This window comes from Algivirga pacifica (assembly GCF_039543525.1).
GTDB classification, from domain to species: Bacteria; Bacteroidota; Bacteroidia; order Cytophagales; family Flammeovirgaceae; genus Algivirga; species Algivirga pacifica.
Genome location: NZ_BAABJX010000033.1, coordinates 57,672 through 173,014, shown reverse-complemented (window position 1 = coordinate 173,014; position 115,343 = coordinate 57,672). Strand labels below are relative to the sequence as shown.

The 115,343-nt window shown below is 39.6% G+C and carries 99 protein-coding genes and 6 tRNA genes (2 of these 105 cut by a window edge); 67 read left to right on the top strand and 38 right to left on the bottom strand.

Going from position 1 to position 115,343, the window contains the following annotated elements; translation table 11 throughout:
- The 4 genes from ABD985_RS11780 to ABD985_RS11765 form a co-directional block, all read left to right on the top strand.
- On the top strand, window positions 1–1,364 hold the 3' portion of the coding sequence (locus ABD985_RS11780) for a lipopolysaccharide biosynthesis protein (RefSeq protein ID WP_345371957.1). The gene continues 139 nt to the left of window position 1, outside the view; only the last 1,364 of its 1,503 coding nucleotides appear in the window; its start codon lies beyond the left edge, outside the window; the stop codon is at window positions 1,362–1,364.
- Between the two features lie 8 nt (window positions 1,365–1,372).
- Window positions 1,373–1,807 carry a dUTP diphosphatase gene (gene dut / locus ABD985_RS11775; RefSeq protein ID WP_345371955.1) on the top strand — a complete coding sequence of 145 codons (435 nt, stop codon included), beginning with the start codon at window positions 1,373–1,375 and terminating at the stop codon, window positions 1,805–1,807.
- 128 nt (window positions 1,808–1,935) lie between these two features.
- Window positions 1,936–2,940: a sugar phosphate nucleotidyltransferase gene (locus ABD985_RS11770; protein WP_345371953.1), complete on the top strand. Its 1,005-nt coding sequence runs from the start codon at window positions 1,936–1,938 to the stop codon at window positions 2,938–2,940.
- Between the two features lie 143 nt (window positions 2,941–3,083).
- Window positions 3,084–4,841: a tetratricopeptide repeat protein gene (locus ABD985_RS11765; protein WP_345371951.1), complete on the top strand. Its 1,758-nt coding sequence runs from the start codon at window positions 3,084–3,086 to the stop codon at window positions 4,839–4,841.
- 66 nt (window positions 4,842–4,907) lie between these two features.
- On the opposite strand, the gene ABD985_RS11760 is transcribed toward ABD985_RS11765, so the two are convergent.
- The 6 genes from ABD985_RS11760 to ABD985_RS11735 form a co-directional block, all read right to left on the bottom strand.
- Window positions 4,908–6,050: an acyl-CoA dehydrogenase gene (locus ABD985_RS11760; RefSeq protein ID WP_345371949.1), complete on the bottom strand. Its 1,143-nt coding sequence runs from the start codon at window positions 6,048–6,050 to the stop codon at window positions 4,908–4,910.
- A gap of 229 nt (window positions 6,051–6,279) precedes the next feature.
- A complete protein-coding gene (locus tag ABD985_RS11755) occupies window positions 6,280–7,416 on the bottom strand; it encodes a DUF819 family protein (RefSeq protein WP_345371947.1) in 1,137 nt (378 codons plus the stop codon).
- A gap of 233 nt (window positions 7,417–7,649) precedes the next feature.
- Window positions 7,650–8,309, bottom strand: a complete 660-nt coding sequence (locus ABD985_RS11750) for a hypothetical protein (protein WP_345371945.1) — start codon at window positions 8,307–8,309, stop codon at window positions 7,650–7,652.
- An 8-nt stretch (window positions 8,310–8,317) separates the two neighbouring features.
- Window positions 8,318–9,241 (bottom strand): citrulline utilization hydrolase CtlX, encoded by a 924-nt coding sequence (gene ctlX, locus ABD985_RS11745; protein ID WP_345371943.1) that lies wholly within the window; start codon window positions 9,239–9,241, stop codon window positions 8,318–8,320.
- A 228-nt stretch (window positions 9,242–9,469) separates the two neighbouring features.
- Window positions 9,470–9,859 (bottom strand): methylglyoxal synthase, encoded by a 390-nt coding sequence (locus tag ABD985_RS11740; protein WP_345371941.1) that lies wholly within the window; start codon window positions 9,857–9,859, stop codon window positions 9,470–9,472.
- A 232-nt stretch (window positions 9,860–10,091) separates the two neighbouring features.
- Window positions 10,092–11,621: a hypothetical protein gene (locus ABD985_RS11735; protein WP_345371939.1), complete on the bottom strand. Its 1,530-nt coding sequence runs from the start codon at window positions 11,619–11,621 to the stop codon at window positions 10,092–10,094.
- A 179-nt stretch (window positions 11,622–11,800) separates the two neighbouring features.
- Here ABD985_RS11735 and ABD985_RS11730 point away from each other — a divergent pair, with 179 nt between their 5' ends.
- Entirely contained in the window at window positions 11,801–13,153 is a 1,353-nt protein-coding gene (locus ABD985_RS11730) for a voltage-gated chloride channel family protein (RefSeq protein WP_345371937.1), read from the top strand.
- A gap of 78 nt (window positions 13,154–13,231) precedes the next feature.
- Window positions 13,232–14,119: a 3-hydroxyacyl-CoA dehydrogenase family protein gene (locus tag ABD985_RS11725; protein ID WP_345371935.1), complete on the top strand. Its 888-nt coding sequence runs from the start codon at window positions 13,232–13,234 to the stop codon at window positions 14,117–14,119.
- A gap of 137 nt (window positions 14,120–14,256) precedes the next feature.
- Here ABD985_RS11725 and ABD985_RS11720 read toward each other — a convergent pair whose 3' ends face one another.
- Both ABD985_RS11720 and ABD985_RS11715 read right to left on the bottom strand, forming a co-directional pair.
- Window positions 14,257–14,673, bottom strand: coding sequence for a hypothetical protein (locus tag ABD985_RS11720; RefSeq protein ID WP_345371933.1), 417 nt, complete (start codon window positions 14,671–14,673; stop codon window positions 14,257–14,259).
- Window positions 14,674–14,802: 129 nt separating this feature from the next.
- Window positions 14,803–15,219 (bottom strand): STAS/SEC14 domain-containing protein, encoded by a 417-nt coding sequence (locus tag ABD985_RS11715; protein ID WP_345371931.1) that lies wholly within the window; start codon window positions 15,217–15,219, stop codon window positions 14,803–14,805.
- Window positions 15,220–15,337: 118 nt separating this feature from the next.
- On the opposite strand from ABD985_RS11715, the gene ABD985_RS11710 reads away from it, so the two are divergent.
- From ABD985_RS11710 to ABD985_RS11685, 6 genes are all read left to right on the top strand, one after another.
- Window positions 15,338–16,186, top strand: a complete 849-nt coding sequence (locus tag ABD985_RS11710; protein WP_345371929.1) for an N-acetylmuramoyl-L-alanine amidase-like domain-containing protein — start codon at window positions 15,338–15,340, stop codon at window positions 16,184–16,186.
- Entirely contained in the window at window positions 16,183–16,842 is a 660-nt protein-coding gene (locus tag ABD985_RS11705; protein ID WP_345371927.1) for an alpha/beta hydrolase, read from the top strand. Before ABD985_RS11710 ends, ABD985_RS11705 begins: the two co-directional genes overlap by 4 nt.
- A 54-nt stretch (window positions 16,843–16,896) precedes the next feature.
- On the top strand, window positions 16,897–17,697 hold the full coding sequence (locus tag ABD985_RS11700; RefSeq protein WP_345371925.1) for a M48 family metalloprotease: 801 nt from the start codon (window positions 16,897–16,899) through the stop codon (window positions 17,695–17,697).
- 360 nt (window positions 17,698–18,057) lie between these two features.
- Window positions 18,058–18,915, top strand: coding sequence for an ATP phosphoribosyltransferase (hisG, locus tag ABD985_RS11695; RefSeq protein ID WP_345371923.1), 858 nt, complete (start codon window positions 18,058–18,060; stop codon window positions 18,913–18,915).
- An 18-nt stretch (window positions 18,916–18,933) separates the two neighbouring features.
- Window positions 18,934–20,220 (top strand): histidinol dehydrogenase, encoded by a 1,287-nt coding sequence (gene hisD, locus ABD985_RS11690; protein WP_345371921.1) that lies wholly within the window; start codon window positions 18,934–18,936, stop codon window positions 20,218–20,220.
- 524 nt (window positions 20,221–20,744) lie between these two features.
- Window positions 20,745–21,533, top strand: coding sequence for a hypothetical protein (locus ABD985_RS11685; protein ID WP_345371919.1), 789 nt, complete (start codon window positions 20,745–20,747; stop codon window positions 21,531–21,533).
- 71 nt (window positions 21,534–21,604) lie between these two features.
- On the opposite strand, the gene ABD985_RS11680 is transcribed toward ABD985_RS11685, so the two are convergent.
- Together ABD985_RS11680 and ABD985_RS11675 are read right to left on the bottom strand one after the other, a co-directional pair.
- On the bottom strand, window positions 21,605–22,561 hold the full coding sequence (locus tag ABD985_RS11680; RefSeq protein WP_345371917.1) for a fasciclin domain-containing protein: 957 nt from the start codon (window positions 22,559–22,561) through the stop codon (window positions 21,605–21,607).
- 545 nt (window positions 22,562–23,106) lie between these two features.
- Window positions 23,107–23,793: a metal-dependent hydrolase gene (locus ABD985_RS11675; RefSeq protein WP_345371916.1), complete on the bottom strand. Its 687-nt coding sequence runs from the start codon at window positions 23,791–23,793 to the stop codon at window positions 23,107–23,109.
- 117 nt (window positions 23,794–23,910) lie between these two features.
- Here ABD985_RS11675 and ABD985_RS11670 point away from each other — a divergent pair, with 117 nt between their 5' ends.
- From ABD985_RS11670 to ABD985_RS11660, 3 genes are all read left to right on the top strand, one after another.
- Complete coding sequence (locus tag ABD985_RS11670) at window positions 23,911–24,282, top strand: phage holin family protein (protein WP_345371914.1); 372 nt, start codon at window positions 23,911–23,913, stop codon at window positions 24,280–24,282.
- Window positions 24,283–24,490: 208 nt separating this feature from the next.
- Entirely contained in the window at window positions 24,491–26,401 is a 1,911-nt protein-coding gene (locus ABD985_RS11665) for an arginine--tRNA ligase (RefSeq protein ID WP_345371912.1), read from the top strand.
- A gap of 156 nt (window positions 26,402–26,557) precedes the next feature.
- The gene (locus ABD985_RS11660; RefSeq protein ID WP_345371910.1) at window positions 26,558–27,034 is read left to right on the top strand and encodes a CHRD domain-containing protein; all 477 of its coding nucleotides are present in this window, start codon (window positions 26,558–26,560) and stop codon (window positions 27,032–27,034) included.
- A 124-nt stretch (window positions 27,035–27,158) separates the two neighbouring features.
- Here ABD985_RS11660 and ABD985_RS11655 read toward each other — a convergent pair whose 3' ends face one another.
- Window positions 27,159–27,599 (bottom strand): DUF3347 domain-containing protein, encoded by a 441-nt coding sequence (locus ABD985_RS11655; protein WP_345371908.1) that lies wholly within the window; start codon window positions 27,597–27,599, stop codon window positions 27,159–27,161.
- A gap of 282 nt (window positions 27,600–27,881) precedes the next feature.
- Between ABD985_RS11655 and ABD985_RS11650 the strand changes: the two genes are divergently transcribed.
- From ABD985_RS11650 to ABD985_RS11635, 4 genes are all read left to right on the top strand, one after another.
- Window positions 27,882–29,159, top strand: a complete 1,278-nt coding sequence (locus ABD985_RS11650) for a T9SS type B sorting domain-containing protein (protein WP_345371906.1) — start codon at window positions 27,882–27,884, stop codon at window positions 29,157–29,159.
- Window positions 29,160–29,176: 17 nt separating this feature from the next.
- Window positions 29,177–30,157: a PorP/SprF family type IX secretion system membrane protein gene (locus tag ABD985_RS11645; RefSeq protein WP_345371904.1), complete on the top strand. Its 981-nt coding sequence runs from the start codon at window positions 29,177–29,179 to the stop codon at window positions 30,155–30,157.
- Between the two features lie 107 nt (window positions 30,158–30,264).
- Window positions 30,265–30,453: a hypothetical protein gene (locus tag ABD985_RS11640; protein WP_345371902.1), complete on the top strand. Its 189-nt coding sequence runs from the start codon at window positions 30,265–30,267 to the stop codon at window positions 30,451–30,453.
- Between the two features lie 450 nt (window positions 30,454–30,903).
- Entirely contained in the window at window positions 30,904–32,547 is a 1,644-nt protein-coding gene (locus ABD985_RS11635; RefSeq protein WP_345371900.1) for an AMP-binding protein, read from the top strand.
- Between the two features lie 350 nt (window positions 32,548–32,897).
- On the opposite strand, the gene ABD985_RS11630 is transcribed toward ABD985_RS11635, so the two are convergent.
- On the bottom strand, window positions 32,898–33,998 hold the full coding sequence (locus tag ABD985_RS11630) for a Kelch repeat-containing protein (protein ID WP_345371898.1): 1,101 nt from the start codon (window positions 33,996–33,998) through the stop codon (window positions 32,898–32,900).
- 233 nt (window positions 33,999–34,231) lie between these two features.
- Here ABD985_RS11630 and ABD985_RS11625 point away from each other — a divergent pair, with 233 nt between their 5' ends.
- The 6 genes from ABD985_RS11625 to ABD985_RS11600 all read left to right on the top strand — a co-directional run bounded on the left by ABD985_RS11625 (window position 34,232) and on the right by ABD985_RS11600 (window position 40,706).
- The gene (locus ABD985_RS11625; RefSeq protein WP_345371896.1) at window positions 34,232–34,918 is read left to right on the top strand and encodes a DUF6962 family protein; all 687 of its coding nucleotides are present in this window, start codon (window positions 34,232–34,234) and stop codon (window positions 34,916–34,918) included.
- A gap of 167 nt (window positions 34,919–35,085) precedes the next feature.
- Window positions 35,086–36,528, top strand: coding sequence for an LptF/LptG family permease (locus ABD985_RS11620; RefSeq protein WP_345371894.1), 1,443 nt, complete (start codon window positions 35,086–35,088; stop codon window positions 36,526–36,528).
- Window positions 36,529–37,141: 613 nt separating this feature from the next.
- Window positions 37,142–37,582, top strand: coding sequence for a hypothetical protein (locus ABD985_RS11615; RefSeq protein WP_345371892.1), 441 nt, complete (start codon window positions 37,142–37,144; stop codon window positions 37,580–37,582).
- Between the two features lie 34 nt (window positions 37,583–37,616).
- Window positions 37,617–38,672 carry a thiamine-phosphate kinase gene (gene thiL / locus ABD985_RS11610; RefSeq protein WP_345371890.1) on the top strand — a complete coding sequence of 352 codons (1,056 nt, stop codon included), beginning with the start codon at window positions 37,617–37,619 and terminating at the stop codon, window positions 38,670–38,672.
- Between the two features lie 125 nt (window positions 38,673–38,797).
- Window positions 38,798–39,544 carry a YebC/PmpR family DNA-binding transcriptional regulator gene (locus ABD985_RS11605; protein WP_345371888.1) on the top strand — a complete coding sequence of 249 codons (747 nt, stop codon included), beginning with the start codon at window positions 38,798–38,800 and terminating at the stop codon, window positions 39,542–39,544.
- Window positions 39,545–39,737: 193 nt separating this feature from the next.
- Window positions 39,738–40,706 (top strand): sodium-dependent bicarbonate transport family permease, encoded by a 969-nt coding sequence (locus ABD985_RS11600; protein WP_345371886.1) that lies wholly within the window; start codon window positions 39,738–39,740, stop codon window positions 40,704–40,706.
- 227 nt (window positions 40,707–40,933) lie between these two features.
- Here ABD985_RS11600 and ABD985_RS11595 read toward each other — a convergent pair whose 3' ends face one another.
- Window positions 40,934–42,124 carry a hypothetical protein gene (locus tag ABD985_RS11595; protein WP_345371884.1) on the bottom strand — a complete coding sequence of 397 codons (1,191 nt, stop codon included), beginning with the start codon at window positions 42,122–42,124 and terminating at the stop codon, window positions 40,934–40,936.
- A gap of 221 nt (window positions 42,125–42,345) precedes the next feature.
- Here ABD985_RS11595 and ABD985_RS11590 point away from each other — a divergent pair, with 221 nt between their 5' ends.
- Entirely contained in the window at window positions 42,346–43,353 is a 1,008-nt protein-coding gene (locus tag ABD985_RS11590) for an alcohol dehydrogenase (RefSeq protein WP_345371882.1), read from the top strand.
- Between the two features lie 315 nt (window positions 43,354–43,668).
- A complete protein-coding gene (locus ABD985_RS11585) occupies window positions 43,669–44,544 on the top strand; it encodes a lipase family protein (RefSeq protein ID WP_345371880.1) in 876 nt (291 codons plus the stop codon).
- A 264-nt stretch (window positions 44,545–44,808) separates the two neighbouring features.
- On the opposite strand, the gene ABD985_RS11580 is transcribed toward ABD985_RS11585, so the two are convergent.
- Window positions 44,809–46,134, bottom strand: a complete 1,326-nt coding sequence (locus tag ABD985_RS11580; RefSeq protein WP_345371878.1) for an MATE family efflux transporter — start codon at window positions 46,132–46,134, stop codon at window positions 44,809–44,811.
- A gap of 135 nt (window positions 46,135–46,269) precedes the next feature.
- Between ABD985_RS11580 and ABD985_RS11575 the strand changes: the two genes are divergently transcribed.
- From ABD985_RS11575 to ABD985_RS11530, 10 genes are all read left to right on the top strand, one after another.
- Window positions 46,270–46,761 (top strand): RNA polymerase sigma factor, encoded by a 492-nt coding sequence (locus ABD985_RS11575; protein ID WP_345371876.1) that lies wholly within the window; start codon window positions 46,270–46,272, stop codon window positions 46,759–46,761.
- Window positions 46,745–47,398: a hypothetical protein gene (locus ABD985_RS11570; protein WP_345371874.1), complete on the top strand. Its 654-nt coding sequence runs from the start codon at window positions 46,745–46,747 to the stop codon at window positions 47,396–47,398. The genes ABD985_RS11575 and ABD985_RS11570 overlap by 17 nt, the downstream gene beginning before the upstream one ends.
- Before the next feature lie 177 nt (window positions 47,399–47,575).
- Window positions 47,576–48,346 (top strand): MJ0042-type zinc finger domain-containing protein, encoded by a 771-nt coding sequence (locus tag ABD985_RS11565; protein ID WP_345371872.1) that lies wholly within the window; start codon window positions 47,576–47,578, stop codon window positions 48,344–48,346.
- Between the two features lie 126 nt (window positions 48,347–48,472).
- Window positions 48,473–49,834, top strand: a complete 1,362-nt coding sequence (locus ABD985_RS11560; protein ID WP_345371870.1) for a BamA/TamA family outer membrane protein — start codon at window positions 48,473–48,475, stop codon at window positions 49,832–49,834.
- A gap of 175 nt (window positions 49,835–50,009) precedes the next feature.
- Entirely contained in the window at window positions 50,010–52,361 is a 2,352-nt protein-coding gene (locus ABD985_RS11555; RefSeq protein ID WP_345371868.1) for a M1 family metallopeptidase, read from the top strand.
- 147 nt (window positions 52,362–52,508) lie between these two features.
- Window positions 52,509–53,159, top strand: coding sequence for a DUF2461 domain-containing protein (locus tag ABD985_RS11550; RefSeq protein WP_345371866.1), 651 nt, complete (start codon window positions 52,509–52,511; stop codon window positions 53,157–53,159).
- Window positions 53,160–53,290: 131 nt separating this feature from the next.
- On the top strand, window positions 53,291–55,138 hold the full coding sequence (locus ABD985_RS11545) for a TrkH family potassium uptake protein (RefSeq protein ID WP_345371864.1): 1,848 nt from the start codon (window positions 53,291–53,293) through the stop codon (window positions 55,136–55,138).
- Window positions 55,139–55,365: 227 nt separating this feature from the next.
- On the top strand, window positions 55,366–55,557 hold the full coding sequence (locus ABD985_RS11540) for a cold-shock protein (protein ID WP_345371862.1): 192 nt from the start codon (window positions 55,366–55,368) through the stop codon (window positions 55,555–55,557).
- Between the two features lie 312 nt (window positions 55,558–55,869).
- On the top strand, window positions 55,870–56,898 hold the full coding sequence (locus ABD985_RS11535; RefSeq protein WP_345371860.1) for a c-type cytochrome: 1,029 nt from the start codon (window positions 55,870–55,872) through the stop codon (window positions 56,896–56,898).
- 58 nt (window positions 56,899–56,956) lie between these two features.
- A complete protein-coding gene (locus ABD985_RS11530; protein ID WP_345371858.1) occupies window positions 56,957–58,318 on the top strand; it encodes an OprD family outer membrane porin in 1,362 nt (453 codons plus the stop codon).
- A 115-nt stretch (window positions 58,319–58,433) separates the two neighbouring features.
- Here the strand turns inward: ABD985_RS11530 and ABD985_RS11525 are convergent, their stop codons facing one another.
- The 4 genes from ABD985_RS11525 to ABD985_RS11510 all read right to left on the bottom strand — a co-directional run bounded on the left by ABD985_RS11525 (window position 58,434) and on the right by ABD985_RS11510 (window position 62,752).
- Window positions 58,434–59,774, bottom strand: coding sequence for a 1-acyl-sn-glycerol-3-phosphate acyltransferase (locus ABD985_RS11525; protein WP_345371856.1), 1,341 nt, complete (start codon window positions 59,772–59,774; stop codon window positions 58,434–58,436).
- A gap of 113 nt (window positions 59,775–59,887) precedes the next feature.
- Complete coding sequence (locus tag ABD985_RS11520; RefSeq protein WP_345371854.1) at window positions 59,888–60,853, bottom strand: bile acid:sodium symporter family protein; 966 nt, start codon at window positions 60,851–60,853, stop codon at window positions 59,888–59,890.
- Between the two features lie 116 nt (window positions 60,854–60,969).
- Window positions 60,970–62,076: a BamA/TamA family outer membrane protein gene (locus ABD985_RS11515; RefSeq protein ID WP_345371852.1), complete on the bottom strand. Its 1,107-nt coding sequence runs from the start codon at window positions 62,074–62,076 to the stop codon at window positions 60,970–60,972.
- A gap of 22 nt (window positions 62,077–62,098) precedes the next feature.
- The gene (locus ABD985_RS11510; protein ID WP_345371850.1) at window positions 62,099–62,752 is read right to left on the bottom strand and encodes a hypothetical protein; all 654 of its coding nucleotides are present in this window, start codon (window positions 62,750–62,752) and stop codon (window positions 62,099–62,101) included.
- A gap of 114 nt (window positions 62,753–62,866) precedes the next feature.
- Here ABD985_RS11510 and ABD985_RS11505 point away from each other — a divergent pair, with 114 nt between their 5' ends.
- The 3 genes from ABD985_RS11505 (at window position 62,867) to ABD985_RS11495 (ending at window position 65,139) form a co-directional block, all read left to right on the top strand.
- Window positions 62,867–63,499 carry a carbonic anhydrase gene (locus ABD985_RS11505; RefSeq protein WP_345371848.1) on the top strand — a complete coding sequence of 211 codons (633 nt, stop codon included), beginning with the start codon at window positions 62,867–62,869 and terminating at the stop codon, window positions 63,497–63,499.
- Between the two features lie 99 nt (window positions 63,500–63,598).
- Window positions 63,599–64,435 carry a patatin-like phospholipase family protein gene (locus tag ABD985_RS11500; RefSeq protein WP_345371846.1) on the top strand — a complete coding sequence of 279 codons (837 nt, stop codon included), beginning with the start codon at window positions 63,599–63,601 and terminating at the stop codon, window positions 64,433–64,435.
- Window positions 64,436–64,605: 170 nt separating this feature from the next.
- Window positions 64,606–65,139 carry a dihydrofolate reductase family protein gene (locus ABD985_RS11495; RefSeq protein WP_345371844.1) on the top strand — a complete coding sequence of 178 codons (534 nt, stop codon included), beginning with the start codon at window positions 64,606–64,608 and terminating at the stop codon, window positions 65,137–65,139.
- 68 nt (window positions 65,140–65,207) lie between these two features.
- Here the strand turns inward: ABD985_RS11495 and ABD985_RS11490 are convergent, their stop codons facing one another.
- Together ABD985_RS11490 and ABD985_RS11485 are read right to left on the bottom strand one after the other, a co-directional pair.
- On the bottom strand, window positions 65,208–66,830 hold the full coding sequence (locus ABD985_RS11490) for an ABC-F family ATP-binding cassette domain-containing protein (RefSeq protein WP_345371842.1): 1,623 nt from the start codon (window positions 66,828–66,830) through the stop codon (window positions 65,208–65,210).
- Window positions 66,831–67,137: 307 nt separating this feature from the next.
- Window positions 67,138–68,907, bottom strand: a complete 1,770-nt coding sequence (locus tag ABD985_RS11485) for a PAS domain-containing sensor histidine kinase (RefSeq protein ID WP_345371841.1) — start codon at window positions 68,905–68,907, stop codon at window positions 67,138–67,140.
- A 235-nt stretch (window positions 68,908–69,142) separates the two neighbouring features.
- Here ABD985_RS11485 and ABD985_RS11480 point away from each other — a divergent pair, with 235 nt between their 5' ends.
- Window positions 69,143–70,291, top strand: a complete 1,149-nt coding sequence (locus tag ABD985_RS11480; protein ID WP_345371839.1) for an aspartate aminotransferase family protein — start codon at window positions 69,143–69,145, stop codon at window positions 70,289–70,291.
- Window positions 70,292–70,353: 62 nt separating this feature from the next.
- Here ABD985_RS11480 and ABD985_RS11475 read toward each other — a convergent pair whose 3' ends face one another.
- The gene (locus ABD985_RS11475; protein WP_345371837.1) at window positions 70,354–72,360 is read right to left on the bottom strand and encodes a YgiQ family radical SAM protein; all 2,007 of its coding nucleotides are present in this window, start codon (window positions 72,358–72,360) and stop codon (window positions 70,354–70,356) included.
- Window positions 72,361–72,764: 404 nt separating this feature from the next.
- Here ABD985_RS11475 and ABD985_RS11470 point away from each other — a divergent pair, with 404 nt between their 5' ends.
- Entirely contained in the window at window positions 72,765–74,345 is a 1,581-nt protein-coding gene (locus ABD985_RS11470) for a phytoene desaturase family protein (protein WP_345371835.1), read from the top strand.
- Between the two features lie 231 nt (window positions 74,346–74,576).
- Here the strand turns inward: ABD985_RS11470 and ABD985_RS11465 are convergent, their stop codons facing one another.
- The gene (locus ABD985_RS11465; protein WP_345371833.1) at window positions 74,577–74,774 is read right to left on the bottom strand and encodes a DUF6728 family protein; all 198 of its coding nucleotides are present in this window, start codon (window positions 74,772–74,774) and stop codon (window positions 74,577–74,579) included.
- A 218-nt stretch (window positions 74,775–74,992) separates the two neighbouring features.
- Between ABD985_RS11465 and ABD985_RS11460 the strand changes: the two genes are divergently transcribed.
- From ABD985_RS11460 to ABD985_RS11420, 9 genes are all read left to right on the top strand, one after another.
- Complete coding sequence (locus ABD985_RS11460) at window positions 74,993–76,159, top strand: homogentisate 1,2-dioxygenase (RefSeq protein ID WP_345371831.1); 1,167 nt, start codon at window positions 74,993–74,995, stop codon at window positions 76,157–76,159.
- A 79-nt stretch (window positions 76,160–76,238) separates the two neighbouring features.
- Window positions 76,239–76,913, top strand: coding sequence for a hypothetical protein (locus tag ABD985_RS11455; protein ID WP_345371829.1), 675 nt, complete (start codon window positions 76,239–76,241; stop codon window positions 76,911–76,913).
- 9 nt (window positions 76,914–76,922) lie between these two features.
- On the top strand, window positions 76,923–77,699 hold the full coding sequence (surE, locus tag ABD985_RS11450) for a 5'/3'-nucleotidase SurE (RefSeq protein WP_345371827.1): 777 nt from the start codon (window positions 76,923–76,925) through the stop codon (window positions 77,697–77,699).
- Window positions 77,700–77,920: 221 nt separating this feature from the next.
- A tRNA-Leu gene (locus ABD985_RS11445) sits at window positions 77,921–78,004 on the top strand.
- Between the two features lie 140 nt (window positions 78,005–78,144).
- Window positions 78,145–78,228: transfer RNA gene (locus ABD985_RS11440), tRNA-Leu, on the top strand.
- A gap of 91 nt (window positions 78,229–78,319) precedes the next feature.
- A tRNA-Leu gene (locus ABD985_RS11435) sits at window positions 78,320–78,403 on the top strand.
- A gap of 92 nt (window positions 78,404–78,495) precedes the next feature.
- Window positions 78,496–78,579 (top strand) — tRNA-Leu (locus tag ABD985_RS11430).
- Between the two features lie 92 nt (window positions 78,580–78,671).
- A tRNA-Leu gene (locus ABD985_RS11425) sits at window positions 78,672–78,755 on the top strand.
- 162 nt (window positions 78,756–78,917) lie between these two features.
- Window positions 78,918–79,001 (top strand) — tRNA-Leu (locus ABD985_RS11420).
- A gap of 367 nt (window positions 79,002–79,368) precedes the next feature.
- Here the strand turns inward: ABD985_RS11420 and ABD985_RS11415 are convergent.
- The gene (locus ABD985_RS11415) at window positions 79,369–80,712 is read right to left on the bottom strand and encodes an ammonium transporter (protein ID WP_345371825.1); all 1,344 of its coding nucleotides are present in this window, start codon (window positions 80,710–80,712) and stop codon (window positions 79,369–79,371) included.
- Window positions 80,713–81,207: 495 nt separating this feature from the next.
- Between ABD985_RS11415 and ABD985_RS11410 the strand changes: the two genes are divergently transcribed.
- The 3 genes from ABD985_RS11410 to ABD985_RS11400 are packed head-to-tail and all read left to right on the top strand — an operon-like array spanning window position 81,208 to window position 83,896.
- Window positions 81,208–81,822 (top strand): TetR/AcrR family transcriptional regulator, encoded by a 615-nt coding sequence (locus ABD985_RS11410; protein WP_345371823.1) that lies wholly within the window; start codon window positions 81,208–81,210, stop codon window positions 81,820–81,822.
- 50 nt (window positions 81,823–81,872) lie between these two features.
- A complete protein-coding gene (locus ABD985_RS11405; RefSeq protein WP_345371821.1) occupies window positions 81,873–82,952 on the top strand; it encodes an FAD-dependent oxidoreductase in 1,080 nt (359 codons plus the stop codon).
- 2 nt (window positions 82,953–82,954) lie between these two features.
- Entirely contained in the window at window positions 82,955–83,896 is a 942-nt protein-coding gene (locus ABD985_RS11400) for a hypothetical protein (RefSeq protein WP_345371819.1), read from the top strand.
- A gap of 110 nt (window positions 83,897–84,006) precedes the next feature.
- On the opposite strand, the gene ABD985_RS11395 is transcribed toward ABD985_RS11400, so the two are convergent.
- Together ABD985_RS11395 and ABD985_RS11390 are read right to left on the bottom strand one after the other, a co-directional pair.
- A complete protein-coding gene (locus tag ABD985_RS11395; protein WP_345371817.1) occupies window positions 84,007–84,792 on the bottom strand; it encodes a zinc ribbon domain-containing protein in 786 nt (261 codons plus the stop codon).
- A 269-nt stretch (window positions 84,793–85,061) separates the two neighbouring features.
- Window positions 85,062–86,246, bottom strand: a complete 1,185-nt coding sequence (locus tag ABD985_RS11390; protein ID WP_345371815.1) for a proline dehydrogenase family protein — start codon at window positions 86,244–86,246, stop codon at window positions 85,062–85,064.
- Between the two features lie 452 nt (window positions 86,247–86,698).
- Between ABD985_RS11390 and ABD985_RS11385 the strand changes: the two genes are divergently transcribed.
- Both ABD985_RS11385 and trxA read left to right on the top strand, forming a co-directional pair.
- On the top strand, window positions 86,699–87,310 hold the full coding sequence (locus ABD985_RS11385) for a nitroreductase family protein (protein ID WP_345371813.1): 612 nt from the start codon (window positions 86,699–86,701) through the stop codon (window positions 87,308–87,310).
- Between the two features lie 339 nt (window positions 87,311–87,649).
- The gene (gene trxA / locus ABD985_RS11380) at window positions 87,650–87,976 is read left to right on the top strand and encodes a thioredoxin (protein WP_345371811.1); all 327 of its coding nucleotides are present in this window, start codon (window positions 87,650–87,652) and stop codon (window positions 87,974–87,976) included.
- 59 nt (window positions 87,977–88,035) lie between these two features.
- Here trxA and ABD985_RS11375 read toward each other — a convergent pair whose 3' ends face one another.
- Both ABD985_RS11375 and ABD985_RS11370 read right to left on the bottom strand, forming a co-directional pair.
- Window positions 88,036–88,884, bottom strand: coding sequence for an alpha/beta hydrolase (locus ABD985_RS11375; RefSeq protein WP_345371809.1), 849 nt, complete (start codon window positions 88,882–88,884; stop codon window positions 88,036–88,038).
- 117 nt (window positions 88,885–89,001) lie between these two features.
- Window positions 89,002–89,325, bottom strand: a complete 324-nt coding sequence (locus tag ABD985_RS11370; RefSeq protein ID WP_345371807.1) for a DUF3467 domain-containing protein — start codon at window positions 89,323–89,325, stop codon at window positions 89,002–89,004.
- A gap of 411 nt (window positions 89,326–89,736) precedes the next feature.
- Here ABD985_RS11370 and ABD985_RS11365 point away from each other — a divergent pair, with 411 nt between their 5' ends.
- The 5 genes from ABD985_RS11365 (at window position 89,737) to ABD985_RS11345 (ending at window position 94,589) form a co-directional block, all read left to right on the top strand.
- Window positions 89,737–90,750, top strand: a complete 1,014-nt coding sequence (locus tag ABD985_RS11365) for a COX15/CtaA family protein (RefSeq protein ID WP_345371805.1) — start codon at window positions 89,737–89,739, stop codon at window positions 90,748–90,750.
- Between the two features lie 38 nt (window positions 90,751–90,788).
- On the top strand, window positions 90,789–91,697 hold the full coding sequence (gene cyoE / locus ABD985_RS11360; RefSeq protein WP_345371803.1) for a heme o synthase: 909 nt from the start codon (window positions 90,789–90,791) through the stop codon (window positions 91,695–91,697).
- A 42-nt stretch (window positions 91,698–91,739) separates the two neighbouring features.
- Window positions 91,740–92,315, top strand: a complete 576-nt coding sequence (locus ABD985_RS11355; RefSeq protein WP_345371801.1) for a cytochrome c oxidase subunit 3 — start codon at window positions 91,740–91,742, stop codon at window positions 92,313–92,315.
- A 175-nt stretch (window positions 92,316–92,490) separates the two neighbouring features.
- The gene (locus ABD985_RS11350; RefSeq protein ID WP_345371799.1) at window positions 92,491–92,958 is read left to right on the top strand and encodes an Lrp/AsnC family transcriptional regulator; all 468 of its coding nucleotides are present in this window, start codon (window positions 92,491–92,493) and stop codon (window positions 92,956–92,958) included.
- Between the two features lie 281 nt (window positions 92,959–93,239).
- Window positions 93,240–94,589, top strand: a complete 1,350-nt coding sequence (locus ABD985_RS11345; protein WP_345371797.1) for an MFS transporter — start codon at window positions 93,240–93,242, stop codon at window positions 94,587–94,589.
- Window positions 94,590–94,698: 109 nt separating this feature from the next.
- Here the strand turns inward: ABD985_RS11345 and ABD985_RS11340 are convergent, their stop codons facing one another.
- The 3 genes from ABD985_RS11340 to ABD985_RS11330 form a co-directional block, all read right to left on the bottom strand.
- Entirely contained in the window at window positions 94,699–95,049 is a 351-nt protein-coding gene (locus ABD985_RS11340; RefSeq protein ID WP_345371795.1) for a hypothetical protein, read from the bottom strand.
- A gap of 136 nt (window positions 95,050–95,185) precedes the next feature.
- Entirely contained in the window at window positions 95,186–95,857 is a 672-nt protein-coding gene (locus ABD985_RS11335) for a tetratricopeptide repeat protein (protein ID WP_345371793.1), read from the bottom strand.
- Between the two features lie 191 nt (window positions 95,858–96,048).
- Window positions 96,049–96,540 carry a hypothetical protein gene (locus ABD985_RS11330; protein WP_345371791.1) on the bottom strand — a complete coding sequence of 164 codons (492 nt, stop codon included), beginning with the start codon at window positions 96,538–96,540 and terminating at the stop codon, window positions 96,049–96,051.
- Between the two features lie 559 nt (window positions 96,541–97,099).
- Between ABD985_RS11330 and ABD985_RS11325 the strand changes: the two genes are divergently transcribed.
- Together ABD985_RS11325 and ABD985_RS11320 are read left to right on the top strand one after the other, a co-directional pair.
- Window positions 97,100–99,823 (top strand): TonB-dependent receptor, encoded by a 2,724-nt coding sequence (locus ABD985_RS11325; RefSeq protein WP_345371789.1) that lies wholly within the window; start codon window positions 97,100–97,102, stop codon window positions 99,821–99,823.
- Window positions 99,824–99,981: 158 nt separating this feature from the next.
- Window positions 99,982–101,115, top strand: a complete 1,134-nt coding sequence (locus ABD985_RS11320; RefSeq protein ID WP_345371787.1) for a phytase — start codon at window positions 99,982–99,984, stop codon at window positions 101,113–101,115.
- A gap of 93 nt (window positions 101,116–101,208) precedes the next feature.
- Here ABD985_RS11320 and ABD985_RS11315 read toward each other — a convergent pair whose 3' ends face one another.
- Complete coding sequence (locus ABD985_RS11315; protein ID WP_345371785.1) at window positions 101,209–103,488, bottom strand: NADP-dependent malic enzyme; 2,280 nt, start codon at window positions 103,486–103,488, stop codon at window positions 101,209–101,211.
- A gap of 383 nt (window positions 103,489–103,871) precedes the next feature.
- Here ABD985_RS11315 and ABD985_RS11310 point away from each other — a divergent pair, with 383 nt between their 5' ends.
- Both ABD985_RS11310 and ABD985_RS11305 read left to right on the top strand, forming a co-directional pair.
- Window positions 103,872–104,420 carry an NUDIX hydrolase gene (locus tag ABD985_RS11310; RefSeq protein ID WP_345371783.1) on the top strand — a complete coding sequence of 183 codons (549 nt, stop codon included), beginning with the start codon at window positions 103,872–103,874 and terminating at the stop codon, window positions 104,418–104,420.
- A gap of 184 nt (window positions 104,421–104,604) precedes the next feature.
- The gene (locus ABD985_RS11305) at window positions 104,605–105,048 is read left to right on the top strand and encodes a hypothetical protein (protein ID WP_345371781.1); all 444 of its coding nucleotides are present in this window, start codon (window positions 104,605–104,607) and stop codon (window positions 105,046–105,048) included.
- Window positions 105,049–105,105: 57 nt separating this feature from the next.
- Here the strand turns inward: ABD985_RS11305 and ABD985_RS11300 are convergent, their stop codons facing one another.
- From ABD985_RS11300 to ABD985_RS11290, 3 genes are all read right to left on the bottom strand, one after another.
- Complete coding sequence (locus ABD985_RS11300) at window positions 105,106–105,426, bottom strand: hypothetical protein (RefSeq protein ID WP_345371779.1); 321 nt, start codon at window positions 105,424–105,426, stop codon at window positions 105,106–105,108.
- Between the two features lie 224 nt (window positions 105,427–105,650).
- Entirely contained in the window at window positions 105,651–106,523 is an 873-nt protein-coding gene (locus tag ABD985_RS11295; protein ID WP_345371777.1) for a histidinol-phosphatase, read from the bottom strand.
- Between the two features lie 171 nt (window positions 106,524–106,694).
- Window positions 106,695–107,660 (bottom strand): hypothetical protein, encoded by a 966-nt coding sequence (locus tag ABD985_RS11290; protein ID WP_345371775.1) that lies wholly within the window; start codon window positions 107,658–107,660, stop codon window positions 106,695–106,697.
- 184 nt (window positions 107,661–107,844) lie between these two features.
- Between ABD985_RS11290 and ABD985_RS11285 the strand changes: the two genes are divergently transcribed.
- On the top strand, window positions 107,845–108,201 hold the full coding sequence (locus tag ABD985_RS11285; RefSeq protein ID WP_345371774.1) for a translation initiation factor: 357 nt from the start codon (window positions 107,845–107,847) through the stop codon (window positions 108,199–108,201).
- A 58-nt stretch (window positions 108,202–108,259) separates the two neighbouring features.
- Here ABD985_RS11285 and ABD985_RS11280 read toward each other — a convergent pair whose 3' ends face one another.
- The 3 genes from ABD985_RS11280 to ABD985_RS11270 all read right to left on the bottom strand — a co-directional run bounded on the left by ABD985_RS11280 (window position 108,260) and on the right by ABD985_RS11270 (window position 111,526).
- A complete protein-coding gene (locus ABD985_RS11280; protein ID WP_345371773.1) occupies window positions 108,260–109,774 on the bottom strand; it encodes a flavin-containing monooxygenase in 1,515 nt (504 codons plus the stop codon).
- A gap of 237 nt (window positions 109,775–110,011) precedes the next feature.
- A complete protein-coding gene (locus ABD985_RS11275) occupies window positions 110,012–110,473 on the bottom strand; it encodes a hypothetical protein (RefSeq protein WP_345371772.1) in 462 nt (153 codons plus the stop codon).
- Between the two features lie 120 nt (window positions 110,474–110,593).
- On the bottom strand, window positions 110,594–111,526 hold the full coding sequence (locus tag ABD985_RS11270) for a DUF5996 family protein (protein WP_345371771.1): 933 nt from the start codon (window positions 111,524–111,526) through the stop codon (window positions 110,594–110,596).
- A 430-nt stretch (window positions 111,527–111,956) separates the two neighbouring features.
- Between ABD985_RS11270 and ABD985_RS11265 the strand changes: the two genes are divergently transcribed.
- Complete coding sequence (locus tag ABD985_RS11265; protein WP_345371770.1) at window positions 111,957–114,794, top strand: M16 family metallopeptidase; 2,838 nt, start codon at window positions 111,957–111,959, stop codon at window positions 114,792–114,794.
- A gap of 95 nt (window positions 114,795–114,889) precedes the next feature.
- Here ABD985_RS11265 and ABD985_RS11260 read toward each other — a convergent pair whose 3' ends face one another.
- Window positions 114,890–115,343, bottom strand: the 3' portion of a protein-coding gene (locus ABD985_RS11260) for a S9 family peptidase (RefSeq protein WP_345371769.1). The gene runs 1,802 nt beyond the window's last position; the window shows 454 of its 2,256 coding nt (coding positions 1,803–2,256); its start codon lies beyond the right edge, outside the window; it ends in the stop codon at window positions 114,890–114,892.

Here is a 115,343-nt window from a genome sequence, read left to right as displayed (position 1 = left end):
CCTATATGATATTATTCAATGCCTTGTATACCTATGGTATGGAGACCTCATTTTTCCGATTTGCCACAAAGGCATCCAAAGAAGAGCAGGAAAGAGTCTTTAACAATATCATGACGTCTTTGATGCTTACGTCAGTGTTCTTTTCTTCCTTACTGTATTTTAATGCGGAAGCGATAGGGTTATGGATGGGGTATGACAATAGTGCTTTGTATGTACAGTGGTTTGCGATGCTGCTTACAGTCGATACGCTATTGGTTTTGCCATTTGCTAAGTTGAGGATAGAACAAAAAGCTTTGCGTTTTGCCACCCTCAAAGTTACGGAAGTGATCATTACCGTAGGGCTTAATATATTCTTCTTGATTCTTTGTAGGGATATACATGAAGGAAAATACCTGCAGGAGTGGAAAAGTGTTGTGGATTTAATTTATGATCCATCGCTGGGGATAGGGTATGCTTTTTTGGCTAATTTATTGGCGAAAGTATTGATCTTCATAACCTTCTTCAAGCAGTTTATTACATGGAGACCTCAGCTGGATTGGAAGCGTTTGCAACAATATTATCGTTATGGTTTTCCATTGATACTGATAGGAGTAGCCTTTTTTGTGAATGAGGCTTCGGATAAGATTTTATTGGAAAAGTGGTTGCCTGAAGGGTTTTATGAGCAAGGGGATAGTACTTATGCTATGGGGGTGTATGCAGCCTGTTATAAGTTGTCAATTTTTATAACACTTGGGGTTACGGCCTATAAATATGCAGCAGAGCCATTTTTCTATGCTCAGGCAGGGCAGAAGGACTCTCCCAGGCTTTTTGCAAGAGTGATGAAGTACTTCGTTATATTCTTAATGATGATGGTTGTCGGCGTAGTGGCTAACCTTGATTGGTTGGCTGGTTTGTTGATCGGTAAAGAGGAATATTTGGTAGGGCTGTCTGTTGTACCTATACTGTTGATGGCTAATGTTTTTCTCGGTGTTTATTACAATTTATCGGTTTGGTTTAAAGTAACCGATCGCACGAAGTTTGGAGCTTTCCTAAGTTTGGGAGGTGCGATGATTACCGTATTAGGGAACTACTTCTTGATCCCTATACTAGGGTATCATGGAAGTGCTATAGCTACTTTGGCTTGTTATGGGAGTATGATGATAGCCTCTTATTGGTTTGGACAGAAGTATTATCCTGTTCCATATCAGGTAGGAAATGCGTTATTGTATGTCTTTTCGGGAGTTTTAGTAGCTTATGTTGTATTTAACCTTGAAATAATGCATTTTTGGACTTCATTTTTTGTGAAGAATAGCATACTAATGGCCTTTGTGTTGTTGATTTTGTTTTTAGAACGACAAGAGTTGAGGAAGGTAGTTAATAAGTAACTGAATAGATGAGAATAAAAGTAATTAACCGTTCTGGGCATGACTTGCCTGAATATCAGACAGCACATGCTGCAGGAATGGACTTGAGGGCTTCTTTAGAAGAAAGTATCGTATTGAAGCCATTGGAGAGAAAACTAATTCCTACTGGGATATATATGGAGCTACCTGCCGGGTTTGAGGCGCAAGTGAGGCCTCGTAGTGGACTAGCTTACAAACACGGGCTGACAGTTTTAAACAGCCCTGGTACGATCGATGCAGATTATAGGGGGGAGGTGAAAGTGCTATTAGTGAACCTATCTGACCAGCCTTTTGAGGTGGTAAATGGAGAGCGCATTGCTCAGATGGTGATTGCCAAACACGAAACTATATCCTGGGAGAACGTTGAGGTATTATCAGATACGGATCGAGGAGCAGGAGGCTATGGAAGCACTGGCAAGAGCTAATTCATTAACCTTTTAGGTAATGGTTAACTCTTGTTAGAAATAATGTGTTGATCAAAAATTCTACTATTTTATGTTTAGCCTTATATGTAGCTAAACAATCAATATACTTTTTTTAATAATAAGACATTATGAAAATTGTAGTACCTATGGCAGGACGTGGTTCACGTCTTCGCCCACATACCCTAACAACACCCAAACCACTTGTGAAAATAGCTGGTAAGCCGATTGTTCACCGTTTAGTGGAGGATTTGGCTGCTATGTCAGACGATAAATTAGAAGAAATTGCTTTTGTAGTAGGTGATTTCGGAAAAGAGGTAGAGAGAGAATTGATTGAAATTGCCGAATCTCTTGGGGCAAAAGGAAAAATATACTACCAGGATGAGCCATTAGGAACAGCACATGCGATTTACTGTGCTGCTGATTCTTTAGATGGAAATGTGATTGTAGCGTTTGCAGACACTTTATTTAAGGCAGACTTTACTATCGATAGAAGTCAAGATGGTATTATCTGGACTCAAAGAGTAGAGGACCCATCAGCATTTGGTGTGGTAAAATTAGACGAAGAAGGTGTAATCACAGACTTTATTGAGAAGCCTCAGGAGTATGTCTCAGATCATGCCATCATAGGTATTTACTACTTCAAGGAAGCTGAAAAGTTGAAGGCTGAACTGAAATACTTGATTGATAATAATATCATGAACAGTGGAGAGTATCAGTTGACAGGAGCTTTGGAGAATATGAAAGCCAAAGGGACTAAGTTTAAACCGGGTACTGTTGATCACTGGTTAGACTGTGGTAATAAGGAGGCGTTGGTGCATACCAATAGAAATTATCTAGATTTCATTAAAGATCAAGACTTGATCTCAGAGTCTGCAAAGTTAAATAATGCAGTGATTATCAGTCCTGTTTATATTGGAGAAGGTGTTGAAATCAATAATGCGGTAGTAGGACCTTACGTTTCTGTAGGAAAGAATACAAAGATTTCTAATGCAGTCGTGCAAAATAGTATCGTACAAGAATATACCGTTATTGCTAAGGTAAATATTGAAAACTCAGTGGTAGGTAACTATGTAAACTACGTGGGTAGAGCCAAGGATCTGAGTATTGGAGATTTCACTTCGGTAAAAGAGTAGAAAATAAGATTTTCTCTTGATTTTAATGCCCCTGTAGAATAACTCTTCAGGGGCATTTCTTTTATATGCTTCCCTGAATTTGTATCTTCCATTTAACATACATTCTTTTGACACCTGAATTTTTGTAATTAGCCTTCAAGATAATGAGAATAGACAGTACTTATTGTATTCTTTTTTTACTGATGCTCACCTTGTACCCTACGGGAGAGGTAGAGGCGCAATTCAGGAAAAAAAAGAAGAAAGAAGAAAAAAAGACAGAAGTTATCAAGGGACCTAATGGTCCTACCATTTCAGCCCGATACCAATACGAAGAAGAGTTTATTGGAGCGGTTGGGTTGTATGTTATTCAAGATTATGAAGAGGCACTAAAGATATTCAAAGATTTAGAAAAGAAAGATCCCACCAATGATGTCGTTAAATATCAAATAGCTCTCTGTCTTAAGGAAATGAATGCTTTTGATGAAGCTGAACATAAAGTTGTTCAAGCCCTAAAGCTGCAGGAGGGAAATCCTTATTATTATGATTTTTTGAAGGAGCTTTTTAAGGAACAAGAAAAATGGGGAGAGGTGCTTCAGGTATTGGAAGATAAGCATCGCAAGCTAGGAGAGGATAAGGAGGTGTATATGGAAAAAGCTTCTTGTTACTTGATGCTGAGTAAACCCTATAAGGCATTAGAGCAATACGATTTAGTAGAAAAGAAGTTTGGAGTCGATGAGGTGGTCATTCATCAAAAACAACGTATTTATTTTCGTTTGGATGACTTTGATAAGGTATTGGAAGAGGGAGAGAAGCTAATTACTACTTACCCTCATATAGCAGCTTATCGCTTAGCTCAGGTAAGGATTTTACTGGGGCATCAGCAGAATGATAAAGCAATGGAGTTGTTGAAGCCATTAGTACAGGAGCACCCAGAAGATGGGAATGTGCAATTTTTACTTGGGTATATCTATAGAGGACAAGGGAATCAGGAAGGCTTTTTGGAAGCAATTGAAAAAGCAATTCAAAGTGAGGACTTGGATATTAATGAGAAAACATCGCTTTTGTCCAAGTATTTAGCTTCTCCTACTGAAGCGCAGTTAGATGAGGGATTTCGTTTTGCAGAGTTAGCACTTCAAGCTACACCTGATAGCTATTCCTTGAATGCTATCATGGGATCTTTCTTAGCTCGTAAAAAACAATGGAAAGAAGCCCAGGTATATTATGAGCAATCAGTTAAGCTAAATCCAGATAATTTTGAAGTCTGGAGTGAGCTACTTCATATCGACCAAAATATTCGAGATGTCAAGAAGCTACTATATCACTCTGAAGAAGCGATGGAGATTTTTCCGAATAACCTTAGCTTTTATCTTTTCAATGGACAGGCGAATATGATGGAAGAAAATTACCTGGAAGCCTCCTTGATTTTGGAACAAGCAAAGCGTTTGGCTGTAACTCCTGAAGCCAAAGGACAGTTGAATGCGCAATTGGCAGAGGTATATTATCATATGAAAGACTACGCTAAGTCAGATGCTTATTTTGAGGAAGCCTTAAGGTATACTCCTGAGGCACCGTTAGTATTAAATAATTATAGTTACTTTTTGTCTTTACGTAAGGAGTATTTATCCAAGGCAAAAGCGATGGCTGAGAAGCTTGTAGAATTATATCCAGGTAATCCATCTTATATCGATACCTATGCTTGGGTATTATATGCGGCAGAGGATTATGAGAATGCAGAGAAGTTTCTAGCCAAGGCTATAGCAATTAGCGAAGAAGCCGTTATTCTAGAACACTATGGTGATGTATTATTTAAATTAGGTCAAAAAGATAAAGCCTTAATCTATTGGAAAAAGGCGATGGAGAGAGGAGGAGATGCTAATGAGCAGTTGAGAGAAAAGGTAGAACAAGGAAAACTGGTAGAATAGAAGTTAAAAGATTAATAAAGAAAAAGAGGCTGTCTCATAAATCCTGAGACAGCCTCTTTTTCTTTATTAATCTCTTGTAAGTCCTCTTGAAATAACAATTTTCTGAATTTCAGAAGTTCCTTCGTAGATCTGCGTGATTTTCGCATCTCGCATTAATCGCTCTACATGGTACTCTTTTACGTATCCATATCCTCCGTGGATTTGAACTGCTTCAACAGTAGCTTCCATAGCAACGTCAGAGGCGTAAAGCTTAGCCATGGCAGCTTGCTGTGAAAAGTCCATTCCTTGGTCTTTCATCCAGGCAGCTTTGTAGACCATATTCCTGGCAGCTTCAATTTTCGTTGCCATTTCTGCAAGCTTAAAGCCAATTCCTTGATGCATGTGGATTGGCTTTCCAAAAGTCTTTCGCTCTTTGGAGTATTGAATGGCTAACTCTAATGCACCGGCTGCAATGCCTAAGGCTTGAGCCGCAATACCTATACGTCCTCCATCCAAGGTACCCATCGCAAACTTAAACCCAAATCCATCATCTCCAATACGATTTTCTTTTGGGACTTTTACATCATTAAAGTTCAGCTGATGTGTATCTGAGCCTCTGATCCCTAATTTGTCCTCTTTTTTACCTACTACAAAACCCTCCATATCTTGTTCTACGATTAAGGTATTGATTCCCTTGTGTCCCTTTTCACGGTCTGTTTGTGCCATGACGATGTAGACATAAGCATTTTTACCATTCGTAATCCAGTTTTTGTTACCATTCAGAAGGTAAAAATCCCCTAGGTCTTCAGCAGTGGTGTGCTGTGAAGTCGCATCACTACCAGCTTCCGGCTCTGAAAGACAGAAAGCTCCTATAACTTCACCTGTTGCTAGACGGGTAAGGTATTTTTGCTTTTGCTCTTCGGTGCCAAATTTTTCCAATCCCCAGCATACAAGTGAATTGTTTACAGACATCATTACAGAGGCAGATGCATCCACTTTGGAGATCTCTTCCATAGCTAGTACGTAAGAGATCGTATCCATTCCTCCTCCATTGTATTTAGGGTCTACCATCATTCCCATAAAGCCCATTTCGCCCATTTTATTAATCAGCTCTCTAGGGAATACTTGCTTCTCGTCACGCTCAATGACGCCTGGAAGTAGTTCTGTTTGGGCAAAGTCTCTTGCAGCCTCTTTTACGGCTAGTTGCTCTTCGGTAAGTTGAAAGTTCATGTTGTTTGTACTTATGTGTTGTGTAATGCAAGTTACTACGATTGTAGTGAACTTGTTGTTGATTGGTTGATAAGTGATTGTTTATTCACTTATGGGTAGTAAAAAAACAAGAAGACCATTTATTGTGTAAGTATTCTTGTTTTTGGGTAGAGAAATACTCTATCACTACTTCGAAAAGTACAAATAAATATCGAGCATACAAAAGAAAAAGAAGGGATATCGCCAGTATTTAAAAGAAATTACTGACGATTTCCGCTACGGCAATTCCTAGTAGATTTCCAACGGCAAGTCCTGCAACGCCCATGGCCATTCCTCCAACAAGGATAGCTCGATTATTCATCACTGATGCTACTTGTCCAACAAAAGGAGGGCCATACAGGCAAGCTACACCCGTGATTAAAACAGTATCGGCATCAATTTTAAAGAAGTAAGCTAGAATAAGGTGTAGTATGACTGATCCAAACAAGACGATACCTGTAAAGATAAAGATAGGTTCGCTACTACCTAAAATCATGGATACATCAGAAAGCATTCCTGCAGCCAGACAAAACATTAGTAACAAGAAATCTCCAAGCTTTGAAGCTTTTGTAAGCTTTCTGGTTATAGGAATAAAAGAAGCTGCTACACCGAAAACTGTCAAGAGAATAATAAATAGGGCATCATTAATTGTACCTAGGAATAAAAAATTGAGGCCTGCGGAAATACCTGCGGCTGCAATCGCAAAGCCGGTAGCATATAGGTAATTAGGAATAGGTTTTAATGTAGAAGATTGCTGACTTTTTGCAGTATTTTCTACAAATACTTGTTTTCTTTCAGGTAAAAAGTATCGAAATACCTTAGGTGCAATACTGGTTAAGAATACCAAGTAAATACCTCCCAAAATCACATCAGCTAAGTTGAGTGCTCCAAATAAAGAACCATCAGCTCCTACTGCGATTTGTATACTAGACATATTAGGGGTACCTCCTATATATACTCCTGTCAGCATTCCAGAAATATGAGCATAATTTTCAGGTAACTGACTTTTCATAACCATAGCACCCAAGAAAGACATAAGGACTACAGATCCACTGAATAGTCCAAAGGACAGGAGTGTTGTTCTTGCTTCAGTTAAAAAGGTCTTAAAATTAGATTGTAATAAAATCAAAGGAATAGCCAGTACAACCGTCACCTGTGTGATAAGATTGGTAATCTCCTTATTAATCAAGGAAGGAAATAAGTTTCCTAATAAAATACCTGTAACGTAACAAAGTACAACAGGACTAGCGATTGAGCTAATTCTAAGGAAATTTGATATTTTGATTAACGTGTAAGGTAAGACGGCTACACATATAAGCTGAAACAGAGTAAGACTGGCTGAATTCATATTTGGTAGATTTAGTTTAGTTTGATAGGATCTCACTTTAAATCAAAATAATGAATGATATTTTTTGAGATTCTAAGACAATCATTGGTGCTATTACCTTACAAGAAGGAATTGGCATGTTTGTGTTACGAATTGTAGCGCATTGTGATATTATTGCACTATTTTAATGTGTGTGTTGCAAATATAAGGCTTTTGTCTAAAAAATTGTGTTAGGAGAGTAGGAACCTCTTTTGCTAGCCTTGATCAGTAAGTAAAAAAAGTAATAGCAATATACTTAGGATAACGCCTCCAATTCCCATAAGAAAAAGTCCGTGCTTCCTGATTTGATTATTATACAGTAGGACTCTTTCTCCATTAGGAAGAGTCTTGCGGGCATATCTCCAGTATTGACCTAAAATGATTCCCATAATTCCTCCAAAGAAGGTCAGTAAATAACCTGAGACTATCCAAGAGGTTGTAATGTCTTCTGGAGCTCTTAGTTTATTGAGTCTTTGTTCTTTCAGGTACTCCAGGAGTTGAGGAGTCATGACTTGCCCTCTCTTTGCTAGTATTTTATGAGCCAGACGATAGTCCAAGGCTCCCCATTCATCAGGCTTTAGAAGTACCTCAATAAGCTCTTCATCACTGAACTCGAAAAGGTAGTAAGAGGGATCGATCTCTTCCAGATGTAACTCTGCCTCTTTTTCCATGATACGATCAGCCTGAACAAAGTTTTCAGGGTGCAATTGTAAGTGAATTTCCGGGCGGGTATTGGTATACCCTACAATATCATAGGTGCCTGATATGTCAATGATTTTATAGGGAACACTTTCGGTTCTCAAAGGAAGGGCAAATACTTCTGCCTCTTCCAATGAAAAAAAAGTTCGATAAGTGATAAACTCTTTCTCTTCCATATGATTTATTACTTCTTTGGTAAGAAAATTTCTGCCATCATACAACGGCTACCACCACCACCAATCTCTTCTATGATTGGGATAGGAGAGTAGACAATTTTAACGTGCTTTTCAATGGCTTCAATTTGCTCACTTGTAAATGCATCATAAGCACGTTTGGACATTGTAAGATAGGCATCACCTTCTTGATTACATACCTCCAGTACATTACAGCATAATTGCTGCATTTGTTCGAAAGAAACATCAATAATCGTCTTTCCTGTTTCTTTTAACCTGTTGAGTACATAGGCTTGCTCCTCCTGATCAGGAATAGATGCTGCACAAATGACAGCAAGGTCACTACCTACGGATAGCATCACATTGGTATGATAAATATCTTGCCCGTTCTCATCTTTAGAGGTAAAAGAAACAATTTCATAGCCCATCATCTCCCCCCATTCTTCTAGTAGTTTAGCGTCAGTCCTATGTGAAATACATGCATAGCAAATTTTATTGACCCGATCAAAGATCATACTTCCTGTGCCTTCCAGAAAAATACTTTCCTTTTCGTGGGTACTTAAATCGGTTACTGAATTAACCTGAAATTTAGTTTTTAGTTGCTCTACAATATCTTCCCTTCTTTCCAAACGGCGATTTTCTGCCTTCATAGGATATAAGATGACTTTACCGTCTGTATGTGTAGAGATCCAGTTGTTAGGGAAAATGGCATCAGGTTTTTCAGGGGTATTGGTATCTTCTATAACTAGGACGTTTATTCCAACTTCTCTAAGTCTGCTGACAAAGAAATCAAATTGAGCTTGTGCCCTTTGCTTAACGCCCTCTGGAGAATGTGAAGAGGTTTTATTTTGAAAGGCGTTGTCCTGAGCAGTTATACTGTTAAAGCCAAAAGAGGCTGGACGAATCATAAGTAATTGATGAGTGGAATTTTTCATGGTTAGTAGGATGCTATATGGTTGTATTATAATTATTTGTTCATAAGGTTTAATTGTAGTTATTATACAACTACGTTCATGTTGTTTAGTTGTTGAACGATTCCCTTAAACTCATTAAGTACAAAAAACATAAAAGACTTAACTCACCGAAGGTGAGGTGAGGCTGAACAGGTCAACTAAACATCATGAACGAGCGAAGCTCAATTAAACATAATGAACAGTCTTTTATTAAGCTTCTTGTTGTGCTTCAATGCCAGCGAGGAACATATGACCTGCGGCAGGGTTTGTCGCCAAAGGAACATCGTATAGGTCACATAGGCGCATAAGCATCTGTACATCGGGTTCGTGTGGATGTTTACCCATTGGATCTCTGAAGAAAAATACAGCATCGATTTCTCCATCTACAATCATAGCGGCGATTTGTGCATCACCTCCTCTAGGCCCAGAAGCTTTACAGTCTACTGTTAGTCCTGCTTTTTGTAAGTGACTTCCTGTAGTTCCTGTAGCTACAATGTCCATGCGTTGCAATACGGCAATATGGTCTTTAAAGAAACCAACCATCTCTGCTTTTTTGCCATCGTGGGCAATCATGGCGATTTTGTGAATTTCCGTTTTCATATGAAAAGTTATTAAAAATATAAAAATAGGTAAAGCCAAGGGATTAGTAGAGAATATGCGTCATATCCACAGAGAATCTAATCTGAGAAAATGGCCTTGTGAAGGTTATTGTTTTTTTATTATCAAGGAGTTATTTCTATTACCATTGTTGGATGATCATAGTTATTCAAAAAGAGGCTATCTCATAACTGACAAGTTATGAGATAGCCTCTTTCTGTAACTCCAAGCCTGTTTAGTCTTCTTCTACCTCTTTGTCTTTTTTGCCAATTAAAGGCACATTGAAACCGAAGAAAGGCATTACTGTATGCTTAGGGGCAAAAGCACCTTCAGCACCTTTTTGCCATGTCCACTGATAATCTACACCGACTGTCAGGAACTTATAGGCTTTATAACTTGCACGAATGTATGCCAGAGAGTTGTTATCCAAAGTGAATGCATCACTCCAGTCTGTTAGACCTCCCTTAATATATTGTGCGTGAAGATCAATTTTATCCAATACATTGACTACATCAACACCAGCTTTTACCATAGCAGGAGTGCTTTCCGTAATATTATCAGGCATCATCAAACCACCATTTACGCGGATACTTCCCAGAATAGTAGCCGAAAGGTCTCCATAAATACCAAATGTAGGAGCAGTGTTCATAAGGGTTAGCAGTCGCTGATCCTTATTCAACTCATACATGATATCGAAGAAGTTTGGAATAAAGTGCGCATTGTATTTTACACGCTCTAGTTTCGCTTGCATCGTAAGAAGCTTGAATAGGATACTTGCTCTTGCCTGAAGACCAAAAGCGTAACCGTCTCCCGTTTGGAATCCCTCTTCTTCTCCAGCGCTGATCGCTAGCACTTCCGCCTCTAGTTCTTCTCCGGTAAGTTGTTCATCGATAGGTTTAGCAGCATTCTCAGCTCTGAATTCCTCTTGATAGTAGGCCGTAAGATCAGAGGTTGTCACTGTTTTGTTGATATTACCATATTGTGCAGAAGCAGTTACGCGAATAAAGCCCAAGTCTAATAGTGTTGCACCAAAGTCAGCACCGTAAGCAGTGATACCTCCATTGCGAATCAATAAGTTTTGTTGTAAGTCAAGACCTTCTTGAGTGGTTTGGTCTCTGTCCATGATATACGTACCACCGATTTCGATCGAACGTACAATTGGAATAAGAGTCTTACCAAATGGCTTAACGTATGGACGTACTGCCAATAAGTTCATAGATGTCAAGTTCAGGTCATTATATAAACCTTCAATACCGAAACGCTTATCAAATAATAGATCCCAAGTGATACCTACTTTTCTTCTTTCAAAGGAGGTCGCATTGGAGTAGTTGTCCATCAAAAGACCGAATCCAATATAAGAACCAGTCATATCACCTACTTTGACGTGAATAGGATCTCTTTTCTTTCTACCGTATCTCAGATAACGTACCATACGCAAAGCACCTACACCTCTTACGTATTCTTCCGTACGGACTTTTCCGTTTTGTAGGTTGACAGATAAAGGTACATCCAGTCCAACACCCCATTTGCCTAAGTTGATTTCGGGCGTTAGACGTAAAGTCGCATAATGCTCCCCTCCAAGAAAGTTGTAGCCAAGTTTTCCTCCGAATTGATTAACGCTGTCTAATGAGCTGAAGCTGTCTAGCATACTATCCACATCAATGTCTTCGGGAATAGTCATGTCATCAGCAGTAGTCTCAGTCTCTTGAGCGAAAGCTGTCCATGACAACATGGAAAGCAACAATAGCAGTAGAGATTTTCTCATTTTAATTAATTGATTTATATAATAATAGAAAAGTAATAATTCTCATTTGTGATGTAGTTATTCGGGTAAATATAGGTATTCTGAAAAGAATCCCTGTTATTTACAGGATAAAAACGGTAAAATGTTGGTATTATTTCTATAGAAATTTTTTTTCTTCAATAGAAATAACTATCCATTTTTTGAAAAGAATATTGAAAATGAATTTGACTTCTCTTTTGGAGCGTTGGTATCAAAAAGTACCTTTCCCTTTTTTCCTTTTAAAGTGGTTATTGATTTCCTTACCGATTGGAGTATTGGTTGGAATAGCAGCAGCTATATTCCTGTGGGCCTTGCATTTTGCTACCGATTGGAGGGAAGGACATTTGTGGATTGTAGCCTTGTTACCTTTAGGAGGTTTTTTTGTGGGATTGGCTTATCATTATTATGGAAAGGAAGTCGAGGCAGGGAATAACCTGATTATTGATCAGATTCATAGCCCCAAGAAAATTATTCGTTTTCGTATGGCTCCGATGGTCCTGCTAGGTACAGTGATGACACATTTATTTGGAGGGTCAGCTGGTCGAGAGGGAACAGCGATTCAAATAGGTGCATCGATTTCAGATCAGTTTACAAAGTGGCTCAAGTTATCAAAAAGAGATCGTAGGATTGTTTTGATCGCAGGAATGGCAGCAGGTTTTGGAGCTGTTTTTGGAACGCCATTGGCGGGAGCGATTTTTGGAATGGAGGTGTTTTTATTGGGTAAAATGCGTTACGATGCGATTATCCCGGCATTTTTAGCTGCTGCATTTGGTGATTTTGTTTGCCGTTATGTTTCTCATGAGTATTTATATATTCACCATTCTGTTTATAATGTTACAGGAGATCCTAATCATATTATTCCAATCGATCATATCCTATACGCAGTGATTGCAGGGGTATGTTTTGGTTTAGCAGCTCGCCTATTTGCTCGATTGACCCATTGGTGGGGAGGAGTGTTAAGAGAACGCGTGAAGTATCCGCCTTTCCGTCCACTTTTAGGAGGAGCCTTGGTTGCGGGCTTGTTTGGGATCTTGTACTTTGGGGTAGGAGAGGATATAGGTACCCGTTATATGGGGTTGGGTTTACCGACCATTAAGGCTGCTTTTACTACTCAACTAGCCCCTTATGATTGGGCTGGAAAGCTATTGTTTACAGCTTTAACATTAGGAGCTGCCTATAAGGGAGGAGAAGTGACACCTTTATTCTTTATAGGGGCGGCATTAGGGAATGCTTTATCTATGATTCTACCTTTAGATATGGAGTTATTGGCAGCAATGGGCTTTGTAGGGGTGTTTGCAGGAGCGGCAAATACGCCATTGGCTTGTGCTGTTATGGGACTGGAGTTATTTGGGACTAACTATGGCGTGTATATTGCAATAGGATGCGTGGTAAGCTTTATGTTCTCCGGGCATGCAGGGATTTACTCTTCACAGGTTATTGGAATGAGTAAACATCGATTGTTCCTGAAACATGAAGGAAAAACACTGAAAGAAGTAGAGAAAGATAGGGAATAGTCAGTTCTTTCAATTATAAGTATAACTGATGCCAAGTAATGGCATAAACTATAAATAAACAACACAATCAACTTAACCATGAAAACAATTGCAGTAATCGGGTCAGGTACCATGGGAAATGGTATTGCCCACGTATTTGCACAAAGTGGATTCCATGTAAACCTTATTGATATTTCAGCTCAGGCGCTGGAAAAAGCAATGGGGACTATTGCTAAAAACTTGGATCGACAAATTAAAAAGGAATTGATCTCTGAGTTGGATAAGGAGCAGACACTGGCGAACATTACTACTTTCACCAGTATGGAAGAGGGAGTTCAACGTACGGAGCTTGTTGTAGAGGCAGCCACTGAAAATGAGTCAGTAAAGCTAAAAATATTTGAAGACTTGGATCGTATTTGTGACACAGAGACGATTCTAGCGACAAATACTTCTTCTATCTCAATTACCAAAATTGCAGCGGCGACCCAACGTCCCGAAAAGGTAATTGGCATGCATTTTATGAATCCGGTGCCGGTGATGAAACTGGTAGAAGTGATTAATGGCTACCTGACGAGCAAGGAAACGACAAGTACAATTCTGACACTTTCTGAGCAGATCGGTAAGATTGCAGTTCCCGCCAATGATTATCCCGGGTTTGTAGCTAACCGTATCTTAATGCCAATGATTAACGAAGCGATCTTGTCTTTGCAAAATGGGGTTGCAGGTGTGATGGAAATTGATCAGATCATGAAGCTGGGTATGGCTCATCCAATGGGACCATTACAGTTGGCTGATTTTATTGGTTTGGATGTATGCCTTTCAATTATGAGGGTATTACAAGATGGGTTGGGTGATGATAAATATGCACCTGCGCCACTATTAGTGAATATGGTAACGGCAGGACAGCTAGGAGTGAAGTCAGGCAATGGTTTCTATGATTGGTCACATGGTACCAAGGAATTGATAGTGGCTGCTCAGTTTAATTAATCTACTGAGACACCACGTTTGTTCATGATGTTTAATTGAGCTTTGCTCGTTCATGATGTTTAGTTGTTTAGAACGAAACAACTAAACATCATGAACACAACAGTAAAACTGTTGTAATTAAACATTATGAACATTTTTTATACGCCTACTGTGCGTTGCTGCTGTATCCACTGCTTTGCATCTTGCATGGAAGTACAATAATGTATTCCCACCCCTTTGCTTTTGGCAGAGGATTCCAATCCTTTCGAATACATTTGGTTGAAGATATCTTTGGAGAGAATAAAGGCGGCATTTTTAATGCCGGCACCGATGACCATAGGGACCAATTTGTTTTTCCCCCAATCCGAAGCTTCTTTAGAAACGGCTTTGGCGTTTTGTTGATCAGAAATCCAATTGGTAGCTTGAAAATGCTTTACGGCTTCGTAGGCTTTGGTACCTATAGCAATATATTGCTCGGTAGTGACAAAACCTTTCCATGTTAATAGGATGGTGTTGAGGGGTTTGATATAGGTAATCTTGGCTACTTCTGTGTCGTAGAAAAGTGTTGATGACATAGTTGTCGGGGTATTGTGTGAAATTTATTTTATGGTACTTGAATGATACCAAATTGTATTAACCCGAACAAAGTCATGTAAGTTTTTTAACTTGTTTGGAACCCCTAAAGAGTTCCAAACAAGAATTGACTATTGGACAATCGTTAATTCTTCTTGCAGCCAAGCCGATGCTTCCTCTTTATCAGAAAAATAGCGTAGGGCAGTAGATTGATTTAAGATTACTTTTTCCAACCCTTTGGCATAGATCTGGTTGAAAGTGTCCTTAGAAGTGATGAATGCAGCAGCTTTAATTCCTGCCTCTGCCATTTTAGGTACCATGGTGGTTTTTACCCAATCAGAGCCACTTTTGGGAACAGCTCTGGCCAAGGTCTGGTCAGAAATCCATCCGATAGCTTCATATTTTAGGATAGCCTGATAAGCAGTAGTGACTGTTTCTCTGTAGCTTTCTTCATTCGCAAAGCCTTTCCAGGTAAGCACAATAGTTCTCAGAGCAGAATTATAAATAATCTCTGCATGATCTTGGTTATACAATTGGATTGTATCCATAGAAAATAGAAATATTTTGATGATTGTTTGTAAATTGTTCGCAAAGTATAAAAAAAATATGACAGATTTAAATGTTGTGTGTTCTTTATTATGGTGAAATATAAATAGGAATAATAGGATGAAAAGAATTTTTTATTTGTTAATAGGGCTTAGCTTAACACTTTATCAAAATCTGTATGCACAAGTACATTGCTTGTTGGAGGATAAAGATTTATTTCAAGAAAAAATAGAATTATTTGAAAATGAAAATTTGCCAGGAATGCCGGCTCATCATATAGCCGCTACTGTTGGAAAGAGTTTTGTCGGAGTTCCTTATGTGGCAAGCACATTAGAGGTAGGGGATAAGGAACAATTGGTAGTGAACTTCAGAGAATTGGACTGTACGACCTTTTTAGAAAATGTGGTGGTGTTTTCCTTGATCCTTGAGGAACGTAAAACAACTTTTGAGGAGTTTACTGAACAGTTGCAAAAGGTACGTTATAGGGGTGGAGAGTTAAATGGGTATGTGTCCCGTCTGCATTATTTCTCGGAGTGGATTGCTGATAACCAGAAGAAGGGCTACTTGAGAAATATTACCAAAGAGTTGGGAGGAGTTCCTTTGGAGAAGGAAATAAACTTTATGGGAACACATAGACAAAGCTATAAGCACCTTAAAACCAATGAGGAGAATTATCAGCATATTCTGAAAGTAGAAGAGCAACTGAAAGAGTTGTCCTTGTATTATATTCCACAAGAAGATATTGAAACTATAGAGGGAAAGATGCAAGCCGGAGACTTGATCGCAATCACAACCAGTATAAAAGGGTTAGATGTTTCTCATGTAGGGGTAGCCTATGAACAGCAAGGTCGTATTCATTTGATGCATGCTTCAACAACTGGGCAGGTCGTGATTTCTGAGGAGCCATTGGCAGACTATATTAAGAAGCATAAAAAGCAGACGGGTATTATTGTTAGTAGATTACGATGAAGCAAAAGATAGCGATATTTTCCTACTCAGCACCTTATTTGCAGAGAGGGGACTTTTCTGAGGAGGTGACAGATATATGGATAGCTTTTCACGGGTATGGGCAATTGGCGAAGCACTTTGGTCGTCGTTTTGATGTGTTGGATAGTACTGCACATGTTGTGATTATACCTCAAGGACTTTCTATGTTCTATTTGGATAAAGAATATAAAAAAGTAGGCGCCTCTTGGATGACGAAGGAAAATCGAATGCAGGCTATTCATAATCAATACCTATATCTGGATCAGATTATGGAGCAAATCTCTTTGCAAATGCAGGGGAGGCCATACCGTCTTCATTTATTGGGTTTTTCTCAAGGGGTAGCTACTGTATGTCGATGGGTGAGTCAAAGAGCCGTTCGTTTTGATTCTCTTGCTTTATGGGCAGGAAAGGTTCCCGAAGAATTGATTTTGGATAGTTTTACTCCTGCACAGAAGAAAGGAAAGTTATGGATGGTGGTAGGTGATGAGGACCCTTTGGCGCCATTTTTGGCAATAGAAGAACAGCGAACGAAAGTAATGGAATGGGGCTTCCGAGTGGAGGAAGTGAATTTTGAAGGAGGGCATGAAGTGAAGAGGGATATTTTGAAAAAGCTATATCTTAGTGACCAAAATAAATAGTAGCACCAAGAATGATTGGTGTGATGTAGATTAGACTAATAAAAAAGTAGAAAAATGAGAAGAGTATTTCGGTATGCTGCAATAGTGGCTTTAGCAGTATTAGGGGCTTGTGATAGTAATATATTGGATGAGCCATTAGTAGCATTTCCAGTGAGTAAAGATATCGAGTTGGGGGCCCAGGTAGCGAATGAAATTGCGAGTAATCCAGATCAGTATCCAATTTTGGATGAAAACACACATCCTGAGGCGTATACCTATTTAAGAAATATGCTTAATGAGGTATTAGCATCTGACGATATTAAATATAGAGATAAGTTTGCTTACGATCAGATTAAAATTATCCATGATGATGAAATTTTGAATGCGTTTGCAACACCTGGAGGATACATTTATGTGTATACAGGGTTGATCAAGTATTTGAATACGGAGGATCATTTAGTAGGTGTGTTGGGACATGAAATTGCTCATGCGGAACGTCGCCACAGTATCCAGAACCTGCAAACGCAAATGGGGCTTCAGGTATTGTTGGATATCGTATTAGGAGAAAATCAAAATGCGATTACTGACGTATTAACGAACCTTACAGCATTGACGTTCAGCCGAACAATGGAAGCCGAGGCAGATGAATATTCTGTACAATACCTGGCGGATGGAAAGTATCAATGTAATGGTGCTGCAGGTTTTTTCGAGAAAATTGTTAATGAAGGAGGGCAAGAGCCACCAGAGTTTTTGAGTACTCACCCAAGCTCTTCTAGTAGGGTAGAGGATATCAATAAGCTGGCGGATGAACTAGGTTGCGATAAGGAGTTGTTAGCTCCTGTATCTTATGAAGATTTTAAAGCCATGCTTCCATAGTTTTAGTTCATGATGTTTAATTGAGCTTCGCTCGTTCATGATGTTTAGTTGAATTCTTTATTTTATTGAGCTTTGCTCAATGGCTATTAGAGCAAACAGAAAGCAAAGCTTTCAAAAAAACAATAAACTCAACTAAACATCATGAACAGAACGAATTTAGGGAAAAGTCTATTTTTATTAATTCCCTCCTTCCTCCTTCCTCCTTCCTCCTTATGTAAGGCCTTATGTTGTTTAGGTGGTTTCAGAATGAATTGTCTAATATTGCATTTACAATGTTTGAACTTCTATAAGTACAAATGAGAATGAAACTACGTTTCAATATTTTTTACAATTAGAAACTGAATTGATAAACACAACTTTATGACAACGATCAAGCTGGCTTTACAGAAAAAAGGGCGATTGAGTGAAGGATCTATGGACCTGATTCGTCGTTGCGGCATCAAGGTGCAGAATGGGATTGGCAAGCTTAAAGCCGAGGCCTCGAATTTTCCAATCGAGTTTCTTTTCTTGAGAGACGACGATATTCCTGGCTATGTGCAGGATGGGATTGCCGATATTGGTATAGTGGGAGCAAATGTTATGGTGGAAAAAGATAGCCACGTGGAGGTTGTGCATCATCTAGGCTTTTCAAAGTGTCGTTTGTCGATTGCAGTACCCAAGGATCAAGAATATAATGGAATACAGGACTTAGATGGGAAGAGCATTGCTACTTCTTACCCTGTATTGCTTAAGAAATATCTCGATGAGCAAGGTGTAACTGCAGATATTCACGAAATCAGTGGTTCTGTAGAGATTGCTCCTAGTATAGGATTGGCAGATGCCGTATGTGATTTGGTTAGTACTGGCAGTACTTTGTTTCAGAATGGTCTGAAAGAGGTTGAGCAGATTTATAAATCAGAGGCCGTGATGGTGGCGACACCAGATTTGGCGGAAGACAAGCAAGCGGTATTAAACCAATTACTTTTTAGAATCAAGGCTTTACAGGAGGCTGAGAGTAAGAAGTATATCTTGTTAAATGCTCCAGAAGATGCCGTAGAGCGTATCAAGTCGGTACTCCCTGGTATGAGAAGTCCTTCGATTTTGCCATTGGCGGAGCCAGGATGGGTTTCTTTACATTCTGTCATTAATGAGAATACATTCTGGGAAAATATCGAAGCCCTTAAAGAGGCTGGAGCAGAAGGAATTTTGGTAGTTCCTATTGAAAAAATGATTCTTTAATCAATCCGGGTATTCAATATGAAAAAATATTTATATCCAGATCGCTCTCAGTGGAATACCCTATTGGAAAGACCTGTCATGCAACAAGGGCAGGTCGAATCGTTGGTTAGGCCAGTGATGGAAGCTGTAAAGGCTGAGGGAGATGAGGCATTATTTCGTTACACAAAGCAGTTTGATGGTGTTCAACTTGATACTCTGGAAGTATCGGAAGAGGAGCTAAAGGAAGCGGAAGAGCTTGTTTCGGATAAGCTCAAACAGGCAATTGAGATAGCGAAGCAGAACATTTACAAGTTTCATGCAGCCCAGCAAGGGAGTGTAGAGGTGATCGAAACGATGCCAGGGGTACGTTGTTGGAGAAAGAGTATAGGTATCGAAAAGGTAGGGTTGTATATTCCTGGAGGTACGGCACCTTTGTTTTCTACCGTACTAATGTTAGGCGTACCAGCGCATATTGCAGGTTGTAAGGAGTTGGTATTGTGCACTCCCCCTAATAAAGAAGGTAAAGTACATCCAGCGATCCTTTATGCAGCAAAAATAGCAGGAATTAAGCGCATTTTTAAGGTAGGAGGAGCGCAAGCTATAGCTGCCATGACATTTGGAACGGAAAGTGTGCCGAATGTTTATAAGTTGTTTGGTCCTGGTAATCAGTATGTGACTGCAGCTAAACAATTGGCGACAAGAGAAGGAGTGGCCATTGATATGCCTGCAGGACCTTCCGAGGTTTTGGTATGGGCCGACAATACTGCTGATCCGGCTTTTGTAGCTTCAGACCTGCTTTCGCAAGCAGAGCATGGTGTGGATAGTCAGGTGATACTGGTGTCGACATCAGAAACATTTGTGACGGAAGTAGAGAATGCTCTTGCTGTTCAACTAGCTGAATTACCTAGGAAGAGTATTGCAGAAGAAGCGTTAAAGAATAGTCGATCAATCGTATTGAGAAGTGAATCAGAAGCTTTGGAGTTGGTGAATGCTTATGCTGCAGAACACTTGATTATAGCTTTGGAGAATGCTTCTGAAATGGCTGAAAGGATATGGAATGCAGGATCTGTGTTTATAGGAAATTATACTCCGGAATCTGCAGGTGATTATGCCTCAGGTACCAATCATACGCTCCCAACTTATGGGTATGCCCGTAGCTATAGTGGGGTGTCATTGGATAGCTTTGTAAGAAAAGTAACTTTTCAGCAGATTGACGAGAGTGGTTTGGAGCTGTTGGGGCCATCCATTGAGGAAATGGCAGAAGCAGAGGAGTTGTATGCTCATAAAAATGCAGTGAGTATTCGGTTAGCCAAACTGCGTAAATAGTAAATAGGCTTAGAAATAGTAATTTTTCAAAGACATGAGTCATCCCATATTAACATTTAAGGGGTGACTCATATTTTTTTCTTTAAAAAGTACCTTTATATATCTAAAAATGGCCTTGAAGAATTGCCGTTAAAATTTTTAATCGTAAAAGCGTTAAGAAAATTCCATTGTTTGAGCGTAGCGAGTTTGGAATTTTTAGCTTTTGCGATTAGAAATTAGGCAAATTCTTCAAAGCCTTGATTTTTTTGCTTCGTTTTTTCATCAAGGAAAAAATGAAGAAGCTCAAAAAGTGCTTTTGAGATAGCTGTAAAGGGATGAATTCTCAGAAAGCTAAGCCATTTGTTAATATGAGATGATTCATGTTTTTTTTATATAAAAAGTTTTAAGGCATACAGAAGGAAGAGCTTTTATTGAGAATAGAGGTAGAATGGCGAGTGTAGGGTTATACATACTTTTATTTAGAAGAGTTCGTATATATGATTATTTTTGTTAATAAGTTTATATGCAATAACCCAACAACTATCATGTCTAACCCAACCACAAAGGCTATATTTTATTTAGCCTCTTTCGTTCTTTCTATGGCCATGTGTTATTATGTACTACACTCCACGCGATTAGAAAGAAAAACGCTTCAAGAAACCAAAGCCACAATAAGCCCTATACAGTCCTGTGATTTTATACAGCAAGGGAGCATTAACAGAGATCGTTTATATGAACACTTGCTGTTGGCAATGACCTCAGATGATATGAGTTCCCCCTGGACAATTCGTTGGTCTCTGCAGAATACGCTTTGGAATTGTGGGTATATGGAATCTCATAATTTTGAAGATATAGTGGAAGAACTTTCTGGTACGTCCTTGCTTTTAGAGAAAGATCAATATTTTAATTACTACAATCCCAAGATTGTACGCTGGTGTTTTAAGGAATTAATTCCTGAGCATCCGACAATTGCTTCTATAAAACTTTACCGTCGATATTTTCGCCCTTGGGTTAGAGCCTATGCACAGACCTATCTTTATTTACGCTATACCTATAATAGGGAAGAGGAGGTAGTCTCTTTTCAAGAGGCTATTCAAGGCAATGAAGATTGTCATGAGTATATCTCAAAAAGATATGTATCTCCTTTAGAGTTTTCAGAGAACGTATTGGAGAGTAATGAGGAAATCATGGCCTTTTGGATGAGGCGAGAGGTAGATAAAACCGCTGAGGTACTGTGGGAGGAGCTAGAGAGGACTTTATTGATATTTGATGGAGAATGGATTACAATGTGTCAAGGGCAATGGGGCAGGTATAAGAAGATTGTTGCTCGATAGTGATCATAAAAAAAACACCCTCCAAGATACAAATTTTAGAGGGTGTGATTTTTTCCAAGACTAAGAGTGACTTAGTTGGCTGTCGCTGGAGGAGTGATTACTCCCTCAGGAACTAATACAGCATTGATACCGTGGATAACACCGTTATCAGTAACAACGTCTGCATTATCAACTGTAGAAGTATTGATCATTACAGTTCCATCTGTAATGCTTACAGTAACACTTTGTCCTTCTAGAAGTGTAGGAACTTCAGCACCATCTTCCAGGTCAGTTGAAAGTACTGCACCTTCTACAACATGGTACAATAAGATCTGAGTAAGTGTCTCTGTTGGGATTTCATCAATACTAGTGACACCAAGTACCGCCAAGGCTGCTCTGAATGCATCATTATTAGGAGCAAATACTGTTAAAGTGTCTTCTGTGCTGCTCAGAGCGTCTACAAGGTCAGCAGCAACTACAGCTTCTACTAATAGGCTGTAAGAAGTGTCAGCAGACAAAGCATCAACAAGTGTGTATGGAGGAGGTAACAATACTGCATCGATGATGTGTACGACACCGTTGTCTGCAGTGATGTCAGCTTCTGTTACGTTAGCGTCATTAACGGTTACACTTGTACCGCTAACGCCAATCATAAGAGAGTCTCCTTCCAATAAGGTTGGAACTGTCATGCCATCAGAAAGATCTGTTGACAATACGCTGCCACTTACTACATGGTAAGTTAGGATGTCTGCCAGAGAATCTGGACCAACATCATCCAAGCTGCTGATGCCTAGGTCAGAAAGTAAAGCAGTGAAGGCGTCATTGTCTGGGGCAAATACAGTAAATTCATTATCTGTATTATCTAGATCGTCCAGAAGTCCTGCACGGGTGACGGCATCCAAAAGGATGGATAAGTCGTCTGTTTCTTCTAGCAATGATGCTATGGTTGTGTCATCCATACCATCATCATCATCGTCATCGTCGTCACAGCTTACAAAAGCGAATCCTGACAACACCATAAACAGAAGTAATAAGAATTTGTTTTTCATGGGTTGGTTGTACTTTAGGTTATTAAATTGAAACATAGAATATAGAAAATCTGATGTGCTCAGATCAATTGAATACAAGATATATAATTACGATTCAAATATAGTACCTTTCTATTAGGTGAATATTTGTAAAGAGTTACATGTCGCCAAAACGTGGATGACAGATTATAAGTTTAAAAAAAAGGCTTTTTTTTTTCAGAGTTGAAGTTTAGAAATATGTATTAGGAGGATCCTTAGAAATTCAAGGGTTGGCAGGGAAAAGTAATTTTTTTAATAGCATGTTTTTAATACATGCTTCAAGTAAGAAATGAGAGGAGTTGCAAAATATATGCTGGCAGTGACATAAGGTGTTCGCTGATGTTTACTTGTATAAGATAGTAACTTTGTTATAGCTACAGGGGATATGTGTGTAGTCTGAAGGAGTGAGTAATTCTATTCAGTAGTTAAAAAAATAGAATTATCGAAAGAGGTTTGAAGTTTATTTGACTTATCGGTTATCGCCTGGAAACGATAACCGATAAGTAATAAATACAAGGAGAAGTCATTTATAGTTGAATACTATCTCCTATAGATGGAAGATGCAATTGTATTTCTTGTTGTTGAAAGGCCTCTATAGCATTGCCTCGGTCTATTTTAATGACAGGCATCGTATCATAATGCATTCCAATAACTTGTTTTGTTTCTATGTATTGGGCTGCTTGTACGGCATCGTTAATTCCCATGGTGTAAAAATCACCTATAGGTAAAAAGGCAAAGTCAATGGAAAACTCCATAGGAATAAGCTTCATATCAAAGCTTAAAGCGGTATCGCCTGCATAGTAGAAGGTGCCTTCAGGAGAGGAAATGACAAAGCCCACAGGATTACCTCCATAGGAGCCGTCTGGCATACTGCTAGAGTGTACGGCATTGATTAATTTTATTTGGATATTCTCAGAGAGTGTAACATGCCCTCCGGTGTTCATTCCCATTATATTTTCAATGCCATGTTTTTCTTGGAACCAACCTACTACTTCATAGACACCAATTACTTGTGCCCTAGTATTGTTCGCAATGGGAACAACATCTGCCACATGGTCTCCATGTCCGTGAGATAATAAAATGTAATCCGCTGGAATCTTCTGAATGTCAATGTTTTTGGCTAGTTCATTTGGTGTGATAAAAGGATCAAATAATAGGTATTTCCCCATCACTTCTACGCCAAAGCAGGAGTGTCCATAATAAGTGATTTTCATTGTGTGGTTGTATTTTATGTGTTTGAAATTGTGTGTTTGTTAAGTGTCCGCTGTTTGGTTGACAACTTATTATAAGTAATTTTGGTTATGCAATAAAAGGAAACAATTGTAAATATTATGAAGCATACCATTATAAAGTTTTTGGTTTCAGCTTTGGCAGTCTTTTTTGGCTCCTATATTATGAATGCCTTGGGACTTAATGTTTATGTTGAGTCTTATTGGACGGCCTTGGTTGTTGCTTTGGTGATTTCGTTATTAAATCTACTGGTTAAGCCATTATTGATTATTCTGACTTTACCGATTACAATCATTACGTTAGGTCTATTTCTGATCATCATCAATTCCTTTATTTTCTATTTGGCAGGGACCTTGGTGGATGGTTTTCAGATTTCCAGTATATGGACTGCTATATTGTTTAGCTTTTTCTACTCCGTTATTTTGGCCACGCTGGAAAATCTCTTAAAGTTAGATGAAGCAAGTCACTCATAGTCTATGCTGACCATAGTGAAAAAGGTCTTAGAAACCTGTGATATACCTTAGGATCACAGGTTTTTTCATTTAAAATTATCATAGGGACGTGTTACTTCTTTTTTTCATCCAAAGAAACGTTTCAAGATTTCAACTACTTTTGCTATGTTTGTCCCTTATTTTATAGAGAACAATAGTTTTACATCAATACGAAATCGAACAAGATTCAATGGATTTAGAGAAGAAGATTGTCCAAGGAATTACAGAGGCGTTTAAAAAGGTATACGAGGCTGATGTAGCGGAATCCGATATTGCACTGCAACCGACAAAGAAAGATTTTGACGGAGACCTAACATTTGTGGTTTTCCCTTTCTTGAGGGTTTCAAAGGCAAAGCCAGAAGCTACGGCTGAAGCTTTAGGGGTTTATCTGAAAGAGCATGTAGATGCTATCGCAGACTTTAACGTAGTGAAAGGTTTTTTGAACCTGGTGATCGATAATGGGGTATGGGTTGATACGTTGAAGAGTATTGTTGAGGATAAGCAGTATGGTGCATTGACTCGAAGAGATGAGCGAGTGATGGTAGAATACTCTTCTCCCAATACCAATAAACCATTGCACTTAGGCCACTTGAGAAATAACTTCCTGGGACACTCTGTTTCAAGAATCTTGGACGCCGCAGGATATGATGTAACCAAGGTAAATCTGGTGAATGACCGAGGGATTCATATTTGTAAATCTATGTTGGCTTACCAGTTGTTCGGCAATGGAGAGCAACCTTCTGCGTCTTTGAAAGGAGATCACTTGGTAGGTAAGTATTATGTAGAGTTTGATAAGGCATATAAGGCACAGATTGAGGAGTTAGCAAAAGAGAAGCAAGCAGGTTATACTTCCCTAGAAGGTGTTGAGGATCTAGCTGACCTAAAGAAGTCTATCGAGAAGAAAGGAAAGAAAGAGGAGCTGACAGATCTTGAAAAAGAACAAATCAATGCATTGAAAGAGGTCTTCACTTATGCAGAAAAGCAAGCGCCAATCTTACTTCAGGCACAAGATATGCTTCGTAAGTGGGAAGCAGGAGATGAGGAGACTATTGCGCTTTGGTCAAAGATGAATGGCTGGGTATACGAAGGGTTTGATCAGTCTTACCGTCTGATGGGTGTAGAGTTTGATCATATGTATCGTGAGTCAGAGACTTATTTGTTAGGTAAGGATATCGTTGAAGAAGGGCTAGAGAAAGGAGTTTTCTTTAAGAAAGAGGATAATTCTGTATGGGTAGACCTTAGTGAAGATGGCCTGGATGAGAAGTTGGTATTGAGAGGAGATGGTACAGCAGTGTATATGACACAGGATATGGGTACTGCAGACCTTAAATATAAGGACTTCAACATGGAGAAGTCGATTTATGTGGTAGGAAATGAGCAGGATTACCACTTCAAGGTGTTGAAACTGATCATGCAGAAGCTAGGTAGATCTTATGCAGATGGTATTTATCATTTATCTTATGGTATGGTGGACTTGCCATCAGGTAAGATGAAATCCAGAGAGGGTACGGTAGTCGATGCGGATGATTTGATCAATGAGATGATCGAAACAGCAGAGGAAAGAACCAAAGAAGCAGGTAAGATTGATAATTTTACGGAGGATGAAGCAAAAGCATTGTACCGTATATTGGCGTTGGGTGCGCTGAAGTATTATCTGTTGAAAGTAGATCCTCGCAAGCGTATGTTGTTTAACCCTAAAGAGTCTATTGATTTCCAAGGAGACACAGGGGTTTATATTCAGTACAACCACGCCAAAATTCAGGCATTGTTGAGAAGAGCTGAAAAGGATGGTATTGATTTCTCTACGGAGAAATTTGCAGGCTTGAAGGAGTTGAGTGAGCATGAGGCGAATCTTGTAGCAGCCTTGGCAAAGCTAGGGGATAAAATCAGTGAGTCAGCAGAGGATTATGCACCATCTGTGATTGCTAATTTTGTGTACGATGTATCCAGACTATATAGCAAGGTGTATGCAGAGATGCCAATCTTTAATGAAGAGGATGAAGCGAAGAGAGCGTTTAGAATCGCATTGTCTCAGCAAACTGCTAGAGCAATTAAGATCGGTATGAACTTGATTGGCGTAGAAGTGCCAGATAGAATGTAGTCGTATCGTTAATGATATTATTTCTGAAAAAGGGGAGCTATAATGCTCCCCTTTTTTTGTCCTTTTTATAGCAAAGCTGGTATTCTAAAGGGATGGTAAACTCTCATAGGTATAATCTTGTTCCAAGGATAATTGTGACCTAAAAAACCTGTACTGATGAACCGAGTGAAAAATGTATACTATACCTGTTTGCTCTATTGCTTGAGTTGTTTACTGATAGGATGTCAGGAAGAGACTAATGATGAACCTTTTGTCGTACAACAATGGGATATCCCGCTAACAACTGATGCATCTGTCCCTTCCGTTTCTAACCGACTGGAGTATGGACAGTTTCTGGCAACCTTATACTCTGATAATACCTTTCATTATGAATTGATAGTCGAAAAGCTGCAACAGGGAGATCGCTTGATTATGTCTCATATGCATCAGGGAGAATCCGGAGAGATTGGTCCTATCTTTTTACCATTGGTGGATAAAGCCATATTATCGAATGAGTTTGATGCCTATGATACCGCTAGAGGGGTACTGACACTTACGTCAGATGAGGTTGATCGGATTAATCGGGGAGGGTTGTATATCAATATTCGTTCAGAGGAAGTAGAGACGGGTTTGCTCAGAGGGGCTATACCGTAGAGACTTAATATTTGAATCAGAATTATCAAAGAGACTATCGTATGGGTTAGTTGAGGGAGAAAGGAGAAGTTTAATTATTTTCCTTCATCCTTCATCCTTCATCCAATAGATAGTCTCTACTTTTTTATTCTATTACTTCCTTTACACTTCCACAATGCAGCATCTTATCCCCAAAGTAGGGATTCAGTATTTTTTCTTCATCGCTAAGCCAATAGGCTCCTTTATTACTAAAGGCCATAGGACAAAACTGTCGATAGATTGTGCCGGAGCTGAGACCTTTTTCTACAGCTAGATGGTAGACATGCTCAGAGACCATTTCAAAAGCTTCTCTTTGTTTTTCTATAGAGGTGGCAGCAACTAATAGTGCGGTTGACTTGGCAATCTCTTGATTATCTCCAGCAGTAGCAATCAATTTTTGAGCGGCTTTTTTGGCTTTTTCCTGTTCCGACTCTACTAAGGCATTCTTAATATCAAAATAGGCTTGTAGAATTTCCTTCCCGTTTTCTGTATCAATGGCAGAAGCGGTAATTGGGTCCTCAATAATCACTTGTTGTGAGGGTTGCATGTTTTCCTGGTGTGGATCTTTATTTTTATTCTGCTTTTTATCTCCATTACAAGAAAATAGGAGGAGAGAGAACAGTGCTAAAAATAGAGATTGCTTTTTAAGGAGTTTCTTTATAAACATAATGAGATGAATAGTAAATGATGTGAGAAATGTTCAGTAATGACACCTAAAATACTACATAGGTTTGAAATACCCTTATTTCCTTCAAGAATACAAGTGAAGCCTTCATAAATTATCCCTGATAATTAAAATGATTATAAGGTTAAAATTTACCATAAAGGTATGAGACAATATCCTAATATTCTGGATAAGCTTTTTATCTGCTTGTTGCTTTTTGTTTTTGCTTGGGGAGGGTATTTCTATTTTATGGAGAGAGAAAGTACTGTAACTATAGAAGGAGGGCTTTCAAGAAACCCTGCGCATATTACTGAGCAGGTAAGGTGGAATACAGGAATTAGTCAGAACAATAGTGACACCTTGGATGCTGTAGATGATTATGAGTATTTATTGGAAGACCAGGCACTTTTTCTAAAAGTGCTCAACAATGATCATATACCATCTTCCGGTGTAAAGATAGTGGTATTTGCCCCTTATGGTAATAGCCAAAGTGAAGTTGATCTGGATGGGTATTATCGTATGCCTTTAAACTATGTAGGAAATGATACCCTTTATTATGTCTTGGAGGATGCTTCAGGTTATAGAGATACGGCATTCGTGTATATAGAGATATCACCGATCGATGATGTGGTGATTGCCTATGATGATGAGATGCTTATACAAGAGGAGGGAGAAGGTAGACTTAATGTCATCATAAATGATGAACTGGGAGATGGGTACTCTCATGCCCAGTTAGATAAAATGCCTAAGTATGCTGATAGTGTTTATCTGGATACAGAAGGAGTTCTTTATTACAGGGGACAGAAGGATTATTTTGGATGGGACACCTTAAGCTATATAGTTTATGATATTAATCAGGATTATAGTATAGCAACAGTGATCATCCATATTGAAGGGGTGAATGATACCTTGCAAGCTAATCGAGATACGATCACCATTTATTCATTAGAACCAAGCACTTTAGACATATTGGAAAATGATTTATTGGGGGATGGTTCATTAAACATTCATATCCTTATTCCTCCTGAAAGAGGAGAACTTATGTTAGACTCTATCAAGAGGGTGCTCACCTTTAGGCCTTATGAGGGGTTTTTAGATGATACGTTTACCTATCAGATTCAAGATGTAGATAGGGATATCTCTCAAGCTGAGGTGCAATTAATATCGGCGATTACCCCTGACGCTGAAGATGTGATCAATAGTTACTTGACTCCCAATAATGATGGGCATAATGATTACCTACGACTCGCTACGTTTAGTACTTCTCATCAATATACCTTGACAATCTTTAATCATAGAGGGCAAGAGATTTATTATGATCCCAATTATCAGAATAACTGGAGGGGGGAGGTGAAGGGAAGTGTGCTCCCTGATGGGGTGTATTTCTATCTACTCAAAAGTAGTCAAACGACTTACAAAGGGAGTTTCTATTTGAAAAAATGACTTAGACTATTGACCTTATGAAAAAACTATTGATCATCCTGTTGCTACTACTTCCAGGGTATGGACGTACACAAGAACTGAGAGATACTTTTTTTTACACTTCTAACTTGTATATTCTTAATGATGCAGCTATTGAGGAACAACATTCCTTGAATGGGATCATGTATTCTTCTTTAACACAGATGAACACACAAGGGATTCCGGCCTATCAGTTGGGAAGCGCAGTGCGTAGGAACTGGGAAAATATGGGAGTAGGAGTAAGGGTAAACTATCGAAGGCAAGGGTTGATTTCTACTACAAAACTAAATCTTTCTTATGCCTATGAATTTGCATTTAATGAAGAGACTTATTGTGCTTTTGGCTTGTCTGTGGGCATGGTAGACCATAATTGGCAATTAAACCCTGAAGATCTAGGAGAAGCAACTGATTTACAGGATCCCCTGCTGTATGCCAATACAGGGAAAGAACGTTTCTTATTTACCAATTCACTGTCTATGTCCATGATTTGGAGAGGCTTGATGCTAGGAGGTAGTTTCCCTGATCTATACGCCTTGGCCACAGAAGATCTTTCGGGACAGAATTATTATACCGTAGCCAATGCTTATGCAACATACTTGTTGCCAATCGCAAGAGAGTTTACTTTACAACCTATATTGGCTGCCGAGTGGCACAAATTGGCAGCTCCTACATATGATATTTCTTTAAAAGGAATGTATAGCAAGGTGTTTTGGTTGTCTACGGGATGGAGATGGGATAATAATTGGATGGTTTCTTCAGGGATTGCTTTGGGTGATTTTGAGGTAGGGTATGCTTTTTTGAAAAGTGTGGGGGACTTTGGTAGTTTTGATCAGCAACAACATGAATTGAGCATTGTTTTTCGAATGGACAGAAGCTTTCGGTCAGCAGATAAACTAATGAATAGGCCGGGCTTTAAAAGCAGGGCAGCTAAACAAAAATGGAGAACCAAGCAGTTAGAAAAAGTCAATCTGATTAAGTAATATGGAAGCTTGAAGTAATCTCTAATAACTTTTAACTTTATAATTCGTATAATTGATTATAATTAATGTTAGTGTCAATATACAATTACAAAATTAACAAGAATAAGATGAAGCTTTTACTATACCGTTTAATTACCATTGTTATAGGGGCCTTTTTACTGTATTGGGCTGTAAAGCTAACTTTTGGAATGGCAGTTGGAGTACTCAAGTTTGCTGTATTTGCAGGATTATTCGTTGGAGGGACTTATCTTCTTAAAGAAGGGATAAGGAAACTGAACTCCAATAATCGCCCTTAAGGCTTGATATGAAGTTCGTACTTTACATGAAATAATATCTATATTTTAGAATAAGCCTCATGTTACTGATTTTGAATGTCAGTGATATGAGGTTTTTTTTATCCTTCCCATCCTTTTTCTAGTCGAGAGAAGGTCCTTTTGTCTGTTGCTGAATATACTACTTATAGTAGAAGAATTTGTTTTTATACCTTAATGGGTAATATTGAAAAGATCTATTAGAAAAAAATAATACAAAATTCTACATAGGTGTATTTATTACTGTGTTTGTTTGCTTGTGCGGAATAATGCGTATGCAATACATTTAATTAGTAAATAAATATTCATTCACTTATTTAGATAGCGAATTATTCTGTAAGTGAACGGGGGATGTTACATGTTTCAAAGCATTTTGTAATTTTTTATTTTTGCCGGCTATATTTAAAGAAATATGTAGGAAACACAGACTAACTTATGAAGCATTTAGTGAATTTGATAGAGGGCTCTATCCGTAATAACTGGGATATAGAAGCATTACAGGATTATGGAGGAGAGAGTTATGCATATAAAGATGTCGCAGAACAAGCCATCAAATTTCATCAGATTTTCGAAAATCTGGGGATCAAAAAAGGAGATAAGGTAGCACTGTTGGGGAAAAACTCTGCCAACTGGGCAATGGCTTATATCCTAACGGTAACTTATGGAGCGGTGATTGTACCTGTTTTGCCTGACTTTAAACCGGGAGATGCTCATCATATCATCAATCACTCAGATGCAAAAATACTATTTGCGGATAAAGTTATTTATGACAAGTTGGAGTTTGACAAGATGTTTAATCTTGAGGTAGTGTTTACCTTGAAGGATTTTAACGTTTTGGATCAGAGAGTAAAGGACTTTGATGCTAAGTGGTCAGCTGCGGCACAGGCGCTGGAACCTATAATGAACAGAGGAATTACTCCTGATGATTTTAAAGTAAAGGAAGTACAAGCCAATGACCTGACAGTGATTAGTTATACTTCAGGAACTACAGGTTTCTCTAAGGGGGTAATGTTGTCTCAGGAAAGCTTAACGAACAATGTGTTGTATGCTCAGAAGCACATGCCTTTAAATCCGGGTGACAAAATTGTATCTTTTTTACCTTTAGCTCATGCCTATGGATGTGCCTTTGAGTTCTTATTCCCATTCACTTACGGGTGTCACATTACCTTCTTGACACGTACCCCTTCTCCTCAGATTATTATGAGAGCGTTTGCAGAGGTACGTCCTGCTTTGATTTTGGCTGTTCCATTGGTCATTGAGAAGATTTATAAAAATAAGATTCTTCCTACATTGAAGAAGCCTATGATTCAGGCACTTTCTAACATTCCTGGTGTCCGCAGCTTGATTTATGGAAAGATTCGTAAGCAAGTATATGAAGCTTTTGGTGGAAACTTTAAAGAGTTGATCATTGGAGGTGCCGCATTTAATCCAGATGTAGAACGTTTCTTCAAAACAATCAATTTCCCTTTCACTGTAGGATACGGAATGACTGAGTGTGGACCATTGGTTTCTTATGCCTCTTGGGATACTATACCAATGGGTTCTTGTGGAAAGCCGGTAGATGCATTACATGTGAGAATCGATTCGGAAGACCCTTACAATGAAGTGGGGGAAATTATGATTAAAGGCTCCCATGTGATGGATGGGTATTATAAAAACCCTGAAGCAACAGCCGCTGTACTGGAGAATGATGGTTGGTTGCACTCTGGAGATTTGGGAATCATGGATGAAAACGGTTATGTCTATATTAAAGGGCGTAGCAAAAGTATGATCCTAGGTCCGTCAGGACAAAATATTTATCCAGAGGAGCTGGAAGCAAAGTTGAACAACTTACAGTATATTCAGGAGTCTTTAATTGTGGAAAGAGGAAATCGTCTTACAGCCTTGATTTATCCTGACTATGAGTATATTGATAGAAGAGGTTGGGATCAATCACAGATTGAAAAACATTTGACACAGGACATCAAGCATATTAATGCTGAAGTTCCTAATTATATGCAGATGGCAAAGTGGGAAATATGGGCAGAGGAGTTTGAGAAAACACCAAAGAAAAGTATTAAGCGCTTTATGTATAAATAGAGTAAAAAATGAGTCATCCCATATTAACATTAAAGGGTGACTCATATTTTTTGTTTAAAAAGTGCCTTTATATATCTAAAAATGGCCTTGAAGAATTGCCGTTAAAATTTTTAATCGCAAAAGCGTTAAGAAAATTCCATTGTTTGAGCGTAGCGAGTTTAATACGCCATGTAATGGTTTTAGCTTTTGCGATTAAAAATTAGGCAAATTCTTCAAAGCCTTGATTTTTTTGCTTCGTTTTTTCATCAAGGAAAAAATGAAGAAGCTCATAAAGGGCTTGTGGAATAGCTATAAAGTGATGAATTTTCAGAAGACTAAGCCATTTGTTAATATAGGATGGTTCATGTTTTTTATTCACTATAAAAACATTCCATGGTTTGTAATTCAGGCTCACCTCCTCGATTACCGCTTCCTGAAGCGACATATAGGGTGTCCCTCCAATTAATTACTCCCGAGCTATGGCGCCCTTCTTTTAACTTAGGGAGACTTCTCCATTCATTGGTTAGAGGATTGAGGGCTTCCACTTCATTAAAGGCTTCTGCCTGGCTGTTATCTTCCCCTCCAACGATAAGGATTTCGTCTTTATAGACCACTCCCATAGTGCCGGCCCTTTTGGTTGGGATACCTTTATCTAAAGAACTCCATTTCTTAGAAGTAAAATCATAAACATCAACCTCTTTGATCGTGTTTTTAAATACTCCTGTTGCTGCTTTGGATAATCGTCCTCCAATAAGATAAAGTTTATTGTCATAGTGAATGGCTTGGAAGTGGTCTCTTGCTCTTGGCGCATCCGCTAGTTTTTTCCATTCTTTTGTTTCCAGGTCATATACATCAAACCACTTCTTGTGATCGTCTGTGTGACCATTCTTAATGCCACAAATAAGATATACTTGCTTGCCAATCAGAACACAGCCCGCGCTTCCTCTTAGTCGGTTGTCAGGTATTTTACCTTCTGTACTCCATTTGTTTGTCGATGGGGTATAGACATAGATATCAGCAATAGGCTTTTCTTTAGGATAGCCTCCAGTAAAGGCGCCAAAGATGTATATCTTATTGTTGTAAACAATAGGTTGAAAATGATGTATTTCAATGGGGGGAGTCGCCCCTTTACTCCATATGTTTTTTACTGGATCATAAATACTGATGTTTTTCTTGCCTCTTCCCCCCAATAAGTAAAACTTACCTTCTACTTCAACAAAGGCTGCTTCATGTCGTTCTATGGGTAAGGTAGAGTCAGCAGCTTGTACAAAGTTCCATTGGTTGGCTTCTTTTAATGGAGTGGAGGAGTCTCCTGAGATGGTTGAGTCATTATAGGTGCTGTCATTCCAGATCAATAGACTGTCCGGTAAGTCGACAGGAGAGATGATTTGATTACCGTCATCATCATTACAGGCTGTCACTATACACAGACAGCCCAGAACAGAAATAAATAATAGCTGGTAGATTTTCATGATAGTTGAATGAGTCAATCAATGATTATGATAGCGTCAAAGGAAGACTGCTGTTTTGATAATAAGCTTGTAACAAAATAAAACATTAAGATTTATTTTTTAATGAGTTTTAACAGCTTACTTTTAGTGTACAACATAAAATAGTAATTACAAGACTTCTTATTTAACCAATTAAAGAAGTTTAGGGAAATAGTGATTAAAATCAATACTAACTTTTTTAACAACACATCATCATGGAACTAAGCACTTTGCAAACGTCGCTTACAACTGCCGCTACAGACCTTTTATTGGGAGTAGTAGCGTTGTTTTTTTCGTATTTTTTATATCAACAATCGAATGTGGGAAGAGGTAGAATCTGGGGGACTGCTTTTTTACTCTTGGCCCTGGGAGCAATTGTAGGGGGAGTAAAGACGGGATTGGTATTGGATGATACAACGGTTAAGGTTTTGCAGCAACCTTTTTTCTTTTCGTTATCGATAACAGTGTCCTTATTTGTATTAGGGGTATTGTGGGATTTTCAGGGGGGATATCTCAAGGAGTGGCAAGATAGAGGATTGCTGGCGATAGGAGGAGCATTTTACTTGATTACTGTATTATTCTCGGGTGTATTTTTGTTGTTTTTGGCTTATGCTGCCACGGCTATGCTTTTTGCAGGTGTGGTCTATTTTATGTTGTATTTGAGAAAAGAGGTAAAGGGAGCGTTATGGGTTAGTGTAGGGATAGCATTAACATTGGTTGCTTTTGGAGTACAAGCAAGTAAGGCAATTTCCTTTCACTTGATTTGGGACTTCGATCATAATGGAGTATTTCACCTCATACAATTGCTTGCCGTAACACTTTTGTATATTGGTGTTCAAAAAGGAATGCGCCTGGAGAAAGAGTGTGTGGTTAGAGAAATGAAATTGCCTTCAGAAGTATAAATCAAGGCGAAATAACGGCCGTTAAGAAATACTAAAAACAGGAACCGGTAATGAAACGTACTTGTTTCCTACCGCATATTTACGTTCATTTGATAGATTATTGAGGTGTATTTCTCAATGATTTTTTTGAAGATTTACGTGTTGACAAGATAAATAGTTATAAACCAATGATAAAGAAGCTGGATAAACTCCTCTTAAAGGCTTTTTTTGGACCTTTTACGCTTACCTTTTTTATTGTTCTTTTCATTTTTCACTCTCAGTTTATGATTAATAAACTGAAATATTTAGTGGGAAAGGATTTAGGGCTTGATGTCTATGGGGAGCTATATTTTTATTTTGCACTTTCCTTGGTGCCTGTATCACTACCTTTGGCGGTATTGTTAGCATCTTTGATGACCTTTGGGAACCTGGGGCAACATTCTGAGATCACTGCGATCAAGGCGTCTGGAATTAGTATGTTGAGAGTGTTGAGACCAGTTGCAGTAGTGACTATCTTGGTGGTAATTGCTGGCTTGATTTACAATGATACTGTGGTGCCTTGGTCCAATTTGAAAGGTTATCGTTTGCTTTATGATGTAAGACAGAAAAAGCCTGCCTTGGAGCTAACAGAAGGAGCTTTCTATGAAGGATTGGAGGGATATAGTATCAAGGTGCAGAAAAAATTAGCAGACGATCGCTCTTTGGAAGATGTAATTATTTATAAGCATAAAGGGAATAAGGGGAATAAAGAAGTGGTATTGGCAAAGTCCGGTACGATGGAGTCTGTGATGAACGACACCTATTTGCTGATGCGCCTTTTTAATGGAAAGGCTTATAGTGAGCAAAAAAATAATAATCAGGGAGATGATTTGCAGTTTGTGGTCAATCAGTTTGATACTGCTCAATTCTTCTTTAGCCTGGAATCTTTTGGGATGAAAGAGACTAAAGAGGACCTTTTCAAGGGGCATAACCTGATGAAACCTAGAATGCAACTGCAGCATGAGCAGGACTCTGTAGCAGGGGCGATGCAAGAATATAATACGATGTTGGTAAGAAATTTTGAAAGCCAGTTCTATTATAATAATGCTTTAAATACAGGGAAATATAAGCCTTTAGAAGAAGTAGGACTAGAGCCTATCACATTAAAAGGACGTTACTTTGATCCTGAAAAGCTTTCCACGAAAGTAAGGATCCTGTCTAGTGCCTATAACAGTGCCATGAGTTTTTCTAACATTGTGAATTCCAATGTTTCTCGAATGAATAATCAGATGAGACAGCAAGCTCGTTATCAGGTGGATATAAATAAACGTTTTACTTCTTCCATCGCGATCTTGGTGATGTTCCTGATCGGGGCACCTTTGGGAGCAATTATTAAGAAAGGTGGATTAGGGGTACCAGTGATTGTTTCTATTCTGTTTTTTGTGATCTATTATGTCACAACCATTACAGGAGAGAAAATGGCTAAGGAGCTGTTGATTGATCCAATGATTGGATCTTGGGTCTCCAATTTCTTCCTCGCGATTATAGGGATTTTCTTCCTCTATCAGGCAAAGAATGACGTAAGGTTATTTGATGCAGATTACTATTCAGTACTCTTCAAGAGGTTCTTTAGTAAAGAGGATAAAAAATAAATGCTAGCACAGCAGGCACTTGAAAGTGTAATGCAATCTGAAACTACAAAACATGAATCACCCCATATTAACACTTAAGGGGTGATTCATGTTTTTTTGTTTAAAAAGTGCCTTTATATATTTAAAAATGGCCTTGAAGAATTGCCGTTAAAATTTTTAATCGTAAAAGCGTTAATAAAATTCCATTGTTTGAGCGTAGCGAGTTTGGAATTTTTAGCTTTTGCGATTAAAAATTAGGCAAATTCTTCAAAGCCTTGATTTTTTTGCTTCGTTTTTTCATCAAGGAAAAAATGAAGAAGTTTATAAAGGGCTTGTGAGATAGCTGTAAAGTGATGAATTCTCAGAAAACTAAGGTGTCTGTTAACATGGGATGACTAATTTTTTTGTAATCTTCTACTTCAATCTATAAATTTCTAACTATATCAATAATCAACTCAAAGAGTAAAGCTTAACTCGCCGAAGGTGAAACTTCTAGTTTTAAGAAGCTGAGCCAAGAGATAAAATTCAACTTAACAAGTTAGGTGAGCGTTCTCAACTCACCGAAGGTGAAACTCAACAGAGTGAAGCTCTACTCAACCAGCGGCGCAAGCCGCCTCAACAAATCAACAACAATATGGCACTTACAGAACTGTATAACGCATACAAAACCGAAACAGCCACTCCCTTAACAGAAGAGCAATTTGAAAAGTTACTTCTATACTTTCCTTGCTTACTGATTGTGGCAAGTGATGGAGTGGTAGATGATGAAGAATGGTATTATGTCAATTACCTGGCTCGTTTCATTGCCCAAAGAGAGATTGGTATGGAGGATATTGAGGAGATGGAAAAATATAAAGCGATTTATTTAAAGGAGATGCAGTATCTTTGTAATCATTTGGGGAACTGGAAGGAGTCTTTCTTAATGAAACTGAAAGAATATTTGGACTTACATCTCCATTTAAAGGATGATTTGGAAGATATTATGGTGGATTTTGCCGAAGCATCCGATGGAATTAGTGAGGAAGAATCAAAAATGATGGACTACCTCAAGGAAACACTGAATGTTTCTTTGTAACTTGCCAACCTTTTTTAAAAAGCAAAAGATTATTATGTCAGCAGAAAAGCAAAAACGAACAGAACTAAAGGATATAGGAGAGTTTGGTCTTATTGATGTATTACAGCAAGATGTAAAACTATACCAAGAGTCGACCAAAAAAGGGATTGGAGATGATGCTGCCGTGATAGATGCTTCTTCAGAGCAGACCGTAGTATCTACCGATATGTTGGTGGAAGGGATTCATTTTGACCTTTCTTATATGCCCTTAAAGCACTTAGGGTATAAAGCTATTGCCGTGAATGTATCGGATATTGCAGCCATGAATGCTGTTCCTAGACAGGTAACCGTAAGTATTGCATTAAGCAACCGCTTCTCTAAGGAAGCAGTAGAAGAACTATATAAAGGAATTAATATTGCTTGTGAGAACTATAAGGTAGATTTAGTTGGAGGAGATACCACTAGCTCTCGTTCAGGCTTGGTGATTTCGGTAACAGCAATTGGTACGGCCAAGGAAGAAAACCTTGCCTACCGTAGTGGAGCAAAACCAGGGGAAATCCTTTGTGTGACAGGGGATCTTGGAGGTGCTTATATGGGCTTGCAGTTGCTGGAAAGAGAGAAGCAAGTGTATATGTCCAATCCGCAAGCGCAACCTGAACTAAAGGATCAGGAATATGTGGTAGGAAGACAATTGCGTCCCGAAGCACGTACCGATATGGTGCATGAGTTCAAGGAGTATGGTATCAAGCCTACATCAATGATTGATATCTCTGATGGACTGGCTTCTGAGGTGATGCATATTTGTAAGAACTCTGAGGTGGGAGCGGTCCTGTATGAGGAGAAATTCCCTGTTGCAGAAGAAACGCTGAAGGCAGCTATGGATTTCCATATTCCTTCTTCTACCGTGGTGTTGAATGGAGGAGAGGATTATGAACTCCTTTTCACCATTAAGCAAGAGGATTACGAAAAAGTGAAGCACAATCCGAATATCTCATTTATCGGATATATTCTGGAAAAGGAGAAAGGGACGCAACTAATTACAAAAGGAAAACAGGTGGTTCCTTTGCAAGCGCAGGGATGGACGCATTTTAAGCAATCAGAAGACGAATAGCATTAAATAAAATCTATTTTTTTTAATATTTTTGCGATATCGTGGAAGTGGGGTGGTCTCATGAAGACAATACCATGTTCACACATCGTGAAATACTAACAGAATATTTATAAAAAGACGTTTTTATGGCAGGACATAGTAAATGGGCCAATATCAAGCACCGTAAGGGTGCACAGGACGCGAAAAGAGGTAAGATATTCACAAAGCTGATCAAAGAGATCTCAATTGCCGCTAAGCTAGGTGGAGGTGACACAGAAACCAACCCTCGTTTGCGTTTGGCAATCCAAAACGCCAAAGGGCAGAACATGCCTAAGGATAACATTGAGAGAGCAGTAAAGAAAGCAACAGGAGCAGATGCGACAGACTATATGGAGTTGACGTACGAAGGGTACGCTCCAGGAGGAATCGCGGTATTTGTGGAATGTTCTACGGATAACCAAAACCGTACGGTATCTGCTGTAAGAAGTTACTTCACTAAAGTAGGCGGTTCTTTGGGTAAGAACGGCTCTTTGGAGTTTATTTTTGACCGTAAAGGTATCTTCGAATTCAACATGCCAGAAGGTGGATTGGATATGGATGAATTTGAGTTGGAGATGGCGGATGCAGGTGCAGAAGATATCGAAGTAATGGATGATTTGATCGTAATTACTTCTGCGATGGAAGACTTTGGTGCAGTCAACAAGAAATTGGAAGACATGGGTATCGAGGTAGCTTCTGCAGGATTGAAGCGTATCCCAAATAACACGAGTACAGTGGATAATGATACGTTGACAAAAGTGATGAAGCTGATCGACAAATTGGAAGATGATGATGATGTACAGCAAGTATATCATAACCTGGAGATTGCTGACGGACAGGAAGAGCTGATCTAATAACAGCTCTAAGTAGTTTCTAAGGAAATATTAATAATAAGGAAGCCATCAATGGAGACATTGATGGTTTTTTTATTTATACATAATTAATATTTATGTATATTAGAAAATATATAAATAAAAATATATCAATTGAATTCCCCACTTTTGTCCCGCAAAATTTTTGAGAACTACATAAAAACAAACTGTACAGATGGATTTAAATTTACTCATAGACAATCTTACCAACCCTGCATTGCTTTTTTTCTTTCTTGGGTTAATTGCCGTGCAGCTAAAAAGTGATCTTGAGATACCTCCTAATTCATCAAAATTTATATCACTCTATCTGCTTTTCTCTATAGGCTTCAAAGGGGGACAGGAATTATCACATAGCGATATAAATGCGGAGATAGGCTGGTCTTTATTATTTGGGGTGTTATTGGCTCTGGTAGTACCTATTTATGCATTCTTGTTGCTTAAAAAGAAATTTGGAGTGTTTAATGCAGGGGCAATTGCTGCGGCTTATGGGTCGGTAAGTGCAGTGACCTTTGTGACGGCCGTTTCTTATCTGGAGTTACACGACATTTACTTTGGCGGCCATATGGTGGCAGTAATGGCCTTGATGGAAGCTCCCTCCATTATTATTGGAGTCCTTCTAATCTCTTGGTTTACCCCAAACAAAGAAGAGAAAACATCCTTATCGGGACTGATCAGACATGCCCTGACCAATGGTAGTGTCTTGCTGATTATAGGTAGTTTGGTCATAGGCTTTTTATCCAGTGAGGAGCAGGCAATGGGGATCAAGCCTTTTACAACGGATATTTTTAAAGGATTTTTAGCTGTATTCTTATTGGATATGGGGATTGTCAGTGGTAAAAAACTAGGGGCACTTCTAAAAGCGGGCTGGTCTCCCTTGTTGTTTTCGATCATCGTTCCCTTAATCAACGGCTGTATTGTGGCGGCCATAAGTACTATGATCACAGAGGAGGTCGGTAATCGATTTTTATTCTCCATACTGGCTGCGAGTGCCTCTTATATTGCAGTCCCTGCGGCCATGAAGCTAGCAGCTCCCAAGGCAAACCCAGGTCTTTATATCCCTATGGCATTGGCGATAACGTTTCCGTTCAATATTACCCTAGGAATGCCGATTTACTTGTCCATTATCAATTTGGGGGTAGGTTAGAGTTTATCACGACTAATTACTTATAAGCAGGAGAAAGCACTGAACTGGTTCAAGAGTTCAAATTCCGAACGAGGTACGAGTAAGGAATTGCTCTTGAACCAAGCGGTTTACCACATTGACTAATTTTTTAGTGTAAAGTTTGAAGCTTTACGCTCTACACTTATTTAATAATCGATCCACTAAGGATGTATTTTCCATAGAAATAGGTAGATATAGCTATTTTATAATTATTCTGTGGGGATTCTTTCCTTTTTGATATTAGGCAAAATATCATAATACTCTTCGATCAACCTCAAGCTGTCCCTTACCTCTTCGAGTTCCCAGATGATAGCGTCAGGAATAAAGCGATAACTATAGCTTCTACGCCTCTCGGTTGTGTTGTACTGATCATATTCTTCCCAGTTAATAGCATCTGTATTGATTAGGTCAATCTGCTCTTTCAGCACTTGACATAACTCATTCATCTTATTTTGATCGTTCTGAGCCAAATAGATTTGTCTCAGGAGGTCTTTAGGATAAGCATAATACCAACTTTCCCTAGCATAGTACCTATGATAATGCTTATGGTTTTCTTTAAAGTTTCTGATAAGAATTTTTTGAAGGATGATAGTGTCTAATGAAATACTTTGTTCTTGACTAAAAGCTGATTTTATATCATCCATTTGTTGCATAGCCTTTTCAGTATGCCACTTCTTTAAGGTGGTTATTGTTTTAGGGCTGAACTTGATACCGTAGTGGATATCAGCTTTCGTTATTTCTTCTTCGATATATTGGAATTCTTGTTCAAACTTAAGTTCGTATATCGTATTGAATTTATCTTGATCAATGGTGGTCGTTAGGTAAAGCGTAAAAGTGACGGCAAGACAAGCGATAAAGGATAGGATAATCCACTTTCCAGTACGGTAGATCAATCGAATCACAAACCAGCTCTGAGCAAAAATCACTAAGGGTATTAGTAAAAATAATAGCCAAAATTCTTCGTATAAGTTGAGTTGATTATCATACCCTGCATGTCCGAAGAGGACTAATAATATCATGGAACCAAAACGGGTGATGACCATAAGTATACTCCAAAAGATGAGCAGGATATTGGTTCGGGATAGTTGTTTATACAGATTATCCATTCTATGCGTGTGTTGATGATTACTCATCCAGACCCATAGTGTGATGGAAAGTCCCAGGACAGCGGCACATAGGGCAAAGAATAGATTGAAAAAAAGCAATTCTTCTTTTTCTAAGATCAAGAGATCAGCAGAGAGAACCGTGAAGATACGAAAGAGCTCCCTAAAATAGTTAATGGTGAATGAAATGGAGAAAGCAGTAATCACGCCTGCTGCAATGCCAATCCAGAAGCGTTTTTCACCAATACCTTCAATTGAAATGATGTTTTTGCTAATTCGTTTATGTGTTTTAGTCATGGAAAAAGTGGGGTGATTTTGGCGTTATTAATGATATATAGATTGTAACGGATATGATTTTTTTAAGTTTCACTCTAAGTCTCCTGTACAAACTACGAAAACCTTAAAAGAATAGAATGCTAAAAAAGATACACCGTCTTTACCCTTTACAGGATAATCCTTACCTTTTCCTGTAGTTTAACCCTTTAATAAATACTATTATTTAACCCAAAGTATCATTTATGAAAGCCGTTCAAGTAACGAAAGCAGGAGGGCCCTTTGAAATTGTAGAAAGGGATATTCCTTCGCCTAAGGCAGGCGAAGTGTTGATTAAAGTACAAGCCTGTGGCGTTTGTCACAGTGATATGTTTGTCAAGGAGGGAGCCTTTCCGGGAATGGAATTTCCAAGAGTACCGGGACATGAGGTCATCGGACTCGTAGAGAAAGTAGGAGAAGGAGTAGACCTATGGGGAAAAGGTCAACGTGTGGGCGTAGGGTGGCACGGAGGACATTGCCATCAATGTACTCCTTGTAGAAAAGGAGATTTTATCAATTGTCAAAATGCGAAAATTACTGGCATCAGCTTCGACGGAGGGTATGCAGAGTATATGGTGGCCCCTCAGGAAGCAGTAGCTTTGGTCCCTGATGAACTGGATGCGATGGAAGCAGCTCCTTTACTTTGTGCTGGTATTACCACTTATAATGCTTTGAGAAATTCAGGGGCTAAGGCAGGAGATGTAGTTGCCGTACAAGGTATTGGCGGTTTGGGGCATTTAGCCATTCAGTTTGCAAACAAAATGGGGTTCAAGACGGTGGCAATTTCTACGAGTGACAGTAAAAAAGAGTTAGCCAAAGAGTTGGGGGCTTCGGTATACGTGAATGTTTCCTCAGAAGACCCTGTGGAGGCACTGCAAGCGCTTGGAGGAGCTTCGGTGATCTTGGCAACCGTGCCCAAGGGCGATGCCATTACTCCATTAATCGATGGTTTAGGGGTAGACGGCAAAATTGTGGTAGTAGGGGCTGGTACAGAAGCGATAGAAGTATCTCCTATGCAGTTGATTATGGGACGAAAAAGTATTAGTGGTTGGCCCAGTGGACATGCCAAGGACTCTGAGGATACTTTGAACTTTAGTGCGCTTACTGGCGCCAAGGCCATGATAGAAACCTATCCTTTAGAGAAGGCAGAAGAGGCTTATAATCAGATGATGGAGAATAAAGCGAGATTTAGGGTGGTATTGAAAATAGCTTAAGAGCTTGTTTGGAATATCTAATTATATTTGTTCAGGTAAATAAGAGTAAAGAGGCTGTCTCATATATTGCGAGATAGCCTTTTTTATTCGGATATTTACTTAGAACATGTTTGGAACCACATCTTTTGGGACAAAACTCCTCTAATTTTGTCTGAAAAAGTCCTGATTATCCCCAAATAGAACCACTATTAGGCTCAAATCAGAACTTTCTCAGTCAATTTATAGAAGTTTTCTCCTCAAAATCTGGATTCCAAACATGTTCTTATTAAAGATAACGACTCAAGGATTGCTACACTCCATCTAACTCAAAAACTAATGGACATCCTCCATCAAAACGAGCACTGTCTCTGCGAAATCGTAGGCAGACGTATGATCTATCACGCTGAACTATCCAAGGAAGAAAAGGAATTTTTACAACAAGCCGGATATCGCTCTCAGTGGTATCCCAATCCTACAGGACATACCACAGATTTGCCTTGTGGACTCACTTATGGGTATTTACTTCCCCAAAGGGCTGATAAGCCTATGATACTTGCTTTTAGAGGAGCAACATGGGGAAACCACTCTTCTGTCATTGCATCTTTCTCTAGGACACCCATTGGGTGGAACTTATATCACCAACACTTTGCACCTCAAGCCGAGCAAGAAGTTACCCGTATAGCGGAACGTATGGACATCAAAATTCTGGTTACAGGACATTCCATGGGAGGGTGTATGGCCCAATATTTCAGCACCCGAAATCCAGCTTATATACAGCATGGGATCACTTTTCAATCACCTGGTATTTTCTTTGATAAGACCTATCAGAAATTTCCTACCACTATAGATGATACTTTACCCAAAGTGAAAATGACTCACCATACGGGAAAGTATGATTGGGCAGACCTTACGGGAGGGAAACATGTTCCCGGAGATATAGTGCTTCATGAATTGCAGGGCTGGAAAATGAAAGTTCCTCCTTTGGTACACCAAACAAACTTATTGTGTACGGCTAACGTGGTGCCTTTAGGAACGTTGTTACCCAACCCTCAATTTCCCCAAGTCATTCATGAGAAAAAGTATGAGAGGCAAGTTTACTTTGGACTTTTTTGGAGTGTAAAGAAATTTCTTGGAGAGTTTATTCGATTAGGCGTAGGGTGGGTTTTAGTGCCTATTTATAAACGAAAATATGCTACACGAAAAATTAGGTAAGAGGGGGGATGTATTAAGGTTGAATAAATAACCGACAGTTGAGGCGTCTTGCGCCGCTAGTTGAGTCCATTACATGGCGTGTTCTGCGTACCGTTGAGTAGTGCTTCGCATGTTGAGTTACAATATTCCTATAAAAACTCAACAGTGCAAAACACTACTCAACCTGCGGCATAAGACGCCTCAACGGCACGTAGTGCCACTCAACAGAGTGGACTAGCAGTATGACGAGTAAATATTCAAACTTAATTCTCTCCAAATAAGCCTTTATATGAATGCCCGCTGAAACAGTGGCTTGCGAAGCAAATACATCAACACCAATACACTGCAAAGATCCATTAAGGTGACACTCCAATAAACACCGCTCACACCAAGTTTTTCTGGAAGTATCCATAAAAAAGGAACCAAAAATAAGAAGACTCTTAACAAAGCCAGCAAAGCAGCCAGAGGAGCTTTTCCTATGGTTTCCAGATAGCTCATACCTGTCATCAAAAAGGTGGAAAGTAATACGATAGACCATAGAATGAGAAAATACACCTCATGGACTTCATAGCTTATCAATTCAGGTAACGATAACCATAGCAGAGGAGTAGAAAATAGTACGCCGATACTCCATAGTAATAACAGAAAAAGAGATCCTCCAAATGTGAATATTTTTAAGGCCTTGATTACCCTATGGTATTGTTGTCCTCCAAAATTGACACCTACCACAGGTTGCATGGCTCTGGAAAAACCTACAGCGACGTATACCATAAAAAGCAAGTAGCGGATAGAGGTTCCTAATACAGCCATGTCTACGTCACTGCCAACTCCTCTCATAGCTCTGAAAATCAAAGTGAATTGCACAAAAAACAATAGTTGCATAGCAATGGCAGCTAATCCATTTTTAAGAAAATAGCCGTAAGGGTGTGTGTTCCATCCTCCCAGACGAGAAGAGAATAAGGGGTCTTTTTGCTTTAAACACCAATAGTTCAACAGTACTACCCCTCCTTCGGCCAATACTGTTGCTATTGCACCTCCCTTCATCCCCATAAGAATGATCAATACGGGAGTACCTATCAAATTCAATAACATTCCTACCAGATAATGCTTTGTAATAGCATTTTCCAATCCTTTCATTTGCATGATTCTCGAAGAGGAAAAAGCGTAGATCCTAAAAGGAATACAGAACACATACCCACTCAAGTACTCTAAGGCTAGTGGTTTGGAACTCAGATGCGTGATGCTAAGCTCTAAATAGGTTTCGATAAAGACTAAGGATAGAACAAGTGCTATACCTCCTAAAAATATGACGGCCGTATTTTGCATTCGATAGGCTTGTTGCTGTCCTTCTTTATCTCCTTTTCCATAGGCATGACTCATAAAAGTAGCTGTTGCCACTGCAACCAACCCTTCCAAGGCAAAAACCAGATAATTAAACGTAAATACACTAATTAGTGCAACCACTCCGGCTTGTCCAATCATATGACCAATAAAGGCACTATCAATAATCAGGTTGAGGGCTACGGTAACAGTAGTGATGATAGACGGAATCGATAGCTTAAAAAATAGACGCCAAATAGAATCTTTCAGTAGTAATGTCCTTGCTTCCATAAAGAATATAATCGTGGTTGGTTTTGGGCAAACGGGAATTTCCGTTATTAAAAATAATTTTCATAAAAAAATACCATATCTCTGTAATAATCTTCCTTTACCGGCTACTAACCATATAAACAAAATCAAGAAAACGTGAGTAGTGATTTTTATACCAACTTCATTCTGCCGTATGCCGGTATTATCATCAAGATATGCCGTGCCTATACCAATACACAAGAAGACTTTGAGGACTTCTATCAGGAGGTCTGCTTGCAAATCTGGAAATCCCGAGAAAACTATAGGGAAGATTCCGATTGGTCAACCTGGATTTATCGTATTACGCTGAATGTATGCCTGACACTCATTCGCAAAGAAAAGCGAGAGAAAAGCAAGAGGGACAGCCAGATCGATACCACTTTGTTGACAGAAGAAAACAAGGCATTCAAAGATGAGTCCTTGAACTTACTCTATGAGGCCATCAAAAGTCTGAAGGAAGTGGACCGGGCAATTATCCTCTTATACCTGGAGGAGAAATCTTATAAAGAGATTGCAGCTATTATCGGGGTAAAAGCCAATGCGGTAGGCGTGAGAATTAACCGAATCAAAGAACGTTTAAAGAAACAATTATATGAAAAAGTCAATTGAAGATATCTGGAAGGAAGGCTTTCTGAATAAAGAGGCATTAGTGGCACCTAAGTTGAACCATCTATACAATCAAAAGTCCGTCGATTTGATTGAGCAGATCATTCATATGGGAAAACTGAACATTGTAATGATCCTGATTTTTGGTATCCTGTTGTTGCTGATAGGCGTTTTGATCCCCTTAGTGAAGTTACCATTTTTATTGCTTTCGGCTGGATTTATCGGTTTGAGCATTTTTGCTTTTTGGAAAGACAAAAGGATAGTCGCTATTGATAAGGGGAAGAATAGCTATGACTATCTTAAGAATTTTGATGCAGCCCTGAAGACTAATAGGGAGATGTATGCACGCCTCTATCGTTTTTTTTATCCGGCAGTATTTTTAGCTATGATGCTGGGGTTTGTTTACTCAGCATATGGAGATAGAATCATCGGACAAATTCTCTTTAAGTTTCCTGACCTTTGGGTAGTAGCGGGAGTACCTGCAGTGATTTTGGGACCAATTATCTTGATCGCAAGCTTTATGATGTTGTTTTCTAGGAAGATTTTTGAATGGGATGTCAAGATTGTGTATGGCAGGGTTCTGATGAAGTTAGAAGAGATGATTGAGGATATGGAAGAGTTAAGAAAGGGGGATGAATAGCAATGTGCTCAGAACTTGAGTTGATGTAGTAAGTAATGTGGAGTAGTGGGGCAAGTCAGAGGCATGGTTGGGTGCTATAATTTAGATCATTGATTTTTATTGTGAGTATGACCGCACTTGGCTATCTTGTTTGAAGCGAATCACTTTTTTATAAACACGATTAATAGCCTTTACACGATGAACTTAACTTGCCCCACTTGCTTCACTTTTTTTACATACGAAGAAAGTACCCTTCCCAAGGGGAAAAGGATCAAATGTAATCATTGCAAAACTACTGCAAATATCAACAAATTTAAATTTGTAGACCAGGAGATTAAAAAAGAAGCCAAAGCCGTCAGGGTAGGACATAGCATTGAGAAAGAATATGGGATAGGTTATCACAAACATTATTTTCAATATGGGAGGATATATCTTGATCGCAAAGATCGTGGCTTTCGTATGGAACTTCAGAATGAACGGTTTAAGTCAGCATCCTTATGGACATTGATAGTTATGATAGCTTGCTTTCTTCCTGTTTCGCTCCTTTTAATTTGGGAAGTTTATTTAGGAAGGGGGGGACTATTTCAAACAATTGTAGTCTCTGTCCCTACGGTGCTGATGGTGTTGTCAATGCTTGTCGCATTGACAGAAGTGGAGCAAATTCTATTGAAAGGGTCCCATTTGGTTTTTAAGAGAAAGCATATTTTTGGCAATGATCAACAAAACATACCGATAGCGGATATCTCTAATATTCAAGTAGTAGAAAAATACGAAAGAGTGAAAAATAAGTCTGGAATACGTAAAACGCGGACAATATATAAAGCAGTTATTTATTGGGATGATGATCAATATATTTTCTTTGATTCTACCTCTTCAGATGAAAAAAAATGGGCAATTACTCAATTAAAAGAAATAATTTTACTTGCCAAAAGAACAGAAAAAGGCTCCGTTTACCATAAGGTAGATTGATGAAGTGGGCAGGTATCCGTATTTCCCTATTTTCTTTCAGAGCATTATTTAATAGCATTCAAGTCCTTCTTTTCGTAGAATTTTAAATATATTGAACGGATTTTTTACCTATTAAACTTTCGTTCAATGACTTTTCTATTCAATCACCGACAAGGCATTTTGTGCGTGCGCAAAATGTTTTTGTCATTCTTTTTATGGGCGTTTACTTTTTCACTTCATGCCCAACAAACGTCTTTACTGACAGACACTGACACGGTGAGTATTCATAAGGTGGAAGTTAAACGTAACTGGATGACCTGGGATCTGATTGTTAAAAATGAACTAACCTTTCAGGAAGGGGAGACCATTACCAAAAAGCAACTGGATACTTCCATCAAGCGAATCTGGAATATTGGGAACTTCGCTGATGTGAAATACGACATCACCAACGTTAATGGAGAAAATATATTGACCATTCAGGCGTTGGATGCGGTAAAGTTTTATCCCTTGATTGTGTTGGATCATAGTAGTGAGGATGATTACCGCTATCAGCTGGGAGTTGCTGATGAGAACTTTCTAGGAAGTAACAGTTATTTCCGCCTTTCCTGGGATAAGCAACCCGTAGGCACCTCATGGAACTTTGATTTTACTCTTCCACGACAGCTGATGTACAAGAATATGTATCTCCGTTTTGGTTTTGTGACGGGGAAAGAGGTGCGAAGACAGCTGGAGCGGGAAGTGATTCGGGATGAGAATAATCAGGTCGTAGAGGTGAACTATATACCTCAGCTATTGGCACCATTTGATAAAATGGAAGTATACACCAAAATTGGAAACCCTTGGCATAAGGACTATGAGTACCGTTTTTCTCCTGACCTGGATTTACGTTATAGCCGTCATAGAAGCAACTTGGGATTATTGGAAGGGGAAGAGCAAATTGCCCCCATTACGGTTCGGGATATTCAGAACGATTACCTGACTATAGGTCTTTCTGAACAATATGGGATGATTGATTCTCAAAGACATCGCCGCAATGGGTATCGTTTGAGTGGTTCCATTGCTACAAGTATTGGTTTGAATTCATATACCAAAAGTTTTCAGACCTATACTTTAAATGCAGAATACCATAAGGTTTACAATAAGCTACTGCAATTAAGCTTTTGGGGAAGAACAGGATATACCACCGCTGAACCCATGTATCAGTTTAGTAAGGGAGCTTCAGATGTGTTGGGAATCCGTTTTGGTGAGTTGTATGGAAAGTCCTTCTATTCTGCTTATGCGGGTGCTCATTTCACTTGGATTAACAAGAACTGGTTGGCAGTAGAAAACGCTTATTTTCTGAACTGGGGAAATGGAAGTGAAGATCCTATTTCTCTTTTTGGAGAAAAACCAAAAATGTCCATAGGAACCTCTTTTGTTTTTCAGGTACCTGTAGCGCCTTTACTGTATGCTAAAGTGACTTTTATGTATGCTGGAGCAGGGACAGAATGGTTTAAATTCCAAATGTAATATAGGGGCGTGTCATAGGCACGTTCGAAATAGGAAAAATGATTTTTATGAATGAATCGTTAATTTCTGTAAATCATTTTTTATCTTTGACTGACTTGGCTAAAGCTGATGTGACTACTTACCAAGTACTGCAATCACTTTTTATTATACTATTTACAAACCAATTCATTTGGAAATGAACTATTTGTGTCAAAAGAAAAAGCAATTTTGGGCGTTGCTATTGGCAATGCTTACCTTCTCTGTTGCTGCTGCACAAGAAGGGTACAACAATTCAAAGTTTAAACAACTAGACGAAAAACTTCCTACACCTAACGTATATCGTGCAGGATCTGGTGCTCCAGGACATGCATACTGGCAGCAGCGTGCAGATTATGTGATCGATGCGACTTTAGATGAGAATAAGCATCGTTTGGATGGGTCTGAGAAGATCACCTATACCAACCAATCTCCAGACGTATTGACTTACCTATGGGTGCAGTTGGACCAGAATATGCGTGCGACAGATTCTGATTCTTATAAAATCCGTCAGGGAAAAATGAGAGAGAAGATGACTGTAAAGTCATTTGAGGCGATGGAAGGCTTCCCGAACTATGACGGTGGGCATAAGATTAAGGCTGTAAAAGATGCGGAAGGTAAAGACATGAAATACATCATCAACAAAACGATGATGCGTATTGACTTGGAGCAACCATTGAAGCAAGGAGATCAAATCACTGTTCAGATCGATTGGTACTACAACATCAACGACCGTAACCTAATGGGTGGCCGTGGTGGCTTTGAGTACTTCGAGAAAGATGGTAATACGATCTACACGATCACACAGTGGTTCCCAAGAATGGCTGTTTATGATGACGTAAACGGATGGCAGAACAAGCAGTTCTTAGGATCAGGTGAGTTTGCATTGCCTTTCGGTGATTACAAAGTAAGAATGACTGTTCCTGCAGATCACATCGTAGCTTCTACAGGTGAGTTGAAAAATGCTGAGGAAGTATTGACTGAGGAGCAGAGAAAATTGTTCGAGAAGTCAAAAACAGCGGATAAGCCAGTAGTCATCGTTTCTCAGAAAGAAGCGACAAAGAAAGAGAAGAAGAAATCCAAAGAGATGAAAACATGGGAGTTCCACGCAGAGAACGTAAGGGACTTTGCATGGGGTAGCTCAAGAAAATACATCTGGGATGCCATGGGTGTTGACATCGAAGGTAAAACGGTGATGGCCATGTCATATTATCCAAAAGAGGCTAACCCGCTTTACGGTCAGTACTCTACTGAGGCGGTAGCACATACTTTGGAAGTATATTCTAAGCACACGATTCCTTACCCATATCCGGTAGCGATCTCTGTAGAGGCATCAAACGGAATGGAGTATCCAATGATCTGTTTCAACTACGGTAGACCTGATGAGGATGGTACTTACTCTGACCGTATCAAGTACGGTGCGATCTCTGTAATTATTCACGAGGTAGGACACAACTTCTTCCCTATGATTGTAAACTCTGACGAGCGTCAGTGGACATGGATGGACGAAGGGTTGAATACATTTATGCAGTTCTTGGCTGAGCAAGAGTGGGAAGAAGGTTACCCTTCAAGAAGAGGTTACCCAGAGAACATTGTTCCTTACATGAAAGGTGAGAAAGGCAATATCATGCCTATTATGACCAACTCAGAGGCGATCAAGCAATTTGGTAATAATGCTTACGGTAAACCAGCAACAGCGTTGAACATCTTGAGAGAGACCGTAATGGGTCGTGAGTTGTTTGACTATGCATTTAAAGAGTATGCGAGAAGATGGGCGTTTAAGCACCCTATGCCAGCAGACTTCTTCCGTACAATGGAGGATGCATCAGCAGTTGACTTGGATTGGTTCTGGAGAGGTTGGTTCTACACCACAGACCACGTGGATATCAGCATTGCAGAGGTAACTCCTTTCGTGATCGATTCTAAGAATCCTGACAAGGAGATGGCACAGTTGAAGAAAGAGAGAGATTCTCGTAGACCAAACATGACGGTACAAATCAACGAGAAGATTGACCTGAAAAGGAGAAATGAAGAACGTCCAGGTTTGAATGACTTCTATAATAGCTATGATCCATTGGATGTAACAGCAGAGCAAAGAGCCGCTTACAAGCGTTACTATGCTTCTCTGTCATCAGAGGAGAAGGCTTTGATGAATGCAAAGAAATACTATTACGAAATCGAATTTGCGAACGAAGGTGGCTTGGTAATGCCAGTAATCGTAGAAATGCAGTTTGAGGACGGTTCTACAAGAGAAGAGCGTATTCCAGCAGAAATCTGGTTGAAGAACGAGAAGAATGTTTCTAAGGTATTCGTAACAGACAAGCCAGTAGCACAGTTTGTATTGGATCCACACAGAGAAACAGCGGATGTTGATACAGAAAACAACTATTTCCCTCGTAAGCCACAGATGTCTAAGTTTGAGATCTTCAAGCGTGATGCGGCTGCCAGAGGTGCTTCTAGAGGACAAAATCCTATGCAGAAAGCAAAAAAAAGTAAATCGGTAGGCAAGTAATTAGCCTTTTGATTCATAAAAGAGCCTGTTACCTTCAAGGTAATAGGCTTTTTTTAGTTATGAGTTTGGAGTGATGAAGGTGAATTTTCTAAACTTATAATTCATCACTCATCATTCATAATTCCAAACTCACCACCCCAGACGAACATGAAAGATATATTCTCATTTCTCAATGACCTTTCTTTGCATAATGATAGGGAATGGATGCAAGAGCATAAACCTCAGTATCAACAAGCAAAGAAGCAAGTGCAGGAAGTTGTAGCTTCCTTGATTGAAGGAGTCACTCAGTTTGATCCTGCCATTATGGGTTTAACTCCTAAGGATTGCTTATTCCGTCTGCATAGAGATACCCGGTTTAGTAAAGACAAGACACCCTATAAAACGAACTTTGGAGCCTCCATTAAAGAGGGAGGACGCAAGAGCATTCAAGCGGGCTATTACTTACACTTGCAGCCTGGGAATTCTTTCGTGGGAGGAGGAACCTATATGCCAGCGGCTACCGAGCTAAAGAAGATCCGACAAGAGATAGACTATTGTGGAGAGGAGTTTCGTTCCATTATAGAAGAACCGGAGTTTGTTAAAACGTTTGGAGAAATCTATGGAGAACGTTTGAAAACTGCGCCCAAGGGATACCCCAAGGATCATCCCGATATTGACTTGCTCCGTTTAAAGAGCTTCGTGGTACTTCGCCCTTTCTCTGATAGAGAAGTAATGCAAAAATATTTTTTGAATAAGGCTTTAGAAGTGTGCCAACAGTTAAAGCCAATGAATGATTTTATCAATCGGTCATTTGATTAATTTTATTGAATTGTTGAGTCCATTACATGGCGTAGACTTTATACTGTTGAGATGCACCTTCGGTCAGTTGAGTTTTATCGTTGAGGACTATTCACTGATAACTGCTCACTGCTCACTGATAACTGAAAAAAATGAGAGGACAGCTTAATAAGACGATATATGGATGGAATCAGCACCTCTATCCGGTGTTGTATTTTATCTCTTGGCTCATGGTGGGAGCGGGGATAGCTTCCTTGGTATATCGTTATGGGTTTTACCTATCGGAAGAGGAAATCCGAGGGGTAGAGCGAAACGTAGATGGGATTTTTGCGATTTTTACTACTATTTATACCCTAAGGGTAGTAACCTCATTACACTGGAAGGCCTATCTTCGGAGTACTTGGCTAGAAGGCTTGGTGAATTCCATCGTATTGTTTCATGGAGTAGCTCGCTATGTGGGGGGAGTGAATATCTTACGATATTTGCAGGAGTCTTCAGCGATGACAGATTTAGCCTACCAACATTATATTTCTGTCTACCTACTTATTTTTATCCTGATAGAGGTAGCCAAAGGATCTACACTCATTGCTCGTTTGGATATTAAGCCTGCGACAACCTTTATTTTCAGTTTCGTAGTTTTAATCTTGTTAGGTACTTTTCTATTGATGCTTCCTACGGCAACGATTACCCAGCATAGCATGCCTTTATTAGATGCCTTGTTTACAGCCGTAAGCGCCTCTTGTGTTACTGGTTTGGCAGTAGTAGACACAGGGCAGTTTTTTACCTTTAAAGGGCAGCTAGTGATCTTGTTTTTGGCGCAGGTAGGAGGAATAGGGATTGTCTCTTTTGCTACCTTTTTTGCTACATTTCTTTCTAAAGGAGTAAACCTGAAACATCAATCTATTATACAAGACTTTTTAAGTAGTGAAGACTTGTCTTCGGCTACCTCTTTACTCAGAAGGGTTATCTTTTTGACATTGCTTATTGAGTTTATTGGAGGGGTTGCCATCTTTTTATCCTGGAGTGAGGAGTTACAGTTTAATAGTCTTTCGGATAAGATATTTTATTCTGTATTTCATTCGATATCTGCATTCTGTAATGCTGGCTTTAGCCTATTCTCCGATAGTTTGAATACCTATATGTATTCTGATGAGACTACTGCTTTTATACAAGAAGGGATGTTAATCGATATCCGTAGAATGTATGGGTTCCATTTGGTAATAGCCGTTCTAATTATCTTTGGGAGTATGGGATTTACAACGATAGAGGATGTATTATCTCCAAGTAGGCTGAAGTTGCGTTTAAAACAACCTTGGAAAGGGTGGAAGATAGGTACCCGTATGACCATCGTGTCTACAGTGTTGCTACTAATATTGGGAACAATAGCTGTTATGCTCTTGGAAATAGAACAACTGCGACAAGACAAGAGTATCACAGAAGCATTGATTACTGCTTTCTTTCAGTCGGTGACTACCCGAACGGCCGGCTTCAATACGATGGATTTTGGAAGCATGAAGCAATCCACGATCATCGTGATGATGTTCTTGATGTTTATTGGTGCGGCTCCAGGTTCTACAGGAGGAGGGATTAAGTGTACGACATTTTATGTGTTAGTCCTTTCTGCTATAGGGGATATCAGAGGTCAAAAAAATATTGTTATCAATCGAAGAACCATATCCCCTATGGTGGTCCGCAAGGCGTATTCCTTGTTGGTGTTTTCTATGACCTATAATGTGATGGCGATTTTCTTGCTGACGATCACCGAAGAGGGGAATGCGAATATTGGCATATTAGAACTGGCATTTGAGCAAATATCTGCTTTTGGAACGGCCGGCATTAGTATGGGCATTACTGGAGACCTTTCCAGTTGGGGGAAAGTAATCATTATTCTTTCTATGTATATCGGAAGGGTAGGGACATTAACCTTGGCCCTGGCCTTGAGTAGTAGGGTATATACTAACTCTTTCCAATATCCGGAAGAGCATGTGATGGTGGGGTAACGTTTTTAATGAAGAATGAAGAATGAAGAATGAGGAATGAAGTAAAATTTGCGTCCGTTAACGGACGTTTTTAGTGATTTTTGGAGGAAAAAGTCCTATTTATCTATATTAACGCACATTATTTCAAGAAAAAATAGGAATAAGCAAAACATTCCTCTACTTTGCAGCATATTATTTATTTCTATTACAGAATGTCGCTTGAAAGTAGCGCATTCAATAAGTTTATTATGAAAACAGGAACAGTAAAATTCTTCAACGAATCTAAAGGATTTGGATTTATCGTTGACTCTCAAACTAATGAGGAGTACTTTGTACACGTAACAGGTCTAGTGGACAATGTTCAGGAAGGTGATACAGTAAACTTTGAGCTGAAAGAAGGCAGAAAAGGTTTGAACGCTATCAACGTAGAAAGAGCTTAATTATATATTTTATATAATAAGTACGCGGAAAGGGTTGTTGATCTTCGGATTAGCAACCCTTTTTTGTCGAATTTAGAAAACGAATTCCTGATCTAGTTTCTGGAATTAAAAAGGTGAAAGGACTTCATAGAATATGAGTCATCTACGAAATATGGATTCGGGATGACTCATTTTTTTTGATAGAAAAACATATGATACTTTTCACATATGATAAAATATATATATGTTTGTATGTATATATCATCATGTAATGATGATATCTATCAGTAATTGATTGATAATCATAACAACCATCATTATAATTATTATCATATGAAACAGCAGGATTCATCACTTTTGTCAATAGTGAAGTTGACGAAACTAATCCTACTTATGGTAGGGTTACTATTTTTTACGGCAGTAATCAGTACTGCGTATCTATTAAGAGATGGCGGAGATAAGCCTATTTTTAGTATTGTACTACCGAATGGACAAGAGGAAGAGGGGATAGAGCAATACCAAAAGAAAGAATTTTTTATAGTGAAGGACACCAGTGGTTTAGGGCAATCATTGGAAGAGGAATATATCAAGTATGGGTATACCTTGATCAATGAAACGTATAAGCATATTGGGCCATTGGCGGATAATCCTGATATGCGTTATGCAGGGAATAACTTGGCGTGTAAAAACTGTCATTTGGACGCAGGGCAGAAGAAGTTTGCGGCACCTTATGTAGGACTATTTGGACTCTTTCCTCAGTATAGAGGGAGAGAAAATAAGATAGGAACATTAGAAGAGCGAATTAATGGATGTATGGAGAGAAGTATGAATGGCAAAAAGCTTCCAAAAGATGGGAAAGAAATGAAGGCAATGGTAGCCTATATGAAGTGGTTAAGTGAAGGGGTACCTACTGGAACCAAATTGGAAGGAAGGGGTTTTTTAGCCCTTCAAGTTCCTGACCGAAAGGCAGATTTAGGTAAAGGGAAAGAGGTTTACGCTAAAAAATGTCAAAGCTGTCACGGACAAGAGGGTAAAGGAGTTTCGAATGATATTGGTGGATATATTTACCCGCCTTTGTGGGGTGAGGATAGCTACAATCATGGTGCTGGTATGCATAGAGTATTAACGGCTGCTCGTTTTATAAAAGGGAATATGCCATTGGGAGCAACCTATGAGAAACCACTTTTGTCAGATGAAGAGGCATTTGATGTTGCAGCCTACATTAACTCCCACTCCAGACCCCTTAAAGAAAATACTGAAAAGGATTACCCTGACTTAAGTAGAAAGCCAATGGATTCTCCTTACCCTCCATTTGCAGATAACTTGTCTGCGGAACAACATAAATACGGTCCTTTCCATTAACAGAAGTTGCCCTAATTATTGTAGACTTACTAGAAAAATTAAATCAATGATGAAGAATGTGAATAATAGAAAAAAGACTTACCTACTTTTTCTATTGATGGGAGTTTCTATGTTTAGTGCAGCGCAGGATAGTTTATGGAGGAATCTTGTAAAGGGAAATATAGAAGGAGAGTGGCGATCATTTTATATGGCTACAGATAATACAGAGGAGTTAAAGAACTTTCAAGCTTTGACTACAGGAGGACGTGTAGGGTATGGTACGAGGTTTTATAAAGGCTGGTCTTTGTATACATCACTGTATCTTAGTCAAAGTTTAGGGATTGAAGACTTAACTGTACAGGATATAGAAACTCGTAAGGGAAGTCGTTACGAAATAGGACTTCTGGATGTCGAAGATCCTAGTAAACGAACCGTATTGTTATGGGGAGAAGCATACCTTAAGTATGCAGATGATTCACAGCAACTACGTATAGGGCGTATGCGTTTGAATACCCCTTTCCTCAACTTGCAGGATGGACGAATGATCCCTACGTTGGTAGAAGGAGCATGGTATAAGTTTGGAAAAGAAAAATGGTCGGTACAGGGAGGTGCTATTTGGCGAATAGCACCTCGTTCCTCTTCCAGGTTTTATGGGATAGGAGAGAGCATTGGTGTATACCCAACAGGTAGAAGTGTTACTGGAGACGCAGCAGGATATAGAGATCATACACACTCCAATTTGATCTTGATTGGAAATATGAATTATACTCCTAATAAGAGTGTCAAGTGGGAATTATGGGATTACTGGGTACACAACATCATGCATATGCCTTACACTACCTTAATTTGGAATAAATCCTCCTTTAACTGGAAGTGGACTTTGGGTGCGCAGTATGCTTTGCAGCACCAAATTGGAGAGGGTGGAAATGAGCAGTTGAGTAATAGGTATTTTGACAATAATAGTGTGATCCATATGGTGGGGACACGATTAGGAGCAGCGTATAGAGGTTGGAAGCTAACTCTTAATGGTAATATCATTCGAGGAGATGGTCGTTTTCTTTTTCCAAGGGAATGGGGGAAAGAAGCCTTTTTTACCTTTCAAAAGAGAGAAAGAAGTGAAGGGACAGCTAATTCAGAAGCATTGATGTTACAACTCAGTAGACAGTGGGAATTTACTCAATGGAAGCTTACAATGATTGCAGGATATGGATACTATTGGAGAAACCACCCTTCAGAAGCTATTAATAACAAGTATGCGATGCCAACGTATGAACATCTGAATTTTGATATTTTTGTAAATCTCGGAAAACGATGGAAGTTAGAATACCTTATGGCTTATAAAAGGAGTCAGGATGAGTTAGCACAACAATCAGGGTTTATAATCAATAAGGTAGATATGGTCAACCACAACTTACAGCTAAGGTACCGTATTGGAGGGTAAAAAATGTTGTTGAAAGCAGTTGAATCGAGCTTTGCTCAATTCCACTGCCTTCAACTGGTCGTAAGCTCCAGCTTACGACCCAAAAGCACTTTGGAGGCTCCAGCCTCCAGTTCTATCAAGAAGCCGCCAGCTGTTTCTTATTCCCTGCCAAATAGATCAGTTCTGTCAATTCCTTTTCTTCTTCCAATAAAGCCTTGGCTGTTTTCTTATTGAATGCCTTTGTCCAATACCATTTCATACGGAAGTAAGTATGCTCAAAGTGATACCTCATTTTATTGGCAAACAGCCCTGATAGAGGAAGAGAGAGTGCGTAGGTTAGTGTCACTTCCCAGGTATCTGTTACCGAAGCGATGATGCCTGTATAAATACTGTAAAACAATGGTAAGCTTAATAGAGATACCGCAAAACGGAACATACTATAAGCATCCTTGTCCTTGGACGTACTCGCTACTTTATGAGATAGGAATAAGGGGATGATATGGTGTAAGACTCCCCAAAGAAATAAAGGAGCTGAGAGTATACTTCCAATCCCTTTTTTGATACTCATAGGTGTCAAGAACTGTCCGATATTACGTTTCTTTACTCCCATTTTATTGAGTAAAACGGTCAGTTTATTGGCCTTAGCTTGTATATTTTTCCAAGGCTCAGGCTGCTGCTCTTTGATTTCCTTAAGGTGATCTGCATACTGTTGTGTCGCTTGGATACGCTCCAAATGAGATTTTTGATGCAGGAGTTTACGTTCATAGAGGTTCGCAACTTCGAAGACCTCCTGATCAGGGATGTGAAGTAGTAGTTCCTTCATTTCCGCTTGAACATCTTTAGTAAACTGATTGATGGTCTTCACAGGATTCTCCTCATATTCGGAGATATAATCCTTTAGGTCAATAGGTTTTCCATATTGTACCAGCAAATCCGTACTCTGTTTACTAAAGCTACCGTAGTCAATACCTACAGGTACAACTTTTAGATCCAAAGTATGGTCAGTATCTTCACTAGACTGAAAAGCCAATCTAGCCAGACCTTTTTTCAGGCCTCTTAGACGCTTGGTCCCTTCTGTGCTGCCTTCTGGATGGATGACCAGTGTGCGTTCCTTTATTAAATGATCCTTGGCAATTTCAAATACCAGGTCATTCTTATCAGTGACTGTTTTGAAGCCGTCCCGAATACGGTAAATAGGCAATATTTTCAGGAAGGTAAGAATTTTTGCTATGGTGCCTTGTTTGAAGATATCGGCCCTCGCCATAAAAACAGGCTGCCCCTTGGTTGTAAACAACACAGCCAAAGGGTCCATCAGGTGATTAGGATGGTTGGGAGCTAGAATCACAGCTCCTTTCTTTGGAAGGTTTTCCCTTCCAACAATACTTACTTTACGGTAGTAATATTGATTATGCGCTAAGGCAATCAATTTTTTTAAGCTACCATAGATCCTTGAGTGATCCCCGATTTGCTTATTCATAGTATAAAAAATCTTCCCTTCTTGTAATAAGTTGCTTATCGCTTATGCTTGGATGCCATTAATGAAAAACAAATAAACGATAAGCAACAAACAATAAGCGATAAACGGTAAAATTAAGCGGCTACTTTTTCTTTAATAGGAGAAAGCTTTGACCATAGCCCTGCGACCGTTAGTCCAGAGATAATATGCCAAATTCCCCACCATCCAGTAATAAACATCATACCCCCGATAGGAAGGTAATCTGGAAATACTGCAGGATTGAATAAAAGTGCTAGCCCTAGTCCTGAGTTCTGAATACCAGTTTCTATAGTGACCGTACGACGATCCTTTGTTTCCAATCCCATATAACGACTTACGCCATACCCAGTAAGCAAAGAAACTGCATTGTGAATAAGGACAATGATAAATACGTAGTGAATATGATTAAGGAATAGATCGATATTTTTGCTAAACCCAATCACAACAATGGCCAAGAAGATGACAACAGATGCTGTTTTGATTGGCTTGATGATTTTCTCTGTTAATTTTGGAAGACGATCCGAGATCAATAATCCAGCAAACAGTGGAATACCTAAGATGAGGATGATGGTTTTGAAAACCTGCACCACATCAATAGATAAAGGACGGATAAGATCAGAGGTTTGGCTACTGATAAATCCATTATAAAGCTCTCCCCAAAAAGCAAAGTTTAATGGTGTTAGAGCAATAGCACCAATACTCGCTACACTAGTAAGCCCTACGGATAGCGCTGTATTTCCTTTGGCTAAGTTGGTCATGAAGTTAGAAACATTACCCCCCGGGCAAGATGCCACCAATAACATGCCTAAGGCAATGGACGGCGTAATGTAGCTATTGAAAGCCATGATCAATAAGAAAGTGATAAATGGAAGTAGCAAAAACTGTGATGCTATCCCCGTAATCATAGCTTTAGGGTTTTTGATCAGTGTTTTGAAATGATTAGGCTTGATTTCCAATGCCACTCCAAACATGATAAAAGCCAAGATGGTATTGACCAAAAAGACCCCATCATTTGAAAAATTTATGCGTAGCGTATCTAACGCCTTAAGTGATTCAAGCATAGTTCTGTAGTTTGTTCGTTCGTTCTCCCTCAGTAAAAAATGCTAACAAATATAGGAATAATTATAATTCTTTCAGGTGAATTCTGGTATTCTATTTGTTAATACCTGTCTTTCTGCTAGAAAACTTCATTCACTCCTATATAAAAACCTTGGTTTCCTTCTTGCCCGAAGCCTATATCCAATCGTATAAGGGTGGGGCTTTTTTTATTCACCTGAAAGCGTAGCCCACCGCCTAAGGAGCCTTTCAAGTCACTTATAAAGTCGCTAGGGAGTGCTGCTACTTCTCCTGCCGTGCCGAAAGCAGTAACTTCCCAACGAGGTAGGAAACGAAAGCGATACTCTGCTTGCGTCAAGATCATGTGATTATCAATGAAGCGTCCCCGGAAATATCCTCTACCTCTTTCGGCTCCTCCATACCATGCTTTTAATTGAAAAGGGACCGTGCCAAAAGAGAGCTCGGTGTAAAGCTGTAGGGCAATGACACTTTTCTTGTTTAGGGAGAAATACTTTCGTAAGTCAAAATAATATTTGTAGAAGTTGGTGTCAGCGCCAAAAGACTCATTATAAAACTGTGCATTATACTCTAGGAAATACCCCGATTGAGGAACAATGTTAGAATTGCGATTATCCAGATTGAATACAAAGCCAAATCCACTATTTCGAATAGAGGTATTCCCGACAATGTCTTCTGCGGCTAATAACCCATTTTCTACTACTTCGGTGACTTCATGGGATTGAAAAATGTACTCTATGCCAAAATTCATATAGGGAGGGAGTCGCTTGAGGTAGGCAGTTTGTATCTCAAAGGACTTCATATTATATCTTTCCTCAGCATCTTGTGGCGTGTCATTTCCTAATCCCCAAAAGGAGTTGGGGAATATTTTGTACTTGAAGTCAATATCCAGCAGATAGTTTCCGTCTTGTATATAGATTTCCGGTTTAGCATCTAAGGTGATTTGTTTTTGAGTAGTGAAAATTAACCCAAACATAATGGAAGAAATACGACTATTGTAACGATTCTTCTTTCGGAGAAGAAATATTTCTGCTCCAGCACCAAAAGCTAATTGTGTCTCTGGCGTGTAAAAAAGAATCGGTAATGCCAGTAGTTGTACTTTCTTTAAAGAGAGGGTATCACTCTTGATCAGTTGTTCCCCAGATTTCTGCTGTCCATAGCTATTTAAGCAGTATAAGGAGAGTAATGCGAGAATAAGAAATTTCTTCATAGTAGCGTAGGAATGGGGGAGGTTAGAAGAAAAACTCATTAATAAAGATCGTGAATCCAAACTGAAATAGAATTTGCCCTACATAGGCCTTTAGGTTTTCCCTTTCTTCATTGTCTAGATTGGTTCTGTCTCCACGCATCCAGGCTCCTTGATACATCATGCGAATGTCAAAGCCAATGCCTTTATGGAGTAAGTAAGTATACCCTATACCCGTGATGAAGCCAAACCCCCTTAGGCGAGAAATTTCATTTAATGAGATGGAAGATCCTAAGGAAGTTCTCCGATCGCTGAGTGTTACGTATTGAGCACCTAGCTCGGCAAACATACCTCCATAAGGGTTTTGATGTAAGTAATATCGACTATAGGGGCCTAGAGCAAAAATAGAATTTTCTTGGTGTTGCCCATCATTGTTGTTTACACCACTTCCAGAGATGTTCCATCCAATGGCAAGACGATTGGCAAAGAAGTAGGCACTTTGACTCTGAAAGGTAAACTGGTTGCTGATAAGCGTATTGGAATTTTTGTCCGTAGTGGAACCCGACTGAATGCTTCCTGATAAACCTGAGATCCACATCCCTTTTTCAAAAGAAGTATGTTGGTAGGTACTATCCTGTGCAGCTGCTAAGAATGGAAAAAGGCCAATGAAAATAAGGCCGAAGAAAGCGTAAAAGGTCATGATAGGATAGTGGGTTTTTGTTGGGAAATATCAGATCGAAGCTGTATTATTATTATGTGTGTACAACAGGCTCTATCAAGAAATAACCACTTAATTGATAAAAAAACAATACTTATGGATCGTTATAGCGAAGTATTTGAGAATAATAAAAAATGGATAGAGAGTAAGCTGGAAAAAGATAAAGACTTTTTTAAGAAACTGGCAAAGGAGCAAAATCCGGACTTTTTATTCATTGGTTGCTCAGATAGTCGTGTGCCTGCCAACGATATCATGGGGGTAGAGCCTGGAGATGTCTTTGTACATAGAAATATTGCGAACCTGGTCATCAATACCGATGCAAATGTACAGGCAGTGATACAGTATGCCGTGGAACACCTGAAGGTAAAATATGTCGTGGTCTGTGGGCATTATGGTTGTGGAGGTGTGAAGGCAGCAATGTTACAGGAGGATTTGGGGCAGTTGAATGGGTGGTTACGTCATATTCGGGATGTGTATCGTTTGCGTAAAGATGAACTGAATGAAATTACAGATGAGTATGCCCGTTATAATCGTTTGGTAGAGCTGAATGTAGAAGAGCAAGTGACGAATGTCTTAAAAACAGCTTTTGTACAAAAATCTTATGGGAATACAGGTTTCCCTACCGTGCATGGCTGGGTATACGGTGTGGCTGATGGGGTATTGAAAGATCTCAATATTGACTTTAAGAAGAAGTTGCAAGAGATTCAGGAGATCTATAAGATTGTATAGTGAGATTGGGTTATCTATTTAAGAGCGTGAAATGAATGGAGAAATTCCTCATTTTTTTTATATTCATTAACATTCTAACCTAAATAACCTAATTAATACATGCACAAACAATATAATAATGGCGTAGCCCTCAGTGGGGGAGGCGCCAGAGGATTGGCCCATATAGGAGTATTGCAAGCCCTGGATGATTACGGCATTGGTGTGGACATGGTCTCAGGTTCCAGTATGGGCTCCATTATAGGAACCTTTTATTGTGCAGGCTATAAGCCTAAAGAGATCTTATCCCTGGCTAAAGACAAACGATTTGGCAACCTTTTTTCTATTAACTTGAGGCGTTTGGGAGGGCTCAGCCTGGATGCACTATATGGTATTTTAGAAGAGTATATTGGCAAGGATGACTTCTCAGCACTAGAAAAGCCCATGAATGTCTGTGTGACGAATATGAATACGGGACATCATGAGATTTATAATGAAGGACCTTTATTTCAGTATGTGGTCGCATCAGCTTCCATCCCTGTGATCATTCAGCCTCAATACATCAATGGTGTTACCTATGTGGATGGAGGGTTGACGAATAACATGCCTGTAGAGCCTTTATTTGATTCTTGTAAAAGGGTGATAGGAGTGTTCGTTAATGCCGTAATCCCTATGGAAGAAGTGCGTGGAGTTAAATCTATTGCAGAGCGCTGTTATCGTCTGGCAGTATGGCAAACTGTTAGAAATCGACTCGCCACCTGTGATCTTGTCATCGAGCCAGAGAAAGCATCTCATTTTGGAGCCTTTGATTTTCAGAAAGCACAGGAGCTTTATGAAATAGGGTATGAGTCTGCAGAAGAAGTGATTTATCAGCTTACCCGTAATTTCAACATGGATCGCTTGATGACCCTAAGAGATCAAAAGACTATGCAGGATGTAGTGGAGGCAGATAAAGAATGAGGTAAAAGGTAAAAGGTAAAAAGTAAAAAGTAAGGGTGTCCCCCAGAAGCTGGTCTTAGGCTCAAATCAGAACTTTCTCAGTCAATTTATAGAAGTTTTCTACGTTGCACGCCGCCTTAAATATGGATTCCAAACAAGCTATAATTACCAACCACTAAAAAAAATAGAAAATGGAAAAACGCAACCGTGTCTTTATCGCAACAAGTTTAGATGGATATATTGCAGACAAAGACGGAGGATTGGATTGGCTGCATGCGATCCCTAATCCAGATAATCTTGATATGGGTTACACCAAGTTTATGGGAGAAATTGATGCTATTGTAATGGGAAGAGTAACCTTTGAAACGGTTTGCAGCTTTGGAATAGATTGGCCATATCAGAAGCCAGTTTTTGTGCTAAGTAACTCTCTGACAGAGATTCCTGAAAAATACCGGGATAAGGTGCATTTGGTCAAAGGTACATTGGCAGAAGTACTAAATACTATTCATGAACAAGGGTATGGAACCTTATACATTGATGGAGGGAAAACAATTCAAAGTTTTCTGAAGGAAGACCTGATTGATGATATGATTATCACGACGATACCAGTCTTGTTAGGAGGAGGTTTTTCCTTGTTTGGAGAGCTATCATCTCCTTTGAAGTTTCGCTGTGTGGGGAGTGAGGTATTTTTGGACGCGATTGTCCAAAACCATTTTGTTAAATGAGTGATGAGTTAAAAAAGTGATGAGTTATGAGTTGGTAAAACCATAACTCATCACTATATCACTGATAATTAATTATAAAGTGCAGCTACCTGCTCTTGTATCTCTTTGTCCGCTAGATAATCATCATAATCCATCAATTTATCGATCATGCCATTAGGGCCAAACTCAATGATACGAGTAGCAGCCGTTTGAACGATCGTGTGGTCATGTGAAGTGAATAGAAGCGTACCAGGGAAGTCTGTCATCGAGTTGTTCAATGATGAAATCGACTCTAGGTCAAGGTGGTTGGTTGGCTCATCCATCATGAGTAAGTTCGCTTTGGCCAACATCATACGTGATAGCATACAACGTACTTTCTCTCCACCAGACAATACTTTAGCACTCTTTGTTGCTTCTTCTCCAGAGAATAGCATTTTTCCTAGGAATCCACGAACGTAAACTTCGTCCTTCTCTTCCTCTGTCATAGCATACTGTCTCAACCAGTCCACAAGGGAGATATCCTCCTGGAAAAACTCATGGTTTTCGTTTGGAAGGTAAGCTGTAGTGATTGTAGTACCAAAGTTAAATTCTCCAGCATCAGCTTGTTCCTTTCCGTTCAGGATCTCAAACAAGGTAGTCAAAGCTAAACTGTTCTTGGAGATAAAGGCGATCTTGTCTCCTCTATTCACATTGACATTAAGGTCTTTGAATAATACTTGCCCGTCAACTGACTTGGTCAGTCCTTCGATGTGTAGAATTTGGTTTCCTGCTTCACGCTCTTGCTCAAAGATAATGGCAGGGTATCTTCTGGTGGAAGGCTTGATTTCTTCCAGGTCCATTTTATCCAATAGCTTTCTACGGCTGGTTGCTTGCTTGGACTTGGCAGCGTTGGCGCTGAATCGGGAAATGAATTCCTGAAGTTCCTTACGCTTGTCTTCCATCTTCTTGTTCTTGTCAGCACGTTGCTTAAGTGCCAATTGAGAAGAGTGGTACCAGAAAGAGTAGTTACCTGTAAATAGGTTGATTTTACCGAAGTCAATATCACAGACGTGAGTACATACCGTATCCAGGAAGTGACGGTCGTGAGAAACGACAATTACGGTATTTCTGAAATCTAGCAAGAAGTCCTCCAACCAAGAAATCGTTTTGATGTCCAAGTCGTTGGTAGGCTCATCGAGTACCAGAATGTCAGGGTTACCAAACAGTGCCTGCGCCAACAAGATCCTTACCTTAAGTTCATTACTGATATCTTCCATTTTACTGTAGTGCAAATCTTCTTTTACACCCAGGTTACTAAGAAGTTCAGCGGCATCAGTTTCTGCGTTCCAGCCTTCCATATCTGCAAACTCAGCCTCTAGTTCTGAAGCCTTGATACCGTCTTCCTCAGAAAAGTCTGGCTTGGCATACAAAGCATCCTTCTCTTGCATGATGTCCCATAGGCGCTTATGTCCCATGATCACCGTTTGCATTACCTCAAACTCGTCAAACTCAAAGTGATCCTGTTTCAGTACAGCCATACGTTTTCCAGGCTCCAATGCAATGCTCCCTTTGTTGGGGTCAACGTCACCTGACAATAGTTTCAGGAAAGTAGATTTTCCAGCACCATTGGCACCAATAACGCCGTAGCAGTTGCCGTGTAGGAACTTGAGATTTACGTCCTCGAAGAGTACCCTTTTGCCAAATTGCAGGGTAAGGTTTGAAATGCTAATCACTGTTTATCTATATTTATGTTCAGAATATACTTTCATAAAAAAAGCATCAACCGTAAAGAGTTGGTGCTTTCACAATTACCGCAAAGGTCTCATTACTCTCCTTAAAAAACAACTATTTCCCTGTAGAGTTTCATAATTGTTCATCCCGCTACACGGCGTATGTTAGGTGAGCTTCGCTCGTTCATATTGTTTAGTTGAGTTTTTTGTTAATATTGTTTATATGAGCTTTGCTCATTGATAAAGTATAACCCAATTATTTTCACCTAAACATCATGAACGAGCGAAGCTCACCTAAACAATATGAACATCAGAGTTTGTTAGGGGTAGAAACGGGAGTGTTTGCAGGTAAAGTAATCTCGCTATTATTGGATACCAAGGCATGTATAGGGAACTCCAGTGTGACAATGGTACCAATATCAGTGGAGCTTTCGATATGGATTTTCCCTTTATGTAATTCGATAAGACTTTTGGCAATGCTGAGACCAAGCCCTGAGCCTTTAGTATGTTGTACGTTTGTAGCCCTGAAAAAAGGGTGATAGAGTTGCTCCATATCCTTTGTGGGGATACCAACTCCATAGTCCTGTACCTGTATGATTGCATGGTCTCGGGCATACGATAATGAAATATGAATATTGCTATTAGAGTACTTTAGTGCGTTGGAAATGATATTGTTGAGGATATGTCGCACTAGCTTTGGGTCGTGGTAAACAGGTTGTCTTAGATGTTTTAGTTTATTGCATTGCAGGTCAATACGGTGCTGTTCGGACAAGGGGTGCTTGAATAGTTTTATGACATCTTGTAAAGTGTCCCACAAGTCTGTCCATACCGGCGAAAACGCAAAACTGTCGTGTTCCATTTCTTTGTGCTCCAGAAGGGAATTGAGTAAATGTTGTATCTCAGCGATTCCGGCTTGTTGACGTGTGATTAATTTAGTGAATTGAGTTTGCTCAGAAGAGGGGATATGAGACTGAAAGATTTTTTCTAGCAGTATATTGGTAGATTTAATCACCGTAAGGGGTGTCTTAAATTGATGAGACATGGTAAGGATAAAGTTTTCCTTTTGTTGGTTGAGCGTTTGCTCTTTTCTCAATGCTTCCTCTGAGATTTGTTCAGAAATTTTTCTGGAGGTGATGTCTTCAGCCAATGTACTGTATCCTATAGCCTCTCCTTTGGTGTTGTAGTCAATAGATTCCTGAATCAGGAGGTGTGCTTGCTTGCCATTTCCATGCTGGACGATTAATTCATAATGTGCTTCCTTGGATAACTTGAGTTGTCTGTTACGTTCAGCAATAGCTTGCCGGTTTTCAGGACTCTCCAAGACAATATTGTAGAAGTGTTTTTTGAGGTACTCATAAGGGTATCCTAATAAGGTGTCAGCGGAAGGGCTTAGGTAAATGATTTCTCTTGTGAGTGTCTCATGCTTTAAAAAAAAGGAACCTTTTATACCTTCCAGTAATCGTTCATAGCGTAAATTACTCTCAGTTAATGCTTCTAGATTCTCGGCCAATTTTTCTTTTTTCCACTCCATTCTTTTTTTGAACTGTGGAATGGTGGTCCCAAAGAGTAAAATTCCTATAAGGCTTGTAAGAATAAGATCAGATTCTCGTGAGATTTTGGAGGTATAAGGTATCAGTAGATGAGGGTATTCATTACTGATTAAAATTAATAAGCCGATCACTATAATGGGGATTGCTATATTCCATAGGTAATACTTGTGCGAAGCTAATAAGTTGATGAGTAACTGTAGGAATAAAAACTCCATGATCACAGGGCCATCCAAGCCTGCAGAAGAGAACCAAAGTGCTATACAAATGGCATAGTTGAAGGTAAATAATAGAAAGAGAGAAAGGGTATATCTTTTCAGGTGAAAACTGGTGTAAAATACGAAGAGAAACAATACTTCTCCCGTGATTAGTGCGTAAATCGCCATGCGTTCTTCTCCCACAAGCATAAGTACAATGGAACAAACGTTACAAAGGACGATTTCAATAATTAATAGAAGGTTTAATATCTGGTGCTCAAAAGGAAGCTGTTGTTGGATACGGGACAGCATCTGGTAAGATTGCTTAATCATCATAAGGGAATGGGTGTCCGTTGGAGGTATGGATTATTAATGAATGTTAATAAAGGAATTTGTTTAAAGACTATCAAAGGGATGTAAGGAGTAGTTTGAAAACTAAAATTAATTGTTAATTAATTAACATATTGTGTTTGAAAAAATATTTTTCTGTGTTTTTTTACTATTCAATAGGTGCTTATTTATCTTCACCATTCAAGAAAAAATAATAATAATCTAAACGAGCAATTCACTCATGGCAACACTTTTTGATGTATATCCTTTATTAGATATTGAGCCAGTAAAAGGAGAAGGATGTAAAATATGGGATAAAGAAGGAAAGGAATATTTGGATTTTTACGGGGGACACGCAGTAATCTCTATTGGTCATGCCCATCCTGTTTATGTGCAAAGAATCAGCGAGCAGGTGGCTACCCTGGGATTTTATTCCAATAGTGTACAAAATCCTTTGCAACGACAGTTGGCGGCAAAACTCTCAGAACTATCTGGACTAAAAGACTATCAGTTATTTTTGTGTAATTCTGGAGCAGAGGCTAATGAAAATGCGTTTAAGCTAGCTTCTTTTCATAATGGTCGAAAAACAATTATTGCGTTTGAGAAAGGCTTTCATGGGCGTACGTCATTGGCGGTAGGTGCTACGGATAATGCCAGGATTCAAGCTCCAGTGAATGATCATCATACTGTGATTTTGCCACTGAATGATGAAGAAGCGTTGGAAAAAGCGTTTCAAGAGCATGAGGTATGTGCTGTGATTGTAGAAGGGATTCAGGGTATTGGAGGGATTTATACTCCAAAGGCATCTTTTATGCAGAAGATTCGATCGCTTTGTGATGTACACCAAGCGGTATTTATAGGGGATGAAATTCAATCAGGAGTGGGGCGTTCAGGGAAATTCTTTGCTTTTGAGTATGCAGGAGTGACACCTGATTTAGTTACAATTGCCAAAGGACTAGGAAATGGGTTCCCGATCGGAGGTGTTTTGATTTCTCCTAAGTTTGAGGCTTGGCATGGTATGCTGGGGACGACTTTTGGAGGAAATCATCTGGCGTGTCAGGCTGCGTTGGCAGTATTGGAGGTTATTGAAACAGAAGGATTGTTAGATCGCGCAACAAAGGTTGGGGAGTATCTGATAGAACAGTTGCAAGGGTTGCCGGGAGTGAAAGAAGTCAGAGGAAAGGGACTGATGATCGCTATTGAGTTGGAGGATGAGGTAGCTCCGGTAAGAAAGGCATTATTAAAGGAACATCATATTTTTACAGGAACGGCAGCGAGTAAAACAGTAATGCGTTTATTACCTCCTTTGACGGTGACGGAAAAAGAGGCAGATCAGTTTTTGGAAGCTGTTTCCAAAGTGTTGAAGACATTGGTACCTTCTCATCAGTAGATAGGTAAGCATAAATTAAGGGCACCTTTTGTGGGTGCCCTTATTTGTGATTATCTAATAACTTACTTATTTCTGCTATGTCGCTTAGAGTTTCCACTTACCGTTTTCTTCTTGCGTCCCCTTCCATTTTTACTTGGGGCATTGGTAGAAGCGTGGTGGCTAGACTTTTTACGTTTGCTATTAGGGGCTTGATTTAGCTTAGAGCCTTGTGCGTGTTGCACACTTTTCCCTTTTGGAGGAGTCAGTAGCTTCTCAATCAAATCATTTCGTCCCAATTCCTGCAGACGGTGACGTATTCCTCTTTGCTTGTCTCTCTGGTGCCAGAAGAAAAACTGGTGCTGGGCACGTTTTTCCTTTTTACTTTTGGCTGTAAAGACAGGTTTCATCGTATAAGGATGTACGCCCGCATAATAAATGACCGTAGCAACCGTCATTGGAGTAGGCGTAAAGTCTTGTACCTGCTCCAGCTCAAAGCCCATCTCCTTGGTTTCTGCCGCAAGGTTAGCCATGTCCTCCTCCTCACAACCTGGGTGGCTGGAGATAAAGTAAGGAATCAGTTGCTGCTTCATGCCGTGACGCTCATTGATGCGGTCAAACTTCTTCTTGAAATCATGGAAATGCTTGAATGAAGGCTTTCTCATGATGTGCAAGGTATTGTCTGAAGTATGCTCAGGAGCCACTTTCAAACGACCGGAGACGTGTCTGGTAATGATCTGTTCCATATAACGATCTACACTGTCGTCCGCTAGTTTGTTATAGCCTTTTACGAGCATATCATATCGGATACCACTACCAACAAAAGCCTTTTTTACCTTTGGATTGGCGTCTACCTTTTGTAGAATATCAATCATAGGTTGGTGACTGGTATCCAGGTTGTGACATACGACAGGGTGTATACAGCTAGGGCTGGAACATTTATCACAAATGGACTGTACCTTGCCTTTCATCTTGTACATATTGGCAGAAGGTCCGCCCAAGTCACTAATGTACCCCTTGAAGTCTGGCATATCCACGACCTTTTCCACTTCCTTCAGGATAGATTCTTCCGATCGGCTAGCGATAAACTTCCCTTGGTGTGCTGAGATTGTACAGAAAGAGCACCCTCCAAAACAGCCCCTATGCATATTGATAGAGAACTTGATCATCTCAAAGGCTGGAATATCTCCTCTTTTCTTATACTTAGGGTGTGGAAGACGTGTATAAGGCAGGTCAAAAGATTGATCCATCTCCTCTTCTGTCATCGTATAACATGGAGGGTTGATCACCAACTTTTGGTTGCCAATTTGTTGTACGAGTCTTCTTGCATGTAGTTTATTGGACTCCTGCTCAATATATTTAAAGTTACTGGCGTACTTTAGTTTATCCTGTAAACAGTCTTCGTGGGAGTTCAACTCAAAAGTATCCCAGTTTTTATTTTTAGGAAGGTCTTCATCTGCTGGAACCATCACTCCTGTTTGTGGAATGGTCTTCATGGAGGTAAGTGGCACCCCTTTTTGTGCTAAACGAACCATCTCCCTTAACGGTTGTTCTCCCATACCATACACCAAAATATCTGCCTTACTGCTTTCCATAATGGAAGGCAACAATTTGTCTTGCCAGTAGTCATAGTGTGTGACACGTCGCAAAGAGGCCTCGATACCACCAATCATGATGGGTACGTCAGGGTATAGCTCCTTTAGGATGTTACTGTATACAGAGGTAGCATAATCAGGACGGAACCCTGCCTCTCCTCCCGGAGTATAGGCATCATTGGAGCGTCGACGCTTGTTGGCAGTATAATGGTTGACCATAGGGTCCATACAACCACCCGTCACCCCGAAAAACAAGCGAGGTTTACCAAATTTCTTGAAATCACGGAGATCATCTTGCCAGTTGGGCTGTGGAATAATCCCTACTCTCAATCCTTCACTTTCCAGGATACGACCAATCACGGCTGCACCAAAGGCAGGGTGATCGACATAGGCATCCCCGGATACCAGCACAACATCCACTTCGTCCCATCCACGCATCTCCATTTCTTTTTTGGTGATGGGTAACCAATCTGTCAACGGTCTTTGAACCTCTCGCATATATTCTATTCTTTTTTCAGATAATTCTAAGGGCACAAAAATAAGGGGTATTGCCCGAATCAAAAAACAAAGATAGAAAAGTATTGTTGGCTTGAAGGGAATATTTTTGACAGAAAAAAGAGGATGTTTGCCCTTCAAACGCCCTCATGCTTCCAATCATTCAATCAATACCCTATTCGCTACAATTCTCTCAATGGACAAACACCCTTACCATACAAACATTAAGGCATAGGTAATATGTTCATTTTTAATAGGAATATTTAGGGACGACCCTTGTGGTCGCCCGTCCCCGTATTCTATAGTATTATTCCCAATAAAAAAGATTACCTTAATAAGTGTAAATATGGAGGTAATACTACCATCAATTCAATAATCTATTTTTCTACTATTTCACTTATTTTTTTATGCCAATATCTTATAAAAAGCAAAAAGCGCAGGAGCAATATGATTACGTTATTATAGGTTCTGGAATTAGTGGAATCGCTTTGGCGGCGATTCTAGGGAAGGAGGGGTATCGTTGTGTTGTTCTGGAACGACATTATACGGCAGGAGGATATACGCATGTATTTACCCGTAGAGGGTATGAATGGGATGTGGGGATTCACTATGTTGGAGAGGTGCATCGAGAAGGAAGTACGGCCGATCGTTTGCTTTCGTATGTATCGGATGGTTCGTTACATTGGGAAGAGATGGATGAGGAGTATGATCGGATCTTTTTGGGAGAAGAAAAAACATTTGGCGTACAGAAAGGAATGCAAAATTATAGGGAGTCCTTATATCAGGAATTTCCGGATGAACGAGAGGTGATCGACCGATATTTTGAGTTGCTTAAGGCTGCCGGTAAAGCGGCATTTAGTTTATTTATGCGAAAGGGACTCCCATGGCCCTTGAACTGGTTTATGGGACCTAAGCTGAAAAAGAAAGCCGTAGCCTTTGAAGGAAAAACCACCAGGGAGGTGTTGGGAGAGCTTACGGATAATGAACTGTTGATCGGTGTATTGACAGGGCAGTATGGTGACTATGGGTTACCACCCTCAGAAAGCAGTTTCCTGATGCATGCGATGTTGGTGTCTCATTATTTTAATGGAGGGGCTTATCCCGTGGGAGGAAGTGCTAGTATTTACCAATCCATAGAGCCTATCATTGAGGAGTATGGGGGAGAAGTATATATTAATGCCGAGGTACAGGAACTGTGGGTAGAGAAAGGAAAAGCGAGAGGAGTGATCATGGCGGATGGTCGCAGTATCAAAGTTAAAAAAGGGGTCATTAGTAGTGCGGGTTTTATGACCACCTATCAAAAGATTGTACCAGATCAATTAAAGAAACTTAGACCAAAAGTATTGGATACGGTTAAACCCTCTGCATCTCATCTCTGCTTGTATGTAGGTTTAAAAGGAGGGCCTGAAGAATTACAACTACCTAAAACCAACTTCTGGATCTACCCCGGAGCGAATCATGATCAGTCAGTAGCTTTATATCGAGAAAGCCCAAAAGAGGCCCCTCTTCCGGTAATTTATATATCATTTCCTGCTGCAAAGGACCCTTCCTGGAAGAAGCGTTACCCAGGGAAAAGTACCTTGGAAATTATTACGATCAGTGATTATAAGCAATTTGAAGAATGGGAGGAGTATTCCTGGAAGAAAAGAGGAGAGACTTATGAAGCATTGAAAGAACAGCTGTCCCAAAAACTATTACAAGCTTTATATGATAAATTACCTCACCTAAAAGGGAAGGTAGATTATTATGAATTATCTACCCCATTGTCGACCGCCCATTTCATGAATTATACAAAAGGAGAAATTTATGGACTGGATCATACTCCAGAACGTTTTTACAGTGATGAGCTTACGGTGAAAACTCCTATCAAGAACTTCTATATGACAGGACAGGATATTATCAGTTGTGGGTTTGCAGGGAGCTTGAGTGCCGCTTTTGTAACGGCATCTTACCTTAGAAAGAAGAATATGTTCAACAAGGCAAAGTAATGTTCAAAATGTTTAGCTTTTTGTTCATGATGTTTAGTTGAGCTTCGCTCGTTCAAAATGTTTAGTTGAGTTTTTTGTTTATACTGTTTAATTAAGCAAAACTTAATGGCTACCTCTACGAGGAATAGCCAAAATATCATCATACTAAACAGAAAGCGAAGCTTTCAAAAAAACAATAAACTCAACTAAACACCATGAACGAGCGAAGCTCAATTAAACATCATGAACAAATTATCGAAGTAGTGCTCTTCCAATAATAAACAAGACACCCAATAAAAAAGTAATGATGGAGATCTTATTGATGCCGTGCATCACCTTAAGGTTGAAGTTGCTTTTACGATTAGGATCTTTCTTTCGGAAGAAATAAGAGAATACAGGTCCTAGGGAAAAGTAATCTTTCAAGGTGTTTTTTTTATTTTCTTCTTGCATAATCGTTGAATTAGGGGAGATAAAAATATTACAGAATGCCTACTCTTTCTTATTTTAATACAAAGAGAATCAATTTTATAGAAAAAAACACTTCTTAAAGTGCAATACTTTTATTTTACTATAATTTTTTCATTCTTAATGAAGAGATTTATTCAATCTTAGAGATGTTCCGAACAAGCTCTAAAAATACTCTTAACCACTAAAACCATAACAAACACATGCCCTACTACTATCGACTAGGGGAGATTCCTCCTAAACGTCATATTCAATTTGAGAACCCTCAGGGAGGACTTTATCGGGAAGAGCTGGTGAGTTCCAGGGGTTTTTCAGGAATTTATTCCAATCTCTATCATATACATCAACCCACAGAGATCAAGAAGGTTTTGGCTCCAGAGCCTTATTCTTTTGAAATTGCGGAAGAATATGGGTTGAAGCAAACTCATCTGAATACCAGTAAAGTACAAACGACCGGTAAAGATTATCTGGATGCCCGCTTGCCATTACTAGCTAATCAGGATGTCGTGATGTCACTATGTATCCCAGAGGAACGTAGTATGGATTACTTTTTTAAAAATGCGGATGGGGATGAAATGCTTTTTGTGCACGATGGGGCAGGGGTACTGATTTCCCAATTTGGACGTTTACCTTTTAAGAAAGGAGATTATATAGTTATTCCAAGGACAACGATCTATAAGATGGAGTTTGAAGAAGGCCCTATTAGATTGTTGGTGGTAGATTCCAAGGCTCCTATAGAAACCGTGAGCCGTTATCGAAACGAAATGGGACAGTTATTGGAGCATTCTCCGTATTGTGAACGAGATATACATCCGCCACAAGCGCTGGAGATTGAGGATAAACAAGGGAAAGACGTACTGATTAAAGTCAAGAAGCAAGGGTTCCTTCATCAGTTTGAATATGGTTTTTCTCCGCTGGATGTGGTAGGATGGGATGGATGTCTTTATCCTTATACGTTGTCGATTTATGACTTTGAGCCGATAACAGGTAGAATTCACCAACCACCTCCCGTACATCAAACTTTTCAGGCACAAAATGCTTTTGTGATCTGTTCGTTTGTTCCTCGTCTCTTTGACTATCATCCAAAGGCTATTCCTGCTCCTTACAATCATTCGAACATTGACTCGGATGAAGTGTTGTATTATGTGGAAGGTAATTTTATGAGTAGAAAGGGGATTGATAGAGGGTCCTTTACGCTACATCCTGGAGGGTTACCTCATGGTCCACATCCGGGTACAGTAGAAGCAAGTATCGGAGCAAAAGAAACGGAGGAGTACGCAGTGATGCTAGATACCTTTAGGCCATTATTTGTGACCAAAGAAGGCTTGCAATTTGTAGATGAGAATTATCCATACAGTTGGTTGACCTAAGATTATATGAGAAATGCTTATATTTCCATTGTTATAACACAACTCCTTATATCATTTACGACTAACCTTAATATTCAATATGAGATCTGTTATCGCTATTATATCCACTTTATTACTATCGGTGACGATAGGACATACACAGGAGTTTTCTTCTAGTTACTGGCATAAGGGAGTAGTGGACCTGGAAGGTGGGAAGACCATGAATGGAAAGCTGAAGTACGACCTGATTGCAGAAAGTGTGCAGTTGGTTGGAGGGAATAACCTGTTGAAGTCTTATACCGTGGAAAATATCCTTGCTTTTGAGATCATGGATGCAATGACACACAGACGTCGTTATTTCTTTTCCCTACCTTATGAGGATGAAAATAATTATGTCAAGAAACATTTCTTTGAGCTGTTGACCGAAGGTAATTTCATTACGTTAATGGCTAGAGAGAAAATTGTGGAGAAGGTGGATGCTACCCAAAATCCTTATTGGGGGAATACCTATAATGCACGCAGGCTGGTATTGGAATATGATTACTTCTTGATTGACCAATATGGGGTGGTGAGACGAGTGGATATGAGAAAAAGGGAATTGGCATTTTACCTGATGAAGGATAAAAGAGAGGAGTTGATAGCGTTCGTGGATGTCAATCGATTGAATATTAAAGATAGGGAAGACCTGATACAGGTGATTGATTATTATAATCAAATCAAGGAAGTAGAGGCGGCAGAGAAAGAAAATATGAAAACAGTTAATTCTGGAAAGTAAGTAATCAATATGAAAGAAGGACAAAGACCGTTGATCTTGGTCTCTAATGATGACAGTATCAACTCCAAAGGAATCGCTCATTTGGTGTCTTTAATGAAAGAACTAGGGGAGGTGGTAGTTGTTGCGCCAAACAGCCCCCAGTCGGGGATGGGACATGCCATTACGATTACCGATCCATTACGCTATTTTGAGGTAGACTTATTTGAGGGGGTTAAGGCGTATGAATGTTCGGGTACACCTGCAGATTGTGTAAAGATCGCCAAGACACATTTGTTGGATAGGGCACCTGATCTGGTGGTAAGTGGTATTAACCATGGAAGTAATACCTCCGTAAGTGTATTGTATTCAGGAACGATGTCCGCAGCCTTGGAGGCTACGATAGAAGACTTGCCTGCAGTAGGTTTTTCATTGTGTGACTATGATATGGATGCGGATTTCTCACATACTTCTGAACATATCTTGCAAATCACTCGACAGGTTCTGGAAAGAGGACTTCCTAAAGGAATTTCTCTTAATGTGAATTTCCCTATGAGAATGGAAGGAGAACCTATTAAAGGAAGAAAACTTTGTAGACAAGCTAAAGGTAAATGGAAGGAAGCGCTTGAAGAACGGATGGATCCACTGAATAGAAAATATTTATGGTTGACGGGACATTACGTGAATCAAGATCAAGGAGAAGATACAGATGAATGGGCGATCGCCAATAATTATGTATCTGTTGTTCCGGTAAAGGTCGATATGACTTGTCACGAAACACTTTCTTATCTCACAGAGGAATGGAATTAAATAGGTAAATCCCTGCCTCAGGCAGGGATTTACCTATTTAATTCCATTTTGAGAGGAAATGTAATTTTTTTTATAAATGTATTTAGATGTGAATCAATGCCTTATTTGTATTAGGAATGTGTGATTAGATTTTTCTTTTCATTAACATTTGGTGGTTAAAATATTTCCGTGCATATTTGCATCACTCAAACGGAAAAAGCGATTGAAATGATTAAATAAATGCCTGGGTGGCGGAATTGGTAGACGCGCTAGACTCAAACTCTAGTGAAGGTTACTTCGTGCGGGTTCGAGTCCCGCCCCAGGTACTAAGGCGATTTAGTACTGATTTTTTGTTTTTAAAAATTGTACTTAATTAAGTTGAGTTTCTTCTTAAAACGATAAGAAGAATAATTAAAATAATAATGTTGTTGAATGCTTCTCTAACAGAAGTGTTTCCACAATTGATGCCTGGGTGGCGGAATTGGTAGACGCGCTAGACTCAAACTCTAGTGAAGGTTACTTCGTGCGGGTTCGAGTCCCGCCCCAGGTACATATTAACTCTATAGATAGGGTATTTAAAGTCTGATAGATGATCAGAAAGTTGAAATAAAATATTGAAGTGCACTAGCATTTTTGTAAATGCCTGGGTGGCGGAATTGGTAGACGCGCTAGACTCAAACTCTAGTGAAGGTTACTTCGTGCGGGTTCGAGTCCCGCCCCAGGTACATATTGACTCTATAGATAGAGTATTTAAAGTCTGATAGATGATCAGAAAGTTGAAATGAAATATTGAAGTGCACTAGCATTTTTTGTAAATGCCTGGGTGGCGGAATTGGTAGACGCGCTAGACTCAAACTCTAGTGAAGGTTACTTCGTGCGGGTTCGAGTCCCGCCCCAGGTACTAGATATGTTTATAAAACATGTTTTATTATCCCGATAGATGGTTGGGATGTTTATTGAAATCATACAAGATACACTAGCATTTTTGTAAATGCCTGGGTGGCGGAATTGGTAGACGCGCTAGACTCAAACTCTAGTGAAGGTTACTTCGTGCGGGTTCGAGTCCCGCCCCAGGTACTTGTACATCTCCTTAAGATGTAAGAGTGATATTATAAAGTGCAGCATGTGTATTGTACTGATCGCGATTTAGCCAAAAGCTAGATCCTGAGAAGATTAAAAATGAACGAGAATTTCTTATCAATTCAGAGATAAAGCTAATGCATTATTTCTGAATTGTACGCCTGGGTGGCGGAATTGGTAGACGCGCTAGACTCAAACTCTAGTGAAGGTTACTTCGTGCGGGTTCGAGTCCCGCCCCAGGTACATTGCATAAGCAACCTTAACGGGTTGCTTTTTTTGTTTTAGGATATTTGTGATCGTTAGGAGAGGAATAGGGAGTTTGTTCGCAATGTTTAATCGCAAAGGCTTTGCCTTTACGTTCATGATGTTTAGTTGAACTTCTTTATGCTAATTATAAGTCCCTAAGCTAGTTTGTACTAGTCGTAAGTTTTGCACTAGTCGTAAGTTTTGTACTAGTCGTAAGCTCCAGCTTACGACTCACCAGCGATTTGGAGGCTCCAGCCTCCAGTCAAAAAAAAGGAGCCAAAAGAAGGTATAGTATACCCCCTTTTGGCTCCTTTTATATGTGCTGATTAACGCTAGCTAATCAGTTTCAGATTGCAGTGAATTCTTACTTCAAGATCGCTTTAACATCCTCAACGGCTTTTTCAGCAGTTTCTTTTTGTGCGAAGTCGAAGCTACTCTCTCCGTGATAAGCGATATCTACACCAGTCTCTTCGATGTTTCTGTCGATTCTACCACCGCCAGTCACTAATGTACTGATATAATATACAATAGCAGAAGCGATACCTGCATAAACAACAGTTACACCGATAGCAACCAACTGAGGGATCAATTGTCCAGGGTTGCCGTAGAAAGCACCAGCACTTCCGTTGATTTCAGGGTTAGCGAAAAGACCTGTGGCAATAGCGCCAAAGATACCTACTAATCCGTGAATACCGAATACGTCTAGTGTATCATCATATTTTAGGGCAGCTTTCAGTTTTACTACACCGAAGTAACCAATAACTCCTGAGAATAGACCGATGATCAAGGCGCCTGTTACATCAACATATCCAGAAGCTGGAGTGATACCTACAAGGCCAGAGATTACACCAGAGGCAGCACCTAGTAGTGTAGGTTTCTTTTCACTGGTTGTCCATTCGATCATCAACCAAGCCATACCACCAGCAGCAGCAGCAACATTAGTAACCATCAGTGCATTGGCAGCAATAAAGTCAGCAGCCAATGCGCTACCGCCATTAAAACCAAACCATCCAAACCAAAGTAGCGCACTACCCAATACCATTAGCTTAATTGATGATGGTTGGTGTGTAGAGTCGTTATTGTGTGATTGACGGTTTCCAAGAATAAGGGAAAGTACAAGCCCGGAGATACCCGCATTAATGTGAATGACAGTACCACCTGCAAAGTCTAGCTCGCCGTGGTTGCTTAGGAAGCCACCTCCCCATACCCAGTGAGCGATTGGAGCATATACTACAATTACCCAAAGTGTAGAGAAAAGTAACCAAGTAGAGTATTTTACACGCTCGATAATGGCACCACTTACCAAGGCTACTGCGATGGCAGCAAAAGTACCCTGGAACATGATGAATAGTATCGTTGGAATAGTACCTGTTACCGAGTTGATTTTTATATCTCTTAATAAGAAGCTCTGTAGACCTCCGATGATAGAGTTGCCTTCAGAGAAGGTAAGGCTATAACCGATGATAACCCATACTAAAGTCGCAGTACAGAAAGCAGTATAACTCATACCAATAGTGTTCAATACACTTTTTCGTTGTGTTAGACCACCATAGAATAATGTTAAGCCTGCAGGAGTCATCAACATAACCAATGCAGTGGCAATTAAGATCCAGGCAGTGTCGCCTGCGTTGATTTCAGGTGCCCCGGTTTGTGCCATGGCAAGAGCAGGTGTAAGTAGCGTTGCTAGTGTGATAAGCGTAGATTTCATAAGTGATCTTTATATAATAGAAAAAGAATAGTTCAACTGTTTACTGAAAAAATCTCTTACAAAAGTACGTATAACAAAATCAATTAATCAAATAAGTGTATTACGCACAATTTTATTGGGTTAACATTGTTAATTGCATAATATATTAGGATTTGCACCTTTTTTTGGGTGTGAAACGGGATTGTGCTATAATAATATTGCACTATTCTAATTTTTATATGGATAATATTTTTTTAAAATAAATGATATAATAGGTATTTTTTTAACCCTATTTTGACTTAAAAAATAGTTTATTTTCGTTTAAGGGGTGTTATTTGAATCTATGTAGATGATATTTTGCTCTATTTTTAAAGGTAGAGGGTGTAATTTTTATTGTGATTTCCTCCATTGATGAGTTTTGTATGGAGGTGCCTTTGGTGTTAAAAGTACTAGAATTTAAACAGTTGTTTAATAGGGTGTTTTCTTTTAACTTTGAATACTTAAAGTCAAGGGGATATGGAATCGGAAAATCAACGTACAGAAGATAAAATTAAGCAAGCAGCAACTAAGATCTTTCAATCGAAAGGGTATGCGGCAACCAAAACGAGAGATATTGCGGAAGAAGCAGGGATTAATCTTGCCTTGGTTAATTATTATTTTAGAAGCAAGAAGAAGTTATTTGAGGAAGTTATGCTTGAATCTCTTCAAGGTCTTGCCTCTGCTGTTATTACGATTTTTAAGGATGAAAGCACAACGTTAGATAAGAAAGTGACTGATTTTGTGCACCTGTATATTGATATGTTGTCTGAAAATGAAAACCTGGCTACTTTTTTACTCAATTCAGTGAGAGAAAATCCAGAGTTCTTTATCAAGAAAACCCATTTATTGTCTGAATTAAAAAGCTCCTCTTTTATCATACAATATCAAGAAGCGGTGAAGGCAAAAGAAATTCCGCCGTTGAATCCGACACATTTCATTCTCAACCTTATTGGATTGACAGTGTTTCCATTTATTTCTAAACCGATGGTTCAGGTGACCATGGGGACTTCTGATCAAGCATTTCAGGATATGGTAGAAGAACGAAAAAGACTTGTGCCGTTATGGATTAAAAGTATGATGACGGTAAAGTAAATTTTTTTATCCAACTTTTAAACAAATGATTAAAACATATATTTAATATTATGGATAGTATAAGTATTGCTGGTGCAGGGCCGACGGGATTGGCTTTGGCACTCTTTCTCAAACAAAAAGGAGTAACGCCTTACATTTTTGAACAAAAATCGGAAAGGGTAAAGTTGTCCAAAGCATTTGGGGTTAATCCGAGGACACTTACGTTACTCGAAGAAACTGGTGCTACTGAGCGGTTTTTACAAAATGGAAGAAAAATGACAGCACTCAATCTTTGGAGAAATGGGAAAATTGTATTGAAAAATGATTTTTCAGAGAAAAAAATCAAGTATCCATTTATGTTGGTGCAATCGCAAGAGGATAGTGAACGGATTCTAGAGGAATTGCTACTGGAGCAAGGTGTAGAAGTAGATCGTGGTAAGACATTGCAAAAAGTGTCTATGGAACAGCATGGTATAAGGCTACAGCTAAAAGAGAAGGAGTCACTTCAAACGGATTTTCTGTTTGGTGCTGATGGTGCTGGAAGTACCGTACGTAAATCTTTAGGTCTATCCTTTCAAGGACATAAAGTAGAAGATGCCTGGAATTTAATTGATTTGGAGCTAGAGTTACCCTTGGACAGGGATGATGCACATATTTTTTTACTTGATAAGGGTGCTGTATTTATAGTACGAGTTTACGGTGATGTTTGGAGAGTAATCGGTAACGTAGAAAATTTACTGGAATATTTACCTAAAGAGACTCAGGTAGGACAAGTCATTTGGAAATCAGATTTTGGAATTAGTCATAGATCAGTAGAAAATTTTAATTATCAACACGTTTTTTTAGGGGGAGATGCAGCGCACATACACTCAGGGCTAGGTGCTCGTGGGATGAATCTCGGTATTGAAGATGCCTATGTTTTTGCTCAACTGTTTGCCCAAGGAAATGTGGAGGCCTACAATACTCACCGTAAGCCAGTGATTGATGAAGTAATGAAACGAATAGAAATGATGACTGATATCATGAGGGGACAATCCTTTAAGGCACAAATGATGCGTAAAATGACCCCTATTTTGCCATTCGCATTTGCTTTGGTAAAAGATTATGCGACAGATTTTGTTCTTGGATTAGATCACGATATAAAAATATAGTTATGAAACTGTATAAGTTAATTCGTAAGCCGCCTTTTTTTCTCCAGTCAAAATTCTATATCCGTCGGGATGAAAACCCCTTGAGAAGCAGTCCAAAGGCTAGGAAAGCAGTGATCATTCCTACTTTATTGATGCAATATGGTAGTCTGCGTGATAAGTTTAAAGGGTGGCCAGTTGCGGGTAAGGCGTTGAAAATCTCTTTAAGAGAATTGTATAAGAGTGCCTCCCAATTAAAGAAGAACCCCCACCAGAATAAAAACAGGATTGATGATAAAACCCTCAAGGAATTTGAAGCGTATGCGTATCGCTTAGGGATTTCTAAAATTGGTTATACGAAGGTAAATCCTGACTTTATATTTAAGGGCTTTGAGATTCTTTATCCAAATGCAATGGTCCTTGGAATGGAAATGGATAAGGATAAGATGAAGACAAATCCTTCTGACGCTTCTACAAAGGAGATTTGGAGAGCTTATTCGAATTTAGGTATTGCAGTCAATAAATTGGCAGCTTGGATAAGGGCGAGAGGGTATAATTGTCACCCCTCACCGGCTATAGGTGGAGATGTGATGATTACAGCAGTGGCGCAGGATGCTCACTTGGGGTATGTGGGGAAGAATGGATTGTTGATTACAGAAGAGTTTGGTCCATCGTTAAGGTTAGCGGCAGTGTTTTTGGATATTGAAAATCTTCCGCTTAAACAGGATGGGGACAATCCTCATCGATGGATCAGAGATTTTTGTGATGTTTGTAATAAATGTGTAGAAACCTGCCCAGGGAAAGCAATTTACAAGGAAACGAAAATTTTGGAGGATGGCTATCCTCAGTTTATTGATCGAGAGCAATGTGCGCCACATTTTTCGAAAAATTGTAGTCAATGTATTTCTTCCTGCCCATTTATTCACGGCAGATATCAGAATATTAAAACTGCCTTTATACAGGAGTAATAGAGGATTGGGTGAAAAAGGTGTTCATAATGTGGAGGCTATTTCAGAAAAAAAGCGTCAACACGATCTCATCGCGTTGACGCTTATTGTTTGCTCGAGAAGTAGTCAGCTTATTCAGCTTTCTTTCTACGAACACTTCTTTTTCTTGTAGTCTTCTTCTTTTCTTCCTCGATAACGATTTCTACATCTGACATCAATCTACCGCAGTGTTCACATACGATGATCTTTCTTTTTTCTTTGATGTCTGCTTGCTTCTGAGGAGGAACAGCATTGAAACAACCTCCACAAGCCCCTCTTCTTACAGGGACAACGGCAAGACCATTGGAAGAGTTGATTCTGATTTTGTTATATGCATTAAGAAGGCGCTCTTCAATGTTTTTAGAAGCCTTTTCTCTTTGCTTTAGAAGTTTTTCTTCCTCTACTTCAGTTTCAGAAAGGATTTCTTTCAGTTCAACTTGTTTCGCGTCAAGATCTTTTTGACGTTCGTCAAGCATTTGCTTAGTCATTCCGATTTGCTCCTCTTTTGCCTCGATAGCAATTTTAGCCTCACGGATTCTTTTTTCACTGACTTGAGTGTCTAGTCCAAGCATTTCCAGCTCCTTGTTGATAGCATCATATTCGCGGTTGTTACGAACATTCATTTGCTGATCTTCAAGATAAGCGATTCTTTCTTGATACTCCTTAATGCTAGCCTTATGCTCTTTAATAGTCTCCTTATAGGCTGTCAGCTCTTCTTCAAATTTCGTGATCCTGGTGTTATACCCAGCGATCTCATCTTCTAAGTCCTCAACTTCCTCAGGAAGGTCTCCTCTAATTTTTTTGATTTCTACTAGCTGCGAATCAATAGCTTGTAATTTCTTCAGTGCCTCAAGCTTCTGAGCGACAGTATTTTCCATATATAATATTGTATATGTGTGAGTTTTAAGATGTATACCTGACAACTAGCTCCTTGGTGGTGGATAGATGTTTTTTGGTAAAAATTACCAGCTGACCAACAAGTGGGCGTGGATTATACATTCTGCAAGTTTAATAAATTCTATCCAATTTGCCCTATGATTTAGGCTATTAATTTCAATTTTTAGGGCCTGAGAAGTATTCAAGAAAAAAGGCTTAGCGTTAATGTGCTAAGCCTTAGTTCCTTTGAGTGTTTTTTATAAAAACGCTTTTATAGTTGTTGTCTTCTTTTCATTTCTTCTCTTACCAGTAATAGCTCTCGGCTACTTTGACCCGCTATGGAGGTGTTTTCTTCTGCACGTCTGAACAGGTAGGGCATTACTTCCTTTACAGGTCCGTAAGGTACATATTTTGCGACATTGTAAGTTGCATTAGCCAGGTTGTAGGAGATGTGATCACTCATCCCGTACAATTGAGCGAAGAAGAAATTTGGATGTTGAGCAGAGATATTGTGCTGCGCCATCAACTGCGTCAAGTACAAACTGCTATCCTCATTGTGTGTGCCAGCGCATAAAGCCATATACTGACTGTTCTCGACTAAGAATCGGAGAGCAGCGTTATAGTCTTGGTCACAAGCATCTTTACTAGGTTGAATAGGGTTTTCATACCCCATTGTACTAGCACGCTCACTTTCTTTTTCCATATAAGCTCCCCTAACCAATTTTACACCTAGTTTGTATCCTTTCGTTGCGGCGGTATCCAAATCAGTTTTCAGTTGTGCCAGTTTAGCATGCAGGTACATCTGATACGTGTTGTAGACAATAGCTTCCTTTTGGTTGAATTTTTCCATCATTCGGAAAGCAAGTTCATCAATGACAGCTTGTATCCAGGTCTCCTCGGCATCAATGAAAATACGTACCTTATGGTGATGGGCCGTTTCACAGATTTTTAAGACACGTTGCTGTGCTTTTTCCCATTCAGTGTTTTCCTGAGTATTTAGAGGGGTTCCAGCTTGCAGTTTCTCTAAAATAGGGATCGCGCAAATGCCTGTCACCTTAAATACTGAGAATGGAATGTTTGGTTCCTGACTTGCTTTGACGATAGTACGAATGATTTCCTCTGTCGTGAAATCAAAGCTTTCGTCACTTTTTTTTCCCTCTACGGAGTAATCCAGAATAGTTCCTATATGGAACTTCCCTAGTTTTTGTATGGTGTTTTCACAGTCCTGAATAGACTCTCCTCCACAAAATTGGTTGAATAAAGTGTTTTTAACAATACCTTTAATTGGTAAACCTAATTTAAAAGAGGTAGAAATTAGAGAAGTACCCAGTTTTACCAGCCATGGATAGTCCATGCTATTAAACAACAGGTAACTTTTACGCAGCTCGAGATTGCTTTTCGAGCTGAAAGCAATGCGGGTGTCCGCAAAGTTGATCACTCTGTTTTGTACTGTCATGATGGTAGCTTATATGGTGTAGTATGCTTATTAGTAGGAGTGGTATGTCCTTCTTTGAAGTATAGGATACTTTTATTAGTCGCAAATTTATAACAAAAAAGCAATGACATACGTTCCTTTCGAGGCAAAATAAGAGCAATACTCTTATTACAAAAGTACCATTAAAGAATATTTGTTAATAAGGTTAAAATTTTAAAACATTACATAGTACAAGATATACTTAACCTGATACTATTTTACCCTATGCATGAAGCGGGTTGTTTTTCAGTAGGTTGGTGTACATTAATTCGCCGCTTGTTTGTGGGGGTAATATATCGCTCATTATTAGTTAATTAATATTTAGTTAAGTTTGAATAAATAATTGTCATACTGCCAAACCGCTTTCTTGAATCGTTGAATTAAACAAAATTAGTTGGTGGCAGGACGAATTTAATAACATAAACGCTTTCATTATGTCAGATAAACATACGCTCTCCCCTTATGATACGGAGGCATTTAATCAATTAGTAAAAAACAGACGTTCTTATTTTCCTAAAGAGTACACCGGAGAAGAGGTGCCCGAAGAGGTGATCCTTCAGATGTTGGAGAATGCCAATTGGGCTCCTAATCATGGAAGAACAGAGCCGTGGCGTTTCTTTGTTTTTGCAGGAGAGGGGCGAAAGAAGTTAGGTGAGATACAGTCTGAGATGTATCGTGAGCACACGGTTATGGAAAAGTATGATAAAGCCAAGGAAGAGAAATTAGCAGCAATGCCTATGCAAGCGTCACATGTTATTGCAGTGTGTATGGATAGGCAGGAGACAGAACGTATTCCTGAAGTAGAGGAGATTGAAGCAGTAGCTTGTGCTGTACAAAATATGTATCTCACGATAGAGGCTTATGGGTATGGAGGGTATTGGTCCAGTGGAGGAATTACCTATATGGAAGCTGCCAAGGAATTATTTGGTCTCGGGTTGAAGGATCGTTTGTTAGGTTTCTTTTATGTTGGAGTACCGAAACAGAGAGGAAAGGAAGGACAGAGAGGTGATGTGCAGGAAAAGGTCACTTGGGTGAGGGAAGCTTAGGGTAGTATCGGATTTTCTTATTGTTTAATTATTCCATCTTAATTAAACGACAACCAATAAGTCATTATATCGGGCCTATAAGTGGTAAGGGTAATCCGAAAGGTTATAGTTTAGGGGATAACTAAACTATATGAACTCAATCATTTATGATTGAAATTAGACATCCTGAACAGTGGGGGAACGAATAATGTCTATCTCACTGCTGAAAAAAAAGCAGGTATCCTGAACATTTTTACTATGATATTGTTTTAATTTACGTCTTCAATGAGATGACCGCTGTACACTAACAGTGGTAGTGAATAGAAACAAATATTTTCATTAAAAATAAATTACGAGCAAATGGCAAAGGCAATTGAAATCACAGATGCAAACTTCGACGAAGTAGTATTGAACTCAGATCAGCCAGTATTGGTAGATTTTTGGGCAACATGGTGTGGTCCTTGTATCATGATGGCTCCAGTAGTAGATGAGCTTGCTGGCGATTTTGAAGGAAAAGCTGTGATCGGGAAGTTGGACGTAGATGCTAACCCAAATGCAGCAGCTAAGTATGGTGTAAGATCTATCCCTACCATGTTGGTATTCAAGGGAGGAGAAGTTGTAGATAAGTTAGTAGGTGCTTCTGCAAAAGATGTATTGGTATCTAAAATCGATGCTCAACTAGCATAAGCAATTCTTATAAAAAAGTATGGCTCATCCTGGATTAATTTCGGATGAGCCATATTTTTTTATACCTGAGGCTCTTGTACTTCCTCCAGGAAGTCCAGTATATATTGTAACGCTTTTTCTTTAATTAGCTCATTGTGCAATTCATGTCTCATGCCATTCCATGCCTTGTACTTTAATAATCCTTTAGGGGCTTTTCGGGCAAATTTTTCGCTACTTTTCTGAGAAGTGACATTATCCGCTTTACCATGCATCATGAGTAGAGGATGCACCAGTTTGTCGGTGTTTTCCAATATCCACAATCCGGCATTGGACACTCCTGTAAATAAAGTACCCCCCATCTTATTGTGTACCAGTGGATCTTCCATGTATTTTTTGCCTACTGTCAGGTCTGAAGACAGGTCTTCAGGAATAATAGCTGAAGAGACGGTAAAAGAAGGGTATAGGTTGCTAATCATTTTTCCTAAACTCACCGTCAGTTTTGGAGGTTGATTGGTGAGTTCATACCATGGGCTGGTGATGATTCCTGCTTTGATGATGCGAGGTTGTTCTCTTAATAAATATGTGGTAGCTATATTGCCTCCCATACTGTGTCCATAGAGGTAGAGTGGGACTTCGGGAAACTTACTATACGTAAGCGCTAGGAATTCTGTGATATTCACTAATAGTGACTCGTAACTGGGAACTACCCCTCTTTTACCATCAGAACGCCCATGTCCCCTTTGGTCAAAACCGATTAGGCCGATTTCATGTTGATTAAAAAATTGGGCAACATGCTCATATCGACCAATATGCTCACCAAAGCCATGGATGAGGCAAAGAAGTCCCTGTGGACGTTCGGAACCTGGTAGCCAGCATTTGCCTCTTAAGGTGAGCTGGTCTTGTGTTTGCCATTCGAAATCAAAATTCATATTGTTTAAGTGGTTATAGGTTAGTGATTGGTAAGGTCGGAAAGGTAGATCTTGGCTGCATGCTGGGGCTTAAAGGGGGAAGAAAAAATACTATTTTTTCTTCCCCCTTTAAGTTTGTTACGCTTCTCCCATCGTTCCTCCAAAATTCATTGGAAACTTAGGGGCTTCCTCAGTACGCTTGATAGGACCAAAGGTTTGCTCATAGCGTTGGATATTATCTTGTAAGGCATGCAATAATCTCTTGGCATGCTCAGGAGTTAGGATAATTCTCGATTTTACTTTTGCCTTGGGTACGCCTGGCATCATTCGTATAAAATCAATAACAAATTCGCTATTGGAGTGGGCAATCATAGCAAGGTTTGCATAGATTCCTTCTGCTACTTCTTCATTTAGTTCAATGTTAATCTGGTTCTCTGCAACTTGTTGTTCGTCTTTTTCCATGATTATTTCTAGTTGATTTAGCGATGATTATGTGGTCAATGAATACTCCTTGGTTCGTTTACAGGGAGTTTTCAGTACTTTACATTGGTTAAATAACTCATAATTCAATAAAAAACACAATTTGCAGCTTTGAAATATGTGAAATGCGTAGGCTTGCTCACAGCATGATAGACTCAGAAAGTTAAAAAATCTGAAAGAGGACTTTTGTCAACATAACTTCATTTTGTAACTTTGCCATCATTTTATAGGACTATTCTTTTAGTTGAAGGGGTAATACTTTAGGTAGATAGGATAGGAGTATAAAAGCGACAATAAAAAAAAACAATCTAGGAATACAAGTCGTTGAGACAATGTCAGGAGTGGAATTACCAGCAATCCCTCTTGGTGAGGATTAACCTAAAGCAGAAATTCATGCAAGAGAAAACAAGCAGTAGAGAACGTTATTATCGCCGATTTGGTGTGATCACTATCGTTGCGGTATTCTTCCTGATACTAGTGGGAGGAATTGTAAGAAGTACAGGTTCTGGTTTGGGATGTCCAGATTGGCCACAGTGTTTTGGACAATGGGTTCCCCCGACAGATATCAGCGAATTGCCTGCAGATTATAAAACTGTTTTTGCAATTGAGGGAAAGCAGATTGCAGACTTTTCTGCCTTGAAGACATGGATTGAGTATGTGAATCGTCTGGTAGGGGTATTGATAGGATTGTTTGTTTTTATTACGCTATTGCTATCTACACAATACTGGAGCCGTGACAGACTGGTGTTTTGGATGTCTTTGGCCGCTTTTGTTTTAGTTGGGTTCAACGGCTGGTTAGGAAGTGTAGTGGTTGCCACTCATTTAAAGCCAGTGATTATTACTGGACATATGTTGTTGGCATTAGTGACCGTAGGGGTACTTATTTTTGCCGTAGCAAGGTCCTATGGAGCTGTAAGCCATATTCCTAAAGTGAATAATGTGCCAAAAATCAATAAATGGCTGGCGGTTGTTGTCGTTTTGTCAATTCTGCAATTGGTATTTGGAACACAGGTAAGACAAGCGATTGATACGGTAGCCAATAGTATGGGAGAAGCGGGAAGGCATTTATGGATAGAAAACACGGGAATCATGTTTTATATTCACCGTTCTTTCTCGATTGTAGTTTTCTTGGCCAATGCCTATTTGGCTAAGCTAATCATTGGAAGTGTTAGTAAGCAAGAGTCCTTGTATCATTGGTCTATCATCTTACTTGGGTTGTTAGGGATGGAAATCTTAACTGGAGTGATTATGGCTTATTTTGCTATTCCAGCCTTTACACAGCCGCTGCATTTGTTATTGGGCGCGTTGATTTTTGGACTTCAGTTTTACTTGATCTTATTGGTCAATTATGAGAAGGTGATGTTAACCACTAAGGTTGACAAGGCAGAGGAGTTGGAAACAGTATAGTGCATATGGGAATTAGGGAAAATAAAGAAATAGGAAGGATGCAACAAGAAGTAATTAACCATACAACAACAGAGCAGGAAGCTTCCCAGGCTCCTCAGGGATATTTTAAGATGTACTGGGAGCTGGCCAAGCCACGACTAACCTGGTTGGTGGTCTTTACAGGGGCTTGCGGTTTTCTGTTAGCATCTGACGGAGCGATAGATTGGTGGGGCTTGCTAGCCTTGACCATCGGAAGTTTTATGGTGACAGGGGCTGCCAATACGATCAACCAGGTGATTGAAAAAGACCTGGATAAGCAAATGAAGCGTACGATGAACCGTCCTTTGCCTTCAGGGCAAATTTCGGAGAGACAGGCTGTTATTTTCATTGTTGTCATGGCTACTTTGGGCTCTATACTACTTTGGACAGTACTGAATCCTTTAACGGCTTGGTTGACACTTCTATCGTTAATATTGTATGGATTTGTCTATACGCCAATGAAGCGTATTAGTCCGATATCGGTATTGGTAGGAGCATTTCCAGGTGCATTTCCTCCTTTGATTGGATGGGTAGCGATGACGGGAGAAATTTCTCATGAGGCTATTGTATTGTTTGCTATTCAGTTTTTCTGGCAGTTCCCTCACTTTTGGGCTATTGCCTGGATAGGAGATGAGGAGTATAAGAAGGTAGGAATGAAGATGCTTCCTTTTGGAAGAAAGGATGGAAGTACAGTCAAGCAGATTCTTTCTTATTCTTTAGTATTGCTGCCGTTGGGTGTATTGCCCATGGGCTTAGGGATTACAGGAAATATCTCTGCGATTATTGCTGTATTGGCCGCATTTATGGTGCTTTCACAAGGTGTAGTACTATGGAAAGAACGTAGCAACAAAGCGGCTTTGAGAGTGATGTTTGCCTCTATTATTTATCTGCCAGTAGTAATGATTGCTTTCTTGGTGGACAAAGTATAATGATTTAGAAAAAGAAGAGATTATATATAAACGACAATAGTAATGGAACAGATGATGACAGATCAGCCCCAAAGAACGTTTAGTGTGCATCCCAAGAAATTTGCGATGTGGCTATTTATTGTAAGTATTACCATGATCTTTGCGGCTTTTACCAGTGCCTATATTGTAAGACAAGCAGAAGGTAATTGGTTTGAGTTTGAGTTGCCAATGGTATTTTATTACAGTACTGCCGTGATTGTAGCGAGTAGTGCTACCATGTTCTGGGCGATGCGTTCAGCCAAGAAAGATAATTTCTCAAATCTTAAGATTGCTATTGTGATTACGGCAATTTTGGGTGCCATTTTCTTGGTGCTGCAAGTCATAGGATGGCAGCATTTGGTAGAAGTAAGTGCTTACTTTGTAGGTAACCCTTCAGGATCCTTTGTATATGTGATTACAGGAGTACATGGGTTGCACGTAGTAAGTGCAGTAGTTTACTTGTTTGTGATTCTTTTTGCAGTATTTAAGATGGAGATCCACTCTAAAGCGTTGGTTCGTTTAGAGATGTGTGCTACTTACTGGCACTTTCTGGATATCCTATGGGTATATCTGTTTTTCTTCCTTTTGTTTAACAGATAGGTAGTATTTAACCGAAAGGAAGAGAAGGACGACCCTTGTGGTTGCTCCCATAGAAGAGATGAAAGAAAAAGGATGAAGGAGAAAGACCTGTTGGAAGGTTTTAAATCCTTCATCCTTTTTCTTTCAACGAATAAATAGATCGTCTTATCTTTGATCAAGGACAAACATATTGCACATGGAAAAGCTGGATGCTATAGACTTAAAAATACTGGAACACTTACAGGCTAATTCGGACATTACTACCAAGGATCTTGCCCGTAAAATAGCGCTTTCTCCGACTCCTGTGTATGAACGGGTAAGGCGTCTGGAGAAAGAGGGCTATATTTCTCGATATATGGCACTGCTCAATCGAGAAAAGTTAGGAAAGCATTTGATTGTTTTCTGTCATGTTAACTTAAAGGAACATGCTCGGGTAACAGGAAAGCTTTTTGAAGATGAAATTGTCAACCTGGAAGAGGTGACAGAATGTTATAGTATTTCGGGTGACTATGACTTTATGTTAAAGGTGGTAGTCAAGGATATGAAAGCATATCAGAACTTCCTAATGGATAAGCTTGGGGCTATTCATTGCATTGCTAGCTCTCATAGTACATTTGTCATGGGAGAGGTGAAGCAAAGCTATGGAATTCCATTGGATCGATAAAACATCATAGACTTACTTGGAAAAGTACAATTTACTATTGAGAAGAGGCAGCTCTTTAAATAAACGGGATCTAACAGGGTCCCGTTTTTTGTTTGTTTTGTAGGTTACTTTTATGCAACCGGTTGTTGTGAGGTTGTAAAGTTAATAAATGATAGTCTTGGAATATTTATATGTAAAAGATGACAGTTATCATATTTGAAATGTCCGCTAGGTTTCTATCTTTAGACACTTGCAAAATTTTAAGTAAAAATATAATCATAATACTATAGACACTTGCACATATGGAAATGACTAAAGTACAAAAGCCTCGTTTAAGCTTTTGGCAGGTATGGAACCTCAGTTTTGGTTTTTTGGGGGTACAGTTTGGTTTTGCTTTACAGAATGGTAATGTGAGCCGTATTTTACAGGCCTTGGGTGCGGATGTGCATCATTTGGGCTTTTTCTGGTTGGCGGCCCCGATCGCAGGGATTATCATTCAGCCGATCATTGGAGGTGCGAGTGATAACACTTGGACAAAGTTGGGACGTAGAATTCCATTTATCCTTGGAGGAGCATTATTTGCAACCATTGCCATGTTCCTGATGCCTAACTCAGAAATCTTTACGGCACTGATGCCGGCAATGTTCTTCGGTGCATTGATGCTATTAATCATGGATGCCTCTTTTAATGTTACGATGCAACCATTCCGTGCTTTGGTAGGGGATATGGTACCGGCTTCTCAACGTAACCTTGGGTATTCTATTCAGAGTTTCTTGATTAATACAGGTGCGGTAGTAGGATCTTTGCTGCCATTTATCCTAACACAATTAGGAGTAGCCAATGAGCCTGCAGCAGGAGAAAAGATTCCAGATTCTGTAGTTTGGTCATTCTATATCGGTGGGTCAGCACTAATCCTTTCCGTATTGTGGACGTCTTTCAGAACGAAAGAGTATCCGCCAGAACTATACTATAAATACAACCCAGTAGAGAAAAAAGAAACAGAGGAAGTAGAGAAAGAATCTTTCTTTACGACACTAAAGAAAACACCTAAGACCATGCTGCAATTGGCAGTGGTACAGTTCTTCTCTTGGGTAGCCCTTTATATTATGTGGGTATATAGTACTCCTGCGATTGCACAGCATATTTGGGGTACGGAGCCAGGGGATGCGACTTCAGCTGCCTTTAACGAAGCAGGTAACTGGACAGGGGTGATCTTCGGTGCCTATAGTTTGTTTGCAGCCATCTTCTCTTTGATTATGCCTAAGTTGGCGGAGATGACTAGCCGTAAGATGGTCTATAGTATATCTTTGGCGCTAGGTGGCCTTGGATTGATCTCTATGATGTTGTTTACAGATAAGAACATGCTGATCCTTTCTATGGCAGGAGTAGGTATTGCTTGGGCGGCTATCTTGGCAATGCCTTATGCGATCCTTTCAGGGGTATTACCTTCAGATAAGATGGGATTGTATATGGGAATCTTTAACTTCACCATCGCCGGACCTCAGATCTTTGCTGGTTTGTTCGGTGGACAGCTGATCGCTTTGTTCAATAATCAAGCAATTCTTCTATTGGCTTTTGCCGGGGTTTGTATGATTTTGGGTGCCGTAGCGGTATTCTTTGTCAAAGAAGTGAAGGAAACTGAAGCTGAATAAGAAGTATCATTAGGCCTTAAAATGGTTTATCGCTTATTGGTTATCGTTTATGTTAATTAAACAATAACCGATAAGCGATAAACAAACAAGCTCAACCAATAAGAAAATACTACCTTAACCCCCATTCTAATATCCCCCCAATAAAGGTGGCCACAATAGCCCAAAGGAGCCACTGAATTTTTTGCTTGTAAGCATTTTCCTGCATTTCCCAAGCTTTTTTCTGATCATCCATTTCTTTACTTCTATCAATCTTAGTCACCGTGACATATACTTCGATGCCATCTTTTTGGTATAGGGCTTTGCTTCCGATAGCCGTATTGGGAGAAATGTTATGTAGTGGTCCGGCTAGTTGTAATGCTTGTAGGTGTTCTGGTGTTTTTCCTAGTATCTTTTTTACATCTTTCCCTTTACTTTTCTTCTTGTTACTTAGTATTCCGCTAATGGTTAATATGAAAATCATGCTCAATAAGAATACTGAAAATACTAATTCATGCATAGTGGATTATTTTATTTTGGTTGATACCCAAAAATACCTTAGCAGAACGTAAATGAAGTGGGTAGTACGTAAAAAAATGAGTTTTATTTCAAGCAAGCTCTTATTGTTTGTTACAATACTTTTGTAGGTAATAAATCGCCTTTGGATACCCTAAGGATGCTGCGATTTCCCAATCGTTACAGGCTGACTTATAGTTTTTGATGTGGTAATTGGCATATCCTCTATTAGCATAAGCACCATAGTATTCTGGAGATATAGAAATGGTTTGATTATAGTCTTGAATCGCGGCCTTAAAGTTTTTGCTCTTGAAGTAGGCATTTCCTCTATTGAAGAAAAATAAATAATGAAGCTGGGGGTTAGGCTCATCAGCGGCGAGTGCTATTGCTTTATTGTACTCTAATATCGCTTCCTCATAACGTTCCATTTTTTGAAGTAAATCCCCTGAGTAAAAATAGAGGTCAGGGAAGTCTGGAAAGGAGTTTTTGGCAATACGGTAGGCCTTTAAAGCAAAGGCGTAATCCTTGTCCTGTAGACATGCCATGCCCAGGTTGTAGAAGTAGTCAATATTGGTAGAGTCAATTTGGATCGCTTCCCAAAAGTAGGCTTTTGCCAAAGGGTAACGTCCATCTTCTAGCAATTGAAAACCTTGATAGTTGAGGGCTTCTGCAACAGGGTCAAGAGAGGAGTAAAGAGGGATTTGTAGTATTTCTTGTCCTTTTGTAGGGGTAATCAAGTAAAAGGAAAGAATAAAGAATAGTAGTTTGTTCTTCATTGGAATAGGTGAAATCGTGTGTTTTAGGCTTCACATAATTTAATCATAATTCAATAAAGAACAAGAAAGAGAGGGGATTCTCTAAAGCACTAGAAGCGTAAGAACTTTATTCCACAATAAAGATTCGAGGATCTATCGAATTGTTTACGACAGGGGACAAATGATGATAGATAAGAGCAAAAGAAGAGTAATTAGCCGTTACAGTTATGATTAATGAATATCATAGCGGTTTCTATGTCGGTTTTCTCATGGGCATAGATTTTTCCGATCAATTCAATAGCCTCTTGGTAGTCGGGAGCCCATTGCAATGCTTGTTTGCATGCTTTGATGGCCGCTTCAGTTTCGTGCATCTGGTGGAGGACACGAGAATGAAGGTAATGATACTCTGCAATAGGAGGGCACTCTTTGGTTAATTGTAAGCACGCAGCTTTAGCTTCTTCCAAGTGCCCCAGCTCATAGAGTGTATCGGCTTTTTCATACAAAGGATTATTGATGTTCAAAAAGAAGGCGTTAGGAAGGATAATAGAGATGTCTTTGCCTCTTATTAAAACTTTGGGTGGGGCTCCGTTAATTTGATAAGTGGATTGAATGAAATGCTTGAGCGCAGGAGGATCAGGAAGGAACCGTCGGATATCAGGCAGTAACTCAAGGGTGTATTCATTTAACTTCAAGGTGATAGTCATAATATATAGGATTATAAATCGCTAACTAGTGCTATCTGAATCGTGAAATTGCCACTTTAAATAAAGATTGAAATAGTGCAATGTTCACTTTGTTGAAGGTATTAATAAAATACTAGAATACCATCGATTTTCAACACCTAATTGATGTAATAATATAATGCAAACACGTTGAGTAAGGAAATAGTTTAAGGAATGGAGCGGTATGTAATCTACGGAGAGTGTCAAAAGAGAGGTGTGAGGGTTTACAGAAGTTTTCTATCTAAATCAGTATTTCAAACAAGCTCTAAGTGCACTTTTACCTTTTGGGTACTCTTGTTGTTTACATTGCAGTGATTACTTTTCGCTTTTAATTGATCTATTTGTAATGTCATTTTTTGCATTGTAGGGACTGTATAGTAGAAGGGTTCATTTTATAGTGATATAACATTGTTTTCTGTAATCCATTGGTAATGTGTGTGCTTTGTCTGTCAATCTTATGATAGTATAAGCTTGATTTGTAGTTTCCCTTCCTTCCTGAATTCTTTTCAACCTTTGAAGAAATCAATTAAATCTTCGAATCATGAAAAGAATTTACACTTTATTATTTCTACTCTTATGGTCTTCTTTTTCTCTAGTCTTTGGACAAGGGATATTAAAAGGAAGAGTTGTCGATCATACCAATTTGCCGCTACCGGGAGCTATGGTAAGCATTCCTACATTGAATATTGGAACAGTAGCAGATGCTAACGGCTATTTTTTGTTGCAAGATATTCCGGAAGGCACGCAGGAAATGACAGTATCTTATATAGGGTATGAGGCTATGACAACTTCTGTAGAGGTAGCAGAAGGAACGACCATGCTGCCATTACTGAAGTTTCAGGAAATCAAAGCCCTAAACGAAGTAGTCGTATGGGGGAATGCTAGTGGACAGAATAAGGCGATCAACCAACAGAAAGCGTCAGATCGTATCGTCAATGTGATTTCTTCTGATCAGATTGGTCGTTTTCCTGATTCTAATATTGGTGATGCCATGAAACGTATTCCAGGGGTATATGTACAGTATGACCAGGGAGAGGCTCGTTTTGCTAATATCCGGGGGACAGCACCTCAGCTAAACTCGATTACGATTAATGGGGAGAGAATTCCTTCAGCAGAGGCGGAGATCCGTTCGGTACAGTTGGATTTGGTGCCGGCAGATATGATTCAGATGGTAGAGGTGTCCAAGGCCGTTACTCCAGATATGGATGGTGATGCGATTGGTGGATCGGTCAACTTGCAAACGAGGGTTGCTCCTGCAGATCGTAGAGTTTCAGCAACCTTGGGCTCAGGGTATAACTTTATTGCCAATAAGCCAATGCTGAATGGCTCCTTGATTTATGGAGACCGCTTTGCGAATGATAAACTAGGTGTGATTGTGAGTGCTTCAGTATTTGATCATCATTTGGGTTCAGATAATATTGAAGGAGAGTGGGACGGAGAGCAGTTAAAAGAGTTTCAGGTAAGACAATACTATCTGCAACGTTTGAGACAGAGTTATTCTTTGGGTGCGGACTATAAATTGAATGACAACCATACCTTGTACCTACAAGGGATGTACAACCACAGAAATGACTGGGAAAACCGCTACAGATTACGTTTTGATGACTTGGAGTACAATGAGGAAACAGATACCTATGAGGCAGAGATACGTAGAGAAACCAAGGGCGGAGCCAACGATAAAAATAGAAGACTGGAAGACCAACGAGTATATAATGCTTCCCTCTCAGGTGATCATATCTTTGGGGCTTTGACAGCCGATTGGAAAGTGAAATATGCCAAGGCTTCTGAGACACGCCCACAAGAACGTTACATCACTTACCGTCAGAAAGGACAGACTGTCGCCTTTGACCTAAACGATCCTTACCAACCGACTCCTTCTACAACATTTCCTGAAGTAACATCCGCTTGGGATTTTAAAGAGATTACGGAGGAGAATCAATATACAGAAGAGGAGGATTTAACCGCTCGTCTAAACCTGAACTGGTCAATCGCTGAGGGAGAGTTTGCTAGTAAACTGAAGTTTGGCGGTAAGTATAAGTTGAAGAAAAAACTAAGGGATAATGAGTTCTTTGAGTTTGAACCAATCGAGGAAGATAGCTTCTTTTCTACATTGGCATTGGAGGATGTGACAAAAGATAATTATCAGGCAGGTAATTATGCGATCGGCCAATTTGTTTCTGCGGAAACCTTGGGAGGTCTTGACTTGAGTAATGAGAGCTTGTTTGAGAAGTCAGAGGTATTGGAAGAGATTGCAGGTAATTTTAATGCTGAGGAAGCTATCTCAGCAGGATATATCAGTTTGAATCAGCGTTTGGGGAATAAGTTAAGTATGGTAGCAGGTGTGAGAATGGAACACACTCAGGTGCGTTATCAGGGGTTTGTTTATCAGGCTGAATTCGAAGACCAGGATGAAAACTTGACTGCAACAGGTGAACAAACAGACTTTTATACCAACTGGATGCCGGGTATTCATTTGAAGTATGAGCCGGTACAAAATCTATTGGTTAGAGCGGCATGGACTAATACCATTGCACGTCCTAATTACTTTGATTTGGTACCTTATCAGCAGATTTTTAGAGAGGATAATGAGTTGGCAATTGGTAATCCTGCCTTGAGTCCAACAACCTCTATGAACTATGATTTAATGGGAGAGTATTACCTGAAAAGTCTTGGACTGTTTACGGCAGGGGCTTTCGTGAAACAGATTGATGATTTTATTGTAGAGCAGGTAAGTGATGAGGTGATCAATGGAACGGAGTATGAAGTAACACAGCCGATCAATGGAGGAGATGCCTTGATTGCCGGTGTTGAAATGGGTATTCAGAAGCGTCTGACTTTCCTTCCTTTCCCATTAAACCGCTTGAATGTATACTCTAATTATACTTACACATTCTCTGAGGTGTCTAATTTCCAGATTGAGGATAGAGAAGATGAGGTGATCGCTTTGCCGGGTACTGCAGCACACGCTTTCAACGGTTCCCTATTCTATGATAGCAAGAAGCTAAATGTCGGGGTATCTTTTAATTATACGTCAGCATTTATTGATGAGTTAGGTGATGAGCCTGTAGAGGATCGCTACTATGATCAGGTATTCTATCTGGATGCCAATGCGAACTATCAGGTGACTCCACAGTTACGCATTTTTGCTGAGGCGAATAACCTATTAAACCAACCTTTGAGATATTATCAGGGAAGTGTAGACCGAACGATGCAGATAGAGTATTATGCTCCTCGCTTCAGCTTCGGCGCTAAGTTTGATTTGTAAGAGTTTGCTTTGCGGATTTACAATATGACTCAGCAAAGGGTACGTTCGAATCATTATAACGAATAGTAAAGGTCGGACAGAAACGTCCGACTTTTCTTCTTTTTATAATTGAAAATTAATCATTGAAAATCAACAGCTTTTTGAGAGAACATAAAACCATGAAAAATTACACTATCGTTTTTTTATTATGCACTTTAATTGGATGTACTTCCAAAAAGACAGAAAAAGCCTATAAAGATCCCAGAGAATCAGATGCTTCCATGCAAATCGCTTATGGGTTACAAGACTCGATAATGATTGCTTTACAGCCAACTATGGAAACTCAGGCTGTAGTGGCTCCAGCTGAGGAGGATGCAGCGGATGATCCAACATTATGGATACATGCTACAGACAGAAGTAAAAGCTTGATCTTTGGTACCCATAAGAAAAAAGGTCTTTATGCTTATACCTTGGAGGGAGCTGAGGTGGCTTTTTACCCTGTAGGTTCAGTAAATAATGTGGATATTCGTCAGCAGGTCATCCTGGGAATGGATACGGTAGATCTTTTGGCAGCTTCGAATAGAAGCGAGCATGGAATTACCTTAATGCAAATCGATAGCATAGGACGTTTAGCGCCACTAGGGCAAGGGGTATTTCCAGTATCTGAAGCGATTGATGAGGTATATGGTTTTTGTATGGGATACGATCAGGAAAGCCATCTAACATATTTATATGTCAATGGAAAGAATGGGGTTATAGAGCAATATCAGTTAATCAAAGACAGTGTGGTACAGCTACAGTTGAGAAGGACCTTAAAAGTTGCTTCTCAGCCAGAAGGTATGGTTGTGGATGATATAAGTGGTATGCTATATATTGGAGAAGAAGCTGTAGGAATTTGGAAAACAAGTGCTTTCGATCATGCTATCGATTCCTTGTCATTCATTGAAGCAACATCTGTTGCGAACAATAAAGCAATAGAGGCCGATGTAGAAGGGATTGCCTTGTATCGTCAGGATTCTACGCAGCAATATTTAGTAGTTTCCAGTCAAGGGAATTTCTCTTATGCATTAATCGATATGACTATGGAGTCGTATATGGGAAGCTTTAAAATTGTAGATAGTAATACCATTGATGGGGTAGAGGAGACCGATGGACTGGAGGTCTATGCCGGAGAATTACCGGGATATCCTAAAGGAGTATTAATCGTTCAGGATGGCTTTAATTTTGATGGGGAGGTATACAAGCCTCAGAACTTCAAGGTAGTATCCTGGGAGCAGGTAGAGGATGCCTTTTTAACTACGGCAGCCCGTTAATTTTTTTAATGAAGAATGAAGAATGAAGAATGAAGAATGAGGAATGAAAAATATAATATTCTTCATTCCTCATTCTTCATTTTTAATTCTTAATTATTGCTGGTCAAATCGTTGGGCATCAACATTTGACAAGGCAATCATATGAAGAATTTCTCTTTCTTCAGAACCTAGCTGTAGGATGTGTACCGTCTTTTTCATACCTAACATGATCGGTCCGATAGCTTCTACCTCTCCCATTTCCTGAAGGAGCTTGTAAGAGATATTTGCCGAGGTCAGATCAGGGAAGATAAAGATGTTAGCACCTTCTCCTGCTAGTTCAGAGAATGGGAATACATTCGTCAGAGCCTCTTTGTTTACGGCAAAGTTTGCTTGAATTTCACCATCTACTTTAAGGTTAGGCATCTTCTCTTTCAACAATTGACGTACCTGACGCATACGAGTAGAATCTGGATGTTTCGATCCCCCGAAGTTGCTATGGGAAAGTAACGCTACTCTTGGTTCCAGGTCAAAGTCTCTCTTAACCGTTTTGGCTACCATTTCTGTGATCTTTGCCAACTCTTCAGCAGAAGGGTTTTCATTAATGGTGGTATCCGCGAAGAAAAGAGGGCCTTTCTTCGTAAGCATTAAATACATGCTGGCTACCAATCCATCACGGGCACCGATCACTTCCAGGGCAGGGCGAATCGTACCGGCATAGTTTCTGGTTACTCCAGAAAGTAAAGCATCAGCCTCTCCTTTTTCTACCATCATGGCTCCAAAGTAGTTACGCTTACTCATGAGGTCATGCGCTTCTTCCATAATGATCCCTTTACGTTGACGCTTCTCGTAGTAAGCTTTTGCATACTCTTCCTTCTGAGCGGCAAATTCTTTTGCACGAGGGTCAATGATGGTAACCTTAGACATTCCTTTCAGCTCAAGAGCTTCAATCATTGCCTCAATACGCTCTCGGTTACCCAATAGGATAGGATCTACAATTCCTTCATCTTTTGCTACTCGGATTGCTTTAAGAACTTTAGGGTTGTCAGCCTCTGCAAAAACAATACGCTTACGTGTTTGACGCGCTTTATTGTTCATACGGCGGATGATATTATCCTCTTGTCCCATGCGCTGTTGCAGCTCATTTTTATATTCATCCCAGTCAGTGATAGGCTGTTGGGCTACTCCGGTTTCCATGGCTGCTTTCGCAACGGCAGGAGCAACGGAAGTAAGTAGTCGTGGATCCAGTGGCTTAGGAATAATATAACTTGTGCCAAAGTTCAAGCTTTCCAGGTTATATGCTTTGGTTACCGCATCAGGTACAGGTTGCTTGGCAAGGTCTGCAATCGCTTTAACTGCGGCAAGCTTCATGGACTCATTGATCTCTGTAGCACGAACGTCCAATGCACCACGGAAGATGAATGGGAAGCCCAATACGTTATTCACCTGGTTAGGATGATCTGAACGACCTGTTGCCATGATCAAGTCTTCTCTAGAGGACATGGCGATCTCGTAAGGAATCTCTGGGTCTGGGTTGGCCAAAGCAAACACAATCGGGTTGTCTCCCATGGTTTGAAGCATCTCAGGGCTTACGACATTACCCATTGAAAGTCCCAGGAATACATCAGCACCTTGCATCGCTTCTTCTAAGGTACGTGCATCTGTATTGGCTGCGAATTCCGCTTTATGTCCCGTAAGGTTTTCTCTTTCCGTATGGATTACACCACGGCTATCACAAACGATAATGTTGGATTTGCTAACCCCTAGCTCAATAAAGATCTTCACACAAGAGATAGCTGATGCACCTGCTCCAGATACTACTACCTTAACCTCTTCTGCTTTTTTATTGACCAATTCCAAGGCATTCAAAAGGGCTGCACCGGAGATAATAGCCGTACCGTGCTGGTCATCGTGCATGACCGGAATATTCATTTCCTGCTTCAGACGAGTTTCGATTTCAAAGCAGTCTGGCGCTTTGATGTCCTCTAGGTTAATTCCTCCAAAAGTAGGTTCCAGGGATTTGACGATACGAACAAATTCGTCCACATCAGTGCTGTCCACTTCAATATCAAACACATCGATTCCTGCGAAGATTTTGAATAATACCCCTTTACCTTCCATTACTGGCTTAGAGGCTTCTGGACCAATATTTCCTAGTCCCAGTACGGCTGTACCATTGGAAATAACGGCCACCAAATTGCCTTTGGTCGTGTATTTATAAACATCTTCTTTATTATTGGCAATTTCCAAACAAGGATAAGCTACTCCTGGGGAGTAGGCCAATGCTAGGTCTCTTTGTGATTGCGTGCCCTTGGTGGGAATTACTGCAATTTTTCCAGGGATGCTATGCTCGTGGTATTCTAGCGCATCCTCCTTTCTTATGACATCTTTCGCCATGTTTCTATATGGTTTTGTTTACTTGGTAATTCTATTTCGAGCCTACAAAGGTATAAACGAAATACAATTTGTAAATGATAAACAATGATTTTTATGGTTATTTAATATTGACTTAAGGGAATCGTTTAAATGGATTTTTGCTGAAAATCATTAAAATATTGTTTTATGGATTTATAGTGACTGAAAACCAGTAAGGTAGGTCAAATTGTTTAACTAAAAAACGATTTTATACAATTCTGTTAATATATTGAAAGGGCGACTCTTGTGGACGCCCGAACCAAAAAGTACAGTAAATAATGTGGAGGCGATATTTGTGGTCACCCGAACTTCTTCTACTTTACATTCTTGAGCAATCAACCATAGAAATATAATTTTTAAGAGAAATGAATTTTTGTAGTCACTGTGGCAGTAATGCATTGAAATTTGAAATTCCGGCAGGAGATACCCATCACCGTTTTGTATGTGATGCATGTGGAACGATCCACTATCAGAATCCAAGAATTATTGTAGGATGTATACCGATCTACGAAGGAAAAGTATTACTAGCGAGAAGAGCAATTGAACCAAGGGAAGGTTTATGGAACTTGCCGGCAGGCTTTTTGGAAAACGGAGAGCGGGCAGAAGAGGGGGCACGTAGGGAGGTCAAAGAAGAGACAGATGCCTTAGTGGAGGTTGTACGATTACATACCATTTTTGATTTACCAGAGTTTAATCAGGTTTATCTTCATTTTTTAGCGGAAATGCAGGCACCTCATTTCGCTTCTAAGACATCAGAGAGCTTAGAGGTTCGATTGTTTGAAGAGAAAGATATCCCTTGGGAAGAAATTGCATTTGCTTCTACAACATTTGCCTTGCAGCGCTATTTCGAAAACCCTACAACAGAAAATGTCCATAGGGGAGTTTTCTATAAGTATAAGGCAAAGTCTTTATAATGATATAGAAAAGAAGGTTTTAAACTCATTTACATTTTCTTACCGTTGACATACATTATTTAACGGTTCACATCTTCATGTGTAAAGAGTTCGGGGTAAGCACGTACTTTAGTATAGATCAAACGAGATAAACAGTTTGGTTCTAGTGTCAAATTACTCCATTTATAATAACTCAACAAAAACCATGAAAAAATTAATTATCGCTATTTTCTCAACGCTCTTTCTATTGTCTTCTAACTTATTAATAGCTGGTGATCCAATAAAAACAGAGCATGATGAGAAACGAAAGAAGAAATCTAAATCAGAGGCAACCTTGATGAGTGTTAAGGATGTGTCAGGATACGAAGTAGCGATTCACAAGCATAAAGAAGACTATGTGTTCTCTTTGCATTTCGATAAGCCAGAGAGTCATATGGTAGAGGTATTGATTAAAGACGAAGACGATAGAGTGGTATTTCTACAAACCTTTAAGAAGTATAATAAGGTGGTCAAAAAGTTTAATTTGAAAAACTTACCTGACGGAGATTATACCATAGAGATTCGTAATGACGATGCTTTAGTAAAAACGAGAGGGGGGGAAGTGGTTTCTGATAACCGTAGGTTGTATCAGGAAATAAAATTGGATTAAGTAATAAAATAAAGATAGATAAACAGTATGAAATAAAAGGCGCAGTTTCTGCGCCTTTTATTTTTCCATTGTGTTGTGTTCTTCAAGGTATGGACAGGTAAGTCCAAATAGGTCTGTCAGCTCTTTTAGCGCTTCTACTCTCTGAGGTTCCTCTTTCTGTATGCTGTTGCCAATAGCACGACCTGCGATACGTTTGATAAAAGCGGTACTAATCTCATCAATAAGAGCTAGCTCTTCTTCTGACAAATTCTTGTGTCTTCCGATCTCACGCTCTTTGATCACCTGAAATACCTTAAGAAGCTCTCCATAAGTGATCAAGCTATGCTGGTCTGCCTCAGTATGCGCTACTGGACATCTGTCATCTGTTCTAATAGTCATAAGGAAGTTGTCCGTTTAAGGATCCTTCCACTATCTCTCTGGCACAAGACAGCGGATCCACACTTGAATAGTTTATATAACTTAGTTTTGTTCTATCTTTTCGCAAATATATATAATAATTATTAAAATTGAGTCTAAATTTTAAACTAGATCATTGAAATTTATCCATTCTAGAAGCAGTTCAGTAGGCATTCTTACTCATAGACAATTAACCGTGATAAACTCTAATGATTCAGCATTTTTAATCCCTTGGTATCAAAGTCTACTCCTTGCCACTCTCCATTGTACAGGATGTGTAATTGATTAAAACCAATTTCTTTTAAAATATGCGCTGCTTCTGAAAAGCCTTTAGTGATTTCAGTCGGAATATGAGAATCAGCATTGAGGCAGATAGGAATATTCTTTTCCAATATTTTTTCCAGAATCCATGGACTTGGATAAGGAGTGTCCGTGGCTTTCTTGTATAGCCCTCTGGTATTCACCTCTACAATAGCCGAAGATTGTGCAATGACTTCCAGTGTTTCCTCTACGGCATCTCGATACCACCCTTCATCTTCTGAGAATAGATTACCATCCTCATTTTGCATCTTGATCTTGTCGAGGTGTCCAATTACATCTGGACAGTCGTACTGAATCATATGTCTGGTGAGTTCATAGTAACGCTCGACAGCAGCACGGATGTCATTGTGAAAAATAGTGGATAACCCGTCTAGAAATAGTTGGTGAGGGCCATCGATTTCCCAAGGTTTGCCATTTGGGAACTGATCTACATAGTGAATAGAACCTACCGTATAGTCTAGTTCTGCTTTTTGTATAAAGTCACTACTACATCCTACAATATTCGGGATATAGTCAACTTCCATACCTAGATAAACCTGTATGTCGTTTTTATAGGCTTCTGCTGCTTGACGTACTTCCTTGACATAACGAGGGACTTCCTCCATTTTCATATTCCAGGAAGAGTCAAAGGGTACTGGGCTATGGGTAGAAACACCATAGGCATAAAGCCCCTGCTTCACGGCTTCTTTAACGTGTTCTTCAGGAGCAAATTTGCCATCGCAAAAATAACTGTGGGTGTGATAGTTTGTCCAAGACATAGTTTTTTGAGGTAAAAGGTAAAAGGTAAAAGGTAAAAGGTAGGGGCGCCCCTTGTGGTCGCCCGGACCAAAGAAAAAGGTAGGAGTAATCCTATGTGGTCGCCCTGACTATTCAATGTTGAAATCGAATATACAAGTCAGACTACCGTATACAAAAACCTTCGAATGAATTTATTCATGCTTAGGTTTTAATAGGCTATGATTCAGTAATAACCCAACCAGGGTTGGAAATAGTATATTTAGTAACCATAACGATAGAGATGCATAAATAACCCCTATCTCCTCAATTCCATATTGCTGAAAGAGGTAAAGGGATGAAGCTTCCCTGATTCCCAGGTCACCAATCGCTGAAAAGGTAGGGACAAAAGTCTTGATGCCAAAGATCATCGTAATAAGGGCAATGGTGTGCAAGAAATCGATGTTCACCGAAAAAAATAGAAGCACAAGATAAAATTGCATTAAAAAAACAAGGTATCTGAAAATACTGATCCACCATGCTTTCATCACGATTCGTTTAGGGATACGAGTATATACCTCCCATTGTACTTTCCAATGAGGCTTTTTTTCGAATAGCCAGCCTTGGTATTTTTTGAATAAATAGAATGAACAACTCATTCCAACTATTAATAAGGGAAATAGATAATAAGTACTTGTGGGTATTCCATATAGAAAGCCGTATCCTAGCATACATGCGATAGCCGTAACCAACGTCAATAAAAAGTGGCTAATGCCTAGAGGAATTAGCGCCTTGGTTTTGTGTCCTTTGGGGATATGAAGTAGCCTTCCTCCCGTTAATCCGAGTAGCTTTCCAGTAAAAAAAGAGGCCGCAACTCCTGAAAGAACTCCTGTAACCGCATGTTTATACGATAGTGGGTAAAAAGGGAAAACCAGTGTTTGCCAACGTTTGGCTTCCAATCCCCAATTGACAGGGATAAGCAGAATAGCAAGGAGTAGAAAAGGCAATTGATGGTGATGATAGCCAATAGACAGTGTTTCCCAAAATCCTTTATGGAGGGCTGTTTTATTTTGTAGGTGCCAAAAAATATAGCCCACTGCACCAACAAACAAGACAGTTTTGAGGATAAAGAAGGGAAGTCCTTTGTTATAATTAAAAAAATATCTTTTGGAGTCTTTCATAACTATTGGCAATTTGCACTTATGACGGTATAGGACAACCCATTTTATAATCCATTCATCTGAAAATAATGTAATGACGTGCCAAGGTACGGCATATAATGTATATCTGGAACGTTGATAAAGGGGCAAATATAAGTCCATATTCGGTAGTCAGCAATTTGTAATAGAAAACAGCTAATCAATAATGAGCAAGAAAAATAATAACGATAACGACTGGAAAGAACGTTTGGGAATGGTCTTCTCTACCAATCCCGATTTTGAATATGATTACGATGAAGAGGATACAGAAGAAACGTTGCCTCCAGCTCAGCAAAAATTATATGTTTCTCTGGATAAGAAAGGAAGAAAAGGAAAAGTAGCAACCTTGGTAGAAGGGTTTGTTGGAACAGAGGAAGATCTGAAAGCCTTGGGTAAGCAATTGAAGTCCAAGTGTGGGGTCGGAGGAAGTGCCAAAGAGGGGGAGATCCTGATTCAGGGAGATTTTAAGGAGAAGGTCAAGGAGCTGCTGTTGGCCGATGGCTATAAAGTCAAATTGAAATAATGAAAGGGCCGCATAAGCGGGAATGGGAAGGCCGCGCCACTGGCGCGGCCGTGCCGAGTTAGGTCCAAAGCTCTAGAGAGCTTAATGGTGCCTTTCGCTTCTCTTTCTTATTGATATATTCCTCATAGACCCCAAGATAATCGCTTGCTTCATAGCGACCGAATACCTCTGCAACAGGGTTCGATTTTCGATAGGGGGAGACCTGTAGTTCCTTCAACATAATATCTAGGTATTGCTGATAACGGGTGTTGATGGCACATGATCGGGAAGGTTCAAAGTGAATATGTTCCCGTTTCCAGTGACACATATACTCGATGGCTTTTTTCATATCTTCCGATGTAGGAAGTTTTAGATCCCCATCTAATACAGCCGCAAGCCAAGCGGCACCCACCTCTGCTGCTGGTACATGCATAAAACCATGGTTGTATCCCGCAAAAGCAAAGTTAGGAATATCCGGATGAATGATGTGACGATAAAGTTGTACGCCATCCTTTTCCTGTTCCAATAAGCTTCGGTAGTTTTCTGGCATAAATGGAAAGCGAGGCTTTTGAGATCCTAGTGATAGAACGACAATATCTGCATCGATTTCACATCCATCTTGTAGCTTAATACCTTTTTCTGTAAAGCTTTGTAGTGTTCCTTGATGTGGTTGTATAATGCCTTTTGCGACATAAGGGTAGTAAAGGACAGGCTCTAGTGCGGCAGCAGAACGTAAGTCCATGGTAAAAGGGTGGTCAGGTAAAACCGCATGAATTCTTTGCTTGGCGTCTTTTCCCTTGAACCAGGCATTGGCTTTCATTTGGGTAGCAAATAATCCCGAAAGCATTTTCCAGAAACCATTAACAACAAAAGACATTTTTTGATGAAGTACTTGTTCTACTTTGCTTGGATGTGCCCAGCTGCTCATCATCACCGAACCAAATCGGCTAAAAAGTGGATAAGTATAATGGATGCCCATAATTTTAAAAGGAATGGTCCATCTTGGTGTTCGGAAGATATGCTCCACCTCTGCACCGTTTTTTCCAGCAAGGGTAGCCATATCCAGAGCACTTTTACCAAAGCCAACAACCGCTACTTTTTTTCCAGAGAAAATAGAGAGGTCCTTTACATCTCTTTCTGTGATAATCTGCCCCTTGAAGATTGATTCTCCCTTAAACTCTGGTCGGTTCTTGCCACCACTATATTGTCCTATGGCAGAAATGACATAGTCCATCTCAATGGTAGAAGTGCCTTCAGCGTTTTCAATGTTAAGTGTCCATCCATTCGGTTTTTCTTCCATGGACAAAATTTGATGCCCGGTACGTACATCTAATGAAAAATGAGTGATCGCTTGCTTGAGATAGTCAGTGATTTGAGCAGCAGTAGGATGCTGATCGGGCTTTTTAGGCCATGGAAAATCCGAAAAGCAGTATTGAACGCCTACATTTTGAAGGCGTACATCAGGATAGCTCATCGCCCATACGCCTCCGATTTCTGTGTTTTTTTCATAAAGGGTCACCTTGTGCCCCGCCTTTTGCAAAATAATGGCGGTAGCAATGCCAGAGATACCGGCACCAATAATAGCAATGTTCATCAGAATAGAAAATTGAGTAAAAAATGTAAATGATTGTTAATACTAGAATAATAGGGAAAAAAAATGAGAGGAAGAAATGTAGGGATGGTTTATGGAAATTACTTTCTATCATCTAATGATAGAGTTCCTTACCTCAGGAGGTAATGCTGTGAACTTAAGGAATTCAATTTCTCCCGTCAGGATGACGGGAGAATTTTCATTGTCAAATTTGAATACAACACGAGAAGTTTGAAAGGTCTATTCTACCACTTTCTTAACCATTTCGATTGTTAATCCATCTTCAGGTTTGAAAGGTTCTTCCATGAGAATTCTTTCCTTAGATAACTCCATAATCTGATATTCCCCTTCTATTAAAACATTATAGGAAGGATCAAAGTGAAGGTATAAAAACTCTATTTGATCATCTGATACGTTTAATGTGAAGGCATAGCTTGTTTCTACAGTAGTCTTGGCGTTGTTTTCTTTAAAGGATAATGCACCTTGTAAAAGATCAAGGTCTTCTGGAGAAAAAGTCAATTCTCCATAATTTTCCGCCAATAAGGCACCATTTTGTTGTCCTACTTTTTTAATAATCCATGTTCCTTCCAAGGTTTTATTTCCTTCTTTAATAGCGCTAGGAGAGATGTCCTCCATGCAAGCACTCAATAGCGTAGTACAAAAAAGTAATAGCGTGTAAAAAGTGATATTGTTTTTCATCATAGTTTCAGTGAGTTATTGTTTGTTTAATTTTTAAATTTAAAAAAAAACATAATTCCTATAAAATAAAATCAAAAAAGGCCATGCGATAGGCGCAGCCGTATGAAATGGGATCATTTTATTTTACATACGATCCAGAGAAGGAACCACATTTCCATCAATATCCCACTTCCTTAGCGTTGCTCCCGCCTGATAGGCACTTTCCAAAAAGTCCAGGAGTACTTTTCTGGGTTCTTTTTCTTTAAGAAGTTCATGATACGAGAGTGTTGCCATGGGAGAGCCATTGGCATCTACCCATTGGGCATAATCGGGGGTAAGCTTTTTATTTTCAAGGCCATCAGGAGAAGGGTAGGTATAGGAGTAGAAGGTAGGCTCCGGTGTGTTGTCATCTCCTACCCAAAAGCCGAAGCTGATGACTTCATGGGAGTAGGCATCTTTATCGGAAATACGACTTTCCTTAGGCATTTCAGGTCCTTTTTGTCCAGAGAAACGGGTGATGGCTAAGTCCATATGATGCCAATAGATCTGTACAGGGGAGGTCTTTCCATAATATCGCCCGCTAAATTCCTTGAACACATGGCTGCACCAAAGCATGGCTTTCCATACATTTTGCATGTACTGCTTATCATAATGATGGTACTCCGTGATCTCGGAAAAAGGAGTGTCAACTCCCATGTCATATGGTTTGTCAATAATATTGGGATGGATATTTAGACGAGATAATGTCTCCATAAATCGATTGTAGAAGGTGGCGATGGTTTGTCCCTGAAAGAGAGGGATTTTTCTTGTTACTCCCATACTGTGATGTATTTGCACCTCTTCCTCATGAACGTTGAGTACAATCTCTATGGTACTGATTTGGTCTGGGCAGGGGATACTACCTGTGGTATATCCCTGAGCTGTAGGGTAGGAGGTGATATACCACCAATGATTTTTACGGGGAGTGAGTTTCAGACGGGTTTTTCCGATGATCTGTAGTATCAGGTGTAAAGTAATACGCTCTTTATTCCATTCCTGATAAGGCAATTCGGGTAGATCAATTTTTAAGGTGCTCATGGGTTGTGAAAGGTAAAAGGTAAAAGGTAAAAGGTAAAAGGTAAGGGTGCCCCTTGTGGGCACTCCGACGAATAAGTAAAAGGTAAAAAGTATAAGGTAAAAAGTGAAACGTAGGGATGCAATTTATTGCTCCCCTTCTCCAACAAGTTCACAGCACAGGGAGTGTCCAGTAGTACGGGCTAATGCCAATAGGATAGGGTAACGCTAATAGCACAGGGCAACGCCCTGTGTCCCAAATAATCGATGGAGATAGGATGATTTTACCTTTAAAATACAATGACTAACTTGTAAAAGTTAAAAAAAATATGAATCATTGATGAACCTTAGGGTATCCTAAACAATTTGCTTGCTTCTAGTGTCTAAAGAGTAGCAAGCTGTATTAAAACTAATTTCACTTAATTTAATTATTAAATTGATGCTTTTGAGAAAAATGAAAATTACACTGCTGTTGGCGTTTTTGTTGCCACAGTGGTTAATGGCTCAAAAATTAGTTGAGTCTGTAAAATCAACTGACAACGAACTAACCATTCCCTATCAAAAATATGTTCTGGATAATGGCTTGACGGTCATTTTGCATGAAGATAATTCTGATCCAATTGTACACGTTGATGTCACTTACCATGTAGGGTCGGCAAGAGAAGAATTGAATAAGTCTGGTTTTGCACATTTCTTTGAACATATGATGTTCCAGGGATCTGAGCACGTAGCCGATGAGCAGCATTTCAAAATGGTAACGGAGTCTGGTGGTACCCTAAATGGTACAACGAACAGAGATAGAACAAACTACTTCGAGACAGTACCAAGCAACCAGTTGGAGAAGATGCTTTGGTTGGAAGCGGATCGTATGGGCTATTTCTTGGATGCCGTTACACAGGAGAAGTTTGAGATCCAAAGAGCAACGGTAAAGAACGAGAAAGGACAGAACTATGACAACAGACCTTACGGTCAGTGGAGTGAGATCAACGCCAAAGCCTTGTATCCTTATGGGCACCCTTATTCATGGTTGACGATCGGTATCTTGGAAGACCTTGACCGAGTAGATGTAAATGACCTGAAGAAATTCTTCTTGCGTTGGTATGGTCCAAACAATGCGACATTGACGATTGGTGGAGACATCGATGTACAGCAAACATTGGCTTGGGTAAACAAATATTTCGGGAAAATCCCAGCAGGTCCAGCAGTAGAAAATATGACTTTGGAGGCCCCTGTAGTGGACAAGGATCGTTACGTGTCTTATGTAGATAGCAATATCCGTTTCCCAGCGTTGTTGCTGACTTATCCTACCGTACCACAGTTCCACCCGGATGCACCAGCATTGGAGTGTTTGGCGGATATCATCGGACAAGGACAAGATTCTTACTTCTACAAGAAGTTTGTATTGACAAGAAAAGCACTACAAGCATCCATTTTCAGTAATAACTCTGAGTTGGCAGGAGAATTTACCATGTTCGTATTGCCTTTCCCTGGAACAACATTGGGCCAGTTTGAGGAAGAAATGAGAACGGCGCTGAAAGAGTTCGAGGAAGCGGGTGTAAAGCAAGAAGACGTAGAGAAGTTCGTAGCTTCTTATGAGGCAGGAGCGATCAGAGGATTGCAAAGTGTATCCGGTAAGGTATCTAAGTTAGCTTATTACCAGACTTTCCAAGGCAATCCAAACCTGTTCGGAAAGCGTCTGGAGCAATATAGAAAGTTGACCAAAGAAGATGTATTGAGAGTATACAACAAATACATCAAAGGTAAAGCTGCCGTGATCCAAAGTGTATTGCCAAAAGGTATGGAGCAAATGGCAGCTAAAGCTGATAACTATACCGTAGACACTACTCAGGAGAATCCATTCCCTACCACCGATTATTCTAAAGTGGAAAGTCGCAAGGCTCCTAAAGATGATTTTGATAGAAACACAGTGCCTGCAAGCGGTAAAAACCCAGCGGTAGAAGTACCTCAGCTTTGGGAAATGGCTTTTGATAATGGTATTGAGGTGATCGGAACAGAAAGCGAGGAGATTCCTTTGGTAACCTTGAGATTGACTATTCAGGGAGGTAACCTAATGCAGGTGGATGATCTGAAAAAAGCAGGCTTGGCTTCTATGACTGCTTCCATGATGAACGAAGGAACAGAGAACTACACGGCAGCTGAATTCGAAAATGAATTGGAGAAGTTGGGTAGCTCGATCAGCATCGGTAGTGGAGAGTCTTCTACGTATGTAGTGATGACTTCTTTGGAGAAAAACCTTGCAAGAACCTTGGAGCTATTGGAAGAGCGTTTGATGAGACCGAAATTCACAGAAGAGGATTTCAACAGAATCAAGCAACAAACGCTTGAGAGCATTAAGGCAAGTAAGAAGCAGCCTGTTGCAATTGCTAATGAGGTATATGGACAGTTGCTATATGGTGAGGATCACATTATGGGATTGTCTTCTTCGGGTACGGTAGAGTCTGTAAGCACGTTGACCTTGAAAGATGTAGAAGACTATTATAGCAATAACTATGCACCACAATTGGCACAATTGGTAGTGGTAGGTAGCGTATCTAAAGAAGAGATTACTCCAGGACTTTCATTCCTGAAAGCATGGAAGCCGACAGCTGCTAAAATGCCAGCAATCAAGTTGACGGCTCCACAGCCATCTAAAACAAAAATCTACTTTGTGGATAAGCCTAAGGCTCCTCAGTCGGAGATCCGTGTAGGTTACCGTACAGATTTGACTTACGATGTAGAGGGAGAGTACTATAAAGTAAACTTGGTGAACTACCCGATTGGTGGTGCGTTCAACAGCCGTATCAACCTGAATCTAAGAGAGGATAAAGGATGGACGTATGGCGCGCGTTCTTACTTCAGCAGTGGAGAGTTTACAGGAGAATTTACGGTTTCTACAGGAGTAAAAGCCGCAGCAACAGATAGCGCTGTCGTAGAAATTATGTCCGAGCTGGAAGGGTACTACAAAGAGGGAATCACTGCAGAAGAGTTGACCTTTATGAAAAACTCTATCGGTCAGAGAGATGCATTGAAGTACGAAACATTGGGACAGAAAGCACAGTTCTTGACAAAGATTGTTCGTTATGACTTGTCTCCTAAGTTTGTAAAGAAGCAAGCGAAAATGCTGAAGAAACTGAAAACAGAAGAGGTCAATGCGTTGGCGAAGAAATACTACGATTACAACAAAATGTTTATCGTGGTAGTAGGTGATAAGGAAACACAATTGCCGAAGCTGGAAAAGCTGGGTTATGAGATTGAAGAAGTAAAGGTTGAAGGGGAAGTATCAACGAAGTAATTGTTATTTCCAATTTGATTTTTAATAAATGGAGGGTTGTTATGCAGTAATGGACTGTATAACAACCCTTTTTTTGTACTGGTCTTGATTTGACCTTAATTAGTCTTCTCAATATCCCATAACGGTACTTCCCCCTTCAAATGCTCAATAAAGTAGTTCCAACGCACCTTTCTGAAATATTTCCAGTAGGCACCTTGATAACCGTGGTGCTGGCTAGGTAGAATTAACATATCAAAAGGACGATCGGCCTTGATCAGGGCTTCAGCCAGTTTGAAGGTAGCGGACGGGTTGACATTCTCATCCATTCCACCGTGTACCAGTAATAGTTTCCCTTTCAGACTTCCTTGAGCCGCTAAGGTCACATTAGATTGCTCATGATAAGCAGAATCTACAGGCCACCCCATATACATCTCCGGCCACCAGGCTTTTTCCATACGGTGATCATGGTCTGCCGAGCTGGATACGGCTACCTTATAGAAGTCAGGGTAGGCGAGTAGGGCATGGGCCGCATCATAGCCACCTGCAGAATGTCCGAAAATCCCTACACGG

Coding starts and splice junctions, on each gene's coding strand:
- ABD985_RS11665 (WP_345371912.1), top strand. CDS start 24,491: ATGGATTTAGAGAAGAAGATTGTCCAAGGAATTACAGAGGCGTTTAAA.
- ABD985_RS11305 (WP_345371781.1), top strand. CDS start 104,605: ATGAAAAAATTAATTATCGCTATTTTCTCAACGCTCTTTCTATTGTCT.
- ABD985_RS11460 (WP_345371831.1), top strand. CDS start 74,993: ATGCCCTACTACTATCGACTAGGGGAGATTCCTCCTAAACGTCATATT.
- ABD985_RS11715 (WP_345371931.1), bottom strand. CDS start 15,219: ATGGATACAATCCAATTGTATAACCAAGATCATGCAGAGATTATTTAT.
- ABD985_RS11465 (WP_345371833.1), bottom strand. CDS start 74,774: ATGCAAGAAGAAAATAAAAAAAACACCTTGAAAGATTACTTTTCCCTA.
- ABD985_RS11265 (WP_345371770.1), top strand. CDS start 111,957: ATGAAAATTACACTGCTGTTGGCGTTTTTGTTGCCACAGTGGTTAATG.
- ABD985_RS11295 (WP_345371777.1), bottom strand. CDS start 106,523: ATGTCTTGGACAAACTATCACACCCACAGTTATTTTTGCGATGGCAAA.
- ABD985_RS11410 (WP_345371823.1), top strand. CDS start 81,208: ATGGAATCGGAAAATCAACGTACAGAAGATAAAATTAAGCAAGCAGCA.
- ABD985_RS11725 (WP_345371935.1), top strand. CDS start 13,232: ATGAAAACAATTGCAGTAATCGGGTCAGGTACCATGGGAAATGGTATT.
- ABD985_RS11285 (WP_345371774.1), top strand. CDS start 107,845: ATGAGCAAGAAAAATAATAACGATAACGACTGGAAAGAACGTTTGGGA.
- ABD985_RS11325 (WP_345371789.1), top strand. CDS start 97,100: ATGAAAAGAATTTACACTTTATTATTTCTACTCTTATGGTCTTCTTTT.
- ctlX (WP_345371943.1), bottom strand. CDS start 9,241: ATGAAAAATTCCACTCATCAATTACTTATGATTCGTCCAGCCTCTTTT.
- ABD985_RS11635 (WP_345371900.1), top strand. CDS start 30,904: ATGAAGCATTTAGTGAATTTGATAGAGGGCTCTATCCGTAATAACTGG.
- ABD985_RS11520 (WP_345371854.1), bottom strand. CDS start 60,853: ATGCTTGAATCACTTAAGGCGTTAGATACGCTACGCATAAATTTTTCA.
- cyoE (WP_345371803.1), top strand. CDS start 90,789: ATGCAACAAGAAGTAATTAACCATACAACAACAGAGCAGGAAGCTTCC.
- ABD985_RS11275 (WP_345371772.1), bottom strand. CDS start 110,473: ATGATGAAAAACAATATCACTTTTTACACGCTATTACTTTTTTGTACT.
- ABD985_RS11455 (WP_345371829.1), top strand. CDS start 76,239: ATGAGATCTGTTATCGCTATTATATCCACTTTATTACTATCGGTGACG.
- ABD985_RS11545 (WP_345371864.1), top strand. CDS start 53,291: ATGAGAGGACAGCTTAATAAGACGATATATGGATGGAATCAGCACCTC.
- ABD985_RS11600 (WP_345371886.1), top strand. CDS start 39,738: ATGGATTTAAATTTACTCATAGACAATCTTACCAACCCTGCATTGCTT.
- ABD985_RS11535 (WP_345371860.1), top strand. CDS start 55,870: ATGAAACAGCAGGATTCATCACTTTTGTCAATAGTGAAGTTGACGAAA.
- ABD985_RS11510 (WP_345371850.1), bottom strand. CDS start 62,752: ATGACCTTTTACGCTTTCTTCGGCCTTATTTTCATTGGCCTTTTTCCA.
- ABD985_RS11645 (WP_345371904.1), top strand. CDS start 29,177: ATGAAAAAACTATTGATCATCCTGTTGCTACTACTTCCAGGGTATGGA.
- ABD985_RS11735 (WP_345371939.1), bottom strand. CDS start 11,621: ATGAGAAAATCTCTACTGCTATTGTTGCTTTCCATGTTGTCATGGACA.
- ABD985_RS11590 (WP_345371882.1), top strand. CDS start 42,346: ATGAAAGCCGTTCAAGTAACGAAAGCAGGAGGGCCCTTTGAAATTGTA.
- ABD985_RS11555 (WP_345371868.1), top strand. CDS start 50,010: ATGAACTATTTGTGTCAAAAGAAAAAGCAATTTTGGGCGTTGCTATTG.
- ABD985_RS11760 (WP_345371949.1), bottom strand. CDS start 6,050: ATGAACTTTCAACTTACCGAAGAGCAACTAGCCGTAAAAGAGGCTGCA.
- ABD985_RS11670 (WP_345371914.1), top strand. CDS start 23,911: ATGAAGCATACCATTATAAAGTTTTTGGTTTCAGCTTTGGCAGTCTTT.
- ABD985_RS11740 (WP_345371941.1), bottom strand. CDS start 9,859: ATGAAAACGGAAATTCACAAAATCGCCATGATTGCCCACGATGGCAAA.
- ABD985_RS11580 (WP_345371878.1), bottom strand. CDS start 46,134: ATGGAAGCAAGGACATTACTACTGAAAGATTCTATTTGGCGTCTATTT.
- ABD985_RS11480 (WP_345371839.1), top strand. CDS start 69,143: ATGGCAACACTTTTTGATGTATATCCTTTATTAGATATTGAGCCAGTA.
- ABD985_RS11550 (WP_345371866.1), top strand. CDS start 52,509: ATGAAAGATATATTCTCATTTCTCAATGACCTTTCTTTGCATAATGAT.
- ABD985_RS11320 (WP_345371787.1), top strand. CDS start 99,982: ATGAAAAATTACACTATCGTTTTTTTATTATGCACTTTAATTGGATGT.
- hisD (WP_345371921.1), top strand. CDS start 18,934: ATGAAAAAATATTTATATCCAGATCGCTCTCAGTGGAATACCCTATTG.
- ABD985_RS11615 (WP_345371892.1), top strand. CDS start 37,142: ATGGCACTTACAGAACTGTATAACGCATACAAAACCGAAACAGCCACT.
- ABD985_RS11640 (WP_345371902.1), top strand. CDS start 30,265: ATGAAGCTTTTACTATACCGTTTAATTACCATTGTTATAGGGGCCTTT.
- ABD985_RS11370 (WP_345371807.1), bottom strand. CDS start 89,325: ATGGAAAAAGACGAACAACAAGTTGCAGAGAACCAGATTAACATTGAA.
- ABD985_RS11655 (WP_345371908.1), bottom strand. CDS start 27,599: ATGCAACCCTCACAACAAGTGATTATTGAGGACCCAATTACCGCTTCT.
- ABD985_RS11720 (WP_345371933.1), bottom strand. CDS start 14,673: ATGTCATCAACACTTTTCTACGACACAGAAGTAGCCAAGATTACCTAT.
- ABD985_RS11495 (WP_345371844.1), top strand. CDS start 64,606: ATGGAAAAACGCAACCGTGTCTTTATCGCAACAAGTTTAGATGGATAT.
- ABD985_RS11595 (WP_345371884.1), bottom strand. CDS start 42,124: ATGACTAAAACACATAAACGAATTAGCAAAAACATCATTTCAATTGAA.
- ABD985_RS11280 (WP_345371773.1), bottom strand. CDS start 109,774: ATGAACATTGCTATTATTGGTGCCGGTATCTCTGGCATTGCTACCGCC.
- ABD985_RS11625 (WP_345371896.1), top strand. CDS start 34,232: ATGGAACTAAGCACTTTGCAAACGTCGCTTACAACTGCCGCTACAGAC.
- ABD985_RS11700 (WP_345371925.1), top strand. CDS start 16,897: ATGAGAAGAGTATTTCGGTATGCTGCAATAGTGGCTTTAGCAGTATTA.
- trxA (WP_345371811.1), top strand. CDS start 87,650: ATGGCAAAGGCAATTGAAATCACAGATGCAAACTTCGACGAAGTAGTA.
- ABD985_RS11515 (WP_345371852.1), bottom strand. CDS start 62,076: ATGAAGAAATTTCTTATTCTCGCATTACTCTCCTTATACTGCTTAAAT.
- ABD985_RS11405 (WP_345371821.1), top strand. CDS start 81,873: ATGGATAGTATAAGTATTGCTGGTGCAGGGCCGACGGGATTGGCTTTG.
- ABD985_RS11540 (WP_345371862.1), top strand. CDS start 55,366: ATGAAAACAGGAACAGTAAAATTCTTCAACGAATCTAAAGGATTTGGA.
- ABD985_RS11680 (WP_345371917.1), bottom strand. CDS start 22,561: ATGAAAAACAAATTCTTATTACTTCTGTTTATGGTGTTGTCAGGATTC.
- thiL (WP_345371890.1), top strand. CDS start 37,617: ATGTCAGCAGAAAAGCAAAAACGAACAGAACTAAAGGATATAGGAGAG.
- ABD985_RS11710 (WP_345371929.1), top strand. CDS start 15,338: ATGAAAAGAATTTTTTATTTGTTAATAGGGCTTAGCTTAACACTTTAT.
- dut (WP_345371955.1), top strand. CDS start 1,373: ATGAGAATAAAAGTAATTAACCGTTCTGGGCATGACTTGCCTGAATAT.
- ABD985_RS11375 (WP_345371809.1), bottom strand. CDS start 88,884: ATGAATTTTGATTTCGAATGGCAAACACAAGACCAGCTCACCTTAAGA.
- ABD985_RS11750 (WP_345371945.1), bottom strand. CDS start 8,309: ATGGAAGAGAAAGAGTTTATCACTTATCGAACTTTTTTTTCATTGGAA.
- ABD985_RS11565 (WP_345371872.1), top strand. CDS start 47,576: ATGAACTTAACTTGCCCCACTTGCTTCACTTTTTTTACATACGAAGAA.
- ABD985_RS11585 (WP_345371880.1), top strand. CDS start 43,669: ATGGACATCCTCCATCAAAACGAGCACTGTCTCTGCGAAATCGTAGGC.
- ABD985_RS11365 (WP_345371805.1), top strand. CDS start 89,737: ATGCAAGAGAAAACAAGCAGTAGAGAACGTTATTATCGCCGATTTGGT.
- ABD985_RS11315 (WP_345371785.1), bottom strand. CDS start 103,488: ATGGCGAAAGATGTCATAAGAAAGGAGGATGCGCTAGAATACCACGAG.
- ABD985_RS11705 (WP_345371927.1), top strand. CDS start 16,183: ATGAAGCAAAAGATAGCGATATTTTCCTACTCAGCACCTTATTTGCAG.
- ABD985_RS11290 (WP_345371775.1), bottom strand. CDS start 107,660: ATGAAAGACTCCAAAAGATATTTTTTTAATTATAACAAAGGACTTCCC.
- hisG (WP_345371923.1), top strand. CDS start 18,058: ATGACAACGATCAAGCTGGCTTTACAGAAAAAAGGGCGATTGAGTGAA.
- ABD985_RS11650 (WP_345371906.1), top strand. CDS start 27,882: ATGAGACAATATCCTAATATTCTGGATAAGCTTTTTATCTGCTTGTTG.
- ABD985_RS11660 (WP_345371910.1), top strand. CDS start 26,558: ATGAACCGAGTGAAAAATGTATACTATACCTGTTTGCTCTATTGCTTG.
- ABD985_RS11605 (WP_345371888.1), top strand. CDS start 38,798: ATGGCAGGACATAGTAAATGGGCCAATATCAAGCACCGTAAGGGTGCA.
- ABD985_RS11485 (WP_345371841.1), bottom strand. CDS start 68,907: ATGATGATTAAGCAATCTTACCAGATGCTGTCCCGTATCCAACAACAG.
- ABD985_RS11310 (WP_345371783.1), top strand. CDS start 103,872: ATGAATTTTTGTAGTCACTGTGGCAGTAATGCATTGAAATTTGAAATT.
- ABD985_RS11390 (WP_345371815.1), bottom strand. CDS start 86,246: ATGACAGTACAAAACAGAGTGATCAACTTTGCGGACACCCGCATTGCT.
- ABD985_RS11335 (WP_345371793.1), bottom strand. CDS start 95,857: ATGAAGAACAAACTACTATTCTTTATTCTTTCCTTTTACTTGATTACC.
- ABD985_RS11330 (WP_345371791.1), bottom strand. CDS start 96,540: ATGACTATCACCTTGAAGTTAAATGAATACACCCTTGAGTTACTGCCT.
- ABD985_RS11355 (WP_345371801.1), top strand. CDS start 91,740: ATGGAACAGATGATGACAGATCAGCCCCAAAGAACGTTTAGTGTGCAT.
- ABD985_RS11500 (WP_345371846.1), top strand. CDS start 63,599: ATGCACAAACAATATAATAATGGCGTAGCCCTCAGTGGGGGAGGCGCC.
- ABD985_RS11270 (WP_345371771.1), bottom strand. CDS start 111,526: ATGAGCACCTTAAAAATTGATCTACCCGAATTGCCTTATCAGGAATGG.
- ABD985_RS11630 (WP_345371898.1), bottom strand. CDS start 33,998: ATGAAAATCTACCAGCTATTATTTATTTCTGTTCTGGGCTGTCTGTGT.
- ABD985_RS11765 (WP_345371951.1), top strand. CDS start 3,084: ATGAGAATAGACAGTACTTATTGTATTCTTTTTTTACTGATGCTCACC.
- ABD985_RS11345 (WP_345371797.1), top strand. CDS start 93,240: ATGGAAATGACTAAAGTACAAAAGCCTCGTTTAAGCTTTTGGCAGGTA.
- ABD985_RS11685 (WP_345371919.1), top strand. CDS start 20,745: ATGTCTAACCCAACCACAAAGGCTATATTTTATTTAGCCTCTTTCGTT.
- ABD985_RS11505 (WP_345371848.1), top strand. CDS start 62,867: ATGGATCGTTATAGCGAAGTATTTGAGAATAATAAAAAATGGATAGAG.
- surE (WP_345371827.1), top strand. CDS start 76,923: ATGAAAGAAGGACAAAGACCGTTGATCTTGGTCTCTAATGATGACAGT.
- ABD985_RS11620 (WP_345371894.1), top strand. CDS start 35,086: ATGATAAAGAAGCTGGATAAACTCCTCTTAAAGGCTTTTTTTGGACCT.
- ABD985_RS11385 (WP_345371813.1), top strand. CDS start 86,699: ATGTCAGATAAACATACGCTCTCCCCTTATGATACGGAGGCATTTAAT.
- ABD985_RS11755 (WP_345371947.1), bottom strand. CDS start 7,416: ATGAATTCAGCCAGTCTTACTCTGTTTCAGCTTATATGTGTAGCCGTC.
- ABD985_RS11395 (WP_345371817.1), bottom strand. CDS start 84,792: ATGGAAAATACTGTCGCTCAGAAGCTTGAGGCACTGAAGAAATTACAA.
- ABD985_RS11350 (WP_345371799.1), top strand. CDS start 92,491: ATGGAAAAGCTGGATGCTATAGACTTAAAAATACTGGAACACTTACAG.
- ABD985_RS11560 (WP_345371870.1), top strand. CDS start 48,473: ATGACTTTTCTATTCAATCACCGACAAGGCATTTTGTGCGTGCGCAAA.
- ABD985_RS11770 (WP_345371953.1), top strand. CDS start 1,936: ATGAAAATTGTAGTACCTATGGCAGGACGTGGTTCACGTCTTCGCCCA.
- ABD985_RS11415 (WP_345371825.1), bottom strand. CDS start 80,712: ATGAAATCTACGCTTATCACACTAGCAACGCTACTTACACCTGCTCTT.
- ABD985_RS11470 (WP_345371835.1), top strand. CDS start 72,765: ATGCCAATATCTTATAAAAAGCAAAAAGCGCAGGAGCAATATGATTAC.
- ABD985_RS11570 (WP_345371874.1), top strand. CDS start 46,745: ATGAAAAAGTCAATTGAAGATATCTGGAAGGAAGGCTTTCTGAATAAA.
- ABD985_RS11300 (WP_345371779.1), bottom strand. CDS start 105,426: ATGACTATTAGAACAGATGACAGATGTCCAGTAGCGCATACTGAGGCA.
- ABD985_RS11400 (WP_345371819.1), top strand. CDS start 82,955: ATGAAACTGTATAAGTTAATTCGTAAGCCGCCTTTTTTTCTCCAGTCA.
- ABD985_RS11675 (WP_345371916.1), bottom strand. CDS start 23,793: ATGAAAATCACTTATTATGGACACTCCTGCTTTGGCGTAGAAGTGATG.
- ABD985_RS11525 (WP_345371856.1), bottom strand. CDS start 59,774: ATGAATAAGCAAATCGGGGATCACTCAAGGATCTATGGTAGCTTAAAA.
- ABD985_RS11340 (WP_345371795.1), bottom strand. CDS start 95,049: ATGATTTTCATATTAACCATTAGCGGAATACTAAGTAACAAGAAGAAA.
- ABD985_RS11475 (WP_345371837.1), bottom strand. CDS start 72,360: ATGCGAGAGGTTCAAAGACCGTTGACAGATTGGTTACCCATCACCAAA.